Here is a 115,343-nt window from a genome sequence, read left to right as displayed (position 1 = left end):
GGCGTCGTCCAGCGCGCGCGCCAGTCCATCGACCAGTTCGTCGATTTGTGCGCGCTCGATGATGAGAGGCGGACACAACGCAATGCAGTTGCTGATGGCGCGAACGATCACTCCGTGCTCCATCGCCCTGTTTTGAATCCATGCGCCAATGCCGGCTGAAGCTGGAAATGGCGTTTTACTGGCTTTGTCGGCGCTAATTTCCACAGCAGCCAGCAGGCCCATGCCACGTACTTCGCCAACCAGCGAGTGCTGGCTCAGCGCACGGAGGCGCTCGAAGAAATAGGGCGCAATTTTTTGCACTTGCTCGACGATGTTGCGCTCTTGGTAGAGTCGGATGGTCTCCAGCGCTACCGCTGCAGCAACCGGGTGGGCGGCATAGGTCAGACCATGCGCAAAGGCTCCGTTTTTGCGGCTGCCCGCTTTGAGTGCATCGTTGATGGCATCGGTGATGAGCAAGCCTGAGATGGGCTGGTAGGCGCCAGACAGGCCTTTGGCGACGGTCATCATGTCGGGCTTCAGACCAAAGCTGTCACTACCGAACATTTGACCTGTGCGCCCAAAGCCGCAAATGACCTCGTCCACGATGAAGAGGATGTCGTACTTTTTGAGGATGGCCTGAACGCGTTCGAAGTAGCCGTCGGGCGGAACAATGACTCCGCCAGAGCCGTTGATCGGCTCGGCGATAAAAGCTGCCACGGTATCTGCGCCTTCTCTCAGAATGAGCTGCTCCAGGTTGTTGGCCAAGCGCTCAGTGAACTGTGCCTCGCTCTCGCCGGGCTGAGCAAAGTGGTAATAACTGGGGCAGTCCGTGTGCAGAACCTGCGGGATAGGCAGGTCGAAATCTCGATGCACGTGGACCAAACCGGTCAAGCTGCCAGAGGCCACTGTCACTCCGTGGTAGCCATAAAGCCGCGAGATGATTTTTTTCTTCTTCAGTCGGCCCAGCTGGTTGTTGTAGTACCAAACCAGTTTGACTGCCGCATCGTTGGCTTCTGAGCCGGAGTTGGCAAACAGTACATGGTTGAGACCTTCGGGGGCGATCTGGGTTAGTGCCTCGGCCAACGCAATGCCCGGAGGGTGTGAGCGATGGTTGAATAGATGGTAGTAGGGCAGGGTGCTGAGCTGGCGTGTCGCTGCATCCACCAGGCGTTTCTCGGAGAAACCGAGGGAGGCGCACCATAGCCCGGACATGCCTTCCAAATAGCGCTTGCCGCTGTCGTCTTGCACATAGCAGCCGTCGCCCCGCGTGATCACCAGCGGTCCGCGCTGGTCGTGTGCGTCCAGGTTGGAGTAGGGGTGTACAACGTGTGCGATGTCTTTCTCGCGATTCTGGTCAGGCGTGTTGCTCATGGTGGTCTCCTGGGTGTGGATGGGAGGTGTTGGTTTGTGCTGCGGCACCACGCGAGCGCAGAAAGCCGTCAAGAAATGCGTTGAGGTTCTCGCCCAGCTTCTCTACGAGGTAGCCGCCTTCTTGGACCAGCACCACGGGGCCGCGGTATTGGCCGATCCGCTCGCCGGCCATGCGAAATCCTTCGGTGCTCACCGCCAAATCGGACGAGGGGTCCCCCTTGAAGGGATCAAAGCCCAGTGATACCAAAAGCGCCTTGGGTTGAAATGTCTGGATGGCTGCCATGCCCTGGTCGATCGCATCGAGCCAGGCTGGGTCTTCCGATTTCAGGGGAAGTGGCAGGTTGAGGTTGCAGCCCTGGCCAGCACCTTCGCCACACTCGTCTGCGTAGCCCGCGTAAAACGGAAAGAGAACGTTGGGGTCTCCATGCACCGAAACGAAGTGCACATCCCCACGCGCGTAGAAGATGGACTGCGTTCCATTGCCGTGGTGGGTGTCTATATCGAGAATGGCTACCTGCCCCAGCTTTTTGGCCAGATAGTTGGCTGCAATAGCTACGTTGTTGAGATAGCAAAATCCGCCGCCAAAATCTGCGTAGGCATGGTGGCCTGGTGGTCGACACAATGCGTAGGTCTCGCGTTCACCCTCCAGTGCCAAGCGAGCAGCCTCAAGTGCGGTATGTGCTGAAGCTACTGCCGCATCCCACGTGCCTGCGGTGATGGGGCTGGAGCCGCCAGCCAGGTAGTAGCCCACTTGGCCTTGGATGCTCTCTGGGCGGCGGCGTGAGCTGTAGTGAGCAAATGCGTGTGGATGGATGACAGAGCTGGCGTTAGGCAAACGCTTCCAGCGCAAGAATGCGCTTTCCAAAAACGCCAGGTAGCCCGCATCGTGCACGTCGGCAATCCAGGTTTGATCCCAGCCATGTGGTCTGACTTCCACATGACCGTGTGTCAGCAGATGGTCTCGCAACACTTCAGCACGTGCTGGAGACTCCAAGCTGCTCACCGCATTGCCGCGCACGATGATCTCTTGTGGGGCATGTGAATAATGATCCGGAGAGTAGGTGAATTTCAATTCTTGCTCCTGTTCGCTAAACACCAGCTTAGTTAGCGAGGAACAGAAAGAATTGACGGAACACGACAATCGGCCACTGGGGCGAAGGTCGCTCGCGGTCTTGAGCGCACGCACGGCGACAAGCGTTCCTTTATCGACGCAGCGAGAGCTTAGGCTCCAGGGATTGCTTTAGCGTGGAGAGTCGGCAGCTAGCAACCAGGCTTGAATTTTTCTCTGGCTGTCGCTGGCTTAGTGCCATGAAATCAACGTGTGGAAAATGCATTGCGCTGCATGAGAGATGCAGCAGGCAAGGAGGTGCGCGTGGTATTGAATGGATATCTACGCTGCAAAATTGGCTGATTGCAGGGGATCAGCGGCTTCATTCTGCGTGCCTCATTCCAAGCTTGAAACCGCTCTTAGAGCGTGTTTACGATCTCTACGCAGTCACGTTGTGCTGCAATCGAGTCCGAGTTCGCTGTGATGGGGCGCAGAATGCACCGATGTGCATTCAAGGCCCAACGCTGCGAAATCGGCCGATTTCAGTGCAACCCTTGTGGACGGCGGCTTTGCGAAGCATTAGCGCGGCGGTAAGAGAGACTCTTGGATACTGCAAAAGCGGAATTTGCGAGGAGCTCATTACCTCGCAAAGCCGTTGTCGTGGCGCGAGGAGATCGTAAACACGCTCTTAGTGGACTGCTATCGACTGGCGGAATTGTCTGGGGCTTTGCTGAGCATGGTGGCGAAAGGCGCGGGTGAAAGCGCTCGATTCACTGAAGCCCAGCTTCTCAGCGATGAGTGTGATGCTCAGCTCGCGCTCTTGCAGCAGTTGCTGGGCCATGTCCATGCGCACCTGAGCGCGCAGCTCCTGAAAATTAATGCCTTGTGCCTTGAGTCGGCGTTGCAAGGTGCGTGCAGTCGTGCCGAAGCTGGCAGCTGCGTTTTCCAGCGAGCTGGTTTCTTGCCAGGCAGAATGCCGCATCCATTCGCTCAACGCTGCTTGCAATAGAGCGGCTGCTTCGCTGTTGGGGTGCATTTGCAGCTCCATCCGCTTGCAGTACTCATGAAAACGGGCCGGGTTGGCGGTGGCGATTGGCTGCAGCAGCAGCTCTTGCGAGAACCACAGCGCCGTAGTGGGCGCGTCAAACTGTACGGGAGCGCCAAAGAAGCGCTTGTATGCCTCAGGGTGGTCTGGGCATTTCGCTGCGATGGAGACCTGGTCCAAGGCCCAGCGCTCACCCGTGCATCTGCGCAGGGAGCGCCATACCTTGCCCAAGGTGTAGGCGCTGTCCTGGAGCCGGTTTTTGATGCTCATGTCGTCGATGTTGTACACAAACCGGGCGGTATTTTGCAGCTTCTCCAGCTTGACGGTGGTGCCTGTTTGTGCAGCGGGAAAAAATCGAACCAGCGCGCCGAGTGCATCACCCGCAGACGGCGCAAAGTCAAAAAGGTCGCCAAATATCGATGGCGAGATGGAATGCGCCGCGGCGGCCATTTCCAGGCCCAGTTGCGCGCGCCCGCTTTGTTGCGCGGCTTCCTCCAGCATGTTGGTGTAGCTGAACAGCGGAATCCGTGCAGCGTCGTTGCTGCGGTTTTGTGCCAAGGGCGGCGCTGTGCTGGGCTTGGCGTGTGTTCTGCGATGCAGCAGCAGTGACTCCAGCAAATCAGAGGCGACGTGGTGTGCTTTCGTGCTGATGGCGCCAACAACAATTCTCGTAGTCATGGCCGTGCTTCCTGATGATGTGCAACATGCTTTCGATCATGGCAAGAAGTTCCAAATAATAGAACTACTGTTTTATATTTTATAAATGCGGTTTCCGTATATCGGGAAAGTCCCAGGGGAAATGCGCGAAAGGATGGAGGCACGATCAAGGTCAAGCATGGCTTCTCAGCGGGCGATGCTGTACCTCCCAAAGGAGCACCCGCAAGGAGCGTTGAGCCGCCGTTGGCGTTAGAGTCGGGGCACGCGATAGCGGTGCTCGCCAGCATGGACGTGGCAGGTGTTTTCAAACTGCTTTGCATGGCGGCCATAGCCTTTGGGTTTCAAGCTGTTTTTGGATGAAGTGGAAAAGCTTATGAACAACACCTTAGTCAAGGGCTTGGCGATCATTGAACTATTGGCCCATAGCGACCGTGCCTTGGGTTTGACCGAGATCGCGGCCGCATTGAGCCTGGCAAAAAGCAATGTGCACCGCTTGCTGCAGGCGTTGACTGAGGCGCGCTTTATTGTTCGAGACGAAAAAAGCGGTCGCTATATGGCCGCGATCAAATTGTGGGAGTTGGGGTCGGCGGTCTTGTCCAAGTTGGACCTGCGTGTCTATGCAGAGCAGGTGATGGAGCGGCTGTTGGAAGAAACGCGCGAGACCGTGCATTTGTCTGTGCTGGACGGCAACGAAGTGGTTTATGTTCACAAGCTCGACAGCCCCAATCCGGTGCGGGCCTATACGCAGATTGGCGGCCGATCCAGCGCTCCCTGTGTTGCTACCGGCAAGGCGATGCTGGCTTTCAGGTCCGAAGAGGTGATCCAGGGTGTTGCGCAGAGCCTGGTGGCGCACACCAAGTTCTCTATTGTTGATCCCGCAAAATTTTTGCAGGAGATGGCGCGCATCCGCGTGCAGGGCTATGCGGTCAACAGGGGGGAGTGGAATGAGAATGTCTATGGCATTGCCTCGCCGGTCAGCGATGCCAGCGGGAATGTGGTGGCTGCGTTAGGCTTGTCTGGGCCGAAGGAGCGCTTCAAGCCTGCGCAGATCAAGGCGTTTTCGCCCTTGGTGGTTGCGGCTGCCGCGCAGATATCTGAGCGTTTGGGGGCTCGCCGCGCCTCCTCGACAAGACGTTGAGGCCTGGCGCGATGGAGAGGCTTGCCTCAGCCCTTCAAAAAGAACAGCACCGCCATCACCAACCCGGTCAGCACAATGCCTGCACGCAGCCAGTTGGCGGGGATTTTGCGGGCCACGCGGGCGCCCAGGTAGCCGCCCAGGGTGGCGGCCACCATCATGATCAGCGCTTGTTTCCACTGCACCACGCCGCCGGCGGCGTAGATGGCGACGGCGATGGCGGTGAGCAGGGCGGAGACCAGGTTTTTGGTGCCGTTCATGGCGTTCAAATTGGTCTGGCCCAGCAGGCCGAGCAAGGCCAGCAGCAGAATGCCCAGGCCACCATTGAAGTAGCCGCCATAGATGGAGACGGCCAACATGCCCAGCGCCGCTTTGGTGGCCGAGGGTGCGGTGTTGGTGTTGCCTTTGGAGGCCCAGGCGCGCAGCTGCGGGCCAAAAGCGAACATGGCGGTGGCCGCCAGCAGCAGCCAGGGCACGATTTTGCGGAAAGTGGCGTCTGGCGTAACCAGCAACAACGCAGCGCCTGCTGCGCCACCGATCAAGGCCAGCACGACCACGGCTTTCATCGACAGGCCGGGCGGCGCTTGCATGTCGTCTTTGAAACCCCAGGCGCCTGCCGCATAACCCGGCAGCAGTGCGACCGTACCGGTGGCGTTGGCTACGACCGGTGGTACGCCGGTAAAGACCAGCGCCGGCAGGGTCAGAAAGCTGCCGCCGCCGGCAACGGCATTGAGTGCGCCAGCGACAAACGCTGCCGCGAGCAAGATCGCGATATCGGCCATGTCTCCTCCTGTCAGGCCCGGCCCTGGCTGCGCCATGCAAGCCGGGGTTGGCGGGTTTTGGAGGATTCTAGGTGTGAATGGCGCGTAATACTGCTGGTATTGGTCGCCTAAAAGTCATTACTGCCTGGCGGCAAGCGGGGTGAATGGCAGGGCTGAAACAGTTGGCCTAAGCGGTGAGAGCGGCAAATGCTGTATTAAATCAATGCTGCTTAATGGTATGAAAAAACAGCCTAGTCAGCAGCAAAGTTGGTCTGTGGATCGGGAGCCACAATGCCGACAGAGGTGTCCAGGCGCGACGTTCCGGCCGCAGACAATACTTCGGTATGGCAAGGCCGGACAACAAAGCCTGGGCTCCTCTGTCGGCACCCCAAAACGAAGATTGCTAACGCCTTAAATGGTTTCAGCTTCGTCATACGGCCCATGCAAACCTGAAAAAAGAAAGGCTACTTCTTGTACGGGTCTTCAAAGCCCAGCTCTTGCATGATGGCGGTCTCGTAGGCCTCCATCTCTTCGGCATCTTGCTCGCTGGTTTCGTGGTCCCAGCCTTGGGCGTGCAAGGTGCCATGCACCAGCAAGTGGGCGTAGTGCTCTTGCAGCGATTTGTTTTGCTCTTGGGCTTCGCGGGCTACCACGGGGGCGCACAGTACCAGGTCGGCCATCACGGTGGGCGCTTGCTGGTAGTCGAAGGTCAGCACATTGGTGGCGTAGTCTTTTTTGCGGTATTCGCGGTTGAGCGCCTGGCCTTCTTCGGCGTCGACGATGCGCACGGTGATTTCGGCGTCGTCGCTGAGCGCGTGGCGGATCCAGCGCGTGACCTGGCTGCGCTGCAGCACGGCGCGGTGTTCGGCCACGCCGTCGAATTTGGCAAATTGCAGCGAAAGGGTTAAAGCATTCAAAGCCATGGTTGTTCGGTATTTTTTTGAGGCTGAGCGTGGGGTGGGGCGCTAGCGGTAAGTGGTGTGAGGGTCAGGCTTCGCGGGCCGGGCGGCGCTGCTTGTCGTAGGCGTCGACGATGCGGGCCACCAGCGGGTGGCGCACCACGTCAGCACTGGTGAAGTGGCTGATGGCAATGCCTTTGACGCGTTTGAGCACGCGCTCAGCGTCGATCAGGCCGCTCATCTGGCCCTTGGGCAGGTCGATCTGGCTCACGTCGCCGGTGACCACCGCCTTGGAGCCGAAGCCGATGCGGGTGAGGAACATCTTCATCTGCTCGGGCGTGGTGTTTTGCGCCTCGTCCAGGATGATGAAGGAATGGTTCAAGGTGCGGCCGCGCATGAAGGCGAGCGGCGCAATCTCGATAGCGTTGCGCTCAAAGGCTTTTTGCACTTTGTCGTAGCCCATCAGGTCGTACAGCGCGTCGTAGAGCGGGCGCAGGTACGGGTCGACCTTTTGCGACAGATCACCAGGCAAAAAGCCCAGGCGCTCACCGGCTTCCACAGCGGGGCGGGTGAGCACGATGCGCTGCACATTGCTGCGCTCGAGCGCATCGACCGCGCAGGCCACAGCCAGATAGGTTTTGCCGGTGCCGGCCGGGCCAATGCCAAAGGTGATGTCGTGGGCGGCAATGTTTTCCAGGTAGGTGTTCTGGTTGGGCGTGCGGGCGCGCAGGTCGGCGCGGCGCGTGTTCAGCACCACGGCGCCTTCGGGGGCGGCAATCAGCTCGGCGTCGCCGGCGAGCATGAGCTGGATCTGGTCTTCGCTGATCGGCGCATCGGCCATCTCGTACAGGGCTTGCAGCAGCTCCAGCGCTTCGTTGGCGACGGCCTTGGGGCCGTCTACCTTGAACTGTTCGTGGCGGTGGGCAATCTTGACCGCCAGGTGGCTTTCGATCAGGCGCAGGTGCGCATCGGCGGGCCCACACAGGTTGGCGAGGCGGTGGTTGTCGTGGGGCGTAAAGGTATGGCGCAGGATCACGCGGCGGGTTCCATCCAAATGTCAGTATGCTTGCAGCTTGGCAAAGGCAAGGCGCCTTGGCACGCACAAACAAGGAAAGATACGAATGATAGGCCGATTGAGCGGAACCCTGGTGGAAAAGAACCCACCGGAAGTGTTGGTGGATTGCCATGGCGTGGGTTACGAGGTGCAGGTGCCGATGAGCACGTTCTACAACCTGCCTGCGGTGGGCGAGAAGGTGGTGCTGCTGACCCAGTTCATCGTGCGCGAAGACGCGCAGCTGCTCTACGGCTTTGGCTCGGGCGAGGAGCGCCAGACTTTCCGCGAGCTGATCAAGATCTCGGGCGTGGGCCCGCGCACCGCGCTGTCGATTTTGAGCGGCCTGGGTGTTAACGATCTGGCGCAGGCCGTGTCGCTGCAAGAGGCGGGCCGTTTGGTGAAAGTGCCCGGCATCGGCAAGAAGACCGCCGAGCGCCTGTTGCTGGAGCTCAAGGGCAAGCTCGGGGCCGATATCGGCGCCAAGGCCGTGGCGGTGAACGACGCGCAGGCTGACATTTTGCAGGCGCTGGTGGCCCTGGGTTATAGCGACAAGGATGCAGCCGCTGCGCTGAAGCTGTTGCCGGCAGATATTGGCGTTGCCGACGGTATCAAACAGGCACTGAAGGCGCTGGCAAAATAATAAAAAGCAGCAGGCCGATAGAATCTGTTGGATAGCGATAGACACACCAAGCACCACTGGGTGCCAACGAGAGGAAGCAAGAGCATGAGTAAAGCACCACACGCACTGCGTGATCTGGTTTGGGCTGGCGGCGTAGCAGCAGCGCTGGCATTGGCGGGCTGCGGCGGCGGCTCCAGCAGCAACGATGATGGCGGCGACGGTAGCGCTACCAAGCCGACCGCGTATTACCTGGATTCGGTAGTGCTGCCAGCGTCGGCTGCCAAGTCGGCGGCCGCGCCGAAAGCGCTGGTTGGCAATATCAAGACCACCTACATCCGCCTGCCCGAGGCGGACACCAGCAAGGCCGAGCAAGCTGGCATGGCTGGCCCGCGCATGCAGATCGGCGTGCCGCGCTCGGTAGCGGCTACCAGCACGGCTGCGCAAACCCAGAGCGCACTGCAGTGGCAGACGCTGGCCGATGGCAGCCAGGCGGCGGCCATCAATATTGAATCCGGCGGCGCCTATGGCTTGCGCGCTGGCGTGCAAGTGGAGAGCTTGCCTGATGGCGCACTGCTGCGTGTGTATAGCCAGGAGCATCCGAACGCCATTGTGCAAACCAGCGGCGCCGAAGTGAACGCCCTGCTGGCGCAAAACCGCAAGGCCGGTGCCAGCGGTGCGGATGCCAATACCTGGTGGTCGCCCGATGTGGGCGCTGGCAATGCCACGCTTGAGGTGGTGCTGCCTGCCGGCACTGCAGTGAGCCAGTTGCGCATTGCGATCCCGACCATCTCGCACATCTACCAGAACCTGGCGCTGCCCACTGAGGCGGAATGGGCTGATTCCACCAAGGCGGCTTCGGGCAGCTGCAACCTCGATGCCAGCTGCACCAACAACTACCAGACCGAGCGCAATGCGGTGGCGCGCATGGCGTTTACCGAGGGTGGCAGTTCCTACTTGTGCACGGGTACTTTGGTCAACAACACCAAGGGCGATTTCAAGCCTTATTTGCTGACGGCCAACCACTGCATATCGACGCAATCTGCTGCATCGACCTTGCAAACGGCTTGGTTCTACCGATCGGAAACTTGCAACGCTACTTCGCCAGGCAGCAACCTGGCGGTGCGTAATGGTGGTGCCGACCTGCTGTATGCAACGGCAAGCACGGACTCGTCCTTCCTCCAACTCAAGCAAATGCCGCCTGCCGGCGTCACCTACGCGGGTTGGGATGCTCGTACTTTGAGCACCGGCTTGGCCACCTATGGCTTGCACCATCCACAAGGCGACATGCTCAAGTACAGCGTGGGCTCGATCAATGGTTATGCCAACTGCGTCTCTGCGGGTGGTGTCAGTGTGAGCTGCACCACGGGTAACTCTGACAGCAACTTCTACACCGTGCTGTGGAGCCAGGGTGTGACTGAAATGGGCTCCAGCGGCTCCAGCATTTTCAGCGGTGGCCGCATCATCGGAACCCTGTACGCGGGCTCCAGCCAATGCTCCTCAGCTCCAGCTTTCCAGCGCGACAACTATGGCCGCTTTGACAAGGTCTTCAACAGCAAGCTCTGGACCTGGCTGGCCGGTTAATCGCCCACTCCGCTGAAACCTTTGACAGGCCTGCCGATGCAGGCCTGTTTCTTTTGTGCGCCCAGCATGGGCGCACTCCTGCGCTTGAAGCGCCAATGTGGCTGAGAGCAGGTCACAACTCATTACCAATACATGTTTTTTATAGGTGAATGCTGACAGGCTGATCGCCCAGGGACTGCTTAGATTTCAGGGGGCATGCTGCTGTCAGCTTGTTGCTTGCCGCAGCAGTCCGGTTTCAGGCACGCGAGGAGGACGTATGGCTGAGCACATGACGTATTCCATCCAACAGAAGCTGGCTTCGCGGTGGCGAATCGTATGCTTCTCGTTTTTCATCGCTTTGCATGGTGCAGATTTGCAGGCCGCTTTAAGCGTCAACTCGCTGCAAATGCCACAGGTTTCTGCGGCAAGCCATACCAAGCTGATCAGACTGCGTACCGCCGCCCAGGCTGCGGTAGTGGTGCTGCCAAAGAGCGCCAACACCAGGTCTGCATTGCAGCAAGACAATGGTGTTCGCCAGATTGGCATTGCGCGGACGGTTGAGCCTTTGGCCACGCACCTGCAAACATCGGGCCTGCTGCAGTGGACAGACTTGGCGACGGGAGGCCAGGCGGCTGCATTGAAGATTCAGCTAAACGGTGCCTGGGGCGCGCGCCTGGAGGTGCGGTGGCAGGCATTGCCGGCATCGGCAGTCATACGCATGTATGCCGGCGATCAGGCGGCGGCAGTCCACGAGGTCACGGGTGCGGCCTTGCTTGAGCGGTTGCCGCGAGACGCGGCAACCGGTGAGCGTATCTGGTGGACGCCAGATATAGGTCCGCAGCCTGTACTGGAGGTGCTGCTGCCGCCCGGGGCAGAGCGCAGCAGCATTGCCTTTTCTGTTCCCAGGTTGTCCGAGGTGTTGGAGGCTCCAGCGGTGCAGCCTTTGCCAGCGCCTGCTGGTGCCAATGTGTTGAAGTGGCGCTCCAATGAATGCCAGCAGGACGTCAATTGCCAATCCAGCTTGCTGGAATTACGCAATGCAGTCATTCGGATGGTGTACGTCAGTGAGGCGAAAACTTTTCAATGCACGGGCACCCTGATCAATAATCCACGCCAAGACCGTAAGCCCTATGTGCTGACCTCGGCCCACTGCGCCAAAGACCAGGAGACTGCAGCCACGTTGCAGACCTCCTGGTTTTTCTACTCGCAATCATGCGATGGCAACCAGGTCAATCCAGGCAATGTCGAGCGTTACAACGGTGCGCGCTGGCTAGCTTCCAGCCTGGAAAACGATATGACCCTGCTGGAGTTGGTCGATACACCCCCTGAAGACGCTGTGTTTGCCGGTTGGGATGCTGAAACGCTGGTAGCAGGGCAGGCGCTTGCAGGTATTCACCATCCGCGCGGTGACATGCAAAAGTTCAGCCAAGGTGTGCTCAAAGAGAATGCGGCCTGCACGGTGGACTACGCGTACCATCAGCTTGACTGCGCGCAGGGAGCGCAGGAGCAAGGGCATTTTTATCGCATGACCTTGACGTCAGGTTCCATAGAGCCGGGTAGCAGTGGCTCAGCGTTGTTTGTGAACGGGCGGGTGGTTGGGACGCTGACTGGTGGGGATTCCTGGTGCCCGGTCAGTGGCGCGCAGGTGGTGTATGGCCGCTTGGACCAAGCGTTGCGCAGCCAGTTCTCACCGTGGTTGGGAGAAGGCACGAGCGCGGCGATTGCCATCCAGCCGGTGTATCAGTTCCATATTCCTCATTCCGGCGCGGAGTTCTACACCATCTCGGCGCAAGAGCGTGATGCCGTGATTGCAGTGCTGGCGGGTTACGTGAATTATGTAGGCATTGCATTTGGCGGGGCGGCTGAGCAGGTGCCAGGTAGTGTCGCGGTGCACCGGTTTTTCAATCCGGAGGTGGTAGCTCACTTTTATACGGCCAGCAGTGAGGAGAGCGCGTATGTCCAAGCCACCTATCCGCAGCTGCGATACGAAGGCATCGCTTGGTGGACCCCCGCGCAAGCGCAACCAGGCATGCAGGCCTTGTATCGGTTCTACCAATTCAGTGCCAGTTCACACCGATACACCTTGGACCAGGCGCAACGCGATGCTTGGCGAGGCGATGCCGACTATTTGTATGACGGGCTGGCTTATTATGTGTGGGCTGCGCCTTTGCCCTCACCATGACTATCCATACCGATTCTTTTGCCGTTGCCCCCAGTCCCCAGCCCGACAACCGGGTGATCTCTGCCAGTGCCAGCTCGTCGCAGGAAGAGGCGCTGGAGCGTGCGCTGCGCCCCAAGTTACTCGATGAGTACGTGGGCCAGGCCAAGGCGCGTGAGCAGCTGGAGATTTTCATTGGTGCGGCCAAAAAACGCAGCGAGGCGCTGGACCATGTGCTGCTGTTCGGCCCGCCTGGCCTCGGCAAGACCACGCTGAGCCACATCATCGCCGCCGAGCTGGGCGTGAACCTGCGCCAGACCAGCGGCCCGGTGTTGGAAAAGCCCAAGGACCTGGCCGCGCTGCTGACTAACCTGGAGCGCAACGATGTGCTCTTTATCGACGAGATCCACCGCCTCTCGCCCGTGGTCGAGGAAATTCTCTACCCGGCACTGGAGGATTACCAGATTGACATCATGATTGGCGAAGGCCCGGCGGCGCGCTCGATCAAGCTCGATCTGCAGCCTTTCACTTTGGTGGGCGCCACTACACGGGCCGGCATGCTGACCAACCCGCTGCGCGACCGTTTTGGCATTGTGGCGCGGCTGGAGTTTTATACGACGGCCGAGCTGAGCAAGATTGTGATGCGCAGTGCCGGTTTGCTGAACACGCCGATCGACGACGAAGGCGGGCTGGAAATTGCCCGCCGCTCGCGCGGCACACCGCGTATCGCCAACCGGCTGCTGCGCCGGGTGCGCGATTATGCCGATGTCAAAGGCAATGGCCGCATCACGCAAGATATGGCGAGCCGGGCGCTGGCGATGCTGGATGTAGACCCGCTGGGTTTTGACATCATGGACCGCAAGTTGCTCGAAGCGGTGGTGCACCGCTTCGATGGCGGGCCGGTCGGGCTCGACAATATTGCCGCCAGCATTGGCGAAGAGCCGGGCACAATCGAAGATGTGATCGAGCCCTATCTGATTCAGCAAGGCTTTTTGCAGCGCACGCCGCGTGGTCGCATCGCCACACAGGCCGCTTACCGCCACCTGGGTTTGGTGGGCGAGGCGCCTGGACAAGGTGGCCAGGGCTCGTTGGTGTGAGAGCCCGCAGGTTCTGAAATGCAGCAGGGCGCCTGGTGGGCGCCCTGTTGGTTTTTGGGGTGTGGTTTTTTCAGAGCATGCTCAGCTGCCGCGCTTATTGGTTTTGCCGGCGGGCGTGCTGCCCATGTTTTGGCACAGGTAATCCCAGCATTCCTGCACGATGGGGCGGCGGTTGCTTTCGGCGGTGCGCGTCATCAGGCAGATGCGGCGCGAGAGCAGCGGCGATTTCAGCGGCATGGTGACCAGATCGTCGTCAATATGGCACTGCGTGTACAGGCGCGATATCAGGCCGATACGCAAGCCGCTGCGCACCAGCGCGTAGAGCGACTCGGTGAAGCTCAGCGTTTCGGTGTGGCTGACGCCCACGCCTTGCTGCTCCAGCACCGAGACGATCATTTCGTAGGTGCTGCCGCGCGAGAGGATGACCAGTGGCTCGTCGCTCAGATCGCTCCACTTGAGCTCTTGCTGCTTGGACAGGCGGTGGTCGGCTGGCAGCACGGCCATGATTTCGTCTTCGGTGACAAACTGGGTATCGACAGCCGTGGGCCCCGTGAACTCCAGGCCCAGGCCAATGTCGGCACCGCCGTTGGCAACGGCGGCCAGCAGGTCGTCATTGCGCATGTCTTGCAGCTGCAGATCGACCATGGGGTGCGAATCTTGCCAGCGGGCCAGCCAGGGCGCGAGCAAATGGGTGGCCGAGGGAATGCAGCTGATGCGTACCGTATCGGCCTGGTACTTGAGCAGTTGCTGCAGGTCTTGCACGCCCTGGACGAAGTTGTTGATCATCCATTCCACCTGCGGGCGCACGGCTTCGCCGGCGGGCGTCATGCGGACATGGTGGGTGCTGCGGTCAAACAGCGGTGTGCCCAGCAGCGTCTCCAGCTCGCGAATGGCGGAGGACAGCGCGGGCTGACTCATCGACAAAGCCTGGGCAGCGCGGCTGAAGCTGCGGTGGTTGGCAACCTCTTTGAAACAGCTGAGCTGACGCAGCGATGGCGTGGGAGCTGGTTTGCGAGGCAGTTCGGCGTCGGTCATAAAAAGCCAGGTCGGTTCAATTCGGCAAAAAGCAAAGCTGCATCAACCAGGGGCGCTCCTTGGCGGGCAGTTTGCGCTCAAAAAAGTAATCGAGTGTTATTCCTACGTTCAATTGCAAATATACATCGACTTTGTAATGATCATTGATATTCAGCCCGTGTAAACCAATCAAAAATCAGCGCTTGAGGTAGGTCAACAACTACAAGATTATGAGAGGGTGTGCTCACACTTGTTGTAACTGTGTGGTTCTGACGTCTCTTCGCTGAGCGTCATTGCGTTGACTTTTGTTGAGATAGTTACATTTTGGTAATGTGCGACTGTCAGGAGTTTGATAGGCCAATCACTGTACTGTCTGACCCGCGCTAGCCCATTGTCCGTTGGCGGCGCCCTCCTGGCCGGGCTTTCATCAGGTCGCCAGCTCGTCTCTGCCCGCTTGCAGCAAATGGCTGGTATCGCCCCAGCCCACCAGGGTGAGCCCGCTGTCAGGCGTCCACAACAGGCGGTTGACGCTGGTGTTGGCCAGCTCCCAGGTGCGGGGCGCCTGCAGGTCCTGGCGCGTGGCCAGGCGGTACAGAGTGTCGAGCACGCCGCCATGCGCAACCAGCGCTATTTGCTGGCCCTGGTGCCGCTCGGCCAGTGCGAAGACGGCTTGCGTGATGCGGGCTTGCAGATCCAGCAGCGATTCGCCGCCTGGGGGGGTAAAGCCTGGGTCGCGCTTGCGCCAGCGCAGTGCGGATTCGGGGTCTTGCGCCTCTATGTCGACAAAACGCTGGCCTTCGTAATCGCCAAAACTGCGCTCGCGCAGGCGCGCATCACGCGTCAGCGCCGCACCGTTGGCACTGGCCAGCGCCTGCGCTGTTTCCCAGGCGCGTAGCAGGTCGCTGCTGTAGATGTGGCTGAGCGCTGTGTCGGCCAAGGCGGCAGCCATTTGGCGGGCCTGCTGCAGGCCGGTGGCGTTCAGCGCAATATCGGTGTGGCCTTGCAGGCGGGCGGCAAGGTTCCAGTCGGTTTCGCCGTGGCGGATGGCAATGATCTGGGTGGCGTTCATGGGGCAGCAATCAGGTATCAGCAAGTATCAGCAGGTATCAGGGCTTGGCAGCCGGGGCGGGCTCTGTTGCTACCGCGGCGGGAGTGGGCGTGGCGGATGCAGGCGCCGGCGCCGGCGCGCCAACCGTGGCCGTCACCTTGCGCGGGCCACTGGGCGGTTGTGGAAAACCATTGAGCGCTGAGTCGAACAGGATGCGGTAGATGACGTTGTCGTCCACCCATACATCCTCATAGCGGGCCGATGTTTCGTACACCACCTGTTGGCTGGCGTGGTCGCGCAAGGTCAGCTGCACGGCACGGTAGTGCAAGGCTGGCCCGGTGTCGCGCCACATCAGCCCGCCGCGCATGGCAAAACCGGGGCCCCAGCCAAAGCCGCCGTACGGGTTGTAGGGGCTGCCGGGCAGCAGCCAGCTGTCGGGAGTGTAGCGTGCCTGTGCTGCAATTTGCGCTACCAGGCGGCCATTGGCATCGTCGCGCTGCAGGCCAACGCCTGCCAGCGAGGCCTGGGCCTGCTGCACCACGGCTTCAAACGATGCACCCTGTGCCTGCTGCGAAGGCAGCAGCTGCAGGCGGTAAGTGGCTGGCGAGGGCAGTTGGGCCAAGGTGGAATAGCTTTGTACGTCGCTTTCGACCGTGCGTACCGATGAGCAGCCGCTCAGGCCAAAAGCGGCCACCACCAGGCCGCTCAGCAACCAAGGGCGCAAACCCGCGTTGGCAGATGTCGTCTTTGCCATAGTGCCTCCATCAAAAAGGTCTCACGCCACCGGGGCGAAACGAGAAAAGCGCTGCATCCTCGGGACACAGCGCAGTCTCGCAGTTTATCGGCTGGTGCGCGCAGCGGCTGTCAGCCGCCAGCGCAGTGGGGCTGGATCAGCCCAGTTGTACCACTTGCACGCCACCGGGCAAGCTCGGGGCGACGGGCAGCTCGTCATGGTCGAAAGCCTTGTCGCCGTTTTCATCGGCCACGCCGGTGGGTTTGGCGTTCTGGAAGTCGAAAAGCTTGTTGTCGGCCAGGTGCGTGGGCACCACATGCTGCAGGGCGCGGAACATGTTGTTGACGCGGCCGGGGTGCTTGCGGTCCCATTCTCGCAGCATGTCGCCGATCATCTGGCGCTGCAGGTTTTCCTGGCTGCCGCACAGGTTGCAGGGGATGATGGGGAAGGCGCGGTACTGCGCCCAGCGCTCGGTGTCTTTCTCGGGCACATAGGCGAGCGGGCGGATCACCACATGCTTGCCGTCGTCGCTCACCAGCTTGGGCGGCATGGCTTTCATGATGCCGCCGTGGAACATGTTGAGCATCAGCGTCTGCACGATGTCGTCGCGGTGGTGGCCCAGCGCCACCTTGTTGCAACCCAGTTGGTCGGCCACCTTGTACAAAATGGCACGGCGCAGGCGCGAGCACAGGCCGCAGGTGGTCTTGCCCTCGGGCACCACGCGCTTGACGACGCTGTACGTGTCCTGGTTCTCGATGTGGAAATCCACGCCCAGGCTCGTGAGGTACTCGGGCAGCACGTGCTCGGGGAAGCCGGGCTGCTTCTGGTCGAGGTTGACGGCCACGATGTCGAACTTGATCGGCGCGCGCGCCTTGAGCTTCATCAGAATGTCGAGCAGGGTGTAGCTGTCCTTGCCGCCGGACATGCAGACCATGACTTTATCGCCGTCCTCGATCATGTTGTAGTCGCCAATGGCGCGGGCCACTTCGCGGCACAGGCGCTTTTCCAGCTTGTGGTTTTCGCGCTGGATCTTCAGGCGCTTTTCGCCCGACGTGGTGTCATCTTCAGCGCTGGCCTGTTCGGACTCTTGGTCAAAATTCCAGGCGTTGTTGGCGGCTGCGGCCAATTGGGCGGTATCGGTGGGGGCATTCATAGGGTCACCATTGTCCGGTTTCGGTACGAAGCGCGACTTCGCAGTCGTCAAAAATTTCCAGTTTTGCAATCTTCACACGCACGCCGTGCACGCTGGGCAGCTGCATCAGGCGCTGGGCGAGTTTGCCAATCAGGCTCTCGAGCAGGTTCACGTGTTCGGCGGTGCATTCGTCGATGATGATCTGGCGCACCTTGCGGTAGTCCAGCACATGGGTGATGTCGTCATCGCGCGGGGCCAGCGGCTGCTGGCCCAAGTTCAGTTCGGCATCGACCTGGATCGGTTGGGGCGCTATTTTCTCGTGCGCCAGGATTCCCAGGTTGGCATCAAAGCGCAACCCGGTCAGGGTCAGGGTCTGCAAGCCGGTTTTCAAGGGGCTGGCAGCAGGGTTAGCAAGGGTCGTCATCCTGGTCTTCACCATGGTTTGATTGCGACACGTTCAGTGCCGACGGACTCGCTGTCTTCATACACATCCGGCTTGCGCGTCATCACGCGCGCCGCATGCACATCCGGCCGTTGCAGCAGAGCCTGCAAAATGGCGTCGCACAAGGTTTCTTGCAGCTCGTGGTGCTGTTCGCCCACGATGGCCAGAATGCTGTGCCGGATGAAGTCGTAATCGACAGTTTGTGAGATATCGTCCCGGTCAGCTGGCGCATCGTCGAGCTTGACGCACAAATCCACGTCAAACCACATGCGCTGGGCTTGCTGGCGCTCGAAGGCGTGCACGCCAATGCGTGTCGGGCATTCGAACTGGCGCAGGCTCAGCGCGCGGCAGCGCAGGGCGATCTGGGCGTCCAGGGCGGCAAAGGCTAGCAGTGGCGAATTCATGGGGCGGCAGGGCTTTCGACGGCCCAGATGACATCACGGTTCAGCGCCACTAGGTGCTGGCCATTGTCAGCGGGCAAGGTGGCGCCATTGAGGCTGGGGTTGCTGGCAATAAACACAGCGCAGGCGGCCACATCGGCGGGGCGAATGGCTTGCTGCAGCAAGTTGACGCGGCTGGCCACATCGAAATTGCTCTGGCTTTGCGGCCCGCTGAGGTAAACCAGCCCGGGCGACACGCCGCAGACCCGCACCCAAGGCGCCAAGGCCTGGGCCTGCAAGGCCACGCTGCGCTCCAGCGCCAGCTTGCTGACCGTGTACGAGAAATAATCCGGGTTGAGATTGTGCACCTTCTGGTCGAGCAGGTGCACCACGCTGAACTGTCCCCGAGTCGGCGGCTCCAGTTTTTCCACCCGCTGGCGCAGCGCATTGGCCAGCAGCAGCGGCGTGGCGGTGTTCACCTGAAAATGCCGCAGCAGCATCTCTTGGGTGGCGCTGCCGGCGTCGTCATTCACAAAAATGGAGGCGTTGTTGACAATGCAGTGCGGCGGCGTCTGCGCCAGCGCTTCGCACTGGGCCAGCAGGCTGCTGGCGGCATCGGGCTCGGCCAGATCCATGCGCAGCAGCTGGCATTCAACGCCCAGCGCGCGAATCTCGGCCTGCGTCTGCAGTGCCTGCTCGTGCGAATGCTGGTAGTGGCAAAACACGTTCCAGCCCGCCTTGGCAAAGGACAGGCCTATTTCACGGCCCAGGCGCTGAGCGCCGCCAGTCACCAGGGCCCAAGGGCGTGGCTGGGCGCTCATGCGGCGCTTCCGCTGGGCGACAGGGCATCCAGCGCGCTTTCCTGTGCTTCCAAAATACCGCGCACGAAAAAGCCCAGGTCTTGGGCAAAGTACAGTTTTTCCATGGGGCGCAGCAAAAAATCCTCGGGCAGGGTTCGGTAAAACAAAATCGCGGTTCCTCCATCTTCGCCGCCATACTTGGCCAGCTCGCTGTTGGCTTGGTAGCCTTCGGCGGTGGCACCCGCAATCACATGCTGATAGCTTTGCAATACGGCTTGCCGGGCCTGGGTTCCATGCAGCGGCAGGCCCGCTGGCAGGCTGAACATCAGGTTCACCTTCTTCACGTTCAGCTCCACACTGAACTTCAGTGGCGGGCGCAGGCTGTCATCTCCCGGCGTTTTGACCAGGTAAGTGGCCCGGCAACCGCTGCGTGAGAGTTTGCTGCACTGGCGGCCACGGGGGCGGCAGGCAATTTGCTCTATTTGCTGCGGCAGCAATTGGTCCAAAATCGCATCGGTCAGCGCCACCAGGCGCTTTTCGCTGCGCTGGCCAAAAACCAGGCCAACCACTACCAAACTCACAGGCAAGGCAATGGTCAGCAGGCCAATTGCGGCGGATACGGCTTCCTTGTCGCGCTGCACGGCGCCCCAACCCACCAGGCCAAGGCCGCCCAGCATCACCGCCAGAAATACAATAACCAAAATACAGCGTGCCCACAGGGGCAGGGCCAGCGATTGTAGCCATCTGACAAGTTCGGAGGACGGTTGCGTCGAGGCGGAATTATCAGAATCACTCATGGCAGGCGGTAGTTGCAGACTGGGCGAATCGCCAAAATTATGACGGAAATCACTTCAGCATTGAATGCCAAGGTTCTTCAGGCGATCGAGCAGGCCGGCGGCTGGCTCGCGTTTGACGAATTCATGCGCTTGGCCTTGTACGAGCCCGGCCTGGGCTACTACGCCAACACGCGCAGCAAATTTGGCGTGCTGCCCGAGCAGGGCAGCGACTTTGTCACCGCGCCCGAGTTGTCGCCGGTGTTTGGCGAGCTGGTTGCGGCCCAGGTGCAGGATGCGTTTGTCCACACCCAGACCAGCGAAATCTGGGAGTTTGGCGCCGGCACCGGCGCGCTGGCCGAGCAGATTTTGTCCACCTTGGGTGATGCCTGCACGCGCTACACCATCGTCGATCTGTCGGGCACCCTGCGTGCGCGCCAGCAAGAGCGCCTGGCCCGCTTTGGCGACAAAGTGCAGTGGGCGAGCGCCTTGCCCGAGCAGATGCAGGGCGTGGTGGTGGGCAACGAGGTGCTCGATGCCATGCCCGTCAAGCTGCTGCTGCGCCGTCAAGGCGTATGGCACGAGCGCGGCGTGGTACTGGCCGCGCGCGATGGCGAGAATATCCAGTTCGGCTGGGCCGAGCGGCCTACCGATCTGCGTCCGCCGCTGGAGCCCGATCTGCCGGCCGCAGCCGATTACCTGACCGAGATCCACCCGCAGGCCGAGGCCTTTGTTGCCACGCTGGGTGACCGCATGACGCGGGGCGCCGCCATCCTTATCGACTACGGTTTCGGTGAGTCCGAGTACTACCACCCGCAGCGCCACATGGGCACCTTGGTTTGCCACCACCTGCACCAGGTGGACAGCGATCCGTTGGTGCTGCTCGGGCAAAAAGACATCACCGCCCACGTCAACTTCACCGGCATTGCCGTGGCCGCGCAATACGCTGGCTTTGAAGTGCTGGGCTATACCAGCCAGGCGCATTTCCTCATCAACTGCGGGCTGGCCGCCAAGCTCGATCAGCTCGAAGTCATCGCCCGCAGCAAGGCAGCCAAGCTGATGATGGAGCACGAAATGGGCGAATTCTTCAAAGCGATCATGCTGAGCAAAGGCGTGGAATTCTGGAACGCGCAAGGCTTTGTGCAGGGCGACCGCATGCACCGGCTGTAATAAGGCGCATTGCGAGCAGCACGATCCAATTCCTGGCTTGTAGTAGCAAGCTGTCAGGCTTTGGCTGCCGGCACCAAGCCCTGACATATGCGCTGCATGCGGCGCATGCCGGCAGGCAAGGCGTTGGGCGTGGCATACAGACTGGCTTGTGGTGCGCCGACAGGTTTGCATTCTCGCGCCTGACTGTGAAGCGGCGATGACAGAGAGCCCAACGCGCAGCGGTGCGGACAGAACACTTGCTTACGCCTTAGCAGCTACGCGCATAAGAATAGCCATTTTTATTCGTTTTGCTTTGATGGGCGGGCTTCTACAGTGGCTGCAAGGTTGAAAAACCACCACTGCCAAGGAGAGCTGCCATGTCTGCCCTGTTCGATGTTCTGACTGCCCACCCGTTCTCGTTTCGCCGCCCGGTGCCTGATTCGGTGCTGCCTGCGGCGGTGCGCAGCCAGGGTGCGCAAGACTTCGAGGTGCGGCCTATTGCGCAGCCTGCGGGCAGCAGTCGCCGCCTGGGCGTGGAAGTGCGCGGCCTGAACCTGGCTAAGCCGCTCACCGCCGACGACTTTGCCCGCCTGCATGAAGTGCATCTGGACCACAGCGTGGTGGTTTACCGCAACCAGCGCATCACGCCGGCCGAGCACATCGCCTTCAGCCGCCGCTTTGGCCCGCTGCAGCGCCATGTGCTGCGCAACTACAAGCTCGACGAGCATGACGAGATCCTCGTCGTCTCCAACATCATCGAAAACGGCCAGCCCACCGGCCTGGGCGATGCCGGCGCGTATTGGCATTCGGATCTGTCGTACAAACCAAAGCCGGCGCTGGGCTCGCTTTTGCATGCGCAAGAGCTGCCTGATGTTGGGGGCGATACCTTGTTTGCCGACCAGGTGGCCGCTTATGAGGCGCTGCCTTACCAGCTCAAGCAACAGCTCCAGGGCTTGCTGGCCGAGCACAGCTACCTGCACAAGTACGAAGAGCTGCGCTCGCGCAACCCTTTCCGCCCGCAGCTGAGCGCCGAGCAAATGGCTGAGGTGCAGCCTGCCGTACACCCGGTGGTGCGCACGCACCCAGAAACCGGGCGCAAGGCGCTGTTCGTCAGCGAGCATTTCACCACCCGCATCATCGGCTTGCCGCCAGCGCGCTCCGAGGCTTTGCTGGCCGAGCTGTTTGCCCACAGCACGCAGCCGCAGTTCGTCTACCGCCACCACTGGCAGCCGCACGACCTGGTTTTCTGGGACAACCGCGCCGTGCTGCACCTGGCCACAGGCGTGCCTGCCGACCAGCGTCGCAAGCTCTACCGCACCACGATTGAAGGTGATGTGCCGGTATGAACCAAGTCCGCCCAACGCCTGCCGCACAAGGCCAGCAACTGTTTTTGATATCGATGGCTCTGGCCGCTGCGTGTTGATGCTGGCCACCCGGCGCACGCCATTGCGGCCTGGCACCGGTCACTCAGCCATCCATTCACCAGCGGCGATTGACGCCTCTCCCGCAGCCACTTATCCACAAGCGCAGCGCGACTCGCTGCGCGCTGCGGGCTTCTCCATCACAGATTGCCAGACCATGAATTTCCCGAAAATTTCTGAAAAAAAAGCCAGCCAACAAGCACAGTTTGCTCCTGAAAAAAGAGCACAAATCTCAACTCCAACGGCAGCCATACGCCGCAAGCGCCTGGGGCAAGCCAGCAAACAAGCGGCCGCCGTGCTGGCCGCTACCGCCGCCATCTGGGGCGTGAGCCTGGGCAGCGCGCAAGCGGCAGAAGGCCAGCTGCGCATTGCCCAGCAATACGGCATCGTCTACCTGTTGCTCAACGTAGCGCAAGACCAGCAACTGATCGAGAAGCACGGCAAGGCGCAGGGCGTGGACATCAAGGTCAGCTATCTGCAGTTTTCTGGCGGGCCTGCGGTCAACGATGCGCTCTTGTCTGGCAATGTCGATATTGCTGGCGCTGGTGTAGCGCCGCTGTTCACGCTGTGGGACCGCACCAAGGGCAAGCAGAACGTCAAAGGCGTGGCGTCGCTCGGCAACTTTCCCTATTACCTGGTCAGCAACAACCCCAAGGTCAAAACCATTGCCGATTTCACGGACCAAGACCGCATAGCCACACCGGCGGTTGGCGTATCGGTGCAGTCGCGGGTGCTGCAATACGCATCGGCCAAGCTCTGGGGCGACAAGGAATACCAGCGCCTCGACAAGCTGCAAGTGGCCTTGCCGCACCCCGATGCGGCGGCCGCCCTCATCAAAGGCGGCACCGAAATCACCGCGCACTTTGGCAACCCGCCTTTCCAGGAGCTGGAGCTGGCTGGCAACCCCAACGCGCACATTGTGCTGAACAGCTACGACGTGCTGGGCGGCCCGGCCTCGTCCACCGTGCTCTACGCCACCGAGAAGTTCAAGCTGGAGAGCCCCAAAACCTACCGTGCCTTTGTCGATGCACTGGCCGAATCGGCCCAGTTCATTCAGGCCAATCCCGAACAGGCGGCCGACATCTTTTTGAAGAGCGGTGGCGGCGGCAAGGTCGACAAAAAGCTGGTGCTGCAAATCTTGCAGAACCCGCAGGTGCAGTTCACCATCCAGCCGCAAAACACGCTGGGCCTGGGCCAGTTTTTGCACCAGGTGGGCGTCATCAAAACCAAGCCGCTGGCCGCCAAGGATTATTTCTTTGACGACCCGCGCGTCTCCGGAGGCAATTGATATGGTTTGGCGCAATCTGATGGGCCGCAACTTTGGCGGCCAAGACGGCGATGTGGCCGTTGCCCCTTCGGCCTGGCTGTGCAGCGCGGCCGAGCCCTTTGCCAGCCTGGCCGAGGCGGAGCTGGCCGATCGCCTGAGCCAACATGCACCGACTTATCCACAAGCGCAGCCCGGCCCGGCCGCTCAAGCGCAGCACGGCGCGCTGTTGGAGGTAGACCGAGTCAGCATCGACTACAACACCCGCGAGCGCGTGGTGCGCGCCACGCACCAGGTGAGCCTGAGCGTGCATGGCGCCGACCGTTTTGTGCTGCTGGGCGCATCGGGCTGCGGCAAATCCACCTTGCTCAAGGCCATGGCTGGCTTTGTGCCGGTGAGCGAAGGCCAGATCCGCCTGAACGGCGCCGAGGTGCGCGGCCCCGGGCCGGATCGCGTCATGGTGTTCCAAGAGTTTGACCAGCTGCCGCCCTGGAAAACCGTGCGCGAGAACGTCATGTTTCCGCTGCTCGCATCGCACCGTGCGGGCAAGCTCGAAGCCCGCGAGCGCGCCGATTGGTACCTGGAGAAAGTGGGCCTGAGCCGCTTTGCCGACGTGCACCCGCACCAGCTCTCGGGCGGCATGAAACAGCGCGTGGCCATTGCCCGTGCTTTGGCCATGCACCCGCAAGTGTTGCTGATGGACGAGCCTTTTGCCGCGCTCGATGCGCTCACCCGCCGCCGCATGCAAGAAGAGCTGCTGGCGCTGTGGGACGAGCTGCGCTTCACCCTGGTCTTCGTCACCCATTCCATCGAAGAAGCGCTGGTGGTGGGCAACCGCATCGCCATACTCTCGCCGCACCCGGGCCGCTTGCGCGCCGAAATCAACGCGCAGCAATTTGGTTTGGCCAGCAGTGGCAGCGCGGAGTTTCAGGGTGCGCACCAGCGCATTCACCGCTTGCTGTTTGACGAAGAGCTGGGCGCTGCAACGCAGAGCCAAGACCCGTACACAGCCGCCAGCGCTCTGCGCCGTGCCGCTTGAACCGCCAGGAGAATGCCATGGCTTTAACTTCCATTGCAGCCTTGCCCAGCGGCGGCAAAGCGCTGCCACCGATCCGGCCCGAGGCCGAGTACGACCTGCCCGCCGCACCGGCCCAAATCCAGGCACGCCAACTGCCGCTGGCCACCCGCCTGCTGCAACACCCGGCGCTGCGCAAAGCTATCATCCTGGCCGTGCTGGCGCTGTTGTGGGAAGTGGTGGCGCGCGTGCAGAACAACGATCTGCTGCTGCCCACCTTCAGCCAAACAGCGGTCACCCTGGTGCGAGACTTGGCCAATGGCGAGCTGCTGGGCAAAGCTGCCGTGTCGCTGAGCATCTTGCTGCAAGGCTATTTGCTGGGCGTGGTGGGCGCGTTGCTGCTCACCGTATTGGCCGTGTCCAGCCAGTGGGGGCGCGATCTGCTCACTACGCTCACCAGCATGTTCAACCCGCTGCCCGCCATTGCCTTGCTGCCTTTGGCGCTGCTGTGGTTTGGTCTGGGCCAAAGCAGCTTGCTGGTGGTGCTGGTGCACTCGGTGCTGTGGCCGCTGGCGCTGGCCACCTATGCCGGCTTTCAGGCGGTGCCCGAAACCTTGCGCATGGCGGGCCGCAACTACGGCTTGCGCGGCCTGGGCTATGTGCTGCAAATACTGGTGCCGGCGGCGCTGCCCTCGATTCTGTCGGGCCTCAAAATTGGCTGGGCCTTTGCCTGGCGCACGCTGATTGCGGCCGAGCTGGTGTTTGGCGCATCTTCGGGCAAAGGCGGGCTGGGCTGGTACATCTTCCAAAGCCGTAACGAGCTCTACACCGACCAGGTTTTCGCCGGGCTGGCGCTGGTCATCATCATCGGCCTGCTGGTGGAGACGCTGGGCTTCCACCAGCTTGAACGCATCACCGTGCGGCGCTGGGGCGTACAGCGCTAGCAACTGAGGCAAGGAAGGGGCGGATTCGCAGACAATGGCAGTCTTTCTGCCTTGTCTGTTTTTTCCGTTTTTGCTTGCCACCTATGTCGTCCTGCCTGTTCACCAACGCCAAAGTCTTCACCGGCCGCAGCGAAACCGAATTCGTCTCCGCCTTCACCGTGCAAGACGGAAAAATCAGCTGGATCGGCAACGTCGGCGATGCGCAGCAACCCGCTGCCGACCAGCAGGTTGATCTGCAAGGCCAAACCGTGCTGCCCGGCTTTATCGACGTGCACACGCACCCCACCTTTTTGTCGCAAATCGTCGATGCCGTGCCTTGCACCGTGCCCTTGGTGGAAGACATTCCCGGCCTGATCGCTGCGCTCAAAAACCACCCCAAGGCCGGCCTCGGTCCGAACGACTGGATCGAAGGCTGGGGCTACGACGAATCCAAACTCAAAGAAGGCCGCACGCCCACGCGCCACGATCTGGATCTGGTTTCCACCACGCAGCCGGTCTACGTGGGCCGTTCGGATTGCCACTCCGGTATCTGCAACACCCGCGCTTTGGAGATTGCCGGCATTGGCAAAGACACGCCCGATCCCATTGGCGGCCACTTTGGCCGCGACGCAGACGGCACGCCCAACGGCGTGCTCACCGAGCTGGCCGCCAACAGCGTGGTGCAACGCGCCAAGGCCGTGCTCGATTACGCGCAGGCCGTAGGCAGCCTGGCGCGCACCTCGCAGCGCTTCAGCGAGCGCGGCATTGTGGCGGTGACTGACATGATGGCTTTCACCCAGCCTTTCCACCACCTGGATGTCTACCGCGACGCGGCGCAAGCGGGCTTTAAACAGCAAGCGGCGCTGTACTTCTCTTGGGAGCCGTGCAAGGGCGATCTGCTGGCCGGCTTGCAAGCGGCGCAAAAGGGCGGCCGCGTCAAAATCGCAGGCATCAAGCTGTTTGCCGATGGCTCCATCTCCGGCAAAACCGCCTGGTGCAGCTGCGCCTACAAACACACGGGCAGCCTGTTTGGCATGTCTTTGCTCAGCAGCGCAGCGCTGGAGCAGGCTTACGAATGGTCGGTTGCCAACGGCGCGCAAATGGCGGTGCACGCCATGGGCGATGCGGCTTTGCAATTGGTGATCGACTTCTTTGCCGACAAGCAGCCCTGGCTGCCTGGCGGCATTCCCTCGGTGCGGCTGGAGCACGCCACCTTGCTCAAACCTGCGCAGATTGCACAGATGAACGCCATGCCCATGCAATGGGGCGTGGCCACGCAAATCATCTTCATGTTTGCCGAGTACGACGCCTACACCGAGAACCTGGTGGATTCGGAGTTCGACCAATCCTACGCGCTCAAAACCTTCTACCAAGAGCTGGAACATGTGGCGCTCTCGTCCGACGCACCGGCCACCACCTGGGCCGATCCGGACAACGTCTTCGTCTCCATCCAGGCCGCCGTACAGCGCCGCGCCTACAACGGCGCGCCTATCGTAGACAGCCAGGCGCTCACCGTGCCGCAAGCCGTATTGCTCTACACGGCACGCGCCGCCAAACTTTCGCCTTTTGACGGCCAGCTCGGCCAAATTGCCCCCGGTTTTGAAGCCAGCTTTGCCGTGCTGGAGCAAGACATATTCAGCGTGTCCGCCGCCGCCATTGGCTCCCTGCGTGTTGCCGCCACCTGGGTGGCTGGCGAGCAGGTCTACCAGGCCAGCCAGGTCTCGCAAGCGGCCTGATCCGCAGCAACTACACTGGCGCCCATGTTCCGCTGGCTCATCGTCATCTTTCTTGCGCTGTTGTTGCTCAACGGCTTCTCAGCGCTGCTGCGCAAGATCGGCCTCGGGCGCCTGCCCGGCGATTTTGAGATCACCATCTTTGGCAAAAAAATTTGGCTGCCGATTGCGACTACCGTGGTGCTGAGTTTGTTGGCGGGGGCGGTTGCGCGTTGGTTGTAGCCAAGGGCAGCCAGTGCCAATGCTGCACCGCCGCAAATCGTCACATTTGTAAACCCCGCGCAGGGCCTGCCAGAGTGCAGGCCCTTTGAATTTGCAACGATATGCGGGAAAGCTTGTAAACAAATTGTCATTGCACCTTCATACACTGGCGCGATGTCATCCATTGAGCTCAAGCAGGTTGCCAAATCGTGGGGCAACACCACGGCCCTGCATTCCGTTGATCTGCAGATTGCGCCGGGCAGCTTTTGCGTGCTGCTCGGGCCCTCGGGCTGCGGCAAATCCACTACTTTGCGCATCATTGCCGGGCTGGAAACAGCCACATCTGGCCAGGTGCTGATTGGCGGCAAAGATGTGACGGCGTTGCCGCCCGCGCAGCGCGGCATTGCCATGGTGTTCCAGAACTACGCGCTTTTTCCGCACCTGTCGGTGGCCGAGAACATTGGCTTTGGCCTGTCGGTACGCAAAGTGCCCAAGGCCGAGGCGCAGAAGCGCCTGCAAGACGCGGCCGATCTGCTGGGCCTTTCGCACCTGTTAGACCGCAAACCCGGCCAGCTCTCGGGCGGCCAGCAGCAGCGTGTGGCTTTGGGGCGCGCTCTGGTTGCGCAAGCCCATGTGTGCTTGATGGACGAGCCGCTCTCCAATCTGGATGCGCAACTGCGCCAAGAGATGCGTGCCGAGCTGCGCGAGCTGCAACAGCGCCTGGGCTTGACGGTGGTTTACGTCACCCACGACCAGGCCGAAGCTATGAGCATGGCCGACCAGGTGGTGCTGCTGCACCAAGGCAAGGTTGAGCAATGTGCTGCGCCGCGTGAGATGTATGCGCGGCCGGCCACTACTTTTGCGGCGCGCTTTATCGGCACGCCGGCGATGAACCTCTTGCAGCTCAGCGGCAACGCCATTGCTGGCAGCCAGGTGCAGTTTCCAGCGCCCGCAGGCGCGGCGGCGCTGGGCTTGCGGCCCGAGGCGGTGCTGCTGCTGGCCGACGAAGGCGTGGACGCCCAGGTGACCGGGCTCGAATATCTGGGCGCCGATGTGGTGCTGCGCTGCGCGATTGGCAGCGAGCAACTCACGGTGCGCGCCCCTGGCCAGCAAGCGGCTGCGCTGGGGCAAACCGTGCGGGTTGCATGGCGTGCTGAAGACATGCATTTTTTCGACGCCCAAGGCCGGCGCATGGCCTGAGGCTGGTGGATTTTTTCTTTGACCGATCTGTTTTGCTACGCGCCCAGAGCAGGGCGCTTAACCCAGGAGTGATTCCGTGCAGCGCAACACCTTTTTGAAGACCATCCTCGCCACTTCTGCCGCCATGCTGGGCCTGAGCGCCCCGCTGGCGCATGCGGCTGATCCGCTGGAAGTGCCCTTTTACTACCCGGTCGCGGTGGGCGGCCCCATCACCAAGGTGATCGACGGCTATGCCGCCGATTTCAACAAGGCCAACCCGCAGTACAAGATCACGCCCATCTATGCGGGCACTTACCAGGAAACCATCGTCAAGGCGCTTACCGCCAATAAATCGGGCAAGGCACCAGCCACTTCGGTGCTGCTGTCTACCGACATGTTCACCCTGATCGACGAAGACGCGATTGTGCCCATCGACGATCTGGCCAAGAGCGATGCCGACAAAGCCTGGCTCAAAAGCTTTTACCCGGCCTTCATGGCCAACAGCCAGACCGGCGGCAAAACCTGGGGCATTCCTTTCCAGCGCTCCACCGTGGTGATGTACTACAACAAAGAGGCTTTCAAGGAAGCCGGGCTTGACCCGAACAAGGCGCCCGCCACCTGGAAAGAGCTGAACGAAGCGGCTAAAAAGCTCACCAAAAAAGACGCCAACGGCAACGTCACCCAGTACGGCATCCAGATCCCCTCCACCGGCTTTGCTTACTGGATGCTGCAAACCCTCACCACGCCTAACGACGTGCTGCTGGCCAACGAAGCGGGCACCAAGGTCACGTTTGACAACCCCAAGGTCATTGAGGCGCTGGACTTCTGGGTCAACCTCTCCAAGGAAGGCGTGCACCCCAAGGGTGTGGTCGAGTGGGGCACCACGCCCAAAGATTTCATGGAGAAAAAGGCCGCCATCATCATCACCACCACGGGCAACCTGACCAACCTCAAAACCAATGCCAAGTTCGACTTTGGCGTGGGCCAGATTGCCGGCAATGTGCGCAAGGGCGGCTCGCCCACCGGTGGCGGCAACTTCTACATCTTCAAGAAAGCGCCCAAGGAGCAGCAGCAAGCCGCCTTTGAATTTGCCAAGTGGGTGACCCAGCCCGAGCGTGCCGCGCAGTGGAGCATGGACAGCGGCTACGTAGCCGTCTCGCCCGCCGCTTACGAAACGCCTACGCTCAAGAAATACGGCCAGGAGTTCCCGCAAGCCTTGGTGGCCCGCGACCAACTGCCCGTCTCGGTGGCCGAGTTCTCCACGCACGACAACCAGCGCGTGACCAAGGTGCTGAACGACGCGGTGCAAGCCGCGCTCAACGGCACCAAAACATCGGCCCAAGCCATGAAAGACGCGCAGAAAGAAGCCGATCGCATTCTGCGCAGCTACCAATAAGTGCTGGCTTGCAGCGCTTGGCCGCCAATGACTGGCAATTGCAGCCAATGGTTGGCAGCCGGCGCTGAACCCGGCCGGTGCAACCGCATGCCGGGCTGAAACTTTGTAGACCTGAACCCATTTGGCAATGAGCGCCTCTTCTTCCTCCATCGCCGGCACGGGCCAGCGCAGCATCCATGCTTGGTTGCTGCTTTTGCCTGCGCTGGTGCTGCTGCTCACCTTTACCCACTGGCCAGCGGTGGCCACGTTTATCGACAGCTTTTACTCCACGCCCAAAGGCGCGCGCGCCGCGGTGTGGGTGGGTATCGACAACTACCAGACCATGGTGGAAGACCCGGTTTTCTGGCAAGCCGTGCGCAACAACCTGTGGTTTGCAGCGGCCACCATACCGGCGTCCATCGGCCTGGCTTTGCTGATGGCTGTGTGGGTGAACGAGCGCATTGCCGGCCGCACCTTTGTGCGCATGGCCTACTTCACGCCCACCGTATTGCCGATGATTGCGGTGGCCAACATTTGGCTGTTTTTCTACACGCCGCAATACGGTTTGCTGGAGCAAGTCACCACCGCCTTGGGCCTGCCATCGCACAACTGGCTGGGCAGCCCTTCTACCGCGCTGGCGGCGGTTACTTTGGTGGCAGTGTGGAAAGAGGCCGGCTTCTTCATGATCTTCTACCTGGCGGCCTTGCAAACGCTCAACCCGAGCTTGAAAGAAGCCGCTGCCATTGAAGGCGCATCGCGCTGGTACTTTTTCCGCCGCGTGCAATGGCCGCTGCTGATGCCGACCACCTTGTTCGTGCTGGTCAACGCCGTCATCAACGCCTTCCGCTTGGTAGACCATGTTTTCATCCTCACGCGCGGCGGGCCGGACAACGCCACCACCTTGCTGCTCTACCACTTGTACGAGGTGGGCTTCAAGTTCTGGGACACGGCCTATGCCGCCGCCATCACCGTGGTGCTCGTGGTGGTGCTGGCCAGCGTGGCGCTGTTTCAATTCTTCGTATTGGACAAAAAGGTGCACTACAAATGAGCGGCACCCATGCAAATGCTCCGGCGGTCATCTACCGCCACACCTGGTTCGACACCTTGGCCGCCTGGTTGCTGGCGCTGCTGTGGATACTGCCGCTGGCCTACGCTTTCTGGACCGCCTTCCACAGCAGCGAATACGCGATCCGCTTTGACCTGAGCGCGCCTTGGACGCTGCAGAACTTTCGCAACGCCTGGGAGGCCGCGCCTTTTGCGCGCTATTTTCTGAACACCAGCTTGCTCGTCACCATCATCTTGGCGGCGCAACTGGTGCTCTCCACCTTGGCGGCTTTTGCGTTTGCGCGTTACGAGTTTCGGGGCAAAAACATTGCCTTTGCGCTGGTGCTGGTGCAGCTGATGATCATGCCCGACATTCTGCTGGTAGAGAACTACCAAACCATGGCGCGCCTGGGCCTGGTAGATACGCTGTTTGCCATTGGCCTGCCGTACTTTGCGTCGGCCTTTGCCATCTTCTTGCTGCGCCAAACCTTCATGGGCATCCCCAAAGAGCTGGACGAAGCTGCCCGCGTAGAAGGTGCCAGCACCTTGCAGATTTTGTGGCGCGTCTACGTGCCGCTGGCCAAGCCCGTCTACACCGCGTTTGCGCTGGTATCGGTGAGCTTTCACTGGAACAATTTTCTCTGGCCGCTCATCATCACCAACAGCGTTGAATCGCGCCCGCTCACCGTGGGTTTGCAAGTGTTCTCCAGCGTAGAGCAGGGCGTGGATTGGTCCACCATCACCGCCGCTACCTTGATGACATCGGCCCCGCTGCTGGTCGGCTTTATCCTCTTCCAGCGCCAGTTTGTGCAAAGCTTTATGCGTGCGGGTATCAAGTGAGCGGATTATTGGGCCGCAGTTAAGCCCCAAGTTATCCACATCTCCAGCGCGACCCCGGGCTGGCGCAGGCCTTGTGCATAAAGCGTGTCGTGTTTTTTGGTCACGGTTGGAGGGGTGCTTTCAATCCAAAGCGGACCTTTGGTGGTGCTTAGATCTTTCACTTTGAGTGTTGTGAATGTAGCGAATACACAACCCAGCAGATCGGAGATTTGCGTTTGAGATGATGAGCGAAGCCGCAAGCAGCACAACCATATGACAAGACGAAGTGACGACGTATCAAAGACACGTGTTAGCGGCTCTTAGTAGTACGAACCACCTTCAACCACACCAGTTGCTAGAAAAATAGTGAAGGGGTGCCATGTGTCGTCGAACATCCACGCTTCGCCTCTCAACGCACCGTCATGAAGGGATAAATTGCGGAAGCCATCCCAAGAGATGCGGCGCGAGCGCCAAACAATGCCCCCTCCCATTCGATGAAGTTCGAAGTCCGTGGGGCTGCAAAGCAGCAGACATTCAATGCTTGGCACTTCCATAGCAGACTCAATGTCACCGCCGAACTTATCGAGCAACTCCCCGGTCACCATGTTCACCCTGTAACCTTGGCCGCCAGCCAGCACGCTTGCTTCAAGCCCCCCTTTGCTGGTGAAGACGGTCGAGAACTTCGTGACTCCAGGCTGGAAATTACCGACCCAGCAACAGCTTTCACCTGTGCAAAACTCTACGACCAAACCCTCGCGATACATACCTTTGCCGGTCGCACTGAACTGGCGCGGAAAACTTCCTACTCCAGGCAGTCCGGGGAGAATTCTAGGAGCATTCAAAAAATCCATAAGGTGCCTATGTGTCCGGTTCTCGCTGTATTCTGCCACCTGCTCGAATGTCGGCTCATGACCGAGGGCCGACATTGGTGTGCCGGTGCGGCAAGCTCAGGGCCTGGTGTCTGAACTTTCCGTGCCAGCCTGATGAGGCCGAGCACAAAGCCACGCGCTGACTTGCGCTGGTATCGGTGAGCTTTCATTGGAACAATTTTCTCTGGCCGCTCATCATCACCAACAGCGTTGAATCGCGCCCGCTCACCGTGGGTTTGCAAGTGTTCTCCAGTGTGGAGCAGGGCGTGGATTGGTCCACCATCACCGCCGCTACCTTGATGACATCAGCCCCGCTGCTGGTCGGCTTCATCCTGTTCCAGCGCCAGTTCGTACAAAGCTTTATGCGTGCGGGTATTAAGTGATGGCGCTACAGTGCCGCTTTTGAGCAAAGGATGCTTATGCCCGGGTCAGCTGCAGCAGGCGTAGTGTTGTACGCAAAAGATATGGAACGCCTTGCGCACTTTTATTCCGAAGTGCTGCACCTGCGCGAGCTGCACCGTGCAGCGGATTGGGTGGTGCTCGAATCCAGCGCATTGCAGTTGGTGGTACACGCCATTCCCACTGAAATAGCGGCGCGCATCAGCATCACCCAACCGCCCCAGCGCCGTGACAACGTAGCGCTGAAGTTCTTCGTCACCGTACCTTCCTTGGCCGACGCTGGTGCACTGGTAGCGCGGCTGGGCGGTGATCTGTTCAACCAGGTCTGGCGCGGCCCCGGCTACAACATCTGCAATGCGATGGATTGCGAAGGCAATGTTTTCCAGCTGCGTGAGGTAGCGTAGCTGGGGCAGTGTTAATGTCCACCGATAACTAACAAAAAGTTATCCACATCATCAATGCGATCCCTGGCTGACGCAGACCTTGTGCATAAAGCGTGTCGTGTTTTGGGGCCACGGTTGGAGGGGGGCTTTCTACTCGTTGCAGTCAACCGTACCTGGTCAATCGGTGCCCGCTGTGCAGCGATTGCCGCCATTGATACAGCCAAATCCACCAACCACCTCATGACACCCCTCGGCCGCTCGAGCCTGCGAGCAGGAACTCTGCGGCGCGCGCGTGCTCATACCTTGGCGAGGAAGGCCGCCGCATCACCCGCTTCACACTTCCAGTCTGCGAAGACCCCCACCAGATTGCATTCCACGCAGTGGCAAGCGATGTAGTACCAGCGCACGTCATGGGTGCCCTTGTACACGGCGACGCCGGACACCAGCTCGAACACCTCGTTTTCGCACACGCACACGTGCCCGTCAGGCGCGGCCTCTTCAACATGGTCTGCGCTGTCGCCCATCAGGTGTTCCTGCCCGCAGTCGGTGCAGGTGCGGATTGCTACGCCGGCTTCTTCATCGGTCTGCAGTGCAAAAGTCCGGCTCCCGCAATCGCATTTGGACGAGGCAAAGCGGACGGCCTCATGGCCATTCGCAACGCTGTAGCTGCGCAGCTCGGCTTGGGTGTCGCCGGACGTCGTCCCGTACATGAACTCGCCCTTTTTCGTTAATGCCATTGGTGTTTTTCCATTCTTCAAAATGGGCCTCCCGGCAGACCTGACGCCAGGCTGGCCCTGATCATTTGGATTTTGCCTGAAAGCGCAGTGAATCGTCGTCAAGAGGCCGGGGTGGGGTGGTCTCCGACCAGGGCTGCTGAAATCCTTGAATGCCGATGCTTGGAGATGGCCGCCAGTGGCCATCAAGTTCAGCGGTTGATCGCCGCCGACATTCGGTGTTGAGGCTCCTGGGTCAGAACTCAGCTTGATACGGTCGGCCAAGCTTCCCCTTTTTCTCAGCATGTCTTGCTTGAAAAAACAGCCGAAGTGCGCTTATCTGCCGCCTTCGCCCAGCAGCGCAAGGCCGCAAAGCTGCTGCACAATCGCAAACCACCGGCGCCATGGGGGCGCCAGTGTTTTTCTACTGAGTTGTCAACATGCAAATACTGACCTGGAATGTGCAATGGTGCTGCGGCATGGATGGCGTGGTTGATCCGGCGCGGATCGTGCACCATGCGTTGGCGATGGGCGCTGAGCGCGGTGGTCTGGATGTGCTTTGCCTGCAAGAGGTGGCGGTGAACTACCCGCGCTTGCGCGGCGCGCCAGGCGATCAGCTCGCGCAATTGCAGGCGCTGTTGCCGGGCTGGCAGTTGTTCATGGGCGCGGCGGTAGACGAGTTCAGCGCCCAAGGCCGCCAACGCTTTGGCAATGTGATTGCTACGCGCTTGCCGGTGCTGCAAGTGCAGCACTACCCTTTGCCTTACCCGGCCGATGCGGGCGTGCGCAGCATGCCGCGCATTTGCAGCGTGGTGAAAGTGGCCGACCCGCAGCTTGGCGCGGTGCAGGTGATGACGACGCACCTGGAATATTTCTCCAAACGCCAGCGCATGGCGCAAGCGCTGGCTTTGCGCGATTTGCTGCAGCAAATCTTGGCCGTGGCCCATGCTGCGCCCGCGCCGGCAGACGATGGCTCGCCCTTCCAAACCAAGCAGCACACGCAGCATGCCGTGCTGTGCGGCGATTTCAACCTGGAGCCGCACGAGCCCGAATACGCCGCTTTGTCCGCACCTTTCAACCTTGAGCAGCCTGCCGGTGCCACCGGGCAATGGCATAACAGCTGGGACGTTCTGCACCCCGGCACGCCGCAACCCGCCACTTTCCGCCTGGTAGACCGCACCTACGGCCCCGAGCCCGGCGCTTGCGATTTTGTCTGGGTGAGCGACAGCCTGCGCGGCCACGTGACTGATTGGCAGACCGACAGCGCCACGCAGTTTTCTGACCACCAGCCTGTGCTGCTGGGTTTGGGTTGAGTCGCTTCTTGAGCTGAATATATGGGCGCAGCTCTCGCAGGCCGTTCGGATGTTTCCCCCACCCCTTTCAGCCAGCGCCTGCGGACGCAGCAAACACCGGCGGTTTGGCTGCCGCAGGACAGCCAAACTTCGTGCTCTGACTTGCGTCATCTGTCTGAGCGGAGAGCCTTGGCTCGGAGCGAGTTATGACGCACGCCGGTGATTGTTGTGGCCGCAGGTTGCCCCGAAAGATTCGCTTCGCGAAGCTTTCGGGGTCGATGGATGTAGGGCACGTTTTTTCCCCTAGCTTTTTGTCGTGCAACAAAAAGCTAGGTCGCCCGCCGGGGCGAACTCCCGGCATCTGCGCGAAGCGCAGACCTCACCGCAGGGGACGCAGACGCTAACCGCTACGCGTCCGCTCCAGCCCCCCAGCCAGCAGCTGCAAGCAAAGCAGCAAACCCTTGAAATTGCGGCATTAGCCTGCAAATACGCCCATCACCACTGCCTATGATGGCCAGTGCAAGGAGATTCCCTCATGACTGACGACAGCCTGCACATTGTTTGCCCCCATTGCCATACCACCAACCGCGTCAAGCGTGCCCAGCTGGGCTCCAACCCCGATTGCGGCAGCTGCCACCAGCCACTGTTCACGGGCGAGCCGGTGCAGCTGGACGCCGAGAGCTTTGCCAAGCAGATTGGCCGCAACCAGATTCCGGTGGTGGTGGATTTTTGGGCGCCGTGGTGCGGGCCTTGCCGCCAGATGGCGCCCGGTTTTGCGCAAGCGGCCAAAACGCTGGAGCCGAATGTGCGTTTTGCCAAGCTCGATACCGAGGCTTATCCGCATGTGGCGCAGCCCTTCAATATTCGCAGCATCCCGACCATGGTGGTGTTCAAAGGCGGCAACGAGGTAGCGCGCATCTCGGGTGCCTTGCCGCCGGGCGAGATTGTGAAGTGGGTGCAGTCGGTGGCCTGATTCAGTGCCGCCGCCACAGTACGTAGAAAAGGTCATCGTGAGGATGGCCTTTTTGCGTTATGCATTGCGCTCGCTGTTGGATCAGGCGGCGTTGCTGCTCATGGCCTGCGCCACTGCGCGGCAACGCGCCTCATGCACCATGGCACCAATCTCAGCCCCTTTTTTGCCCAGTTTGGCGGCGTTGGCAGCCACTTCTTTGGTGCTGACGGCTTGCGCCACGGCCAGCAAGCGCAGCAGGTGTTCGCGCTGCGGGTAGGGCTGCTCTTGCAGGCCCAGGCGGCCTTGCGCATCGCACTGGCAGGCCAGCAGCGCATCGGCAAAACGCTCGGGTTTGCGGAAGGCGTCGCAGCGCTCCAGCAGGCGAACCACGGCAGCGGGTGCAATGCCAATGCTGCGGTGGATATTGCCGTGCTCGGCAGCCACTAGCAGCGCCAGTTCGGCGCAATCGCTGGGCACGCGCAGGCGTTGCTGTACGGCGCGCGCCAAATCCACACTGCGTTCTTCGTGGCCAATATGGCGCGGCAGCACTTCGGCAGGCGTGGTGCCTTTGCCCAGATCGTGCGCAATGCAGGCCCAGCGCACCGGCAAGGGCGCGCCCAGTTGGGCGGAGCGGTCGAGCACCATCATCACGTGCACGCCGGTATCAATTTCGGGGTGGTAATCGGCGCGCTGGGGCACGCCCCACAAGCGGTTCAGCTCGGGCAGCAGGCGGGCGAGGGCGCCGCAGTCGCGCAGCACGTGGAACATGCGTGCCGGGTGCTCTTCCATCAGGCCGCGTGCCAGCTCTTGCCACACGCGCTCGGGCACCAGGGCGTCTACCTCGCCGTCGTGCACCATGTCGCGCATCAGCGCCAGGGTTTCGGGGGCAATCGCAAAATCGTGAAAACGGGCGGCAAAGCGCGCCAGGCGCAAGATGCGCACCGGGTCTTCGCGGAAGGCGTCGGTCACATGGCGCAGTACCTTGTTGCTCAGGTCTTGCAGGCCGTGGTACGGGTCAAATACTGGGCCTTTCCCAATCCAGTCGGCAGGCGCAGCCATGGCGTTGATGGTGAGATCGCGCCGCGCCAGGTCTTGCTCCAGCGTGACGTCGGGCGACGCTGCAATGCTGAAGCCGTGGTAGCCGCGGCCCGATTTGCGCTCGGTGCGGGCCAGCGCGTATTCCTCGTGCGTTTGCGGGTGCAGAAAGACGGGAAAGTCTTTGCCCACGGGCACGTAGCCCTGGGCTTCCATCGCCTCGGGCGTGGAGCCGACGACGACCCAGTCGTGGTCGTGCACGGGCAGGCCCAGCAAACGGTCGCGCACCGCGCCACCAACCATGTAAATCTTCATGGCGCGAGTTTACTGCCCGGTGCCTGCAGGTAGACGCCGCTGGCGTGCAGCTCGCCCTCTGCAGCTTCGATGCGGTTGGCTGCTTCTTGGCCGGCGCGGCTTACCAGCACTTCCAGCAACGCCTCAGACAGCGCTTGCGCGGCGGTGACCGAAGGGAAGAAAGACGGGCTGTTGACGGAGAAGAGCAAGGTTTCATCCGCGGCCAGCGAGAGCGGCGAGGCCAGACTGTCCGTCAACGCCAAGACCTTGCAGCCGCGAGCGCGTGCCAGCTCAACCGCGTGCACGGTTTCTTGCGAGTAGGGCGCAAAGCTGATGGCAACGAGCGCATCGCCTTTGTCGATGGCGCGCAGCTGCATCTCGCGCACGCCGCCCATGCCTTCGAGCAGGTGCACCGAAGGGCGGAACAAACGGTACACATAGACCAGCGAGAAAGCTACCGGAAAGCAGGCGCGCATGCCCATGACATGCACGTTGCGCGCTTTCTCCAGCAGCTTGGCGGCGGCGGCCAGGCGCGCGGCGCTGTGTTGCTCGGTCTGGTCGAGGTTGCTGCGCTGCATGGCAAACATCTCGGCGGTGAGCTGTTTGTCGCGGGCGCGGCCCAGCAGGCTGCGTGCTTTGTCGCCGTACTGCAGGCCGGTTTCGCTGGCCAGGCCCATGTCGGCGGTGAGCGCCTGCTTGAACTCGTTCCAGCCTGCGAATTCGCAGGTCTGCGCAAAGCGCACCAAGGTGGTGGGCGGCACTTGCGCGTGCTGGCCCACGGTGCGCATCGATTGCGTGACCACGTCGTTGGGGTGGTCGAGCACATAGCGGGCCACTTGTTGCAAAGAGGGGCTGAGGGTGGCGAAACGCTCGCGCAGCTGGTCAATCACGCCCATGGGGTGCTGGCTTTCTTGGGGTTCGGGTCTAGGGAAATCACGGGTAGCGATTGTCGCTTATGGAACATATGATCCAAAAAATAATAAATATAGATCAAAAGTTCTGAAACGCTGATCCGGCTTTGCGGCCGGTGGCACAAATGCACCCTGGGTGTTGAAGAGGATGTTGGATATGCAAGCAAAACAATGCTGGATGCGTGCGGTGGCCGTGGCGGCCCTGGTGTGTGCGAGTGCGGGCGCCATGGCGCAGAGCTCGCCCACGCTCGACAAGGTCAAGAGCACGGGCAGCATCACTCTGGGTTACCGCGAGGCCTCATTTGGTTTCTCTTACCTGGATGCCAACCTCAAGCCCGTGGGCTACAGCATGGATATCTGCTACAAGATTCTCGATGCCGTCAAAGCCAAGCTGCAACTGGCCGACCTGAAGGTGAACTACCAGGCGGTGACCTCGGGCAACCGCATTCCGCTGGTGCAAAACGGCACGGTCGATCTGGAATGCGGCTCGACCACCAACCTGGTGGAGCGGCAAAAGCAGGTGGCTTTCTCGCCCGATATCTTTCGCTACAACGTGCGCATGCTGGTGAAGAAGGATTCGGGCATCAAGAGCATTGCCGATCTGCAAGGCAAGGCCGTGGCCACCACCACCGGCACCACTTCGTTCCGCCTGCTGCGCCAGGCCGACAAGGCCAGCAACCTGGATATCACCAACGTGCCGGGCAAGGACCACACCGATTCCTTCTTGCTGGTGCAAGGCGGCAAGGCACAGGCCTTTGTGCTGGACGATATTTTGCTGGCCGGCCAGATCGCCAATGCCCGAGATCCGCAGAACTACGAGATTGTCGGCGAGAGCCTGCGCACCGAGAACCAGGCGCTGATGCTGCGCAATGACGACCCGGCTTTCAAGCAGCTGGTGGACGACACGGTGGGCGGCATGATGAAGTCCGGCGAGATGGAGAAGCTCTACAACAAGTGGTTCACCTCGCCCATCCCACCCAAGAACATCAACATCAACTACCCGCTGAACGCCGAGACGCGTGATGCGTTTGTGAACCCCAGCTCGAAGGGGATTTGATACCGAGGTGCTGCCGCGGCCTAGTGGCAGCATCCCGGCGCGGCTGAGTCAGAGCGTGATCGAGCCACTCACGGAGCAGGGCCCTTCATTGGCACAAAGAAGAAAAATACCTTCTTTGGCGACACTTAGGCGCTGGACTTCTTTTGTTTTTGGGGCGCGGCTTCGAGTTCATCAAACAGGCCATCTGCGTTCTTGAAGCGCGGGCCGGAGCGCGCCAGAGCTTCCGCCATGGCTGCGCGGGTGGTGGCGTTGGGCTTGCCTACTGCAAAGGGCAGGCCGTTTTCATCGACCACTTTGCGCAGAAACAAGCGGATCGCATCGCTCAGGTCCAAACCCACACTGGCCAGTATTTCGACGGATTTTTCTTTGAGCTCCGGCTCAATCCGCGAGCGGACTTCAGCGGACTTCCTCGTGGGTTTGCTGGCAACGCTGGGGGCGGGAGTGTTCATAGGCATGGGCATTGTCCGGAATATCAGGAATTTGTAGCCTCCATGTAGCTAGCAATTTGTGCAGGGTCAACGCTTGCGCAAGGGGAAGCTGCACCAGTTTCTCAATCTGCGTGACCTGGGCTTTGGCGCTAAGGCCAAACCACTCAATAGCAAAAACAAAATACAAGATAAGCTTTATTTTGTTTTGCAAATTGATTGCGGCTATCCTCCGCTCCTGGTTTTGCAAACACCCTTGGAGGTGGGCAAACGTTCTACAACAAGGAGTCGGTGCGGAGGGAAAGCATGTTGACGACCATTGGCGTGGTGTTGGCCACGATTGCGATTTCGTTTGTGGGCTTTGTGCTGCTGCTCAAGCTCGGTATTCGCTGGTATTTCACGCGCATGGTCAAGGCGGCGCAGACCATGGCGGCCAGCCACCAGGGCATGGTGGCGCGCATCACCTTGCAGCTGCGCAAGACCAATTTCAGCGATCCGCGTGTGCATGCGGTGATGCAGCAGCTCAAGGCCCTGGGCTACGTATCGGCCGGGCGCTATGAGGTGGACGAGATGCCGACTCTTAAGATGTGGGCCGGCACGCATCCGAAAAACGGCACCCTGGCCTTGGTGCTGGAGCTCAATGACCGTTTGCACGGCACGGATCTGATTCGCTTTTACGACAACGGCGCGGTGTTGGGCGCAGGCACCAACCCGGTCTACCACGCCGACCGTTACCCCAGCCATATCCAGTACCGCCAGTTTCCGCCGGGCACGCCCATGCAGGAGGTGGCGCAGTGGCTGGCGGCGCGGCCCATGCAGGCGGGCCAGTTGGTGGCCACGCACGAGAACCTGCGCCAGCTCAACGCCAAGATGTATGCCGAGCTGATGGATTACCAGCTGTCGCTGCCCACGCTAGGTTTGCCTGCTTGGAAAGACATGGTGCTCAAGGACGCCAAATCCCTGGGCGCTACCTTGCCCGAGATGACGGAGCAGCAGTGGCAAGCCGGTTACGACGCGCATTTGCTGAGCATGGCCGAGGCCACCGAAACGGCGATGAAGGACCACGTGCTGCGCAGCGGCGCGGTGTCGGCACTGGAGTGGGACCACATACAGTACGAGCTGGTTTACGTTTACGAGCGCTTGAGCGCCGAAGATGTGGCCGAGCGCGCCTTGCGCCGCAGCGAGTGGACGGCCGACGAGCCGCGGGTGGAAGCGCTGCTGCAGCAAAAGCTGCCACACCCGGCGCTGTTTGAGGCGATTCAGCAACTGCTGCCGCCAGACCAGCGCTTTCGCCTGCTCACCGAGGTAAGCCAGCCGGTGGCCGCCCGCGTTTACCGGCCGGTGCAGATAGCCGAGAGCAGCTTTTGAGGCCGGGCTGAGACGCGCTTTGTGACCGCGCTTTGGAGGCAGCCTCAGCGAGCAGCGCGGTAGGGCTCGTCCATGGGCACAAAGTCTTTTTCGGCCAGCGCGCCTTGTACCCAGGCTTGTACGCCGGGCAGTTGGTGCACGCGCTCGATGTAGGCGGCTATTTCGCCGGGCACCGGCAACTGGTAGGTTTTGATGCGGCTGCAGACGGGCGCGTAGTAGGCGTCGGCAATGCTGAACTGGTCGAACAGCAGCGGGCCGCCGTGTTGCGACAGCAGGTGGCTCCACATGCTGCATAGGCGCTCGATGTTTTTGCGCACGCCGGCGTTGTCGCGCCAGACGATTTTTCCGACCTCGGCCAGATCAGCCTCGATGTTCATGCCGCAGGCGCTGCGCAGGGCGCTGAAGCCGCCATGCATCTCGGCGCAGATGCTGCGGGCGGTGGCGCGGGCGGCCTTGTCCTTGGGCCAGAGTTGCTTGTCGGGAAACTGCTCTGCCACGTATTCGGCAATGGCCAGGCTGTCCCAGATCGCGATGTCGCCATCGCGCAGCAGCGGCACGGTGCCGGTGGGGCTGACTGCCGCCATGGTGCGTTTGAATTCGGACTGGCTGTCGAAGCCGTCAAAGCGCACGTATTTCTCTTCGAACGGTATGCCGGCCTGGTGCAGCAGCACCCAGGCGCGCATGGACCAGGACGAGTAGTTTTTGTTGCCGATATAGAGCTGCAGCATGGTGAAGTTGGGGGCAGTAGTGGTGCGGACTGCTTTTATACCGGATTTACCCCGCAGCTGGACCAGGCGGCAGTGAAAGCGCGCTCAACGCTTGCGCAAGTTGGTGTAGAGCGAATGCAGCAGCGTGTGCATGGCTTCGGTGTCGGCGGTACCCAGCTTCTCCCAGGCTTGGACGTGGGCTTGCTCGACCAGCGGAATCGCGCAGTCCAGCAGGGCCGAGCCCTCGGGCGTTAGGCTCAGCGCCAGGCTGCGGCGGTCGCTGGCGTCGGCGGCGCGCACGGCCAGGCCCTTGGCTTCGAGGCTGTCGAGCAGCCGGGTGATCTGGGTGCGGGTGGCTTTGAGCGACATGCTCATCTGCGTGGGGCTGACCGATTCGTGCACGCTGTCGGCCAGTAAGCGCAGCGCCAGGTATTCGCGCAATTGCAGCTGCAGCGGGCTGAGTGCGGTTTCCAGGCGCTGCTCCAGCAAGAGGGCGCTGTGCAGCAGCAAATGGGTGGCGGAGACGGCGTGGGCCAAGGTGGGCGGCTTGTCTGCCAGAGCCCGTTCCAAGCGGGAATCTATACCTGTACTCATAACGGAAACCAAACACAATACATAACCCGCGCCAGCGGGCAGCGGCGCGGCTTTTTTTCATGGAAGGTGCGGCGGCTTGGGGGCCGCAGCCCGCTCATACCGGCCAGATGACGCCGTTGTCGTTGAGGATGGCGTCCAGCGGCAGGTCGTGCGGCTCGGGTTCGAAGTCGTCAACAAAGCCGTCGGTAAAGCCCAGGCCCACGGTGAAGGGGCGTGGCTCCAGCGCGGCCAGTGTGCGGTCGTAAAAGCCGCCGCCGTAGCCCAGGCGGTAGCCGCCGGGGCCGTAGCCCACGCAGGGCACAAACAGCAGCGTGGGCACGATCAGCTCGGTGTTCAGCGGTTTGGGGATGTCGTAGGCATCGAGCTCCATCGGGCAGCCGGGGTACCAGGCGTGGAAGGTGAGCGTTTTGTGCAGCTTGTTGACCACCGGCAGGCCGATGCGGCGCAGCTTGGGCTCGTCCATCAGCGCGCCATCTTCCTTCCAGCGGTGCAGCGCGGGCAGCGGATCGAACTCGCCCTTGATGGGCCAGTAGGCGCCGATGACGGTGTCTTCGCGTTCGGTCAGCCAAAAGCGCAGCACTTGTTGCAATTGTTCGGCGCGCTCAAGGCGGTTGGGCATATTCAGGCGCTTTTCAATCAGCGCTTGGCGTACGGCTTTCTTGTCCATCGCAGACATCCCTCCAGAAACACTCTGTCGTTCGTCACATTCTGACAGCTGCCGGGCGGGCTCCAGACAAAATCGGCTAGTGAAAACGCGCATCCTTGGCAGCCGGGCCGGGCAAACCGTTAACAGGTGTAAACCGACGGCTTGCGCACTCAACCCTTGGCCGCTTGCGCTCTTGCGCTGGTGTGTATGATTTTGCTATTGCCTGGGGCGGCGCCACGTCGCCGTCCACCCACGAAATAGCGAGATGGACGAGTCATGCGTTGGAATCGGATGTTGACGCCGTTGATGGCGGCTTGCCTGGCCGGGGGTGCGCTGCCCCTGGCGGCACAGACTATTTTGCAAGGCGCGGAAGCCGCGCCCACAGCGCCAGTGGCGCAGCCAGCCCCTGCCGCGCCGCTTGCTGCAGCGCCCGCGGTACAGGCGCAGACGGCGCCTTTGCTGCTGCCGGCCGCGCAGATGGCCAATGACGATGTCATCGTCGAGATGCAGCAAGCCTTCCGCAAGCGCGACAAAAACAAGCTCAGCCAGTTGCTGCCCGCCAGCCGTGGCCATGTGCTGGAGCCTTGGGCGGCGTACTGGGAGCTGCGGGTGCGCCTGCAAGAGGCCACGCAAGACGAGGTTCAGAGCTTTCTCACCCGCTGGGCCAGCACCTACCAGGAAGACCGCATGCGCAACGACTGGCTGCGCCTGCTGGGCCAGCGCCGCGACTGGAGCAATTTTGACGCGCTCTACCCCGCTTTCCGCATGGGCGACGACCGCGAGCTGCGCTGCTACGCGGCGGTAATCGATCTGGCCAAGGGCAAACTCAGCGCGCAGCAGGTGACCGGCGTCAAGAACGACTGGTATGCGCAGCGCGATTCGGAAGATGGCTGCAACCTGGCCGGTGGCGAGCTGTTCTCAGCGGGAAAACTGACGGCAGACGATGTGTGGCGCCGCGCCCGTCAAACCATGGAAACCGGCCGCAGCCGGGCGGCGCGCGCTGCCGTGGAAGTGGTGGCGCCGGTGCAATTGCCGGCTTTTGCCAGCATGCTGCAGTCGCCCATCAAGTTCCTCACCGCCAAGGCCAAAACGCAGTCGCGCGACCAGCAAGAGCTGGCCACGCTGGCCTTGGTAAAAATGGCCGCCGAAAACCCGGACAGCGCCGCCAACCTGCTGGACAGCCGCTGGGGCGAGCTGCTGGGCCAGGAAAAGCGTGACTGGGTCTGGGGCGTGATCGGCAAAACCCAGGCCACGCGCCTCTCGCCAGAGGCCATGAGCAGTTTTGCCAAGGTGGGCAAGGACAGCAACCTGAACGACGACATGCTGGGCTGGAAAGCCCGCGCCGCCTTGCGTGCCGGCCAGTGGCAGCAGGTGCGCAAGAGCATCGAAGCCATGAGCGAGGACGAGCGCAAAGACCCGACCTGGGTGTACTGGCGCGCCAAAGCCATGCAGGCCGGCCGCATCAGCGACACCCAGGCACAGCAGGCGCGCGATCTGTTCCAGCAGATTGCCGGCTCGCAAGGCTTTTACGAGCAGCTGGCGCAAGAGGAGCTGGGCCAGAAGATCAGCCTGCCGCAGGCACCGGTGGTGGTGGACGAGCAAGCCCGCCAAGCCGCCCGCAGCAACCCCGGTCTAGCGCGGGCGCTCTACGCTATCCAGCTGGGCTTGCGCAGCGAAGGCGTGCGTGAGTGGAACTACACCACCAACCTGCACGACAACGGCGGCATGGGCGACCAGGAGCTGCTGGCCGCTGCCGATCTGGCCTGCCAGCGCCAGATCTGGGACCGCTGCATCAACACCAGCGAGCGCACCAAATCGGTGGTCAACGTGGCGCAGCGCTTTCCCATGCCTTTCAAGGAAGCGGTGGTGAGCCGCTCACGCGATATCGGGCTCGATCCGGCCTATGTCTATGGCCTGATCCGGCAGGAGAGCCGCTTCATCATGGATGCGCGCTCGGGCGTGGGCGCTTCGGGCTTGATGCAGATCATGCCGGCCACCGCCAAATGGACGGCGCGCAAGATCGGCATGAGCGATTTCACGCCTGGCAGCATCAACGACCGCGACACCAATATCACCTTGGGCACCGCCTACCTGAAGCTGGCGCTGGACGATTTTGACGGCTCCATGGCCATGGCCGCCGCCGGTTACAACGCCGGCCCGGGCCGGCCACGCAGCTGGCGCAATGGCCCGGTGCTCGATGGTGCGATCTGGGCTGAGAACGTGCCCTTCAACGAAACCCGCGATTACGTGAAGAAGGTGCTCTCCAACACCACCAGCTACGCGGCCATCATTACCGGCCAGCCGCAATCGCTGCGGGCGAGGTTGGGAACGGTGGGGCCTCGGGCCGAGGGCGAGCCGGATCTTTCCAAAGATCTGCCTTGAGGGGCTGATTGCGAGAACGAAAACGGCGCCAGATGGCGCCGTTTTTACGGGCAGAGCGCTGTCGTTTTACAGCAAGCGGGCTTTGACGCTTTTGCCTTTGACACGGCCGCTGTTGAGCTTGTTCACGGCTTGGGGGGCGATGTCGCGGGCCACGGCTACGTAGGTGGAGAAGTCGTTGACGTTGATCTTGCCGATCTGCTCTTTGGTGTAGCCGAAATCGCGCGTCATGGCGCCCAGCACATCGCCGGCGCGGATTTTCTCTTTGCGGCCGCCGATGATCTGGATGGTGCGCATGGCTGGCACCATGGGCGCGTTGGAGGCGGGTTTCAGCTCGGTCAGCGGGTGCCATTCGGATTCGCGGCCTTGCAGCAGCTCGATCTTGCCGACCGAGCCCATCTCGTCCATGCTTGCCAGGCTCAGCGCCAGGCCTTCGGCATCGCCCCGGCCGGTGCGGCCGATGCGGTGGATGTGTACTTCCGGATCGGGCGTGGTGTCGACGTTGATCACCGCTTCCAGGTTGGCAATATCCAGGCCGCGTGCGGCTACGTCGGTAGCTACCAGCACGCTGCAGCTGCGGTTGGCAAACTGCACCAGCACTTCGTCGCGCTCGCGCTGCTCCAGCTCGCCAAACAAGGCCAGGGCGCTGATGCCCTGGGCTTGCAGCACGTCGACCAGGTCGCGGCACTGCTGCTTGGTGTTGCAAAAGGCAATCGACGACTCGGGCCGGAAATGCGCCAGCAATTGCGATACTGCATGCAGGCGCTCGCTCTCGCTCACCTCGTACCAGCGCTGGGCGATCTTGTTGGCGCTGTGTTGGGCCGCCACCTTGACGGTCTGCGGGTCGCGCATGAAGCGCTGCGCCAGCTGGGCAATGCCTTCGGGGTAGGTGGCCGAGAACAGCAGCGTCTGGCGCTCGGCCGGGCACTGGCTGGCGACGGTCACGATATCGGCGTAAAAGCCCATGTCGAGCATGCGATCGGCCTCGTCCAGCACCAGGGTGTTGAGCGCGGCCAGGTCGATCACGCCGCGCTCCATCAGGTCCATCACGCGGCCGGGCGTGCCGACAATGATGTGGGCACCGTTTTCCAGGCTGGCGATCTGGTTGCGCGAAGGCACGCCGCCGTAAACGGTGACGACCTTAATGTTTTCCTCGGCCCGGGCCAGGCGGCGGATCTCGGTGGCCACCTGGTCGGCCAGCTCGCGCGTGGGGCACAGCACCAGGGTTTGCACCGCAAACCAGCGCGGGTTCAGGCGCGCCAACAGCGCCAGGCCAAAGGCGGCGGTTTTGCCGCTGCCGGTGCTGGCCTGGGCGATCACGTCCTTGCCCTGCAAGGCCAGCGGCAGGCTGGCCGCCTGGATGGCCGTCATCTGCGTGTAGCCGAGCTGCTGCAGATTGGCCTGTGTGGCGGCGCCCAGCGGCAATTGGGCGAAGGAGTGGGTGTCCGCTGCGTTGGCGGTGTTGTTGTTGGCTGCGTTCATGGCGCAATTATCCGGTGTGGCGGCCGATATGGCTGTGCTGACCTGGGGTTATCCCTGGTTTTTGCAGGCTGTCCGGGCGGGCGCCTGAGATGCCCGGCCTGCCATCGTTTTGTCATCTGAGCCCCTGGCGGAAGATGCACAATGGCGCATGACTTACCTGAAGCCCGCATTCACCGCACCTACCAGCCACCGCACGGCCGAATCCGCGCTGGCGCAGGTGCAAGCCATTTATACCGAGCAAATCCAGTTTCTGCGCGACGCCATGCAGCGCTTTGTGGCCGGCGAAACGCCCAGCGCGCCGTACCGTGCCTGCTACCCGTTTGTGCGCATGCAAACGCGCACCGTGGCACGCGCCGACAGCAAGCTGGCCTACGGCTTTGTCGAAGGCCCTGGCCATTACGAAACCACGCTCACACGGCCCGATCTGTTCGCCAGCTACTACGCCGAGCAGTTTCGCCTGCTGATCGCCAACCACGGCATTGAGCTGGAGGTGGGCACCAGCAACCAGCCGATTCCCATCCATTTCTCGTTTGCCGATAACGACCATATCGAAGGCAGCCTCTCGCCCGAGCGCCGCCTGCTGATGCGCGATGTGTTCGACCTGCCCGATCTGCATGCCATGGACGACGGCATTGCCAACGGCACCTGGGAGCCGCACCACGGCGAGCCGCAACCGCTGTCGCTGTTTACCGCGCCACGGGTCGATTACTCGCTGCAGCGCTTGCGCCACTACACCGGCACCTTGCCCGAGTGGTTCCAGAACTTTGTGCTGTTCACCAACTACCAGTTCTATATTGACGAGTTCATCCGCCTGGGCCGCGCCGAAATGGCCAAGCCGGACAGCGAATACATCGCCTTCATCGAGCCGGGCAATGTGGTGACGCGCCGCGTCGGCTTGCCGGCCGAAGCGGTAGACGCGCTGGGCAACCCGCCGCCACGCTTGCCGCAAATGCCGGCCTACCACCTGGTGCGCGCTGACACCACGGGCACCACCATGGTGAACATTGGCGTGGGCCCGGCCAATGCCAAAACCATTACCGACCACATTGCCGTGCTGCGCCCGCACGCCTGGATGATGCTGGGCCACTGCGCCGGCCTGCGCAACAGCCAGCAGCTGGGCGATTACGTGCTGGCGCACGCCTATGTGCGCGAAGACCATGTGCTCGACGAAGAGCTGCCGCTGTGGGTGCCGATCCCGGCGCTGGCCGAGATTCAGCAGGCGCTGCAGCAAGCGGTGGCCGACGTCACGCAGGTGGCCGAGTCTGACCTCAAGCGCTTCATGCGCACCGGCACCGTGGCCAGCACCGACAACCGCAACTGGGAGCTGCTGCCCAACAACACGCCGCAGCGTCGCTTCAGCCAAAGCCGCGCCGTGGCGCTGGATATGGAAAGCGCCACCATTGCCGCCAACGGCTTCCGCTTCCGCGTGCCTTACGGCACCTTGCTGTGCGTGAGCGACAAGCCGCTGCACGGCGAGATCAAGCTTCCCGGCATGGCCAACCACTTTTACCGCGAGCGGGTGGATCAGCATTTGCGCATCGGCATGCAGGCGGTGAACATCTTGCGCGCCGGCGGTGTGGACCGCTTGCACAGCCGCAAGCTGCGCAGCTTTGCGGAAGTGGCTTTCCAGTAAAGCAGAGTAGAAAAAGCGACGGGCAAGTGCAACCGCTGCACTTGCCCGTCTTTTTTGATCAGTGGTCTGGCCGGGGCCGCTCAATCAGGCTTGACCTGGGCGTGCTTGAGCACCTTTTGCCAGCGCGCCTGCTCTTTGGCGATGAACTGCGCAAACTGCTGCGGCGTATCGCCAATTGGCTCGGCCGCGTCGCCCTGCAGGCGCTTGAGCGAATCGGGCGCTTTCACCGCCTTGGCGCATTCTGCGGCCAGCTTTTCCACATGCGCTGGCGCCAGCGATTTGGGGGCCAGCATGCCGTACCACTGCGTCATTTCAAAACCCGGAAAACCTTGCTCGGCCACGGTAGGCACATCGGGCAATTGCTCCAGGCGCTTGGTTGAGCCCGTGGCAATGCAGCGCACCTTACCGGCTTTGATGAAGGGCAGCAGCGCCGATGCGCCCACCGATGCCGCATCGAGCCGGCCCGAGAGCAGGTCTTGCATCATCGGGCCCGTGCCTTTGTAGGGCACATGCAGCATGAAGATGCCCGCCGTCATCTTGAGGTACTCAAACGCCAGGTGGCCCGCGCTGCCGTTGCCGGCCGAGCCGTAGCTGAGCTTGCCCGGTTGGCTCTTGGCCAGCTTGACCAGGTCTTGCAGGTTCTTCACCGGCAAATCGGGGTGCACCACGTACAGGCTGGGCACCTTGGCGAGCAGGCTGATCGGCTGAAAATCCTTATTCGGGTCGTACGGCAGTTTGTCGAAGATATAGGGGTTCACCGCCAAGGTGCCGATGTGGCCGAGGATGACCGTGTGCTGGTCGTCCGAGCGGGCCACCTCTTGCATGGCGATATTGCCGGCCGCGCCGGGCTTGTTTTCCACAAACACGTTCTGCCCCAAGGTTTTGGACAGCTCAGCCGCCGTGGAGCGGGCCACGATCTCGGAGCTGCCGCCGGGCGCAAACGGCACCACAAAACGCACCGGCTTGCTGGGCCAGGCATCGGCCGCGAATGCCGAGCGGCCCAGCAGGCTGGCGCCAGCCAGTGCAGCGCCGCTGGCGAGCAAGTGGCGGCGCGAAATGCGCAACATGGCGCTGGCCGAAGTGTCGATGGATGAGGGCATGCTGTCTCCGTGCTTATCGGTTGTAGATTTAGAGCCCCATGGTCGCCGAGCTGGCTGTCATTTGGCTGTCACGGACAGGCGGAAATCTGCTGGATTTCCCTGATTTCAGCGAGAAAAGACTTGGTGGACATTGTGCGAGCGCACTTGGGTTCCGCGCGCAATTCTCGCAGGCTGTTGGCTGTTTCACCATCCCTTCAGCCAGTGCCTGCGATCGCAGCAAACGGCGGCGGTTTGGCTGCCGAAGGACAGCCAAACTTCGTGCTCTGACTTGCTAACCCTTGCATACCGAACTTTCGTTTCCTCAAAAAAAGTCCCGATGCTAGGCAGCGGCCATGACGTGCCGATGAAGCCGGCGTGACCAGGGAGTGACTGCGCTGTGACAGCTTGGCCCAGGCCGCGCCAGACAACAAAAAAGACTGCCGAAGCAGTCTTTGGGGGTGTGGTGCGCGCTAAGCGCTTAGTCGGCGAAGGTGCCGGCGGCCTTGATGATAGGCGTCCACTTGGCGATTTCGGCCTGCACAAAGGCCTTGTGGCCTTCGGGCGTGATGCGGTTGTCGGTGGCGACCACGGCGCTCAGGCCTTCGGACTTTTTGATGAACTCAGGGTCCTTGAGCGATGCCTTCAGCGCCTCGTTGACCTTCTTGAGAATGTCAGCGGGCGTGCCCTTGGGCGCGTACAGGCCGTGCCAGATGGTCACTTCAAAGCCCTTGAGGCCTTCTTCCTGCAGCGTGGGCAGGTCTTTGAGCGAGGCGGTGCTCAGGCGCTTGGGCGTGGTCACGGCATAGGCCTTGACCTTTTTGCCTTCGATCTGGCCGGTGGTGTTGGTGGTCTGGTCGCACAGCACGTCGACCTGGTTGCCCATCAGATCAGCGATAGCGGGCGCAGCACCCTTGTAGGGCACGGGCGTCATCGGCACCTTCAGCGTGCTTTGCAGCAGCAAGCCGCACAGGTGCGAGGCAGAGCCGATGCCGGCGTTGGCCAGGTTGACCTTGTCCTTTTCCTTGTTGATGAAGGCGGCCAGTTCCTTGTAGTTGTTGGCGGCCAGCGTGGGCTTGCCGATCAGGGTCATCGGCACGTCGTTGATGATGCCCAGGTATTCAAAATCCTTGGTCACATCGAAAGACAGCTTGCGATACAGGATGGGCGCGGTGGCCACACCAATGTGGTTGAGCAGCAGGGTGTAGCCGTCGGGCTTGGCGCGGGCGGCCTTGGCCATGCCGATGGTGGAGCCGGCGCCGTCGGCGTTGTCGATCACGATGGTGACGTTGTTGCCCAGGTTCTTGCGCAGCGATTCGGACAGGTCGCGGGCCACGCGGTCGGTGGGGCCGCCAGCCGTGAAGGGCACGACGATGGTGATGGGTTTGGAGGGATAACCCGCCTCGGCGTGAGCGCCTACTGCGGCGAAAGCGGCCAAAGCCACGGCACTCCATTGCATCATCTTCTTCATTGGGGTTGTCTCCAAGATTACAAAAAGGAGTGCCATGCTAACGACTGTGGCTGCGGGTTTTTCTAAGGTAAACCCTTGTTTTTCCTGAGCTTCCCCCGCGCAACAGAACCTCGGCTTTAAGCCAAATTGGTTGTCGGCGCAATGACTGCGAGCACTAATTGCTATGATTTTTGATAGTCAAAACGTCAGCCCGCATATGTAAATTATTTTGGTTTTTTTCATTTCAATGCGGCAAAATTGCGCTGGCGCAAAGGCCTGCTGGCATAAAGACCCTACAGATTCTTCGGGTCCAGCGGCACCGGGCCCTGGCTGCTGCGGCGCGGGCGGTGCGCTGCAATGCCGCGTGCCATGCGTGCATTGCGCACGGCGGCGGCCGAGCGGCCCAGTTGCGCGGCCAATTGGGCATCGGGGGCGGTGCCCAACTGCACAATTTCGGCATCGGTCCACGTTTGTTGCTGCTCTTTGCCGCGGCTGGTGTCCAGCGGCGCAATGCCCAGCGCGCCGCGTTTGGCCACCACGCTGGCTTTGCTGATGCCCCATTGCGCGGCCAATTGCGCATCGGTGGCGGTGCCCAGGGCGGCCAGCATGTCCTCCGTCCAGGCCACATGGCCGAAGGCGGGAATGCCCAGGCTGTTGCGCTTGAGGTTGACGGTTTTGGCGCTGGTGCCCCAGCGCTCGGCCAGCACCGCGTCTTTGTCGGTGCCCAGCAAGGCGGTCATCTCCGCCGTCCATTCCAAACTGGCTCGTCCCATGGCTGCCAAACTGCTGGTTAGAAATGCTTATTGTGCAAGCGCTTGCTCTACCGCTGCGGCCATGGCCAGCAAGCTGCGGTCTTGCATGCGCTGGCCCACCAGCATGCAGCCCACCGGCAAGGCGCCAGCGGCTTGCGGTGCGGGCAGCGAGAGCGCGGGCAGATCGTAGAAGTTGAAGATCGAGGTGTTGCGCAGAATCAGCCCGTTGGCGGCGAAGAAGGCGTTGTCGTCGCTCAGCAGATCGGCAATGTGTGGCGCGGTGATGGCGATGGTGGGCAGCAACAGCATGTCTACCTCTTGCATGGCTGCATCCATGCGCGCCTGCCATTGCTGGCGCTTTTGCAGCAGTTGCACATAGAAAGGCGCTGTGAGCGTGCGGCCCTTGTCCATGCGCGAGAGCACGCGCGGGTCGAAAGCATCACGCTGGTGGACAAGCGCATCTTGGTGAATGGCAGCGGCCTCGGCGGCGATGATCGTGCCTTCGCTTTGCAGCTGCGAGGGCGCAGCCATCAGTTGCTGCCAAGGCAGCTCGCTTACCACAGCACCTTGTGTGCGCAGTTGTGCCACTGCTTGGTCCATGGTTTGCTGTACTTCGGCACTGCATTTTTCCCAAGGCAGACCTTGGGGCAAACCAATGCGCAAACCACGCAGGCTGCGTTGCGCCAGTGGCGCAGCCGCTTGGCCGGCCATGATGGCGTCGGCCGCTGCGCAATCGGCCACGCTGTGCGCCAGCGGGCCTAACGAATCGAGGGTGAAAGACAGCGGAAAAGCCCCATCGCGCGACACGCGGGCTTGCGTGGGTTTGAAGCCGACAACGCCATTGAAAGCCGCCGGTATGCGCACCGAACCGCCGGTGTCTGAGCCAATGGCAATATCCACCAGCTTGCGGCCCACGCTGACGCCTGCGCCCGACGACGAGCCGCCCGGAATGCGCTGCGCATCCACCGCATTGCCTGGCGTGCCAAAGTGCGGGTTGATGCCCACGCCGGAGAAGGCGAACTCCGTCATATTGGTTTTGCCGACGATGACAGCGCCTGCTGCCCGCAAGCGCTGCACCACCGGCGCATCTTGCTCAGCCGGCGCGTTGCTGCGGCACATGGCAGCGCCCGCTGTGGTGACCTGGCCGGCTACATCGAGCAAATCTTTGACCGATACCAGCTTGCCATCGAGCGGCCCGAGCGACAGGCCGCGCGCGGCGCGCTGGTCGGCCGCTTGCGCTGCTTCCAGCGCTGCATCGGCGTAGAGCTGGGTGAAGATGCGGCGGCTTTCTTCGCCAAGTTGATCGAGTTGTTGCAGGCTGTGGCGCAGGCGAGAAACGGCAGTGGTCATGGGGCAGGCTATCCAATAACAAACAGGTGCGCCATGGTACCAAGCAGATGCGCTGCTGCCTGTCCCGAGCGACGGGTTTTCAGTAGCTCACGGTGACGGTGACGCGGTCGCTGTAATCGTCGGGCAGCACATTGGCACTGGAGGTTTTGCCGTAGATGGGAATGGACTGGCTGTTGGTGTTGCCCGTGCCGGTGAAGGTGTTGGTGCTGGCAGTGGCGCCCCAAGGGGAGCTGTAGCTGGCGTCGCGGTACAGCTGGTAAGTGACGGTGTCGGTGTTGCCGCTCAGGCTGCCTTTGAGTATGCCTTGTCCGGCCGTGTTGCCGTTGGACGGTTGCAGGCTGATGCGGTACGGCGTTTTGTTGGTGCAGCGCAGCGACAAGGCGCTGTTGGTCTGGGCAGCTGTGTCAAAACCGGTCACATCGGGGAAGACCAGGTTGTTGGTGACCAGGGTGTCGCAGCGCGGGCGGGCCACGGCGCTGACGGAGAAGGGAAAGGTGCTGGTCGAGATCGAGACGCCACTGACGGAGGTCACACCGCTGCAGCTTTGCGAGCCGATCGTGGCGGTGATCTCGGTATGGTTGGTGTCGAACTGGCCTGAAAAGCTCTGTGGCACGAGCGACTCTTGCCCTGGCAGTACCGAGGCGGTGTAGCTGACAGAGCCGCTGGTGGTGGAGAATCTGGGCACATTCAGCACGGCGCTGGCTGGCGCGTCGGGGCCCCAGCGCGAGCCCCAGGCGCTGCTGCCCGAGGTGTAGATTTGGAACTTGAGGGAGCCTTCCACATCGCCATTGATGGTTCTTGCGTTCCAGTTGGAGCCGCTGCCCGACCCGGTGCCGATGTGAAAGCACAGCGTCACATTGCCGCTGGTGGCGGACGTGTTGCGGCACTGAAACGTGAGCTGCCCGGTGGTGGTGGCCGTTGTACCGTCGAGCGGCACAAATGTGCCAAAGTTGATGTTGGAAAAGCTGAAGCCGCTGCAGGAGATGGTCTGCGCCTGGGCACTGTTGCTGCCCAGGCAGCCCAGGCACAGCAGGCACGCAGCCAGCAAAGAGCGCAGTGGGTGGCGGCGGATCAAGGCGTTCAAGGAGTGCATGCGAGGGGCCCAAGTACGGGAATCTCCGTGGCCGACGGCTTTTCCCAGTGCAGCACGGCCTGGCAGCGGCTGCCGTCGGGCAATTGCACGCTGAGCCGGGCATGGCTGCTGAGGTTTTCAAAATACACCATGCCGTCGTAGCCGACGATGCTGGTGGCCGGAGCCTGCTTGCCGCCAGCCTCGGCCGGGCGGGCTATGGCCAGGCTGCCGACGGGCAAGGGCTGGCCGCTGCCATCGACCAGGCGCACGCTGGCCGCCTGCAGCGGGACGATGTCGAACTGCACCAGCACGCCAGCTCGGTCGGTGGGCGTTACCACCTGGTCGGGCTGCGGCAGGCGCAGCTGGGCGGGGAGCGCGGCGGTGTCGATCGACAGTTTGTTGTTGTGGTAGGCGTTCAGGCGCGGCACCAGCAGATAACCCTGGGCATTGGTGCTGCCGATCAGCAAATTCTGGCGCTTGATCGGCACGTTGGGAATGCCGTTGGAGCTGACCACGGCAAAGCTGTCGTCAATGCGGCGGCTGGCAAAGGTCTGGCCGCCCAGCATGACCAGGCTGCCGTTGATGCCCGCTGCCACGCTGGTCGAGCTGTTGGCGTTGCGGTAGATGCTGCCGTTGGCCTCGTAACCGGGTGCGCTGTAATCGAGCCGGGCCTGGCCTGCGCCATCGCTTTGGGCATTGGCACTCCAGCCCCAGCCCAGGTCGCCCTCGCGCGACTGGCTGGCAAACACGTTGGCGGTGCTGCGCCCGTCTTGCCGGGTCAGCGAGCTGCCCACATTGATGCGCTGTTCAAAGAACCAGTTGAAGGTCAGTTGCAGCTGGCTTTTTTTGTGGTCGTCCAGATCGTGGTTGAGGTTGAGCGCCACGCTGCCCTGCGGCCCGAGCGTGCGGCTCCAGCCGGCAATCGCGTAGCGCTGGGCGGCCATGTCCGAATTGCGCAGATACAGCGCGCCGAGGTTGAAGCTGCCCAGGCCGGGGTGGTTGTAGCTGACGATGGCGCGGCCGGAAGAGCGCATGTGCTGGCTGTCCTGCAAGCCGGCCACGTCGCGGTAGGCGCTGCTGGCGCGGGTGGCCTGCAGGCTGGTGGCCCAGGTGCTGTTGTTCCACTGGTGGGCCAACTGCAGCAGGTGCCCGCGCTCGCTGCTGTGGCTGCTGCCGGCCGCTGCCACAGAGAAAACGCCCAGCGAGCCGGGCGCCCAGTTCACGCCCAGGCCCGCGTTGCTGACTTTGCGCGAGGCTTCGCCATGCGCGGCGAGCGTGAGCTGGTTGCTGATGCCGTAGCGCCAGGTGCCGCTGAGCATGGGGGCGGCGCTGTAGTCGAAGGACTTTTGGCCGTAGTTTTTGCGCACCCAGCCCAGCTCGGCCGACCAGTCGCTCAGGCCTTGGGCCAGCATGTCGGGCGTGCCAAAAAAGCTGTATTGCAGGTTGGTGGCGCGGCCGAGCGCATCGGTCAACACCACCTGCGCCTGGCCCGTGCCGGTAATGCCGGTGGGCGTGTTGAGCGTGAAAGGGCCGGCCGGCACCGTGCCCCGGTACTGCTGGATGCCATTGATGTACAAGGCAATGTCCGAGGGCAGCGCGCTGGTGCCCATCAGCGCCGGAATGGGCGCGGTGTTGCGGTAAGGCTGCAAGCCAAAATTGCGACCGAACTGCAGGCCGCCGATGCGGGTGCTGCGCGACCACGAGGTGGCCGCCGTCAGGCTGTCGCCCAGCCGCAGGCTGAGCATCTCGTCGGGGAAAGCCTGGCTGAAGCTGGTGTCCATGCGCACCTGGTGCCAGCGGCTGGGCGATGCGCTGGCCGATGGGCCGGCGTCATTGCTTGTGCGCTGCCATTGGCCCAGTTGCGTGCTGCTGAATGCGGCATTGGGCTGAAAATAGCGCAGCTCGGTCAGCGCGCTGAGCGAGCGGGTCTGCCGGGTCTCGTAGCCATACAGCTCGTAATTGAGCAGCAAGCCGCGCGATGCACTGGCTTGCTGGCCTTGCGCTTGCTGCGGCGTGATCTCGGTACTGGCCCAGTGCAAGGCGCTGAACGGCACGGTCATGCGCAGGTTTTGCTTTTCGGCGTTGTATTGCAGATCGATCTCGGGCAGCGACTGCAGCGCCACCCAGCCATCGTCGCCGCCGCGTGCCGCAGCCAGTGCGGTGGGGGTAAAGCCCAAGTCCAACAGGCTTTGGTGCTGCAGCCACAACTGCTCACCGCGCCAGAGCGCGGCTTGCAAGCCCTGGTCGCGGTGGTTCAGCGTGGTGGGCAAATAGAGCAGCAGGCCTGCGGCGCTGCTGGCCGCTGCCGGTTGGGCGGAGGCGGGCGGTAAATCGGATTCGCGAAACGCTGGCGCAGCGGCGCCTGCGGCCATGGCCGATGCGCTGCAGCAAAGGCTGATGCCGGCCCAGCATTGAACAGCGGTCAGTCGATGGCGCGGTTTTTCAGGTTCAGGGCTGCGGCTCGACATGGATGGGCTGGTTGACGCGGTTGATCATGGCTTCGTAGCCTTTGATCGTCTGGCTCAGGGCGACGGGCGGCGCAGGCACGCTCCACTGCATGCGGTTGCCGGGCAGCACGTAGCCGAGCAGGCCCGGTTGCACGGGGTGCAGTGCGCCTTGGGCGTCGCGGAACTCCAGGTCTGCCACTTGTGCGCGCACCGTGCCGGTGTTGTGCACCGAGAACTGCCATTGCTCCGGCGTTTTGTGCAGCTGCCAGCGCAGTTGCTTGCTCTCTTCGCCATTGGGAGCGCTGCCCACAAAAACCGGCAGCGAATAGCGCATTTGCAGCTGGATGCCTGCGCGCGCCTTACTGGGTGCGGCGGGCGCGCCATCGGCAGCTGCGGGCTTTTCCAGCGCCGGCAGTTCGTCGATGATCAGGCGGTAAGCCAGCTCCTGCCCTTCGGCCGGCGGCGGGCCGCTGCGGATCACGCGCACCAGCTGCCTGGCGCCGGGGGCCATTTGCAGCAGAGGCGGGCTGATGGTGAGCGCCGTGGTGGCGGCCAGGTAATCGGCGCCTTCCTTCTGGCTCCAGGCAAATACGCGCACCTGGGCGCTGATGGGCGTGTTGCCCACGTTGCTCAGCCACAACTCCTCGGAGTTGGCCTGGGGATTGAGTTGCAAAGAGGTGGGTGACACCTCCAGCCCGCCGGCCAGCGCGGTGCTGGCGTACAGGCTGGTCCACAGAACAGACGCCAGCAAAGCCTTTTGGGCCTTTAAACGATCGACTCTCATGCTTTTCCTGTTGTTTGCGCTGTCTGTGTGAGCCCGCTGGCTTAGTACCAGACGGTCACTTGCACGGTGTCCTTGTAGTCGTCAGGCAGCACGGCAGCCAGTGCGCCGTCTGCCACCGTGGCAAACACCTTGATGTTGATGGCCGTGCTGCCGTTGGTGTTGGTGGCGCCGCTGTTGGTCACCGTGTTGGTGTCCAGGGTGTTGCCCCAAGCAGCAGCCGAGGTACCGCTGGCCTGGCGCAGCTGGTAGGCGATGGTGTCAGTATTGCCGGTGGCCAGGCCCTTGAGGGTGCCCAGACCGGTGTCATTGGTCACATTGGTGGGGCGCAGACCAATCTTGAAAGGCGTTTTCTTGGTGCACAGCACGTCGAAATTGGTGGTGCCGTTGATGCCGGTATCGGTGGTGTCGTGCGTGCCCAGTGCCAGGTCGGCAATGGTGGTGGTGCTGATGGTGCACTTGGCCTTGACGCTCAGTGTGACATTGAAGTTGCCGGTGGCCGTACCGGTTTGGTAGGGAACTGGGGCTGCCTGAGCGCTCAGAGCGGTGGCCGAAACTGCTGCTGCGATGAACAAACGTTGGAAAAACATAGAACTCTCCTTGGTGGTAAACGCCATGCGTCTCCAGCCGCTATCGCGTCAGAGCCTGCCTGGCAGGGTGTTGCCCTTGCGGGCGGGTACCAAACTCCATGAAATCAATGACTTGGCTTGTGATTAAGTTGTAACTAAACTTTAATTACTGCTGTAATCATTTGTATGCCAAATATCAATCAAGTCGTTAAAGTTGATACACAACGTTAAGTTTCGCAGAGTGGATGACAAATGGAGATACCGATTTCTGTAAAGAAACGTGAAGCTTATTCGTTGAATAAGCTCATCCAAAAATACGTATCAATATGTCGAAAAACAATTGTTGTTATACATTGAATTTATAGAAATCCAGCGTGCTTCCTGGTTTGCTTGATGCTGCCCTTGAATCAGGCGTGCCCGCGCCCATATGTCTGGTTGATTTCCGTTATTACGAGACATTCATCCATGAGCAAACAAACCCATAGCTTCCAGGCCGAAGTGGCGCAGTTGCTGCACCTGGTCACGCATTCGCTGTATTCGAACCAAGAGATTTTTCTGCGCGAGCTGATCTCCAACGCCTCCGACGCCTGTGACAAGCTACGCTTTGAAGCGCTGAACGACAGCAGCCTGTACGGCGACCAGCCAAACCTGGAAGTGCGCGTGTCCTTTGACCAGGCCGCCAAGACGCTGACGATCACCGACACCGGCATCGGCATGAGCGCGCAAGAAGCCATCGACAACCTGGGCACCATCGCCAAGAGCGGCACCAAGGCTTTCATGGAAAAGCTCAGCGGTGATCAGAAGGCTGATTCGCAGCTGATCGGCCAGTTCGGTGTGGGCTTTTACTCGGGCTTCATCGTGGCCGACAAGATCACGGTCGAATCGCGCCGCGCCGGCCTGCCCGCCAGCGAAGGCGTGCGCTGGATCAGCGGTGGCACGGGCGATTTCGAGATTGAGCAGATCACGCGCGAAGAGCGCGGCAGCAGCGTCATCCTGCACCTGCGCGACGATGCGCTGGAGTTCCTCAACGGCTACAAGCTCAAGCAAGTCATCGCCAAGTACTCCGACCACATCAGCCTGCCCATCCTGATGGAAAAGGAAGAGTGGAAGGACGGCGAGAACGACCAGCCCGGCGAGATGGTGAAGACTGGCGAATGGGAAACCGTGAACAAGGCCAGCGCCTTGTGGACCCGCGCCAAGAAGGACATCAGCGACGAGCAGTACCAAGAGTTCTACAAAGCCATCAGCCACGACTATGAAGACCCGCTGACCTGGAGCCATAACCGCGTGGAAGGCAATACCGAGTACACGCAGCTGCTCTACATTCCCGCCAAGGCACCTTTTGATCTGTACCAGCGCGACAAACACGCCGGCATCAAGCTGTATGTGAAGCGCGTTTTCATCATGGACGATGCCGAAGCGCTGATGCCCCAGTACCTGCGCTTTGTGAAGGGCGTGATCGACTCGGCCGACCTGCCGCTGAACGTGAGCCGCGAGCTGCTGCAGGAAAGCCGCGACGTGCGCCTGATCCGCGACGGCTCGACCAAGCGCGTGCTCTCCATGCTGGAAGACCTGGCCAAGCACGACAAGCACGAGGCCACGGCCGATGCCGAAGGCGTGACCGATGTGGTCAGCGAAGAAGACAAGGCCAAGGAAGGCAAGTACAGCCAGTTCTACAGCGAGTTTGGCGCGGTGCTCAAAGAAGGCCTGGGCGAGGACATGGGCAACAAGGAGCGCATTGCCAAGCTGCTGCGCTTTGCCTCGACCACGAGCGACGGCCTCAACACCTCGCTGGCTGATTACAAGGCGCGCATGAAGGAAGGCCAGGAGGCCATCTACTACATCACCGCCGACACGCTGGCCGCCGCCAAGAACAGCCCGCAGCTCGAAGTCTTCAAGAAAAAGGGCATCGAGGTGCTGCTGATGACCGACCGGGTCGACGAGTGGGCGCTGAACTACCTGCAAGACTTTGACGGCACGCCGCTGCAATCGGTGGCCAAGGGTGCGGTCGACCTGGGCAAGCTGCAAAACGAGGAAGAGAAGAAAGCGGCCGAAGAAGCGGCCGAAGCCTTCAAGCCCATGCTTGCCAAGCTCAAGGAAGCGCTCAAGGACAAGGCTGACGACGTGCGCGCCACCAGCCGCCTGGTGGATTCGCCCGCCTGCCTGGTGGTGAGCGACGGTGGCATGAGCCTGCAGCTGGCGCGCCTGCTCAAGCAAGCCGGCCAGGCTGCGCCTGAATCCAAGCCGGTGCTGGAAGTGAATCCCGAGCACCCGCTGATCAAAAAGCTCGACGGCAGCGTGCATTTCCACGATCTGGCCAACATCGTGTTCGACCAGGCCGTGCTCGCCGAAGGCGGCCTGCCCGAAGACCCTGCTGCCTACGTGAAGCGGGTGAACGCACTGCTCGCCTGAGCGGCCTTCTCCAAGCCAAAAACCAACCCAGGTCCCGCAAGGGCCTGGGTTTTTTTACGCCTGCGGCCACCGAAGCCGGGCGCTGCACAAGTGGCCGCCAAAGCTGTTGCAGAGAACAAATCTGTTATTTGTTTGAAATATTTAAAATTAATAAAGGTAAATAATTAAAATAAAACACTGTCTATCCAAAGCGGATAGCGTAAGACTGCCGTCAGCTTGGTTGCGCATGGAAATATCTATAAAAATCAAATTCATGAGCAATAGCTATAGGCTGGCATTGATTGTTTGTTGGTATGTTGCGATAGAAACCAATAAGCAGAATCACTGAAATTTGACCAAAGTGTGCAATTACTAGTGATACATTCGGATTCATTTTATGCCCTAGGGTTTGTCCCATTAGGGCTGCGGTACGGGTGTCCTCTGTACACGTAACTCGTCGCTGAGAGCGATTCCCGCCGCTTACTCCACTGAAACAGCAATTCGCCAAGACCTTTGAAACAGGTCTGGGCGGAGCTTTTGCTTTTCTCTTTTTAGTGCACAAGGAGCGAGAGTGAGTCAATTCAAGCGAATCCCTGCTGCTGCATCTCTATCAGGGCTGCGTTGGCGGGCGATAGGTGTGCTGGCGGCAGGGTGTTTCCCCGTCCTGGCGAGCGCCGCCACCACCAATCTGGATATCTTGGTCAACCATGACGCATTTCCAGCCAAGCTGGGGGCGGACTCTGGCGTGGTCGATACCCCCGTAGGCGGTGAGCTGGTTTACCGTGCGAAGGTTCAGCTCAATGGCGGCACCGGTGTTGTCACCAATGTCAACCTGACCCAAGAGCTGCCAGCAGGCGCCATCTTCAAGGGCCTGGGCCAATTGCCATCGGGAGTCCAGTGCGATGCAACGTCGCTGAAAGAAGGCGATTTGATTGTTGCGGGTCAAAAGATCCAGTGCACGATTGACCAGGTCACCCCGGATGTCGTCAATGTCGATTTCCGCGTCATCTTCCCAACGGCTGGTACGGACTGGACGGCCAAGGCCTCCGCAGAGTCGCCAGACAATGTGGACCCGGATGACAAATGGGAAGAGCCCAACCACTCCAACATCTCCCGCACCGTTACCGCGTATGAAAGCGCTGACCTGAAAGTCCAGATCAAAGCCGTCGGGGAAGCAAAGCCTGGCGCGGCCACCATCACCACTGCAAAGCAAAGCTCGACCATCTACTACGCGGTGGATGTGAGCAATGCGGCATCGGCCTATTCGTATCCGCTCAAAAAAGGTGATACCGCCAAGTTATGGGTCGCAAAGCCTGCAAATGGTACTTTCACAGGCAACGAGATCGTCGGCCCAGGTTGGCGTTGCGAGCCTGCTAAAAATGGCACTCCGCCGGTTGATGGCCTGGACTGTACCTATACCGCCACCGCCGATGTGCCCGTGGGCCAAGCACTGGGTACGACCATCTACATCCCCATGCGGGTTGATTTGGAAGAAGGGGATATAGCGGCAACCGCCACGGTGAGCACCCAAGTGGGAGAGACCGTGCTGCTGGATGCGGATCCTGAAAACAATACGAGCTCAACCACGATTAAGGTGAAACCTAATCTGGAAATGAACATGACTTTGACGAAGTCTGCTCAGCCCGGGACACTGGATTTGCTGGCTGCAGATGCGCAAGGTTATGTGCCGGTCAAGTACACCTTCGTTGCCCAACGATCGGCTGGTGTGATCGAGCCAGGCATTATTGGGCTGGAAGATACTTTGCCTGCTGATCTGGCGTTCGACACCTCTGATGCAACGGTTCAGTTCACAGGAACGGGTTGGAATTGCGATCTCTCTGATGTTGCCACCAACTACCTGTCGTGCTCGTACTCTGGCTCACTGAATAGCAACAGCGAAACTGTGCCTCTGGTGGTCAACGCCAAAGTCAAGGTGCAGCCCGTATTTGAAAAGCCTGCTGCAGACGGTGTCGCCGCCTCCAGCGTCAAAAACACAGCCACGGTTTCTGCAGAGAACGAGCCAGAAGAAAGCAAGGACGATAACCAGGCATCGGCTGTTGTGACGGTGAAAAATACCGTGGATCTGGGTATCTCCAAGAGCTCCGAATTCAAGGTGGTGCAATCGGGTTTGGAGTATTACTACGACATCAAGGTCACCAACAACGATTCGTATGTGGCGGTTTTGCCTGGGCAAACTATTACTGTCACGGACCAATTAGTGGATCGCTTGGCTTTTGTTGGCGTGGATGCTCAGACGTCTCCGGACTGGAGTTGTACCGCCACGGGTGGCCAATATGATGCATTGGCACAAGCCACCTTGGGCCAATTGCTGACTTGCACCTACAACAAGGGGTTGGTCAAAAAGGGTGCCGGGGCCAATAGCTCGGTGCTGCGCATCAAAGTCAAGCCGCATTTGGCTAACAGCACGACTCCGTTTGCCACTATCACGAACAAAGCCAACCTGACGGGTGTGGATGGCCGTGGCAACAGCACCGTTATCACCACCAATCCATCGACAGATGTGAATTTGTCCGAAAAAATTGCGGACCTGCGCATTGGGAAGACGGCCGAGGTCATGCCGCGTAGCAAACCTTATGCTAGCAACGCCTCGGGGGCCGAAGTGGTCTATACCTTGGTGGTACAGAACCTGCGCCCCAAAGATGGCTCGGCTTCGCAGATCGCCAAAACGGTGACCGTGACTGATGATGTGACAAATCTGATCACCAATGCGGTAGCTGATGCAGCAGGGGTGAAAGCCTATGCAGAAGAGGCGAACACTTCAGCCAATGTGAAGCGTTATATCCAAGCGCATGCCTATAAGCCTGGGGAAAAGGAAGAGATTCCTGGTGCTTGCAAGATCAATGGGGCGAGTACGCGCAATTCTGCGAACGTGACGTGTACGTTCTCGCAAATGCCTGTGAGTGACTCTGACGAGTACAAGGTGGTTATTCGCGCTTTCCAGTACGTCGATGCCAAGAGCGCTGGGGATATGACCAATACCATCAGGAATACTGCCAAGGTTCAGTCTCCTGACACGGCCGAGGTCAATAAAGACAATAACGAGGACTTTGCCGACATCATCTTGAGCGCCTTGACGGATCTGAAGGTGGAAAAGAAGGCGGACCCTGTTCAAGCTGCAGCAGGCCAAGCGATTACCTATACGCTGTCTACAACCAACGTTGGCCCATCCAAGGCTGAAAACGTCAAACTGGTAGACCAGTTGCCCGTGGGCGCTATTTGGGTTGGCAATGCACCAACCATTAACAATGGCACATGCAAACTGAGTGGCAATGCAGCATTTGCAGATGGCCTGGTGATCACGTCCGCCAACAACACCATGACTTGCACATGGTCCAGCGCATTTGGTGCCAATAGCGGCACGGATGTGCTCTACCGCCTGCGCTCTGCTTCGCAAAACTACCCAGCCAGTTTGGACAACCAGGTCGATGTGAGCACCGATACGACCGAGGTCGATCTGACCAACAACCACGCTGAAAAGCAGGTGCCGCTGAGCCTGCCTGAGGTGGATGTGTTGATCAATATGCGCCATACGGCAGATGGCTTGCCACTGCTGACGAAGAGCACGCAATACACCATCACGGTGACCAACAGCGGCAAGTCTGCATCCTATGCAACGGGTGTGAACATGACGAACCTGTTCCCTGCACAGGGCTCGACAGCGGAGTTCCGCTTTGACCAACTGGTGGCGGTGAAGGGTGACAAGCGCTTCAGCACAAAAAACTGCAAGGTTCTGCCCGATGAAGCTACGGCACGCGAGCTGGTTTGCGACTTCCCTTGGCTGGCGGTTGGCGAGTCCGTCGACATCGTGTTCACCATGACCCCCACTGCTTTGATGGAAGGGCGCCCAGTCGGCACCATCAACCACATTGCCACGGTGTCTGCTGATGTGGAGCGCTTGAATGCCGGCGGTGAGGCGCTGAATAACCAAGCGAAGGACCGCACTTCCACCTACGACCCAAGCAAGATCTCGCCTGAAGAGGCTGAAAAGCTGCGCTATGTCGACCTGTCCGTCACCAAAACCGCCACCAGCGTGCCGGTGGGCGGCATCTCCCAGGGCGACAGCATTGGCTACAGCCTGGTGGTGAAGAACGAGGAAGATCCGAACCGTGTCGACCCCGTGACTGGCAAGGCTGCGCCTTTGCACTTGAAAGACGGCCAGGCGGTAGTGACCGATGTGCTGCCCGAAGGTCTGGAGCTGGTGGGCAATGTGCCTGCAGGCTGCAGCTACGACGCGGCCAGCCGCACGCTCAGCTGCACGGTGACCGATCTGGAAGCCGGTAAATCCGTGTCGTTCGACTTCACGGTGCAGGTGACAGCCATTGCCGAAGGCCAGACCAGCATTGCCAACAAGGCCACGCTGACCAGCCCTGGCGACCCGGTGGAGCCCAATAACGAAGACACCGAAGAAACGCCGGTGGCTACTTTGGACCTGGCTTTGACCAAGCAAGTGGACAAGGCTGAAGCGATTGTGGGTGACACACTGGTGTACACGCTGAAGGTGGTTAACCACGGCCCGGCTACCAGCAAGGGTGCGGTGGTGACCGATGTTCTGCCAGAAGGTCTGGAATATGTATCTTCTACCGGCAACTGCCAGTTTGCAGCGCCAACGCGCACGCTGAGCTGCGAGCTGGACGACCTGGTCGCCAACGCCACCGCTGCGATCCAAGTGTCGGCCATCATCGGCCTGGATGTGACCGGTCCCACCACGCTGGTGAACAGCGCCAAGGTGAAAGCCCCCGGTGACACCGATCCCACGAACGACGAAGACAAGGTGACCACCACCGTGCCCAAGCCTGATCCAGGCGACAACGAAGGCCCTGGTGAAGGCGTGCCGCCGCTGGAGCCTGAGCCCGAGCCCAAGCCCGATCCAAAACCGGAGCCCGAACCGGAGCCGGAGCCGGAACCTGAGCCACAACCCACGCCTGAGCCCACCCCGGTGCCCAGCCTGGGCGCCTACAGCCTGGCTTTGCTGAGCCTGGCCCTGGGTGTGGCGGCAATGCGTCAGCGTCGCCAACGCTAAGCCGCAGACTCTGCACAAAAACCGCGCACCTGTTGCGCGGTTTTTTTATGCCGGTTGTCACCCCGTAATCAGAACTTGTTAACAGGTGTATTACCACCTGGACGAACTTTCAGGGCTATATTTGGCTCTTACCGCTATCGCGCAGACAGCAGGCATTCACCATGGTTCGATTTTTCTTTGTCTTCTTGGCCATTCAGCTCAGCCTGTTTGGCCTCAACATGCTCAATTGGGTGCAAAAACACCTGGTCGAGCCGTGGACGGCTTTGCTCGCCAAAATCTGCGCGTTTTTGGTGACCTGGTTCGACAAATCGGCCGTGGCCGAGGGCAAGGTGCTCTGGAACCATGCCACCAACTTTGGCGTCTCCATCGAGGCCGGCTGCAATGGGGTTGAGGCCTGTATCGTGCTGTTCGCCGCCATTCTGGCCTTCCCGTCGAGCTGGCGTCACAAGTTGATCGGCATGGTGCTGGGCTTTTTTGCGGTGCAGGCGATCAATGTGGTGCGCGTCATCAGCCTGTTCTACCTGGGCCAGTGGAACATGACGGCCTTCAACTTTGCCCACGAATACCTGTGGCAAGCGCTCATCATGCTCGACGTGCTGGTGGTCTGGCTGGTCTGGGTGCGGGCCGGCCAACGCTCCAAGCGTGCCGAAGAGGGCTCGGACAACCCGCCGCCTTCGGGCACGGTCAGCGGCCCGGGCGAACCGGTCGCCGCCTGAGCGAGCCCCGCCAGCAGCCTTTGCGCTGCTGGTTTTGTTTTGTAGACTAGGCAGCAGCAACAACAGGAAGAGGGATGAAGCGCTTAAACCCGATACAGCGGTTTGCTCTGTTGGCCTTTGTCGGCATCATCGTGCTGACCACGGTCTGGACCAAGCTGTCGCCCTGGATCAGCTATCCGGTGGCTGTCATCTCCAAATACGGGCTGGAAGACATGGCCTCGGGCTGGGTCAAGCAGGTGCAGATCGAGCCCGGCAAGATCGAGGTCGACACCAACGTAGGCGTGGCCAATGCACAAACTGGCGGCCGCTGGGTGGAGATATCGATCGATGGCGACCCGGGCCGCTACGCCTACGGCTTTCCCATTTTTCTGGCTTTGCTGCTGGCCGCCTGGCGCAAAGGGCGGGTTTGGCGGGCCATTGTGGGTTATATCGTGCTGCTGCCTTTCCAGGCTTTCAGCATCTCCACCAGCTTGCTGATGCAGATGGTGCTGGCCACCAACCTGGATTTGCGCTTGCTCAAAATATCGCAAGGCCAGCTCGAAGGGCTGGCCTACGGCTTCCAGCTCGGCAGTCTGGTGCTGCCCACGCTGGTGCCGTTTTTGCTGTGGCTGTGGCTGGATCGCCAGTTCGTCAACGATGTGCTGGTGGAAGCCTGGAAAAAGAGCGTCCAGCCCAAGCTGATGCCCAAACCGGTGGTGAAGCCGCCACCACCGCCACCGCCCGAGCAGGTGATTCGCCCGGCAGAAAGCGGGGCTGAGATCTCGCACAGCGTCAGCATCACCTTGCCGCCGCGCAAGAACAGCTGAACGGCGATACCGTCATTCAAAAAGCCAGCGCTTGCCTTGCAGCGCTGGCTTTTTGATATGCACAGATAGGAGGAGTAGGCAAGACTTTGGTTGTCTGGTATTCAAACAGCATCGCCTTGCAGCGAAGCGGGCGCTGGAATAGTTCACCGCAATGGTGAGATGGCCGCGTAGGCGCGGCGTCGGGCGGGGCCGGCCACCCGGACGCAGACAGTACACGTGTACGGCAAGGCCCCGCAACAAAGCATACGCGGCCATATCTCCACCCCAAAACGAAGACTCTTTGCACTGGAATGCAGCAGGCTTCGCCATCACACTTGCACTCCACGGAAACTCGTAATGAAACTTTTATGGCTTTCTGACTGCGATTGGCTGCGTGTGCCAGGTGGCCCAGGCCAGGGCTGCGGCCAGCGTGGCAAACACCGCGCAAAACACCAGCAGGGCGCGCGACAGGCCCATGTGGTCAGACAGCCAGCCAATGCCCAGAATCGGCAAGATCGTGCCAACATAGCCAATCACCAGGTAGGTGGCCAGCAGCCCGGCGCGGTTGTCGGCGCGGGCCAGCTTGTTGACCACGGAGATACCGCCCAGATTGCACAGGCCGTGGCCCAGTGCGGTGGTCAGCACGCAGAGCAAAAACAGCAAACCCGAGCCGGCAAACACGTTGGCAATCAGCAGCAGATTGCACAGGGCCAACGACAGATAGCCGGTGATCAGCACCTGCTTGGTCTTGAAGCTCTTGGCCATGAACTGCACGGCGGCCGACATGAACAGAATCAGGCCGATCGACGGGCCGCTGATGGCCGGGCCGTGCCAAGGCACCATCTTCTCCATGAAGCTGGGCGCCAGCGAAGCAAACAGGCTGAACATGCCGAAAGCGCAGAACGCGCCCATGGAGGCCAGCGCATAAGGGCGCAGCACGGAGCGCTCGGGGAAGGTGAGGCGCGGTGTCAGCTGGGCCAGCGTGAAAGGCGTGCTGGGTTTGGGCGGCAGCAGTTGCGCCGGAATTCGCACCTGAAACAGCGAATACACCGCCAGCACGCCCAGCAGCAGCGAAGGCAGGTAAGCCGTGCGCAGCGGGTAGGGCGCCCATTGCGCCACCAGGCCGCCGACGATGGGCCCCAGGCCAAAGCCGAAAGCGATCGTCAGGCTGGTGGTGGCTGCGGCGCGTTGGCTGTCGCCGCTGGTGTTGAGCTGGGTCAGGCCAATGGAGGCGGCCGTGGTGATGGTGCCTGAGGCCAGGCCGATCAGCACGCGGCTGGCGCCAAACGCCCAGACGTTCCATGACAGGGCCGACAGCAGCACGCCCAGCATCATCAAAATCACGCCGGCGCGCAGCACCTTGAAAAAGCCATAGCGGCTGGTGATGGTGCCCAGCAGCATCAGGCTGCCGAGTGCGGCCGCCATGTACAGCACAAACACCTGGGTGATGTGGCTGGGCAGCAAATGCCATTCGGCCTGGTAAAGCGGGTACAGCGGGCTGGCGAGGGCTGTGCCCATGACGCCGACGCACATGGAAAAGCACACCCATGCGTAAGGTGGCCATTGGTATTTCATGATGAAAAAGAGATTCTGCAGAAAAGGGCGGACGCTGTGCCTGCAGCCACTCCCCTGGCCGCAGGCGCTGTTCAGGCTGCCTATAATGACTAAAAATGACCAAATGGTCATATTTGCCAATTGTATAAAGGACATCGCATTCATGCCGCAGCCCGCGCAAGGAACCCATGGCGCAAGCTCGGGCATCGTCGCGCCCACCCGTGAGGTTGGCGCCGCATCTGCCTGCCAGACCCAACTACTCGCGCCCAAGCGCCGCAGCCGGGGCCCGAGCGCCGAAAAAACCGCTAACACCCAGCAACAGATTGCCCATGCGGCGCTGGCCGCTTTTGTGCAAAACGGCATCGCCAAAACCACCATGGCACAGATCGCGCAGCGTGCCCAGGTGGCCAAGGGCACGCTCTACCTGTACTACCCCAGCAAGGACGAACTGCTGCGCGGAGTGGTGGCGCACGCGCTGCGCCAATCGGCCATCAACCACCCGCTGGCGCGCATGCCCGGCGAAAGCGTGCATGCTCTGATGCGCCGCAGCCTGCTGCCCACTTTGCACGAGCTGGAGCACAGCGAGCGCGGAGATCTGGCGCGGCTGATTCTGAGCGAGGCGCATCTGCAGCCCGAGCTGGCGCGCTTGTACAAAGAAATGGCCTTTGACCCTTGGCAGCGCTACGTCACCGGCTTGTTGCAGCTGGCGGTGAACGAGGGCGAGTTGCAAACCCCATCCGTTGCCGCCTGTGCGCAGCTGCTGAGCAGCCCGTTCTGGATGGGTATGGTGCGCAGCGGCCTGCCAGCCAGTGGCGGTGCGCCCGATTGCGACGTGGCCGAGCTCACCGGCTTGCTGCTGGACAGCTTGTTTGGCGTGCGCACGGTGGCGGCGCCTGGCAAGGCGTAGGTCATTGCTGCGCACGGCTATATTGGGCGCTGGGTTGAAGCAATGAAAGACTGAAGCGAACCATGGCCAAGAAGAGAGATTTCCCACCGATGCAGCAGCAGACGCAGCTGTCTGTACTGCCGTCCGTGCGGCGTGCTGCAGCGCTTGCCGCTGCCGCTCTGGTGCTGAGCGCTTGCTCGCCCTATGTCGGCGTTGGCGTGCCGGTAGGCCCGTTCTCGGTGGGCGTGGGTGTGGGCAGCGGCGGCGTCAGCGCTGGTGTGGGCACGGGCGTTGGCCCGGTAGGCGTTGGCGTAGGTGTGAACCAAAGCGGCCAGGTGACCGGCAGCACTGGCGTGGGCGTTGGCACTTCGGTAGGTGGCGCAAATGTGGGCGTGGGCGTAGGTACCGGCACGGTGTTGTACGACCCGGCGGCTTCGCCGGCCGATGCAGCACGTGCCCAGCCTGCACCGAGCGGCACGCCCCAGCAAGGCGTGGTTGTCCCTGCATCGCCTGCGCCCGCTGGCGGGAGCGATGTGCAGTGGCGCGGTGCCAATGGGCAGCAGGTGCCAGACTGCAAATTTCGCAACGCTTGCTAAGACAGTCTTGCTCTTAAAGCTATAGCTGTTCAGCTGCAGCCAGCATCTGTTGCAGAGCTGGCTGCTTGCACTGCGCAGCTACACGTACAGCGGCGCTTCGTCCATGGCTTCGATCTGCGCTTGCAGCAGCTGGGTCTGCTCTTGCCAATAGGCCTCGGTGCCGAACCAGGGAAAGTGGATCGGGAAAATCGGGTCGTCAAAGCGGCGCGCCAGCCAGGCGCTGTAGTGGATGAGGCGCAAAGTGCGCAGCGGCTCAATCAGCACCAGCTCGCGCCGGTCAAAAGGCCGGAACTGCTCGTAACCCTCGATCAGCGTGGAGAGCTGCGCGGTCTGCTGCGCGCGGTCGCCCGAGAGCAGCATCCACAAATCCTGCACGGCCGGACCGGTGCGGGCGTCGTCCAGGTCGACAAAATGCGGGCCGCCACCAGCCTCGTCGGGCGGCACCCACAGCACGTTGCCCGGGTGGCAATCGCCGTGCAGGCGCAGGTTGCGGTACTCGCCAGCGGCAAAGTGGCCGGTGGTGTTGGCCGGGTCAACGATGCGGCGAATCTTGTCGAGCGCGCGCATGCAGGTATCGCTCCAGGCAGTGCGCTGGGCGGGCGGAATGGCGCCGTGCTGCATCAGCCAGTCGTGCGGCTCCTGGCCAAAATCTTGCACGCTGATGGCTGGGCGCTCCACAAACGGCTGGGCTGCGCCCACGGTGTGGATGCGCGCCAGAAAGCGGCCCACCCATTCGAGCACTTCCCAGTCGTCCAGCTCGGGTTGGCGCCCGCCGCGCCACGGTGATACGGAAAAGCTGAACCCCGCGTGGTGGTGCAGGCTGCTGCCGCCCAACTGCAGCGGCGCCACTACGGGCACCTCGGCATCGGCCAGCTGTTGCGAGAAGGTGTGCTCCTCGGCAATCTGCGCATCGCTCCAGCGCTTGGGGCGGTAGAACTTGGTCACCACGCGGCTGCCGTCCTCCAGCCACACCTGGTAGACGCGGTTCTCGTACGAGGCCAGTGGGTTGAGCCGGCCATCGCCCCACAGGCCCACCGAGGCGAGCGCGTCCAGCACCACATCGGGCGTGAGCGCAGCGTAGGCGTGCGTGGGGGCAGGGGCGTCGGGTGCGTGCTCGGCGGCAGGGTCAAAGGCTTGCATAGCCTTCCATTGTCCGCCGAGTGGCCGGGCGCGCCTGCAATCTCAGTTGGGCTGCAAGGGATTGGCGCTCAAATACCAATTTTTTCCTTGCCTGCTGGGTCTTGCCAGCTATGGTTTTTGACACTGCTGCAAGCTGGCTTGCACGGGCTTTTCAGTCCGCCATTCCCGCTGGCCCGCGCGGACAATGGTGCGAACGCGTATGCTTGGCGCCCTGCTTATGAACCAATTGCATCTGTTTTTGCCCTGCGCCGCCGGCGTCGAGGGCTTTTTGGCCGACGAGGTCCATGCCATCACCGGCGCCAGCGGGCAAGATCTGCTCGTGGGCCGCGGTGGCGTCATGCTGCGCGGCATGTGGCGCGATGCCCTGCTGCTCAACCTGCACAGCCGCCTGGCGCAGCGCGTGCTGGTGGAGCTGTCGCACAGCATGTACCGCAACGAGAACGATCTGTACCGTGCCGCCAGCGAGGTGGCCTGGGAGATCTGGTTCACGCCCAAAGAGACTTTCAAGATCGAAGTCACCTCGCAGCACAGCCCGCTGACCAGCCTGAACTTTGCCGCGCTGCGCGTGAAAGACGCCATTGCCGACCGCTTCCGCGATCGCCGCAACGGCGTGCGCCCCAGCGTGGAAACGCACCACCCCGATGTGCGCGTGCACCTGCACCTCACCACCGACGGCGCCACCATCTATATCGACACCTCGGGCGAAGCGCTTTTCAAGCGCGGCTGGCGCGAGGACAAGGGCGATGCCCCGCTCAAGGAAACCCTGGCCGCGGCCATGATTGCCGCCTCGGGCTGGGACCCGCATGGCGACAACCCGCAGCCGCTGTACGACCCCTGCTGCGGCAGCGGCACCGTGGTGATCGAGGCGGCGCAAATCGCCCGCAAAATCCCGGCCGGCATTCTGCGCCGCTTTGCTTTCGAAAAGCTCGTGCCTTTCCAGCGCCATGTCTGGGAAGCCATGCTCGACGAGGCCGAGGCCGCCATCCTGCCCGCCAGCCCGGTGGGCATTTATGGCTCGGACATCTCCTTCCGCATGGTCGACTTTGCTACCCGCAATGCCGAGCGCGCTGGCGTGGCCGACACCATTCAGCTGCGCGGCGGTGACGCCTTGCAGCGCATGCCGCCCAGCGAAGAGCCCGGCATGATGCTCCTGAACCCGCCTTACGGCGAGCGTATTGCTGCGGCTGGCTCGGCTGGCCGCAATGCGGCCGAGCGCATGGGCCAGGTAGAGCGCGCCGGCCGTGAAACCGCGCAGACCGAAGACGGCGGTGAGTTCTTCAGCCAGCTCGCCAGCCACTGGAAGAAAAACTTCAGCGGCTGGAGCGCCTGGATGCTCACGCCCGACCTCAAGCTGCCCGGCAAAATGCGCCTGAAAGAATCGCGCCGCACGCCCATGTGGAACGGCCCGATTGAATGCCGCTTGTTCCGCTTCGACATGGTCAAAGGCGCCGTCAAGCCGCGCAAGGGCGAAGGCGATGCAGCCAACGAAACGGGCCGCCCGGCATGAGCATGCGTGTAGTTCTGAAATGGCCGGCCTGCAACGACAGCTACGCCGGCCCGCTGCCGCGCCCGGTGGTGCTCGACACCAACGTGGTGCTCGACATGCTGATCTTTGACGACCCGCATATCCCGCCCATCCGCGCCCTGGTGGCGCAAGGCCAACTGCGCTGGATTGCCGACCAGGCCCAGCGCATTGAGCTCGAACGCGTGCTGCACTACAGCCAGATCGCCCCCCGCGTCAGCTACTACGGCAAAACGCCCGAAGGCGTGATGGCTGCCTTTGACGCAGCGGTGGAATACGTGGCCGCCGCGCCCAAAATCCGCTTCACCTGCACCGACCCGGACGACCAGCATTTTCTCGACCTGGCCAGCCAACACCAAGCGCTGCTGGTCAGCAAAGACCGCGCCGTGCTCAAACAGCGCAAGCGCGTGGCGCAGTACTACGGCGCCACCGTGGGCAACCTGGTGCTGTTGGAAGAGGCCGCTGCTGTTGCTGCAGCCTAACAACTTGGCTTGATTGATAGCTCAGTGCTTGCCTGCGGACAAGCTCTGCGGCTAGGCTTTGGGCGCCGCCAATTCACAAGAGCAGGGAGCCCACATGCAGCGAGCCATCACCACCTTCACCACCGCCGCCCTGGCACTGGCGCTGAGCGCCAGCATGGGCGTGGCGCAGGCCAAAAGCATCTCGCAAAAAGCCGAGGCAGACCAGACCATTGTCATGAGCGACAGCGATCCGGCCATGCAAAAGGCTTTCGACCAGGCGCGCAAAACCTTGCCCGAGTTTTTGCAAAAAGCCGCCCAACCCGCACCCGGCACCGACACCTACATGCTCAAAGTGGGTCTTACCGATGGCAAGCACACCGAATACTTTTGGGTAGGCGATTTTGAGCGCCAGGGCGAGCAATACCAGGCCACCTTGGCCAACACGCCCAACACGGTGCGTGGCTACCGCAACGGCCAGCGCATCAGCTTTCAGCCCGGGCAAATTGTGGACTGGATGTTTTTGGAGCCTGGCAAAAAACGCATGCACGGCAATTTCACCGCCTGCGCCTTGCTGAGCAAAGAGCCGCCCAAAGAGGCCGCTGCCTTCAAAAAGCAATACGGCCTGAGCTGCGCAGACTGAGCCTGCTTGCGCTGTAGCGGCCAGCGCTGTTGCGCCGCAACCACCCAAGCGGTCCCCGGATTTTTCAGAAAATTTGGCAGTGCCGCAGCGCAGTAGCTACCATGGCAGCCATGCAAGTTGATCGCTAAGACGCGCTAACGACTGCATTCTTTCTTGCACAGGGACGACCCTGTTTGGCATCTCCCCCCGATGCGCAACACCGCCAGGACGGCCTGGCCATTGATAACTTTCAGGAGTTTTTTATGGCTTGGTTGGCATTGTTGGTGGCCGGTGTTTTGGAAGTGCTGTGGGCCTACACCATGAAGCAGTCGCACGGCTTCAGCAACCTCAAATACAGCTCGATCACCCTGGTGGCGATGGTGGCCAGCTTCGGCCTGCTCTCGTACGCCATGCGCAGCCTGCCGCTGGGCACCGCCTATACGATCTGGACAGGCATTGGCGCGGTGGGCTCGTTCATCGTTGGCGTGCTGGTGCTGGGCGAATCGCTGTCGGCCATGCGCATGGTGGCGGCGGTGCTGATCGTCTCGGGCCTAGTGCTGATGAAGATATCTTCCAGCTGACGCAGAGCCGTTTCTGTAGGGCGCAGTGCAGGGCGCAAGCCCATGCCTGGGGTGGCTTTGCGCAAGGCTGCGACAATGGCGCCCATGACTGCTGTGAACCCCACCACTCCTACCGCTTCCGCCCGCAAGCCGGCGGCCAAACTCACCACGCTGGACAAGACCCGCATCGACGACACCCGCATCAAGGTGGTGCGGCCGCTGATCACGCCGGCCTTGCTCGAAGAGTGGCTGCCCATCAGCGACGAGGCGCACCAGCTGGTGGAATCCAGCCGCGCCGCCATCTCGCGCGTGCTGCACGGGCAAGACGACCGGCTGGTTGTCGTGGTGGGGCCTTGCTCCATCCACGACCACGACCAGGCCATGGAATACGCCCGCCAGCTCAAGCAGCAGGCCGACGCGCTGCAGCAAGACCTGCTGGTGGTCATGCGCGTGTACTTTGAAAAGCCGCGCACCACGGTGGGCTGGAAAGGCTACATCAACGATCCGTACCGCGATGGCAGTTTTGCCGTCAACGAAGGGCTGGAGCTGGCGCGCCGCCTGTTGCTCGATGTGCTGGAGCTGGGCCTGCCAGCGGGCACCGAGTTTCTCGATCTGCTCTCGCCGCAGTTCATCAGCGATCTGGTCAGCTGGGGCGCCATTGGCGCCCGCACGACCGAAAGCCAAAGCCACCGCCAACTGGCCAGCGGCCTGTCTTGCCCGGTGGGCTTCAAAAACGGCACGGACGGCGGTGTCAAAGTGGCGAGCGACGCCATCTTGGCCGCACAGTCTTCGCATGCTTTCATGGGCATGACCAAGATGGGCCAAAGCGCCATTTTCGAGACGCGCGGCAACCAAGATTGCCACATCATTTTGCGCGGCGGCAAGCAACCCAACTACAGCGCCTCCGATGTGCAAGCGGCCTGCGAAATGCTGGAAAAAGCCGGCCTGCAGCCGCAGGTGATGATCGACCTCTCGCACGCCAACAGCAGCAAGCAGCACCGCCGCCAGATCGACGTGGCTGCCGATGTGGCGCAGCAAGTGGCTGCGGGCGACAAGCGCATCACCGGCGTGATGATCGAAAGCCATCTGCACGAAGGCCGGCAAGACATCGTCGAAGGCCAAGAGCTGCAATACGGCGTATCGCTCACCGATGCCTGCATCAGCATGGAGCAGACCATTCCCGTTCTGCAGCAACTGGCCGAGGCTGTGCGCACGCGCCGCGAAAAACGCTAACGCACATTGCCGCAGGGCTTTGCGCTCTGCGGCGGTGGCTGGCTTAACGCTGCGCTGCGCCCAGCATGATCACCGCCATGCCTGCCAGGCAAAGCGCTACGCCAGCGCCGTCCCACAACGTGGGGCGCACGCCGTCTACCAGCCACAACCAGGCAATCGCAACGCTCACATAAACGCCACCGTAGGCCGCATACACGCGGCCCGTGGCGGTGGGGTGCAGGCTCAGCAGCCACACAAACGCGCACAAAGCCAGCACGGCGGGCGCCAACACCCAGGCGGGCGCTTTGCCTTTGAGCCAAAGATAGGGCAGAAAGCAGCCAACAATCTCAGCCACGGCGGTCAGCGCAAACAGCGCGGCAGTGCTCAGGATATTCATGGCGGTTTCAGGCTGCGGCAAAGCGGCGCAGGCGTGCAGCCAAATCGGCATCGGCTTGTGCCAGCACCTGCAACTGCGCAAACGCCGCGCCGGCGCTGGGCGCGATGCCAGTGCCATAAACCGTCTGGTAGGTATCCAGCCACAGCTGTGCCGTATCGGCATTGGTCAGCCAGGCAACCGAGCAGGCCAGCAAACCGGTGCAGGCGCTGGCGCTGCTGCCAAATTGGCTGATGGCCCAGAGCGCGGCGTGCACCTCGACCTCGTCCAGATCAGCGTGGTCTTGCACCAGCAGATCAAGCGCGGCCTGCTTTTCGGGCAGCGGCAAAAGCGGGTCCGCAAACATGCGGCCCATCTCGGCAAGCACGGGAACACGGGAAGGCAGGCCGTGGTGGTTCAGGCTCATGGCGGGCAAGGGGGAGTCAAACTGCGGCCATTGTGGCGTAACTTGGGCTAGGCTGTTCTACGGGATTGGCCTTGACCATAGACAGAAGAAAACCCATTAGAATTAAATTTATTGAGACTAACGTCTCGTAAACAATTATTCCAACCATAGAAATATGAACTCTGACGCAGACGGCAAACTGGTCAGCGCCCTGGTGCGCGGCATCAGCATTTTGCAGTGCTTCAACAACAAGCGCCAAGAACTCAGCGGCAAAGAGCTGATGGACCTGACGGGCTTGCCCAAACCCACGCTCTTTCGCCTGACCGAAACCCTGTGCGAGCTGGGCCTGCTGCGCTACTCGGAGCGCCTGTCCAAATACGTGCCCGGCATCGGCCTGCTCAACCTGGCATCGCCCGTGCTGGCGCGCATGACGGTGCGCCAATTTGCCCGCAGCCAGATGGAAGAGCTGGCCAACTACATGGGCGGCCAGATCCAGCTGAACGTGGGCAGCAGCCGCAAACTGGTGCTGGTAGAGCTGGCCAAAGGCATTGAAGACAAACTCTTCGCGCCCGAGATTGGCGTGGGCATATCGCTCTCGCGCACCGCCACCGGCCGCGCCTACCTGCTGGCCCTGCCTGAGGCGCAGCGCGAAGCCTACCTGCTGGAACTGGAAGCCCGCGATGCCGAGCGCGCCACCTGGCTGCGCGAGCGCCTGGAAGACGCGCGCCGCGACCTGGCCGAACACGGCTTTTGTCGCAGCCACGGCGATCTGCACCGCGAAATCCAATCCATCGCTGTGCCGCTGAGCAAACCGCAAGACGGCGAATACTGGGTGTTTGCCGCCTCGGTGCCCTCGTACAACCCCAAAAGCCAGCAAATGGAAACCGACATCGGCCCGCGCCTGATCACGCTGGTGCGCTCGGTCGAAGCCGTACTGGGCGGCACCAGCATGTCTTAGCGCGCCCTAAACCTGCGCGCCGCCTGCTGCCTGTTTGACAGCCATCCGCGCCGCTTGCTGGTGTACTGGGGGAATTGCTGACGACTCAAGGAGACAACAAGATGAAGGTATTGGACAGCATCAAGGTGCTGGAAATCGGCGGCCTGGGCCCGGGCCCTTTCTGCGCCATGCATTTGGCCGATCTGGGCGCTGATGTGATCTCCATCGTGCGCGAGGAAAAAAACGCTTCCCCCACCGGCAATCTGCTCAACCGCGGCAAGCGCTCGGTGTTTGCCGATCTCAAAACCCCCGCTGGCAAAGCCCTGGTACTGGCCCTGGTGCAAGAGGCCGACGTGCTGATAGAAGGCATGCGCCCCGGCGTGATGGAGCGCCTGGGGCTGGGCCCGGCCGAATGCCTGGCCGCCAATCCGAAACTGGTCTATGGCCGCATGACGGGCTGGGGCCAGCACGGCCCGCTGGCACCGCGTGCCGGGCACGACAACAACTATGCAGCGCTGTCGGGCGCGCTCTGGGGCTGCAGCCCGGCGGATGCGCGGCCGGTATCGTCATTTGCCATGGTGGGCGACATTGGCGGAGGCGCGCTCTACCTGATGACGGGCCTGCTGGCCGGCATCATCAACGCCCGCCAAACCGGCCAAGGTACCGTGGTAGATGCCGCCATTGTGGATGGCGCAGCGCACATGCTGAACCTGGCGCTCAGCGCTCGCCAACGCGGCGTGGTGGCCGACGAACGCGGCCAAAGCATTCACGACAGCTCGCCTTTCTACGAAACCTATGTTTGCGCTGATGGCCACCACATCACCATCGGCAGCATTGAGCCGCAGTTCTACGCCTTGCTGCTGCAAACCCTGGGCCTGGACCAAGACCCGGATTTTGCTGCGCCCGGCGCCGACAACGCGCAATGGGACAAAGCCACCTGGCCGCGCCGCCGCGCCCGCTTGCAAGCGCTCTTCATCACCCAGCCGCGTGCGCATTGGCAGCAACTGCTGGAGCCTACCGACGTTTGTTTTGGTGCCGTGATGAGCCCGCTGGAAGCATCGCGCCACCCGCACATGCAAGCGCGTGCTGTTTACAACGAACAAGGTGGTGTGCTGCAAGCGGCACCGGCCCCGCGCTTTGGCGGCGCAGCCTACGAAACCAATGCCATGTGTGCCGCTGGCGCGCATACCGCCGAGGTTTTGGCAGCCGTGCAAAACGGCAACGCCAGCCAGGCCTGGCGCTCAGCCTAGGCGCAAATACTTGGGCAGCACACGGGCGGCGCGCTGGAAAACATCAAACTCCGCGTCGCTCAACTGCTGACTTTGGGCATCCATGTGGCACAAAGTGCCGGCCACCTCGCCCGCTGCATTGAGCAAAGGCACGCCGCAATAAGACAGCATCACGCCTTGGGAAGGGTGGCCGAGCAGGCGCTCGTCTTCGCCAGAATGCGTGGTGTTGAAGCTGCCGTCGCGCATCACAAACTGGCAAAAACTGTGGCCCAGCGGCACCTTGGCCACCATGCCGGGCTGCAGCTTGCCGGCCTTGTCGTGCAGCAGCAAGCACACCATATGGCCATCTTCAAACTTGTTGGCAGCGGTAAAACGGTGCGGCGCCCGCGCATTCAACAAAGCCAGCGCCGCCTGCGCGCCTTGTTGGGCCAATACCTGATTCAAATCCAAAAGCGCATCTTGCACGTAAGAGCTCAGCATAGTCCGGTCGTCATCAATCACTAAACACTAACAAACACACGGCATAAAGGCGCCAGCATAGTGGCAAGCGCCAACGTCTGTAAACACCCGCGCCAAACAAAACGCCAGCACACAAACTTGTTCACCGTGCGCTGCCAATGGCCCGCGCAGTTGCTGCGCAGCGCGGCCTGATGTACAACAGCGGCACACAAAAACACCAAGTACCATGAGCATTGTTGTCTACTACCTGCGCCAATCGGAACCCGAAACCGGAGCCGAAACCGGCGCTGCAACCGGCCCCCAAACTGCCCCAGAAACCGGCGCGCCTGCCCATGCCGAAACCCATTGGCTCCCCCACTGCCTGGCCTACACCGACCAGCAGATGAGCGAAGCCCTGGCCCAGTGCCAGCGCCTGCGCGCCGACCCGCGCAACATGCATGTCGTCATCTCTTCGGAGCTACGCGACATGGTCGGCCAAATCGGCGTAGCCGCCGTAGAAAACGGCCACACCCCAGACGGCGAACGCTACGACTGGAGCAAAGCCGGCCGCGCCGGCAACAGCCGCAAAAACGCCATGGAACCGCCCAAGACCAAGGCGCAGCGGGATGAGTGAAGGCGGCTGTTGCGCAAAGCGCAGGGCGGGAGCTTGGAGGCATGCTAGATTGCCCTCAACTCTTTGCTGGGACCTATGCTGGAAGTACGAGCCTCTGACCTCAAAACCATTCTGCATTCTGCGCGAGCCAACATCTACTACCTTGAGCATTGCCGGGTACTTGTCAACGGCGGCCGCGTTGAATATGTGACCGATGCGGGCAAGCGCAGCCTGTACTGGAACATCCCCATTGCCAACACCACCAGCATCTTGCTGGGCACGGGCACCTCGATCACCCAGGCTGCCATGCGCGAGCTGGCCAAAGCTGGCGTGTTGGTCGGCTTTTGCGGTGGTGGTGGCACCCCGCTGTTCAGCGCCAACGAAGTGGATGTGGAGGTGGCTTGGCTCACACCGCAAAGCGAATACCGCCCCACCGAGTATTTGCAAGCCTGGGTGAAGTTCTGGTTTGATGACGAACTGCGCTTGCTGGCCGCCAAGCAACTGCAAAGCTTGCGGCTCGACAGATTGCTCAAAGAGTGGAACACCCGCGCCTTGCGCGAAGCGGGCTTTGACGTGGATGTGGCGCGGCTGCAAGCGCTGGTTAATCAATTCAAACCGCTGGTGGCGAATGCACCCGATGTAACCGCCTTGCTGACCGATGAAGCACGGCTGACCAAAGCGCTTTTCAAACTGGCGGTTGATGCTACGGGTTATGGCGAATTCAGCCGTGCCAAACGGGGTACAGGCACTGATTCTGCCAACCGCTTTCTGGACCACGGCAATTACCTGGGCTACGGCCTGGGTGCAACTGCCACCTGGGTGCTGGGTTTGCCACACGGGTTGGCAGTTTTGCATGGCAAGACGCGGCGGGGCGGCCTGGTGTTTGATGCAGCAGATTTGGTCAAAGACGCAGCGATTTTGCCGCAAGCTTTTTTGTCGGCCATGCGAGGCGACGACGAACAAGCGTTTCGGCGCAATTGCATTGAAGCGCTTACGCGCAGCGAGTCGCTGGACTTCATTATCGACAGTCTCAAGGCCATCGCAATAGACACAGCTCGGCTGGCGCAGCAGAGCGATGCAGAACGAGCAGGTAAGGCAGAACCACAATGAATGTGTTGTTTGTCTCCCAGTGCAGCAAACGCGCGCTGACCGAAACCCGGCGCATTCTGGACCAGTTCGCCGAGCGCCGTGGCGAGCGCACATGGCAAACACCCATCACCCAAGCCGGCCTGGATACGGTGCGCAAGCTGCTACGCCAGACTGCCCGGAAAAACACCGCCGTAGCATGCCACTGGATTCGCGGCCGAGACCATAGCGAGTTGCTGTGGGTAGTGGGCGACGGCCGCCAGTTCAATGCCGAAGGTGCTGTGCCAACCAATACCACGGCTCGTAATGTGTTGCGTGCGGAGGATGAGAACGCCTGGCACCACTTGCCGCTGATTACCGCGTTGGCGGCGCTGGCCGCTTTGCTGCACGATTTGGGCAAAGCTACGCAGGCTTTTCAGGACCGGCTACGCGCGCCTCATCTGCGCGAACGCAACCACTACCGGCATGAGTGGGTTTCGGTGCGGCTGTTCCAGGCATTCGTAGGCCAAGACAACGATGCTGGCTGGTTGCAACGCTTGGCCGCTTGTGCTGATGAGACTGAAGATGACAAGGCATTTGAGGCTTTGTGGTTGGATAGTGTGAATGGGCGGTTGTTGCGCGACGGACTGGATGATGCTGCTTGGAGCCAGGAACAAAGAGATGCAGTCAACCCATTTGGGTGCTTGCCGCCGCTGGCGCAGGCCGTGGCCTGGTTGGTTCTGACGCACCACCGCTTGCCGTGTTTGCCAGTGCGTAACGACCGAGATGCCAGCGATGGTGAGGATACGGAAGAAGTGAGTCGGAAATGGCTTAGCTTTGGCCGTAAACCCCGGTTCATCAACCGCCATGAACTCCATGGCTTGCTGGCGCGAGTGAATGCGGACTGGAACGAACCGCGTGAAGCGGTAAGCGATGCGCAGAAAAAGGCGTATTGGCAGTTTCCACACGGCTTGCCGGTCAGTCAGCTGGGTTGGCGGAAGCAGGCTGCTCGATATGCACGCAAGCTGCAGGAGTTGGAGCCACGCTACCAACAAATGCCCGCACTGCACGACCCATTCTCCATGCATATCAGCCGCATGTGCCTGATGCTGGCCGACCACCACTATTCGAGCATTGAAGACGATGCACGGCGCAAGCTGTATCGCAATGACAGCTATCCGCTATATGCGAACACTCTGAGGCTCAGCAGCTCTCAGCGCGCTGCGGATGGGCGCAAACCGCCGTTTTTCAACCAGACTTTGGATGAGCATTTGCTGGGCGTCCAAGCCCACGCCTGTTTGATAACGCATTCGCTGCCAACGTTGGCGCGCAGCCTGCCGGCGCTGCAAAACCACAAAGGTCTGAAAAAGCGCAATAGCAATGCTCGCTTTCAGTGGCAAGACAAAGCGGCGGACCTGGCCACTAGCGTTCGCTTGCGAGCAGCCAGCCAAGGCGCCTTTATTGTCAACATGGCGTCTACGGGCTGCGGAAAAACCTTGGGCAATGCGCGCATCATGAATGCGTTGGCCGATCCGGCGTTGGGCCTACGCTGCGCCTTCGCCATTGGTTTACGCACCCTGACTTTGCAGACTGGGCGCAGTTTTCAGCACGATCTGGGGCTGAACGACGAGCAACTGGCTATCAAGGTCGGCGGCGCTGCTAGCCGAGCATTGTTCGAATATTGGGAACGGCAAGCGGAAGCCACAGGTTCTGCATCCAGTCAGGCCTTGCTCGACGAAGGTGGTCAGGTTTTGTTTGAGGGCAATGATCGCCACCCGCTGCTGGAGCGGCTTACTGATGATGCCCAGGTGCGCAGCCTCATTGCCGCACCGTTGCTGGTTTGTACAGTGGATCACCTCACTCCGGCTACGGAGAGCTTGCGCGGTGGCCGGCAAATTGCACCGATGTTGCGGTTGCTCACTGGCGATCTGGTGCTGGATGAACCAGATGATTTTGATATGGCTGATCTGCCTGCGCTCACGCGTCTGGTGCACTGGGCGGGCTTGTTGGGTAGCCGAGTTCTCTTGTCATCAGCAACGTTGCCACCTGCCTTAGTGGAAGGCTTGTTTTGTGCCTATCGCGCCGGGCGTTCTGTTTTTCAGCGGCATCGCAGCGAACGTCCGCATGAGCCGGCCAACATTTGTTGCCTGTGGGTGGATGAATTTCATCAGTCGTCTGCGGACTGTGCACAAGCCAGCAGCTTTTCCGAGGTGCATCAGGCATTTGTACAAAAGCGTACTGCGCAACTGGCCAAAACTGCTGCGCGGCGCTTGGCGCAGATTGTTGAGCTGCCCAAGGAGTGGAACTCTGCTGCAATGGGCGAAGCGGTGCGCCGCGAGGCGCTGGCCCAATTCATGCTCCAGCGTGCATGGGCGCTGCACCAGACGCTTAACAACCACAGCATGGATCCCGTCAGTGGCAAACGAGTGAGTTTTGGCTTGATTCGCATGGCCAACATTGCGCCTCTGTTCGATGTGGCTCGGGCCATGTTTGCTCAAGGTGCGCCTGCACCTGGTGTGCGTGTGCATCTGTGCGTGTACCACTCGCAGTTTCCGCTGCTGGCGCGCTCAGTCATAGAGCAGCAAATCGATACCGTACTCAACCGCCGTGGCGCAGACGATGGGCCAGATCCGGTGTTTCAGCGTCCCAGTATTCGGGCGTTGATAGATGCGCATCCTGAAATGGACCAGCTCTTTGTCGTTCTTGGCTCTCCCGTAACAGAAGTCGGGCGTGATCATGATTACGACTGGGCCGTGGTCGAGCCATCGTCCATGCGCTCACTGATTCAGTTGGCAGGTCGTGTTCGTAGGCATCGCAGTGCGGAGATTGCAGCTGTGAATGTGGAAGTGCTGGACAGCAACTTGCGGGCGATGGAGCAACACGGGCGCGCAGCATTCTGTATGCCGGGCTTTGAAATGGAGAGGCAAGCACATGAGTCTAAAGACGCAGCCGTGCACTTTCACTTTGAATCGCACAGCCTGCAAAAACTTCTCTCGCGCCAACTCAAGGAATGGGCGCAGCCACAATGGCTGATTGATGCGCGCCCGCGCATTGAGCGCAGCAGCGGCAAACTCAGCCCGAGTCGAAATTGGGTGGATTTGGAACACGCCCGCATGCGCGACACCATGCTGCCGCGTGAAGCCGATAGCGCAATCACCACCGCTGTGAAGCGCGATGCCTGTTTGGCGTGGTATGAGGCTAACGACGTGTCGCCTCAAAGCCTCTGGCTGACTGGCGTACTACCCCAGTACCAGCGTTTTCGAGACGATCCCATGCCGCGCGTTGATGTGGTGATGCTGCCTGATGACGACGAGGAAAAGCTACTGTTGCACCGCGTGGTTGACGGCGACCGGCGAGGCGAGCAGCTCCATGTCTGCATTGATGAATCCATGTGTCACCCGGTGCCCGATACCGCGTTGCAATCCAACCCTCAGCACAGCGTGCAGCCATGGGGGCATGTGGATTTGTTGGAAGAGTTGCGCAGCTTGGCGCAAGCACAAGGCCTGTCGCTACAGCACTGTGCCGAGCGTTACGCCACCACCAGCCTGCCGGAGAGTCAGCGAGGTTGGTGGTGGCATGCGGCTTTGGGCTTTGCGAAGAAAGCCTGAAGGTCAACTTCGCAGCTGGCAGTGCGAGCGGATGCCAAGTGTCTATCTACCAAAGCTGCCTGTGCGGCAGAGAACAACAGCCAAACTGAAGAGCTGACTTTTCTAAGCTGCCTTGCGGCAGGGCTTGCAAAGATATCACGAACTCGATATGATTGCGGACATGCTTTGATTTTTCGACTACGTCGAAATTTAAGAGATGACTGGTTGTTGTTTGGTGAAAAGAAAACCGCGATGAGGGTGCAACCTCATCGCGGAGATGTCAACCACGTGCCGGGCGGCACCAACAAGAAAGCGAGGTTACAGCTGATTAGCGATCGCGCCCGTAGAAGGGCTTGACGGCCATTGGGCCATTACTTTAGTTCCCGGTCGGCTTTGTGCTGACCGGGCGATTATCTTTCAAATTTTTTTGAAAAGGTGTAACCCTATGTCCAATGCCCCTGTAACAGGTGGCAAGGCAGGTTGGCGTGCGGAAATTGAGCGGTTCTTGCAAGAACGATTGCAGACCAAGCTCGATAAGCTCAAACCTGACGATCCCCAACGCGATGAGGTCATCGCTTCTTTTTTACGAAATGGCTGGCTGGAAGATGCAGCCCGACGGGTGCAGCAAATCCAGGCTGTTACCCATTCGCTCAAGCCTATTCACCCCGATGCTCGCGGTACCAATCTGTATGTAGAGCCCATGCAACTGCCTGCTTTGGCAGAGCTGGGTAGTCATGCGCTGGGAGCAGATTTTGTAGGCGACGTGGTCGGCAACGCCGCAGCGCTGGACGTCTACAAGTTCCTCAAATTGCAAGTGGCGGGGGAAAGCCTGCTGTCAGCCTTGTTGGCAGAAGACGTCGATGCGCTGCAAGCCTTGCACGATGACCCTGTGCAGGCCAAAGCATTGCGGGATGCATTTGTGTCGTTGACAGAGCCACGCGCAGGTGGCCCCAGCAGCCATGGCCGTGCCAAGCAACTGTATTGGTTGGTTGGTGATGATGCGGTCGACGATGCGCAGTACGAGCTGCTGGCACCGCTGTACGCCACATCGCTGGCCCATGCGATATATGGCGAGATTCAAGAGGATCGATTTGGCGAGGCTAATAAGGCTGCCCGCATTGCGCGACGCGAACGCAAGCCGCACGACGGCGTGTTTCATGACTACCCGGGCTTGGCGGCGCAAAAAATGGGCGGAACAAAGCCACAGAATATCTCCCAGCTCAATAGCGAACGTGGCGGGGTGAACTATCTGTTGTCGTCTATGCCGCCCATGTGGACAGCGAGTGCCGTGCGCTTGCCAGTACATGCAAATTCTGTCTTTGATCGCATGTTCATTGCTCGGCCCGAGGTGCGTCACGCCGTGCGTGCTTTGCGAAAACTTCTGGCCTCAGAGCCTGAGCCTAACAAGCCGACACGCGAGCATCGCGAATCATTGATCGATATTTTGATTGATGAGTTGGTGTCTTTGGCAGGGGAGTTGCAGCAGCTAATGCCACCTGGTTGGAGTAAAGACGATGAGCGCTTTTCCACGCTGAATGAGCATGAGCAGCTGTGGCTTGATCCTTTGCGGGCGGAGCATGCAGAAGAGGTCGATTTTGCTCGGCAATGGCTGCAAATGGACTGGCCAGCTGAGATCGGTAAGCGTTTTGCCCAATGGCTGAATCAGCAGCTCAAAGGACAGTTGCCTGTGGGAGATGCAGAGGCTCGCGAATGGATCAAAGTGCTGTTGACCGACGAAGATGGCTTCAAGCAGCAATTGCGAGAGTTGCGCGACAAGCTGGATGCGCCGCATTACATCCCCATGCGTGATGTCCATGCGGAGCTGGTGGCTGAACGCGGAGAGTCTGCATGAGCAAGCTTCAACCCCAAGCCATATTGGTGCTGCCGCATCTGCGTGTACAAAACGCTAACGCCATCTCCAGTCCGCTCACGCACGGCTTTCCCTCCATCACCGCCTTCACTGGCCTGATGTGGGCACTGCAACGCAAGTTGTCACAAGCGAAGATTCCTTTGCAACTGTTGAGTGTGGGCGTGGTCTGCCATCACCACCAAGAGCAGGTAAGCCAAGGCTATGTCCGCACCTTCAACCTGACGCGCAACCCCGTGGACAAGGACGGCAGCACAGCCGCGATTGTGGAAGAGGGGCGCATGCACTTGCAGGCGTCATTGATCTTCTCGGTGGCGGAAAAATTGCCCTCTGGTGCAGCGAGTGTGCTGGTGCAAGGTGCTGAAGAGCGCTTGGCCGACTGGGCTGCACAGGTGGGCGAGATTGCTGCGCAAATGCGTGTAGCAGGCGGTAGTTTGCTGCCTTCTCGTCCTGTACCTGGCAAAAAGGTGCGACCCTGGATGGCATTGTTGCCAGAAGACCAGGACCAGCGGGCGCAAGCCTTTCGTCAATGGCGTCGTCATTGGCTGCCTGGCTTTGCGCTGGTGGGGCGCGATGATTTGCTGGTAACGCGCTTGGAACATCTGCGCAAGAAAGATGGAAAAGCTAGCTTGCTGGACGCGTGGCTGCATGCAGCACGTTTTAACCACGAGGCTTTGCCCGGCGCTGATGACAAGCCTGTTGCAGAAGGAAAGGTGCTCTGGGGAGATCCACTGCGGCACAAAGGCAGCGGCTGGACGGTGCCGATTCCAGTGGGTTATGCCGCGCTGTCTGCTTGCCATGAAGCGGGCTCCGTAGCTAATGCACGCGATATGGCAACGCCGTTGCGCTTTGTGGAGTCGGTCTATTCGTTGGGCGAGTGGATCAGCCCGCATCGCTTGAGCGATGTACAGCAACTGTTGTGGCACACCGAGACGGATGAAGCCAAAGGCTTGTACCGCTGCCGAAATGACTACAAGCCGATGCCTTTGCCGTCTGCCGATGGCGGCCAGGACGATGGGTGGGATGAGGAGGATGACGACTATGTCGATGACTAGACCGTGTACCGCATCGCTTTATCTCTCTTCCCAAGTTTCAACGCATTGATCAAGGATTTCTTACCATGTCGAACACTCTGAAAACCGCATCTGTCCTGGCTTTTGAACGCAAGCTGGACCCTTCTGACGCCATGTTCCGCGCAGGCCGCTGGGATGACCGCAGCGCTGCAGATAGCTGGGCGCCTGTGGGCATCAAGCCCAAGTCGGTGCGTGGCACCATCAGCAACCGCCTGAAAGCTAAAGACCAAGACCCAGCCAAGCTGGATGCTGCTATCGAGAACCCCAACCTGCAAACCGTTGATGTAGCTGCTCTGCCCGCGGATGCCGATACCTTGAAGGTGCAGTTCACTTTGCGCGTGCTGGCAGGTGCAGGTACGCCCTCGGCTTGCAATAGCGCCGATTACCAAACCAAGTTGCTGCAAACCGTACAAGGCTATGTACAACAGCACGGCTTTACTGAGCTGGCCAACCGCTATGCGGCCAACCTGGCCAATGGCCGCTTCTTGTGGCGCAACCGCCAGGGAGCCGAAGAGGTGAAAGTTGAAGTTTCTGTGCTCAAAGATGGCAAAGCAGAGAAGTCTTGGCCATTTGATGCGCTTGAACACAATACGCGCGCGTTGGATGTTATTGATCCGAAAGTGAAAGAGCTGGGTGCCGTGATTGCGGAAGGGCTCGCAGGCAAGCGCCATGTATTGCTGCAAGTAACGGCTTTTGTGCGCACGGGTGCCGGGCAAGAGGTGTTCCCGTCGCAAGAGCTGATTCTGGACAAGGGCAGCAATGGCAAGAGCAAGACGCTCTACCACGTAGACAACGTGGCAGCCATGCACTCGCAAAAAATCGGCAACGCCATCCGCACCATCGACACATGGTATGAAGGCGCGGCAGAACTGGGCCCTATCGCCGTGGAGCCCTACGGCTCTGTCACCACGCAAGGCAAGGCATACCGCCAGCCCAAGCAAAAGCAGGACTTCTATACGCTGCTGGATGAATGGCTGTTGAAAGATAAAGTGCCTGCCCCAGAACAACAGCACTTTGTGATGGCCGTGCTGATCCGCGGTGGCGTGTTTGGCGACGCGAGCTGATCGGCCATGACCACGCATTACATCGACATAACGCTGCTGCCAGACCCCGAGTTCAGCCACGCCCATTTGCTGGGCGCGCTTATGGCTAAGCTGCACCGTGCCCTGGTGCAGCTGAAGTCCAGCGATATTGGCCTGAGCTTTCCGCAGCATGTAAATGCGCCGCTGGGCAAGCGAACATTGGGTGCCGTGCTGCGCCTGCATGGCTCGCAAGCCGCGCTGGCAGGGCTGATGGAGCAAGGCTGGCTCAAAGGCATGCGCGATCACGTACAGCTGTCTGAGTTGGCACAGGTGCCATCCGGCGTGCCACATCGCTTGGTGCAGCGCCGTCAGTTCAAAACCAATGCCGACCGCCTGCGCCGCCGTCGCATGGCCCGCAAGGGCGAAAGCGCCGAACAAGCCGCAGCCGCCATCCCCGACAGCGTAGAACGCAAGCCGAACCTGCCATTTGCACAACTGCGCAGCAGCAGCACCGGCCAGCCGTTCTGCCTGTTTGTGGAGCACGGAACGCTGCTGCCTGATGCAGAGCCTGGCACCTTCAACACCTATGGCCTCAGCCAGGGTGCATCTGTACCCTGGTTCTGACCCTTTTTCTGCCACCCATCGCGGCGCCATGAAAAATCAATGACTTAGGCAACACTCCAGAAATTGGGGTGTTCTCCTTGTTTCACCCTAAGTTCTTTAAAAATCAGCCAGATAGAGGATTTAAAATCCAGTTCGCTGCCGCACAGGCAGCTCAGAAAGTAAGCTGATCGAGGCCATGAAGGCAACCGGCGTTCGCTGCCGCACAGGCAGCTCAGAAAAGCCTGTGCTTGAGTTGGATGATGACGGGCTGGTTCGCTGCCGCACAGGCAGCTCAGAAATTGTAGTCAGTCGAGTGCTGGTGATATGTTGTGTTCGCTGCCGCACAGGCAGCTCAGAAACGCGCCGAGGCTCGGATGCGTGACGCCATCAAGTTCGCTGCCGCACAGGCAGCTCAGAAAATGCGAGCCCCCGTGGTATAAGTTGCGTCCAAGTTCGCTGCCGCACAGGCAGCTCAGAAACTTGTGAGCTAAAGCCTGACCAATAAATATTGTGTTCGCTGCCGCACAGGCAGCTCAGAAATGCTCGATGAGTTTGCTGTGTGGCAAAGGGGGGTTCGCTGCCGCACAGGCAGCTCAGAAAATGTGCCGCTGGTAGATCGAGAGCCAATCGCAGTTCGCTGCCGCACAGGCAGCTCAGAAATTCTGCACTTCGTCAAAGACGATCAACGCGCCGTTCGCTGCCGCACAGGCAGCTCAGAAAGGGCTGCTCATCCGGATTCAGTATCTTTTGCGGTTCGCTGCCGCACAGGCAGCTCAGAAAAAATTCGGTCAATCCAAATTTGGTTACGCACTGTTCGCTGCCGCACAGGCAGCTCAGAAATAGATTCGGAGCCGGATCGTCTATGATCTTTTGTTCGCTGCCGCACAGGCAGCTCAGAAAGCTCGGACTGCACATATGCTTCGCACGCATCGTTCGCTGCCGCACAGGCAGCTCAGAAACTCTGCTTTCCTTGGCCGCCGATCCCTCGCTGGTTCGCTGCCGCACAGGCAGCTCAGAAAAGCGGGAGTCTTTTCCCAACCCTCTGGACAGCTGTTCGCTGCCGCACAGGCAGCTCAGAAATTACGGGTCAGCACCTTGGCCGCCACATCAAAGTTCGCTGCCGCACAGGCAGCTCAGAAATCGACGGCAATGAAGTAAAGCTGCGCTTGCAAGTTCGCTGCCGCACAGGCAGCTCAGAAATGGATGGCGTGGAATGACAACCAGGAAATCATGTTCGCTGCCGCACAGGCAGCTCAGAAATGGCCATGTAATTCCAGCCTGGCTATTTTTGGGTTCGCTGCCGCACAGGCAGCTCAGAAATTCGGTGCTATTGGCTCGGCAATGGCTGAAGTGTTCGCTGCCGCACAGGCAGCTCAGAAAATCGTAATCCAAGAGGGTTTCTTTTCGCAGGGGTTCGCTGCCGCACAGGCAGCTCAGAAATTGAGATCGTCACTAACCGCAAGCGCCCTGGCGTTCGCTGCCGCACAGGCAGCTCAGAAAGCGGAGGGACAAAAGAATGAAAATTGGCACGTGTTCGCTGCCGCACAGGCAGCTCAGAAAACAGCCCATGCACCCTGCTTTGCCAACCTTCTGTTCGCTGCCGCACAGGCAGCTCAGAAATAGCGCTACGCAAAGCATGGCAACTCGGTCAAGTTCGCTGCCGCACAGGCAGCTCAGAAAAGCTTTCGGCCACCAACGACCTTCTTTGGTTAGTTCGCTGCCGCACAGGCAGCTCAGAAAATCCAGCAGCATTCGGAATTCTTCGCTTCCAAGTTCGCTGCCGCACAGGCAGCTCAGAAATGCTGCGGGCCAGACTGGTGGATCTGTTGGTGGTTCGCTGCCGCACAGGCAGCTCAGAAAGAGTACCGGAAGCAGATTGCTGCTTCAGGTCTGTTCGCTGCCGCACAGGCAGCTCAGAAAAGTCTGGTGAACCTGTATTGATCGGCATGGACGTTCGCTGCCGCACAGGCAGCTCAGAAATTCGCAGCCGAGGTTGCATCACGAGTTTCAAGGTTCGCTGCCGCACAGGCAGCTCAGAAAGTAGACCTTTGGCCGGAGCTTTCCAGCCATCCGTTCGCTGCCGCACAGGCAGCTCAGAAAGAACCCGGCAACATACGCCCTGTACTTATGGGGTTCGCTGCCGCACAGGCAGCTCAGAAAATGGCTCCAGCGAACTGGTTATTGCCAATGTCGTTCGCTGCCGCACAGGCAGCTCAGAAAAGCAAGGCGAGCAATTTCAGAAGCAGTGCGAGTTCGCTGCCGCACAGGCAGCTCAGAAATTTAAAAGCATTTCAGAGCTAACCAAGGAGGCGTTCGCTGCCGCACAGGCAGCTCAGAAAGTTGATGACGATGGTCACTGTGCGGTTTGTGCGTTCGCTGCCGCACAGGCAGCTCAGAAACACGGCCAGGAAGTCGGGTATCACCCGTTTGAGTTCGCTGCCGCACAGGCAGCTCAGAAAAGATAGACTTCGTCAGCTTCGCCGACGGTGGCGTTCGCTGCCGCACAGGCAGCTCAGAAAAACGAATCAAGCGGGGGTTGTCTAGATAGACTGTTCGCTGCCGCACAGGCAGCTCAGAAATGCACGGCTGGCTAACTACATCAGCAAATACAGTTCGCTGCCGCACAGGCAGCTCAGAAAAGTTGAGCCCGCATTCTCTCTAGCTCTGCCGCGTTCGCTGCCGCACAGGCAGCTCAGAAATCCTGGAGCTGCAGGTACTTGCGGTACAGCTGGTTCGCTGCCGCACAGGCAGCTCAGAAAACGCGCTCATCAGGCAGCTTCAGTCCCGCGCCGTTCGCTGCCGCACAGGCAGCTCAGAAATAAATTTGGATCTACAGCTACGCCCTCGCATTGTTCGCTGCCGCACAGGCAGCTCAGAAATATGCCGTTACATGACGCCAATGTTATTCTGCGTTCGCTGCCGCACAGGCAGCTCAGAAAACTACAAAAATAGTAGGTGAGGGTAAACGATTGTTCGCTGCCGCACAGGCAGCTCAGAAATGCCCTATTTCCTCACACTGTGTACAAACCGCGTTCGCTGCCGCACAGGCAGCTCAGAAATTTACCCGTGTGGAATTTAGCAACCGTGGGCTGTTCGCTGCCGCACAGGCAGCTCAGAAATCATGAATTTGATGCACCGGAGCTGCTGCAAGGTTCGCTGCCGCACAGGCAGCTCAGAAAAAGCACGACGCAAGAGCTGGGCGCGTGCTGGGGTTCGCTGCCGCACAGGCAGCTCAGAAATGGAGATTGCTAACCGCGCCGGAGACCGAATCGTTCGCTGCCGCACAGGCAGCTCAGAAACGGTGTTGTCATCTGGGGTTTGCTGGCTCTCAAGTTCGCTGCCGCACAGGCAGCTCAGAAAATCGATAATTCGTGCAGTCATTAGCGCTCCTATGTTCGCTGCCGCACAGGCAGCTCAGAAAAAACACCGGGGACCGGGTTGTTGCTGTCGGTGGTTCGCTGCCGCACAGGCAGCTCAGAAAAAGTTGGCGCCAACAAGGGCGTGATGTGTTCCGTTCGCTGCCGCACAGGCAGCTCAGAAAACCGGCCCGTTAGGCAGCGTAGTGGCAACAGTGTTCGCTGCCGCACAGGCAGCTCAGAAAAATGAGCCGCAAGCAGAATCGGTTGTCGTGTTGTTCGCTGCCGCACAGGCAGCTCAGAAAGCACCAAGCCGCGACGAAGCGCTTGCCAAGCTGTTCGCTGCCGCACAGGCAGCTCAGAAAATATTTGGTGCAACGCTATGTACGATCATGCGGTTCGCTGCCGCACAGGCAGCTCAGAAATCTACCGCAGCAACACGCAAAGCAGCGGCAGTGTTCGCTGCCGCACAGGCAGCTCAGAAATTTTACTACTTCCTGCGCACCTGGTGCGCATGGTTCGCTGCCGCACAGGCAGCTCAGAAAGGAGCCCGTCAAAGTTCGCTCCAAGCAAGCGGGTTCGCTGCCGCACAGGCAGCTCAGAAAGCGAAGCTGAGTACCAGCGCAAAGCAGACGAGCGTTCGCTGCCGCACAGGCAGCTCAGAAATGTGTCTCTTTGCTGTCTGAGTTGGCAAAGGGGTTCGCTGCCGCACAGGCAGCTCAGAAAAGTCCTTGATCCCGGTTGCGGGCCACGGTTGCGTTCGCTGCCGCACAGGCAGCTCAGAAATATACCGACACCCGTAAGAACGGACAAAAAGCGTTCGCTGCCGCACAGGCAGCTCAGAAATGCTGACAGTTACGCAAACATTGGTGGCCAGCGTTCGCTGCCGCACAGGCAGCTCAGAAAATCACGCAAACACCCGACGAAATGCGCAGCGGGTTCGCTGCCGCACAGGCAGCTCAGAAAGGCTGGTTGCTTGAGTCCGCAAACTGGCGTACGTTCGCTGCCGCACAGGCAGCTCAGAAATCAGCGGGCGGTTGGTTGTGGCTTGCGGCTCTGTTCGCTGCCGCACAGGCAGCTCAGAAACGTTGCTTGGACTCCGTCCCCTGCTCCTGGTGGTTCGCTGCCGCACAGGCAGCTCAGAAATTACCGCTCGCAGTAGGCTTGATGCCCAGCAGGTTCGCTGCCGCACAGGCAGCTCAGAAAATGTCACCAGTCACGCCACCACCGGCCTGGGCGTTCGCTGCCGCACAGGCAGCTCAGAAAACAACCGCACGTAGTGGACTGGCAAGCAGGACGTTCGCTGCCGCACAGGCAGCTCAGAAATCTGAATCAGGAGAGAAGACTATGGAAATCGAGTTCGCTGCCGCACAGGCAGCTCAGAAACTGGGCAGCGGCCTTAGCCGGGGTTGCAGGCTGTTCGCTGCCGCACAGGCAGCTCAGAAAAGCGCAGCCCCGCAAGACTTGCAAACTACATCGTTCGCTGCCGCACAGGCAGCTCAGAAAAAGTACTCACCAGCATTGCGCCTGTACCAGTCGTTCGCTGCCGCACAGGCAGCTCAGAAATTACGCGCTTGAATAATTACTTCTTTCGCCCAGTTCGCTGCCGCACAGGCAGCTCAGAAATCTTCAGTGGTCTTTGCCGCGTTGTAGTAAGCGTTCGCTGCCGCACAGGCAGCTCAGAAAAAGCCTTGTGAACGGGATGATCTGCAGCAGTAGTTCGCTGCCGCACAGGCAGCTCAGAAAGCATGGCGCTCGAATCTCTGGCGTTGGTGGCCGTTCGCTGCCGCACAGGCAGCTCAGAAAACATTGGAGCCATCCACGCGCCTTTATTGCGCGTTCGCTGCCGCACAGGCAGCTCAGAAAGCCCTCACGTCTTTTCCAGTCTCCATAGATGTGTTCGCTGCCGCACAGGCAGCTCAGAAAAGTTGGTCTGGCGGGGCGGCACTTTGCCGGCGGTTCGCTGCCGCACAGGCAGCTCAGAAAAGCGCAGCCCCGCAAGACTTGCAAACTACATCAGTTCGCTGCCGCACAGGCAGCTCAGAAATCCGGCTCGGACCATTTGCACACGAGCGCAACGTTCGCTGCCGCACAGGCAGCTCAGAAATTTCTTCGTGCCTTCGTACTGGTCGGCGGTGGGTTCGCTGCCGCACAGGCAGCTCAGAAATAGCCGCGCTAGCATATTTGGCGGGGTTTGATGTTCGCTGCCGCACAGGCAGCTCAGAAATAAAAAGCGGCGCGGCAGACCCCCCAAAAATCGTTCGCTGCCGCACAGGCAGCTCAGAAAAGCAAGCCACGCCCAGGCGGCGCATCAAATGCGTTCGCTGCCGCACAGGCAGCTCAGAAAGAATGCCAGAGCAGGAACAGCAGCAGCGCGAGGTTCGCTGCCGCACAGGCAGCTCAGAAAATTAAAAAGCCTGTATTGCATTACATGGCCGAGTTCGCTGCCGCACAGGCAGCTCAGAAATGGAGCATGCTGGGTACGTGATCAAGTACAACGTTCGCTGCCGCACAGGCAGCTCAGAAATTCGGGAATGAGACGTGGCATTCGTCAATCACGTTCGCTGCCGCACAGGCAGCTCAGAAATGCTACGGGTACGCCACCAGTGACGTACTGAAGTTCGCTGCCGCACAGGCAGCTCAGAAAGTTAAGGCGATGCACGCCGCAGCAATCGGCGCGTTCGCTGCCGCACAGGCAGCTCAGAAAAGGTCCACGGCCAGCACTTCGCGTGCTGCAGCGTTCGCTGCCGCACAGGCAGCTCAGAAATTCCTTCCCTCAGAAGTCAGTTTGTCAATCAGGTTCGCTGCCGCACAGGCAGCTCAGAAACGAGGGAAGCGAGATAGTAACGTGCTATCTCAGTTCGCTGCCGCACAGGCAGCTCAGAAAAAAAGCTGTCCTTTCTTCGTGCCTTCGTACTGGTTCGCTGCCGCACAGGCAGCTCAGAAACATGATCCACATCCCCCCTTAACACTCGCGCAGTTCGCTGCCGCACAGGCAGCTCAGAAATACGGGTGACCCGGTGCCGAATCCAAAGTACAGTTCGCTGCCGCACAGGCAGCTCAGAAAATTGCGAGGCAATGCGCGGGTGTGTGGCGAAGCGTTCGCTGCCGCACAGGCAGCTCAGAAAGATCAGGAAATTTCTGCCGTTACTGCGGCTGTGTTCGCTGCCGCACAGGCAGCTCAGAAAATTTGCCAAGCCTCCCCGCCTGTGGCGGTGTCGTTCGCTGCCGCACAGGCAGCTCAGAAATTGATGAAACTGGCCGTGGTGTGCGTCGGTGGGTTCGCTGCCGCACAGGCAGCTCAGAAAGCTGCGCCACGCCTTTTAACGTATACAGACCAGTTCGCTGCCGCACAGGCAGCTCAGAAATGGTCGCGCTCCGGAAAGCATCTGCGACAACAGTTCGCTGCCGCACAGGCAGCTCAGAAACTCCGCAGAATCAACCGTGGGTTCGTCCTGGCGTTCGCTGCCGCACAGGCAGCTCAGAAATCCAAGCGATGAAAACGTAGCGTCAATTGCAGGTTCGCTGCCGCACAGGCAGCTCAGAAACTCGTGGACCGGGGCAAAAAGTCCCGCCCGATAGTTCGCTGCCGCACAGGCAGCTCAGAAATTGTTCTGTGTAGTTGCGAGAACGTAGCTCATGTTCGCTGCCGCACAGGCAGCTCAGAAAATCGTCGCCGTCTACGCTTTCAAGTTCATTCGGTTCGCTGCCGCACAGGCAGCTCAGAAACTTCTGCGCGAGTTGCCCGATCCTGACTTTGCGTTCGCTGCCGCACAGGCAGCTCAGAAAGCGTGGCCGAAGCCGCTGGCGCGTACATCCAGGTTCGCTGCCGCACAGGCAGCTCAGAAATTCTGCGAAAGCCTTCGTGATGTATTTGCTGAGTTCGCTGCCGCACAGGCAGCTCAGAAAGTGTACGAATGGGACCACGTAAGCCGTGGTCTGGTTCGCTGCCGCACAGGCAGCTCAGAAAACCCACACCCCCGATCATGCCCACGCCGTGCAGTTCGCTGCCGCACAGGCAGCTCAGAAAATCAGGCGATTATGTTTTTGTTTTCAATAGCGGTTCGCTGCCGCACAGGCAGCTCAGAAAAAATGCGCCACACGCTATTCGTCACTGCCCGTGTTCGCTGCCGCACAGGCAGCTCAGAAATCACGGGTCAGCACCTTGGCTGCCACATCAAAGTTCGCTGCCGCACAGGCAGCTCAGAAATCTCCAATAAATTCCCCACGGCTGTGCATCCCGTTCGCTGCCGCACAGGCAGCTCAGAAAATTGGCGGTTTTTCTTTGGCCGAGGCACTTGCTGTTCGCTGCCGCACAGGCAGCTCAGAAATCTTATCGCAATGTGGAATCAATTCAAGTTTGGTTCGCTGCCGCACAGGCAGCTCAGAAACTACCCCGGATCAGCCTTGGCGTGTTGATGTGGTTCGCTGCCGCACAGGCAGCTCAGAAAAATTAGGTAACGTACTCAAATTGAGTACGAATGTTCGCTGCCGCACAGGCAGCTCAGAAATGCAAGCCCGCGCACGTTCGAATCAATAAGCCGTTCGCTGCCGCACAGGCAGCTCAGAAATTAGAAGCGGAGGCAGCAGCCGCCATGTGTGCGTTCGCTGCCGCACAGGCAGCTCAGAAACTCGATCAGCTTCTTGGCTGCGGCCAATGCTTGTTCGCTGCCGCACAGGCAGCTCAGAAATGGGCAGGGCACTTTCATGGGTGGTGCTCGCTGTTCGCTGCCGCACAGGCAGCTCAGAAATACATGTGCCGGGATGCTGCGATCTACGGGCGGTTCGCTGCCGCACAGGCAGCTCAGAAATGGTGCGCCGGCAAGCGCAGATCAAGCGCAACGTTCGCTGCCGCACAGGCAGCTCAGAAAATATGCAAAGCGCCCGCGAGCGCTACGCGCGCGTTCGCTGCCGCACAGGCAGCTCAGAAAGAATGGGGGTGCTGATCCTGTGGTTGGCATTCGTTCTCTGTCGCACAAGCCGCCCACCATTCCCACCCCCATTCACCCCACCTCCCACCACCCCGGCAACAGCGCCCGCACCTGGGCGCGCTGGTAGCGGTCGTCCATCAGCACGAGCAAGCCTTGGTCTTGTTCGGTGCGGATGACGCGGCCGGCGGCTTGTACTACTTTGCGCAGGCCGGGGTAGAGGTAGGTGTAGTCGTAGGCTTTGCGGGGGCCGAAGCGTTGGGTCATGCGGGCCAGCATGTGTTCGTTGATGGGGTTGATTTGGGGCAGGCCCAGGGTGGCGATAAAGGCGCCTATCAGGCGGGTGCCGGGCAGGTCTACGCCTTCGGCGAAAGCGCCGCCCAGCACGGCAAAGCCCAGGCCCTGGCTGTGCTCGCCAAAGCGTTGCAGGAAGGCACTGCGCGCTGCGTCGTCCATGGCGGCTGTTTGTTGCCAAGCGGGTATGTCCGGGTGCAGGGTTTGCAGTTGCGTAGCCACGCGCTGAAGGTAGTCAAAGCTGCTGAAAAAGCACAGGTAGTTGCCAGGCTGTTGGTGGTAGTGCGCAGCGATTAAATCGATGATCGGTTGTACCGATTGCTCGCGCTCGGCGAAGCGGGTGGAGACGTGGCTGGCAATCTCTACGCGCAGTTGTTCGGCGCGGAAAGGGCCGGGTACATCGATCCAGCGGGTGGCGCCGGGCAGGCCCAGCATATCTTGGTAGAACTGTGCGGGCGCCAAGGTGCCCGAGAAGAGTACGCTTGCCTGGGCGGCTGCAAAACGTGGTTCCAGGTAGGGCGCTGGGATGATGTTGCGAATGCTCAGCGCGTAGAGCGGGGTGCGCCGGCCAGGGCGGTGCGGTAGCCGCTGGTTGTCGACCATGGCGTGCGGGCCAAAGCTGTCTGCCAAGGCCAGCCAGGCCAGGGCTTGCAGGTAGAAATCCAGCACCGGGTCGCCGGGCAATAAAGGCGCATCGGCCTGCACATCGGCAATGGCGGCAATAGCACGCTGCACGGCGCCCAGCACGCTGGCTGGTGGTTCGGCATAGGCTTGGTAAGGCGCGGGCTGCGCCTGGTTAATACTGTTCCAGTGGCGTTGCAATGCGTCCAGCGCTTTTTTGACTTTGTCGCTGGCTTGTTTGCGCGCTACGGCCAGCGTCAGTTGCGACAGCTCGGCGCTGTACATGCCGCGAGCGCGTTCCAGCAGGTTGTGTGCTTCGTCTACCAGCACGCCAACTCGCCATTGGTTGCGCTGGCTCAGCGCATACAGCATGGCGGCGCTGTCGAAGAAGTAGTGGTAATCGCCCACCACCACATCGGCCCAGTGCGCCAGCTCTTGCGTCAGGTAGTAGGGGCAGATCTGGTGCTGCAACGCAATGCTGCGCACGCGCTGCAAGCTGTTGCGCACATCGCTGTCGGGGGCTGGTTCGCAGGCCTGGGCGCGGGCGGCGGGCAGGCGGTCGTAAAAGCCACGGGCCAGCGGGCAAGAGTCGCCATGGCAGGCTTTGTCCGGGTGCTCGCAGCTTTTGTCGCGGGCTTGCAGCTGGATTACGCGCAAGGCGGGCGCTGGGGCTGCGCTTGGGTTGTTCGCCTGCAATTGCGTGCGCACTTGCTCCAGCGCGTGCAGTGCCAGCGCATGGCCGGTGCCTTTGGCGGTGAGGAAGAAGACCTTGTCCAGCGCTTGCGCGGGGCAGGCCTTGAGCATGGGAAAGAGCGTGCCCATGGTTTTGCCAATGCCGGTGGGCGCTTGTGCCATCAGGCAACTGCCGGCGTCCGCTTGGGTAGTGCGGTAAACGGCAACAGACAATTCGCGCTGCCCTGCGCGAAACTGCCCCAGCGGAAACTGCAGCGCGGCCAGCGCCTGGTTGCGTGCTGCGCGGTGCTGTGATTCGCTTTGCGCCCAGGCCAGAAACTGCTCGCACTGCTGGGCGAAGAAGGCTTGCAAATCCGCAGCCTCAAAGCTTTGCACCAACACGCTTTCTTGCTGCGTGCCGATATTGAAGTACACCAGCGCAATGTTGATTTGTGCAAGCTGGCGGCTTTGGCACAGCAAATGGCCGTAGACCTTGGCCTGCGCCCAGTGCAGGGCGCGGTGGTGCGGGCGCACGCCGTCCAGGTGGCCGCGGTAGGTTTTTATTTCTTCCAGCCGCTGCAAATTGGCGTCAAAGCCATCGGCGCGGCCGCTTACCAGCAGGTCGCCGTGCTGGCCGCTCAAGGCAATTTCTGTTTCGTAGTGCTCGCCCCGGCGCGCCTGCACTGCCTTGTGGCCTTCCATGCCTTCCAAAGCGGTGGGCGCCGGGGTAAAGCGCAAATCCAAATCGCCTGTGCGAGCGCTGAACTCGCACAGCGTCCGCACGGCAACGCTGTAGCTCATGCGGCTTGCTGCTGGCCTGTTGGGGCCAGCCATTGCACATGGCAAACGCGTACGGGCAGCTGGTGCTGATGGCAGTACTCGATCCAGCGGATCTGGTTGTCTTGCAACTGGTCGCCCGGCGCTTTCACCTCGACCAGTTCGTAGCGCTTTTCTGCCGGCCAGAAGCGCACCAGATCGGGCAGGCCGGAGCGGTGCGCTTTTACGTCGCGCAGCAGCCGAGCAAAGTACAGCTGCAGATGCTGCGCAGGTATGCAATCGAGCGCCAAGGCCAGCAGCTCGGGCGTGAGCGTGCCCCAGAAAACAAAAGGCGATTGCAGCCCTTGCTTGCTCGCATAGCGCTCGGTGATGGTGGTGCGGTAAGCGCCGCTCTGCAGCTGGGCCAGGCATTCGGCAAACTGGCTGGCGCGGCGCTCGGCAAAATCGGGCGCGCTCAAATCTGCCGGCCCGGCTTGGAACGGATGAAAAAACGCCCCAGGCAGCGGCGCAAAAATGGCCGGCCAGCACAGCAGACCAAACAGCGAATTGATGAGCGCGTTCTCTACATAAAAAACCGGCGCTTCCGGCTGGTGCCAGTGGTCGCGCAACACATATTCCACGGCTTGCGGCTCGGCCGGGGCAGGTAGCTCCAACTGCATGCATAGCTGCGCTACTTCGGGCGCCAAGCGGGTGCGCCGCCCGCTGCTGCCCAGGCCGGCACTGCGTTGCAGGCGCGGCAGCATGCGGGCCAGGCGCTGGCTTTCTTCGTCGTTCTCGGGCGCTTGCTCGGCGCTTTGCGCCAGTGCCAAAGCCTCGCCAATACGCTGCATGCGTTCAAGCACGCGGATGCGGCGCAGCCGTGCGCCAGGGTAGGCGCAGGCTTGATAGGCTTGCTCTGCCAGCGGCCAGTCTTGGGCGCGTTCGCAGGCTTGGCCAAGCTGCAGCAGCAGTTTGGCGCGGCGCTTTTCCAACCAAGGGTTGGCGTAGCGGGTTGCGTTGGCAGTGGCCAGCAACTCGGCCCGGTCTGTGCCCTCGTCCAAAGCCTGGCGCCAGTTGTGAATGGCCAGATAGGCATCCACATCGGTCTGCGCCTGGAACGCCCGCGCCGCCGCAGAAAACTCCACACTCTCGTACTGAAAAATACCCAGATCGGCCAGCACAAACTCCGACCAGTCCTGGTGCAGATTGCCAAAGAACATCAGGCGCAAGCGCTCGCACAGCGGGCCGATCTGCACGCGCCAAACCGGTTCGTCCGCTTGGGGGTTCCATTGCAAATAGCTGCGCGCTTGCGCGTGTTCTTGCTCCAGCACTGCCAGCATCTGGGGCTTGGGCAGTGGGCGCAAGCCGGCAGTGCTGCTGAACAGCGCCAACAGCTCGGGCTTGGTGTGCAGAGCGAACAGCTCGCTCAGCGCCATGTCGGCATCGGCCTGCAACCAGCCCAAGGCTTGCAATGGTTGCGTGGCAGCGGGTACATCGGCAATTTCTTCGTACACCAGCTTGCTGGCGCGAAACCACGGCCCGCGCCGCATCAGCATGCGCACCAGCAAGGCTTGCGACTGCATGGGCAACTGGGCAAACTGCGCTAGAAATTCGCTTTCTTCTGCGGTCAACACATCGGCATAGCGCTCGCCCACCCAGGCGAGAGCACGCTGGAAGTTGTGCAGGTAGTAGTAGCGGTGCGGCGCGATCATGGTTGGAGGCTGTATTTTTGTACAGTTTAACCAGCCGGTTTTGGCTGCACAGCGCGGCGGGATATCGGTTTACATGCTGCGTTTGGCGGGCTAAAGGCTGTTTTCTCGCAGCTCTTGCAGCAGCACCTGCCCCAGTTCCTTTTTGCGCGCTGCGGGCAAGCGAGTGCTGATAGCGCCAAAGCTGATGGCCGCTGCCGTGGTGGCCGAGACCGGAAACGCGCAGCCCACGCCCGATACGCCTTCGGTGATGGTGTTGCTGATGCAAGCGAAGCCTTGCTGCCGCGTGTCGGCCACGGCTTTGCGCATGCGCGTCAGGCTGAAGCCCGCGCGGGCGTAGTCTTTGGCGTGCCGTTGCAGCACTTGTTTGATCTCATCATCGGGCAGGCTCGCCATCAGCGCCAGGCCGCCGGCGCCAATGCCCAGCAGTCTTTGTTCGCCCACGTCGGTGGTGAATACGCGCACCGGAAAGTGCCCTTCCTGCCGCGCCAGGCACAGGCAGAAGTCGCCCTGGCGCACGACCAGAAAGACAGTGTCGCCCGAGATGCGGGCCAGCTTTTGCAAGCTGGCGCGGTAGCGGTCGATCAAGGGCATGCGCTGGAGGCCGGCGGTGCCCAGTTGCACGGCCTCGATGCCCAGGCGGTAGCGTCGCGCATCTTTTTCGGCAAAGCCTTCTTCTACCAGGCAGCTGAGCAGGCGGTGCGCGGTGGAGCGCTCCAGCCCGGAGGCCTCGGTCACTTGCGCCAAGGAGTAGCCCTCTGCCTGGTTCTGGCCCAGCAGGCGGAGCAGTTGCAGCGCGCGGCGCAGGCTTTGCGCTCCCGTGGTTAACCCTGATTTGTCCATATGGTGGGAGAAGTGGGTGTTTCTGTTTTGTATGTGAGAAATCTGATCCTAGACTGGTTTGCATAACCCGGCAACGATGAGGAGACAAGATGCCATTCAGCTGCATAGAGATTCAGGACAACGGCCAGGTCCGCACGATCTTGTTGGCCCGCGAGGCGCAACGCAATGCCCAGAACCAGCAGATGCTCGACGAGCTGATGCAGGCACTGGACGAGGCCAAGGCCGATGCGCAGGTGCATGTGGTCGTGATCGGCGGCAAGGGCGCGCATTTCTCCGCCGGGCACGATCTGAAGCAGGCCCAGGCCGAGCGTGCCAATTTCACAGTGGAAGAGCGTTGGGCGTATGAGGAGCTGCGTTACTTCGACTATTCGCTCGCCATCTGGGATTTCCCCAAGCCCACCATTGCGCAGGTGCAAGGCGCCTGCGTGGCCGGTGGCTTCATGATCGCCAACATGTGCGATCTGGTGGTGGCCAGCGAGAGCGCGTATTTCTCCGACCCGGTGGGCCACACGCTGGGCGCGGCGGCTACCGAAGTGCTGATTCACCCTTGGGTGATGGGCGCCCGCAAGGCCAAGGAGATGCTGTTCACGGGCGGCAAAATCAGCGCGCAAGAGGCCAAGGAGATTGGCATGGTCAACCGCGTGGTGAGCGATGCGGAGCTGAGCGATGCGACCATGGCGCTGGCCCAGCAAATTGCCAAGGCGCCGCCTTTCGGGCTCAAGCTCATCAAGCGCTCGATCAACCGCACATTGGATACACAAGGCATGCGCTCGGCGTTGGAGGCGCATTTCGACACGCACCAGCTCTCGCACCTGAGCGAAGGCTTTTTGACGGCGCGTGACCGGGGTCTGTCGAACGCCATCCAGAAGAACCCCGAAAAGGTTTGAGCGTGCCATGCTGACATCTGTAAAAACCACCGCCCACCGCCTGGAGCCGCTGCTCAACCCGGCCTCGATCGCCTTTGTCGGCGCCAGCAACAATGCGGCGCGCATTGGCGGCATGCCCATTGCGCACCTGACCAAGTTTGGCTACCAGGGCAAGATTTATCCGATCAACCCCAAGTACGAAGAAGTGTTTGGCCAGCGTTGCTATGCCGACATTGAATCGCTGCCCGAAGCGCCCGACCTCGTGGTGCTGGCGATTGCCGCGCCCGATGTCACCGCCATGCTCAAGCGCTGCCACGCCAAGGGCGCGCGCGCCGTGCTGGTGTACGCCGCAGGCTTTGCCGAAGAGGGCGGCAAGGGCAAGGCCTTGCAAGACGAATTGGAAGCGTATGTGGCCAGCACCGACATGGTGGTGGCTGGCCCCAACGCCATGGGTTTTGCCAACCTCAACACGCAGGCGCACACCAACTTTGCATCGGTGTTCAACACCGCGCCCATGCAAAGCGGCAGTGGCTCGGTGAGCCTGCTCACGCAAAGCGGCAACGTCTGTGCTGCGGTGTATGCGATTGCGCGGCGCCTGGGCGTGGAGTTCAGCCACTTCATCAACACCGGCAACGAGGCCTGTGTGGATTTTGCGCAGTACCTGGAATACCTCGCGCAAGACGATGCGACCGAAGTGGCCATGGGCTACATCGAAGAGCTGCGCGACGGTCAACGCTTTATCGCTGCGGCAGAAGAGTTTGCGCGCCGTGACAAGCTGCTGATTCTCTACAAGGCCGGCGAGACGGAGAAGGGCTCCGAAGCCGTGCGCTCGCACACCTCGGCGCTTGCAGGCGATCAGGCGGTGTACCAGGCCGCTTTCCGCCAGCTCAACATCATCCAAAGCAATGATTTTGTGCAGATGGCGCAGCTCGCCCATTTGGCGCAGTACCGCCACAAGAGCGCGGGCAAGCGCGTGGCGATCATTACCATCTCCGGTGCGCTCGGCGCCATTTTGGCGGACAAGTTCATCGGCCAGGGGCTGGATGTTCCCACGCTGCCGCAAGCCTTGCAGGACACGCTGCGCGCCGGCATTCCCGATTACGGCATGGTGAGCAATCCCGTGGATGTGACGGGCAATGTGGTGAACGATCCCGGTTTTGTGCGCACCGCCATGGAAGCGCTGGCGCAAAGCGATGCGGTGGATGCCGTGGTGGTGTACGCGCCGGGCTACATGCTCGATCGCATGGCCGACGATCTGTGCGCTGTTACGCAGCAGTTCAACAAGCTCTTCGTCGCCATTGACACCGGCGCAGCAAAAACGCGCGAGCAACTGCGCAGCGGTGGTGTGCCGGTGTTTGAAGACATTGGCGTGGCCGTGTCTTCGCTGTCGCCCTTTTTGCTGTGGCAAGAGCGCCGCAAGCACAACCGCTGGCTTGATGTGCGCCACCAACCTGCGCCAGCGCGCACCGCGTTGCCTGCGAGTCTGGATGAATACCGCACCAAGCAATTGCTGGTGCAGCACGGCATGCCTGCAGGCGCTGAGCGCGTGGCAAGCACGGCGGATGAGGCGGCGCAGGTGGCCGACGCCATCGGCTACCCCGTTGTGCTGAAAGTGCTGTCCGCAGACATTGCGCACAAAACCGAAGCTGGCGGTGTGCGCCTGCGCTTGCAGAACGCGGGTGAGGTGCGCAAGGCGTTCGATGAGGTGCTGGCCAGTGCCAAAAACTATGCGCCCGCTGCTCGCATTGAAGGCGCGCTGATCTGCAAGATGGAATCGGGCGTGGCCGAACTCATCGTTGGCGCCACGCGCGATCCGGTGTTTGGCATGACGCTGACCGTGGGCCTTGGCGGGGTGCTCACCGAGCTCTACAAAGACGTGAGCCACCGCGTGTTGCCGGTGGATGAAGCCATCGCCCGCGAGATGCTTGGCGAGCTCAAGGCTTTTCCCCTGCTCACTGGCTACCGCGGCCGTGCGCTGGGCGATGTGGATGCGGCATGCACCGCCATTGCCGGCTTCTCACGGGCCGTACTGGCGCTGCAGGAGCAAGCCGACGAGGTAGAGGTGAACCCTCTGCTGGTCCAAGAACAAGGGCAGGGCGTTTGCATGCTGGACGCACTGGTGTTGCCCGCCGCCAAAACGCAGACCACAAACTGAAAAACCAAAAGGAGACAAGCACCATGAAAATCAAAACCGTTTTGTTCGCCATCGCTGCAGCCACCGCTGCCCTGTGCGGCAGCGCCAACGCACAAAGCAGCTACCCGAGCAAGCCCGTCACCATCGTCGTGCCGTTCTCGCCGGGCGGCGCCACCGACATCATGTCGCGCACCTTGGCAGAGCGCCTGAAGAACCGTCTGGGCCAGCCGGTGATTGTGGAAAACAAGCCCGGTGCAGGCACCATGATTGCGTCCGAGCACGTGGCCAAAGCGGCCCCCGATGGCCACACCGTGCTGCTGGCCGCATCGTCGCTGGGTATTGCTCCTTCGCTCTACAGCAAGGTGAACTACGACCCGGTGAAGGACTTTGCTCCGATCTCCTTGGTGGCCTCGGTGGTGCACGTGCTGAGCGTGCACCCCAGCATTCCCGCCAAGAACGTTGCCGAGCTGGTGAGCTACGTAAAGGCCAACCCGGCCAAGGCCAACTACGGCTCGGTGGGCGCAGGCACTTCCACACACCTGGAGTCCGAGCTGTTCAACACCATGGCCGGCATCAAGATGGAACACGTGCCTTACAAGGGCAGTGCGCCGGCCTTGCTGGATTTGGTGGGCGGCAACATCAATGTGATGTTCGATGCGTATGCCTCTTCCAAACCCTTCATCAACGACAACAAGATTCGTCTGCTCGCGGTGACCACCGCCAAGCGCTCGGCCTTGCTGCCCGATGTGCCAACCGTCGCCGAGTCCGGCCTGCCAGGTTACGAAGCCATGCCCTGGCTGGGTTTTGTGGCGCCTGCCGGCACGCCCGCAGCGGTGGTGAACAAGTTCCACGCCGAACTGATGGAAGTGCTCAAAGAGCCTGCCGTGCAAGAGAAATTTCAGTCGCTCGGCCTGGAGATCATCGGCAACACGCCTGCTGAGTTCTCGGAGTTCATCAAGAAGGACATCGTGAAGTGGGCGAAGGTGGTGAAGGATTCCGGCGCGAAAGCCGACTGATGAATTCGCGGCGCAAGCCGCACGCGGCACATGGCGAGTGGACCGCGTCTTGATCGACACCACAGCGCCAAGACAGCCCTTCAGACGCGACGTTGCAGCCGCAGACAGTACTCATGTACGGCAAGGCTGCGCAACAAAGTATGAAGGGCTGTATTGGCGTCGTCGCACGGATAACTGAACGAGACACCCAGGCCTCTGGCCCCAAGAAGGAATGAAGCACCATGCAAGTGGGCTACTCGACTGAAGACGAAACCTTCCGCATCACCCTGCGCGACTGGTTTGAAACCCACTTCCCCCAGTTCAAGGCCGCCTGGCCCACCGAACCTGACCCGAACAACTTTGAATGGCGCCGCGCTTGGGAAGACTATGTGTGCGCCGCAGGCTGGTCCGGCCTGGGCTGGCCTGCGCAATACGGTGGCAAGAACTGGCCGCTCACGCGCCAAGCCATCTTTCATGAAGAGCAGGCGCGCATTGGCGCACCGCTGGGCGTCAACATCATCGGCCACGGCATTCTCGGGCCCACGCTGATCCACTTTGCCAGCGAAGCGCAGAAGCAGCGCTATCTGCCCGGCATTCTGAGCAACCGGGAGATCTGGTGCCAAGGCTATTCCGAGCCGGGTGCGGGGTCAGACCTAGCATCGCTCAGCACCCGCGCCGAGCGCAAAGGCGATCACTATCTGCTCAATGGCCATAAGGTGTGGACATCGTTCGCCCACATTGCCGATTACTGCTTTGTGTTGGCGCGTACCGATGCCACGGCGCAGCGCCACAAAGGCATCAGCTTTTTGCTGGTCGACATGAAGCTGCCCGGCGTGCGTGTGGAGCCGATTCGCCAGATCACCGGCGAGTCTGATTTCAACGAAGTGTTCTTTGACAACGTGAAGGTGCCGCTTGATGCCTTGGTGGGCGAGGAAAACGGCGGCTGGCGCTTGGCCATGGCCGCAGCCAGTTTTGAACGCGGAACCTACTTTATTCCGCGCCAGGTGCGCTTCACGCAAGAAGTGCAGGCGCTCAAAACCTTGGCTGCAAACACGCCTGGCGATGATTGCGGTTGCGCTCTCGACAACCCGCAGCTGCGCAACGACATAGCGCGCTTGGCGGTGGACAGCCACGTGCTCAAGCTCAAGACCTATCGCGCTCTCACCAATGCGCTGCGCGGCGGCCCTCCGGGGCCGGAAGGCTCTGCCACCAAGCTGCATTGGAGCGAATCGCACCAGAAACTCATGGTGTTGGCGAACGAGGTATTGGGTGAGCGCGCCTTGGCAGGTGCAGAACCCAGCGCCGCTGACCGCGAAGCCGCAGGCTGGACGCGCGACTATCTGTGGACGCGTGCCGAAACGATTCTGGCGGGGACCTCCGAAGTCCAGCGCAACATTCTTGCCGAGCAAATGCTGGGCTTGCCCAAGGGCTGAACCGAAAAAACAAGATGGACTTCGCACTCAATGATGAGCAGCAGATGCTGCTGGAATCTGCCCAGCGTTTTTTTGCTGGCAAGCACCCGCTGACCCGCGCCCGCCAGGCATTGCCGTTTGCCGACGCAGCACAGCAGACGCTGTGGCAAGACATGGCCGACCTGGGCTGGATGGCTTTGCTCGCGCCCGAATCCATGAATGGTTTGGGCCTGGGGCTGACCGATGCCTATTTGGTGGCCGAGAGCGCGGGCAGCCAATTGCTCAATTTGCCCTGGGCGAGCAGCGCAGTTTTGCTGCCGCTCTGGCTCAGGTCTGCAGACGGCCATGCCGCTGAAGGTTTGCATGCCCTGTTCGAAGGCATTCTGGCGGGTAAAAAAGCGCTGCACTGCGTGGATGCGAGCGACAAGCTGTGGGATTTTTCGGCGCAATGCACCGATGTGCTGGTGGTGCGCGGGCTGAACAGCGGCCAGCAGCCGCTAGAGTTTGCGCTGGTTTCTGCGCCGGGCTCGGGCACGGTCGGGCTGGATCCAACGGTTCTGCAATCGCCCGCTGAAACGGCCAGCCTGCCATGGCACCGGCTCGACTTGTCCACCGCCGATCGCGCACACGCCCGCAGCGCCTACCGTCTGATGCTCTGCGCCGAACTCATCGGCGCTGCCCAAGCGGCGCTGCAATTGGGCGCGAGCTATGCCAAGGAGCGCGTGCAGTTCGGCAAACCCATCGGCAGCTACCAGGCCATCAAGCACCAGTTGGCCAATGCCTGGATGGCGCTGGACAACGCGCGCCTGTCCGCTTTGTACGCGACAGCGGCGATGGACGGCCATCTGTCCGATGCCAAGTTTGCCTGCGCCGCAGCCGAGTTCACCGCCATCGAAGGCGCGCTGCAAACCACACGCACCGTGATCCAGGTGCATGGCGGCATGGGCTTCACCTGGGAGCACGACGCGCATCTGTACCTCAAGCGCGCACAGCGCCTGGCCGCGCGCTTGGGCGGTGCACCCAAAGCGCTGGCTGCGGTGGCGGAGCTGGCCGTAGCGTAGGCATTTCTCAGTAGTAGGAATACTCGCTCCACTCCGGCTTTTCGGCATAGATTTCCTGCAGCAGCTGCATCACCAGCGTAGGCGTGGGCGAGCTGTCGCTGGCGCGGTAGCTCATGATGATGGGCGAGGTGGCTTGTTCGTCGTCGAGCAGGCGAAAGTGCAAATCGCTGCGCAAGGTGCGCGCCGATGCGGGCACGATGCTGACGCCCACGCCCGCCGCCACCATGCCCAGCGCGGTTTGCAGCTCGTTCACCTCTTGCACTTCGTGCGGCTGGATCTGGTGGCGCTCTACCAGGGCCAGTACCTGGTCGGCAAAGCTCGGGCGCGGCTCTTTGGGGTAGACGACCAGGCGCTGCTCGGCGATCTCGGCCAAGGCCACCGGCTCGGTAAAAGGCTGGTCGGCAAAGCGGCTGTCGGCCGCGCAGGCCAGCACCAGGCGCTCTTCGCGCAGCACTACGCGGTGGATGTCGGGAAACTGGGCGCGCACGCGGCCAAAACCCAGGTCAATGCGGCCGCTGCGCAGCGCATCCACCTGTGGCAGCGACATCATCTCGACCAGCTGAAACTCTATGTCTGGCCGCGCCTGGCGCAAGCGCCGCAGCAGCGCGGGCAAGTCGCCATACAGCACCGATGGCACGATGCCGATCGAGAGCACGCTGCGCTCGCTGCGCCCGATTTTTTGCGTGGCGCTTTTGAGCTGCTCTACCCGGCCCAGCACTTGCAGCGACTGTTCATAGAACATGCGCCCGGCCTCGGTCAGCGCAATCGGCCGGCTCTCGCGTGAGAGCAGGCTGACGCCGAGCTCCTCTTCGAGCAGCTGGATCTGGCGGCTGAGCGGCGGTTGGGCGATATGCAGTTTTTCGGCGGCGCGGGTGAAGTTGCGCTCACGCGCCACGGTGACGAAATAACGCAGTTGTCGCAGGTCCATATTGGTGAAAACCCTAGATTCAAAAGGTATCAAATTGGTGAAATTTGATCTGGTTCAGAAGATTGTCTCTAAATAATACCTTTAAGGTATTGATGCAGAGTTTTATGGTGTTGGACGTGGTGGCCCGCTCGCAGGTGTAATCAAGGCATGAACCTGCCCTTGTCATCCACGTCTTCCACCGCCGGCACACCCGTTGTCGAACGTATCGAAACCCTGCTGCTGGACTTGCCCACGATCCGGCCGCACAAGCTGTCGGTAGCCACCATGGTGGGTCAGACCTTGATGCTGGTGCGCGTGTACTGCTCGGACGGCGCGGTCGGCATTGGCGAAGGCGCCACCATCGGCGGCATGGCCTACGGTGCCGAAAGCACCGAGAGCATGAAGCTCGCCATCGACACCTATTTCACGCCCGTGATGCTGGGCCAGGATGCTACCCGCGTGCAGGCTTTGATGGAGCGTGTGGGCAAGATGGTCAAGGACAACCACTTTGCCAAGAGCGCGGTCGAGACCGCTTTGCTCGATGCGCAGGGCAAGCGCGTGGGTTTGCCGGTTTCCGAACTGCTGGGCGGCCGCCGCCGCGACCGCCTGCCCGTGGCCTGGACGCTGGCTTCGGGCGACACTGCCAAAGACATTGCCGAGGCCGAGAAAATGCTGGCGCTGCGCCGCCACAACATCTTCAAGCTGAAGATCGGCGCCAAGCCCATCCGCCAAGACATTGCCCATGTGGCCGCCATCAAGCGTGCGTTGGGCGATGAGGTGGCCGTGCGTGTGGATGTGAACATGGCCTGGAGCGAAACCGAGGCCGCCTACGGCATGGCGGCTTTGGCCGATGCGGGCTGCGAGCTGGTGGAGCAACCCGTGGCATCGGCTGCGGCGCTGGGGCGTTTGGTGCGGCGTTTTCCCATCGCCTTGATGGCCGACGAATCGCTGCACGGGCCCGAATCGGCTTTTGAGATTGCCAAGGCGCAGGGCGCCGATGTGTTTGCCATCAAGATCGAGCAATCGGGCGGTTTGTTTGCGGCACAGCGCGTGGCCGCAATTGCCGATGCCGCAGGCATTGAGCTGTATGGCGGCACCATGCTGGAAGGCGCTTTCAGCACCATTGCATCGGCCCAGTTGTTTGCCACTTTTGCCAAGCTGCAGTGGGGCACCGAGCTGTTCGGGCCGCTGCTGCTGTCCGAAGAGATTCTGACCCAGCCGCTCGATTACAGCGACTTCCACCTGACGGTGCCCAACGGCCCCGGCCTGGGCATTGCACTCGACGAAGAGCGCGTGCAGTTTTTCCGCCGCGATGGTTTCGCCCGAAAAATCACCGTCACCCCCTGACCTTACCGGAGCCCCCACATGCTGTTTCACGTACGCATGGACGTCAACATTCCTCTCGACCTGGACCCCGCGCTGGTGGCCGACATCAAGGCGCGCGAGAAAGCCTATTCGCAAGCCCTGCAGCACAGCGGCAAATGGCGCCACATCTGGCGTCTGGCCGGTGAATACGCCAACTACAGCGTGTTCGACGTAGAGAGCAACCAGGAGCTGCACGACATTCTGACCGGCCTGCCGCTCTACCCGTACATGAAGATAGCGGTCACGCCGCTGTGCCGCCATCCCTCGTCGATCCGCGACGACGACCGCTGAGCGATTGCCCGCCAGCCAACCACCCCAACAAACCAAAGGAGCCAACGATGAGCATCAACACTTTCAACACCGAAGAGGTGCAAAACCTGCTGCGCACCGCCTGCAACCTGGACGGCCAGGAAGGCAATGCCCGCTTCAAGCAAATCTTGCACCGCTTGCTCAGCGATCTGTTCAAGGCGATTGATGATCTGGACATCACGCCCGACGAAGTGTGGGCCGGCATCAACTACCTGAACCAGCTGGGCAAAGACGGCGAAGCCGCGCTGCTGGCCGCCGGCCTGGGCCTGGAGAAGTTTCTCGACATCCGCATGGACGCTGCCGACAAGGCCGCTGGCACCGATGGCGGCACGCCTCGCACCATTGAAGGCCCGCTGTACGTGGCCGGTGCGCCAGTGCGCGATGGCATGGCCAAGATCGACATCAACGCCGACGATGCGGCCGGCCCCTTGGTCATCCACGGCACCGTCACCGGTGTCGACGGCAAGCCTTTGGCGGGCGCAGTGGTGGAGTGCTGGCACGCCAACTCGCACGGCTTTTACTCGCACTTTGACCCCACCGGTGCGCAGAGCGAATTCAACCTGCGTGGCGCCGTCAAAACCGGTGCCGACGGCAAGTACGAGTTTCGTACGCTGATGCCCGTGGGCTACGGCTGCCCACCGCAAGGCTCTACCCAGCAACTGCTGAACGCACTCGCCCGCCACGGCAACCGCCCTGCGCACGTGCACTTCTTTGTGAGCAGCGAAGGCCAGCGCAAGCTGACGACGCAGTTCAACATCGAAGGCGACCCGCTGATCTGGGACGATTTCGCCTACGCCACCCGCGAAGAGCTGATCCCGCCCGTCACCACCAAAACCGGCGGCACGGCCCTGGGCCTGAAGGCCGACGCGTACCAGGACATCGAGTTCAACTTTGTGCTGACCCCCTTGGTGCAAGGCAAGGACAACCAGCTGGTGCAGCGCCTGCGCGCAGCAGCATAAGTGGCGGCGCTGATACCTTGATTCGTTGATGCGCTGATGAAGGAAAAGGCTGGCAGGTTTGCCGGCCTTTTTATTTTTCTGCCGCGAGAGCTGGCGGCTTGGCCCAAAGCATGAGGCTTGGGCGGCCACTCGCTATGTAGTACACAGGGCGAGTGGCTTTGATCGCCTTGAGGCGACGACTATTCTGGGTAGATAAAGTCGTAAACAACTATCTAGCATCCATGCGCCTCCCACGCCAGTACATAACCAGCATTCAAAAACTAAAGTCGTAAACTCGTTCTAGCGAGCCTATTAGGCAACCGAATATAGGAGGACTAAATACCTCGACTCCCATCCGACATCCAGTGGGGGCCATTAACGGAGGTTTTGCATAGTCTAGGAAGTCGCGGGCAATTCATCAACGACCTGAAGACCCGGGGCGTGCACGACATCCTGATCGCTGTCACCGATGGACTCAAAGGGATGCCTGAAGCTCTGAGCGCCGTATTCCCGGCCACCACGCTGCAGACCTGCATCGTGCACCTGATCCGTATCAGTCTGGACTACGCCAGCTGGAAGGACCGTAAGCTGCTGGCGACCGCCATCAAGCCGATCTACACGGCAACAAGCGCCGAAACTGCGCAGACCGAGCTGGAGGCCTTCGAACATGGACCTTGGGGCCAGAAGTTCCCCACGGTCGCTATGGCCTGGCGCCGCCTCTGGGATCACGTGATCCCATTCTTTGCGTTCCCACCAGCGGTGCGCCGGGTGATCTACACGACCAACGCCATCGAAAGCATCAATGCGCAACTGCGCAAAATCATCACGACGCATGGCCACTTCTCCAATGACGACGTCGCCAGCAAGCTGATCTGGCTGGCACTGCGCAACATCACTGCCGATTGGGGCCGCGGCGCACAACTGAAAGGAGGCGATGAACCAGTTCGCCATCCTCTACGAAGATCGGTTCACGAGGACCGTCGAGTAGGATGAAGAAAGACTTGCTCACCGCATCGGTCAAGCCGACTGACGCGGTGGGAAAGTCTCAGAGCGCCTCGAACACAGAAATTCGGACACTTCCGGCTACCGTCAAGTTTCGGGCTTGAATCCGGAGGCCTCAACGCGCACCTTCCATTGTTTGTAATTTTCACGCAGCAGTCGAGCATATTCGACCGGCGTGCTAGTGTGTGGCTCCATGCCCAAGTTGGCCAGTGCTTGCACGACTTTGGGTTGTTTCATGGTCTCGGCGACGGCCTTTGCAGCAGCTTCCGCGATCATTGGAGGTGTTCCCCTAGCCATTACGACAGCCGAAAATTCGTCTCCGATTATGTCCGCATAGCCCTGCTCCGCTAGAGTGGGAACTTCAGGCAAGAGTGGTGATCGTTGATGACTTGCCACGGCCAGAAGGCGTAGGCGTCCTTCCTTGATGTGCGAGATGGAATCGCCGATTGGCGAAACGAATGCCGCGATCTGCCCACCGACCAAGTCGGTGATGCCAGGCATGGACCCCCTATATGGAACATGGTTGAGCACTGCACCGGCTTTACGTAAAAACTCCTGCATCAGGAAGCGCTGTGGCGAATTGGGTCCTGGTGTTCCGTAGGTGTCCAGCTTCGGGTTGGCTTTGGCCCACGCCAGAAAATCCTGCATTGTCTTCACCGAAGCGGGCACCATAGGACCCACAGCAAAACCCTGTCGGACTATCGCGCAGGGTGAAACAGGTACCAAATCTTCTGGCGTGTAAGTGCCTGGAAGGGGATCAACGTGGGGAATCAGAGTGAGCAGGGTATCAGGCAGCACCAGCATTGAACTGCCGTCAGACGGGTTGCGGTGCATAGCGGCCAACGCCAAGCGGTTTGCCGATCCAGGTCTATTTTCAACAAGCGTGGTGCGTGCGTAGCTGGGTCGCAAACCCTCAGCAAGATGGCGCGCAACTATATCGTTGGCGCCACCTGCCGGAAAGCCTACAAAGATGCGCAGCTGGTCAATCTTCCCCAGCCGCTTTTCCTGAGCATGCAAGACACCCGGCAAGGAAAAGTACAAGCTTAGTGCGGCAGCTGTGCCGCCGAAGTCACGTCGGTTCATCTATTTTCATCCTGATCAGTTCGCGCGATTCAATTTGAATTCGAGAAGGGGATAATTAATCTCACATTTCGAGAATAATTCATGTGCATTCAAGTTGGATTTCGTGCAAACCCTTAAGGAATCGCTGCTTAACTCCCCCCACGCATGTGCTTGCACATGCGTGGGGGCGCGGTGACATCCCGGTCCACACAGCGCTCTGATCTTGGCGTGAAATTCAACAATCCCTAACGTAGCGTGACTGCTTTTCGATGACACGCTTCAGGATCGCACAAGGGTAAACCCTTGTATCGATCGAGAAAAGTTGCAAAATTATCTTAATTTGATAGAAATTTAACTGTTATACTTAAAATTTCTAATTTTTATAGATTTTTATCAAATGACTGCCGCCCACCCCCTTGAGGTCAAATTCAGCCACTTTGGCTTTCATGTTTGTGATCTGGAAGGTATGGCCAATTTCTACAAAGCCGTGCTGCAGTTCACCGAGACCGATCGCGGTGGCTTGGGTGCTGTTCAGTTGATTTTTCTGAGCCGTGACCCGGATACGCACCACCAACTGGCCTTGCTGACTGGTCGCCCTGACGATGTGCAGGCATTCAATCCAATCAACCAAATTTCTTTCCAAGTGCCAGACATGGCTAACTTGCGCCAGGTGTATGAACGTGCACTGGCTGCTGGAGCCAGCGATATGCAGGCCACCACCCATGGCAATGCGGTATCGCTGTATTTCCGAGACCCCGAGGGCAATCGCATCGAGGTATTCATGGACACCCCCTGGTATTGCTACCAACCTTTGCGTGAGACCATCGACTTTGACACCAGCGATGAGCAAGTGATGGCGCAAGCCGAAGCCATCGCCAAACGCACCCCTCGCTTTATGCCGCGCGCCGAATGGCGTGCACAGATGCAAGCGCGCATGCACCGCGACCAAGGTC

General features: G+C 60.9%; 93 protein-coding genes, 2 pseudogenes and 1 CRISPR repeat array (2 of these 96 running past the window's edge). Of the genes and pseudogenes, 54 read left to right on the top strand and 41 right to left on the bottom strand.

Annotated features, from left to right (window positions below; genetic code table 11):
- From ACFIQF_RS04520 to ACFIQF_RS04510, 3 genes are all read right to left on the bottom strand, one after another.
- Positions 1-1,350, bottom strand: partial view of an aminotransferase gene (locus ACFIQF_RS04520; RefSeq protein WP_393940517.1) — the 5' portion only. It extends 33 nt beyond the left edge of the window; 1,350 of the gene's 1,383 nt are visible here — the first part of the coding sequence; the start codon lies at positions 1,348-1,350; its stop codon lies off the left edge, out of view.
- Positions 1,334-2,422, bottom strand: a complete 1,089-nt coding sequence (locus ACFIQF_RS04515; RefSeq protein WP_393940514.1) for a histone deacetylase family protein — start codon at positions 2,420-2,422, stop codon at positions 1,334-1,336. Before ACFIQF_RS04515 ends, ACFIQF_RS04520 begins: the two co-directional genes overlap by 17 nt.
- Positions 2,423-3,086: 664 nt before the next feature.
- On the bottom strand, positions 3,087-4,121 hold the full coding sequence (locus ACFIQF_RS04510) for an AraC family transcriptional regulator (RefSeq protein ID WP_393940511.1): 1,035 nt from the start codon (positions 4,119-4,121) through the stop codon (positions 3,087-3,089).
- Positions 4,122-4,473: 352 nt separating this feature from the next.
- Between ACFIQF_RS04510 and ACFIQF_RS04505 the strand changes: the two genes are divergently transcribed.
- Positions 4,474-5,238: an IclR family transcriptional regulator gene (locus ACFIQF_RS04505; protein ID WP_393940508.1), complete on the top strand. Its 765-nt coding sequence runs from the start codon at positions 4,474-4,476 to the stop codon at positions 5,236-5,238.
- Between the two features lie 26 nt (positions 5,239-5,264).
- Here the strand turns inward: ACFIQF_RS04505 and ACFIQF_RS04500 are convergent, their stop codons facing one another.
- The 3 genes from ACFIQF_RS04500 to ACFIQF_RS04490 form a co-directional block, all read right to left on the bottom strand.
- Positions 5,265-6,017: a sulfite exporter TauE/SafE family protein gene (locus tag ACFIQF_RS04500; protein WP_393940506.1), complete on the bottom strand. Its 753-nt coding sequence runs from the start codon at positions 6,015-6,017 to the stop codon at positions 5,265-5,267.
- Positions 6,018-6,460: 443 nt separating this feature from the next.
- Entirely contained in the window at positions 6,461-6,919 is a 459-nt protein-coding gene (gene ybeY / locus ACFIQF_RS04495; RefSeq protein WP_393940504.1) for an rRNA maturation RNase YbeY, read from the bottom strand.
- Positions 6,920-6,983: 64 nt separating this feature from the next.
- Positions 6,984-7,931: a PhoH family protein gene (locus ACFIQF_RS04490; protein ID WP_393940693.1), complete on the bottom strand. Its 948-nt coding sequence runs from the start codon at positions 7,929-7,931 to the stop codon at positions 6,984-6,986.
- A gap of 85 nt (positions 7,932-8,016) precedes the next feature.
- Between ACFIQF_RS04490 and ruvA the strand changes: the two genes are divergently transcribed.
- From ruvA to ruvB, 4 genes are all read left to right on the top strand, one after another.
- On the top strand, positions 8,017-8,589 hold the full coding sequence (gene ruvA, locus ACFIQF_RS04485) for a Holliday junction branch migration protein RuvA (RefSeq protein ID WP_393940501.1): 573 nt from the start codon (positions 8,017-8,019) through the stop codon (positions 8,587-8,589).
- Between the two features lie 84 nt (positions 8,590-8,673).
- Complete coding sequence (locus ACFIQF_RS04480) at positions 8,674-10,149, top strand: trypsin-like serine protease (protein ID WP_393940498.1); 1,476 nt, start codon at positions 8,674-8,676, stop codon at positions 10,147-10,149.
- Positions 10,150-10,405: 256 nt separating this feature from the next.
- A complete protein-coding gene (locus tag ACFIQF_RS04475; RefSeq protein WP_393940496.1) occupies positions 10,406-12,310 on the top strand; it encodes a trypsin-like peptidase domain-containing protein in 1,905 nt (634 codons plus the stop codon).
- A complete protein-coding gene (ruvB, locus tag ACFIQF_RS04470) occupies positions 12,307-13,383 on the top strand; it encodes a Holliday junction branch migration DNA helicase RuvB (RefSeq protein WP_393940493.1) in 1,077 nt (358 codons plus the stop codon). Before ACFIQF_RS04475 ends, ruvB begins: the two co-directional genes overlap by 4 nt.
- Positions 13,384-13,464: 81 nt before the next feature.
- Here ruvB and ACFIQF_RS04465 read toward each other — a convergent pair whose 3' ends face one another.
- The 8 genes from ACFIQF_RS04465 to ACFIQF_RS04430 form a co-directional block, all read right to left on the bottom strand.
- Positions 13,465-14,418, bottom strand: coding sequence for a LysR family transcriptional regulator (locus ACFIQF_RS04465; protein WP_393940489.1), 954 nt, complete (start codon positions 14,416-14,418; stop codon positions 13,465-13,467).
- Positions 14,419-14,824: 406 nt separating this feature from the next.
- A complete protein-coding gene (locus tag ACFIQF_RS04460) occupies positions 14,825-15,466 on the bottom strand; it encodes a histidine phosphatase family protein (protein WP_393940486.1) in 642 nt (213 codons plus the stop codon).
- Positions 15,467-15,503: 37 nt separating this feature from the next.
- A complete protein-coding gene (locus ACFIQF_RS04455) occupies positions 15,504-16,199 on the bottom strand; it encodes a DUF4136 domain-containing protein (RefSeq protein ID WP_393940483.1) in 696 nt (231 codons plus the stop codon).
- 136 nt (positions 16,200-16,335) lie between these two features.
- Complete coding sequence (gene ttcA, locus ACFIQF_RS04450; protein WP_393940481.1) at positions 16,336-17,331, bottom strand: tRNA 2-thiocytidine(32) synthetase TtcA; 996 nt, start codon at positions 17,329-17,331, stop codon at positions 16,336-16,338.
- 4 nt (positions 17,332-17,335) lie between these two features.
- Positions 17,336-17,734: a dihydroneopterin aldolase gene (locus tag ACFIQF_RS04445; protein ID WP_393940478.1), complete on the bottom strand. Its 399-nt coding sequence runs from the start codon at positions 17,732-17,734 to the stop codon at positions 17,336-17,338.
- Between the two features lie 8 nt (positions 17,735-17,742).
- Complete coding sequence (locus ACFIQF_RS04440) at positions 17,743-18,156, bottom strand: dihydroneopterin aldolase (RefSeq protein ID WP_393940476.1); 414 nt, start codon at positions 18,154-18,156, stop codon at positions 17,743-17,745.
- Complete coding sequence (locus tag ACFIQF_RS04435) at positions 18,153-18,953, bottom strand: SDR family oxidoreductase (protein ID WP_393940473.1); 801 nt, start codon at positions 18,951-18,953, stop codon at positions 18,153-18,155. The genes ACFIQF_RS04440 and ACFIQF_RS04435 overlap by 4 nt, the downstream gene beginning before the upstream one ends.
- Positions 18,950-19,633, bottom strand: coding sequence for a hypothetical protein (locus ACFIQF_RS04430; RefSeq protein ID WP_393940471.1), 684 nt, complete (start codon positions 19,631-19,633; stop codon positions 18,950-18,952). The genes ACFIQF_RS04435 and ACFIQF_RS04430 overlap by 4 nt, the downstream gene beginning before the upstream one ends.
- 135 nt (positions 19,634-19,768) lie before the next feature.
- Here ACFIQF_RS04430 and ACFIQF_RS04425 point away from each other — a divergent pair, with 135 nt between their 5' ends.
- The 11 genes from ACFIQF_RS04425 to ACFIQF_RS04375 all read left to right on the top strand — a co-directional run bounded on the left by ACFIQF_RS04425 (position 19,769) and on the right by ACFIQF_RS04375 (position 31,849).
- Positions 19,769-20,875 (top strand): class I SAM-dependent methyltransferase, encoded by a 1,107-nt coding sequence (locus ACFIQF_RS04425; protein WP_393940468.1) that lies wholly within the window; start codon positions 19,769-19,771, stop codon positions 20,873-20,875.
- A 356-nt stretch (positions 20,876-21,231) separates the two neighbouring features.
- Entirely contained in the window at positions 21,232-22,200 is a 969-nt protein-coding gene (locus ACFIQF_RS04420; protein WP_393940466.1) for a TauD/TfdA dioxygenase family protein, read from the top strand.
- A 232-nt stretch (positions 22,201-22,432) separates the two neighbouring features.
- A complete protein-coding gene (locus ACFIQF_RS04415; protein ID WP_393940465.1) occupies positions 22,433-23,563 on the top strand; it encodes an ABC transporter substrate-binding protein in 1,131 nt (376 codons plus the stop codon).
- 1 nt (position 23,564) lies between these two features.
- A complete protein-coding gene (locus ACFIQF_RS04410; protein WP_393940462.1) occupies positions 23,565-24,578 on the top strand; it encodes an ABC transporter ATP-binding protein in 1,014 nt (337 codons plus the stop codon).
- Between the two features lie 17 nt (positions 24,579-24,595).
- Positions 24,596-25,498, top strand: a complete 903-nt coding sequence (locus ACFIQF_RS04405) for an ABC transporter permease (protein ID WP_393940459.1) — start codon at positions 24,596-24,598, stop codon at positions 25,496-25,498.
- Positions 25,499-25,581: 83 nt separating this feature from the next.
- Complete coding sequence (locus ACFIQF_RS04400; protein ID WP_393940457.1) at positions 25,582-27,213, top strand: amidohydrolase; 1,632 nt, start codon at positions 25,582-25,584, stop codon at positions 27,211-27,213.
- A 24-nt stretch (positions 27,214-27,237) separates the two neighbouring features.
- The gene (locus ACFIQF_RS04395; RefSeq protein WP_393940455.1) at positions 27,238-27,432 is read left to right on the top strand and encodes a DUF2905 domain-containing protein; all 195 of its coding nucleotides are present in this window, start codon (positions 27,238-27,240) and stop codon (positions 27,430-27,432) included.
- Positions 27,433-27,585: 153 nt separating this feature from the next.
- Entirely contained in the window at positions 27,586-28,611 is a 1,026-nt protein-coding gene (locus ACFIQF_RS04390; RefSeq protein WP_393940454.1) for an ABC transporter ATP-binding protein, read from the top strand.
- 124 nt (positions 28,612-28,735) lie between these two features.
- Positions 28,736-29,986, top strand: a complete 1,251-nt coding sequence (locus ACFIQF_RS04385; protein WP_393940691.1) for an ABC transporter substrate-binding protein — start codon at positions 28,736-28,738, stop codon at positions 29,984-29,986.
- A 127-nt stretch (positions 29,987-30,113) separates the two neighbouring features.
- A complete protein-coding gene (locus ACFIQF_RS04380; RefSeq protein ID WP_393940452.1) occupies positions 30,114-31,013 on the top strand; it encodes a carbohydrate ABC transporter permease in 900 nt (299 codons plus the stop codon).
- Complete coding sequence (locus tag ACFIQF_RS04375; RefSeq protein WP_393940450.1) at positions 31,010-31,849, top strand: carbohydrate ABC transporter permease; 840 nt, start codon at positions 31,010-31,012, stop codon at positions 31,847-31,849. Before ACFIQF_RS04380 ends, ACFIQF_RS04375 begins: the two co-directional genes overlap by 4 nt.
- A gap of 299 nt (positions 31,850-32,148) precedes the next feature.
- On the opposite strand, the gene ACFIQF_RS04370 is transcribed toward ACFIQF_RS04375, so the two are convergent.
- Complete coding sequence (locus tag ACFIQF_RS04370; RefSeq protein ID WP_393940447.1) at positions 32,149-32,679, bottom strand: hypothetical protein; 531 nt, start codon at positions 32,677-32,679, stop codon at positions 32,149-32,151.
- Between the two features lie 167 nt (positions 32,680-32,846).
- On the opposite strand from ACFIQF_RS04370, the pseudogene ACFIQF_RS04365 reads away from it, so the two are divergent.
- A pseudogene (locus tag ACFIQF_RS04365) lies at positions 32,847-33,080 on the top strand (carbohydrate ABC transporter permease); the annotation flags it as partial.
- Between the two features lie 30 nt (positions 33,081-33,110).
- The gene (locus ACFIQF_RS04360; protein WP_393940444.1) at positions 33,111-33,500 is read left to right on the top strand and encodes a VOC family protein; all 390 of its coding nucleotides are present in this window, start codon (positions 33,111-33,113) and stop codon (positions 33,498-33,500) included.
- A 275-nt stretch (positions 33,501-33,775) separates the two neighbouring features.
- Here the strand turns inward: ACFIQF_RS04360 and ACFIQF_RS04355 are convergent, their stop codons facing one another.
- Complete coding sequence (locus ACFIQF_RS04355) at positions 33,776-34,216, bottom strand: hypothetical protein (protein WP_393940442.1); 441 nt, start codon at positions 34,214-34,216, stop codon at positions 33,776-33,778.
- A gap of 416 nt (positions 34,217-34,632) precedes the next feature.
- Between ACFIQF_RS04355 and ACFIQF_RS04350 the strand changes: the two genes are divergently transcribed.
- Positions 34,633-35,505, top strand: coding sequence for an endonuclease/exonuclease/phosphatase family protein (locus ACFIQF_RS04350; RefSeq protein WP_393940439.1), 873 nt, complete (start codon positions 34,633-34,635; stop codon positions 35,503-35,505).
- 514 nt (positions 35,506-36,019) lie between these two features.
- Positions 36,020-36,457 (top strand): thioredoxin TrxC, encoded by a 438-nt coding sequence (gene trxC / locus ACFIQF_RS04345; RefSeq protein ID WP_393940436.1) that lies wholly within the window; start codon positions 36,020-36,022, stop codon positions 36,455-36,457.
- 81 nt (positions 36,458-36,538) lie between these two features.
- Here trxC and ACFIQF_RS04340 read toward each other — a convergent pair whose 3' ends face one another.
- Both ACFIQF_RS04340 and ACFIQF_RS04335 read right to left on the bottom strand, forming a co-directional pair.
- On the bottom strand, positions 36,539-37,786 hold the full coding sequence (locus tag ACFIQF_RS04340; protein ID WP_393940433.1) for a multifunctional CCA addition/repair protein: 1,248 nt from the start codon (positions 37,784-37,786) through the stop codon (positions 36,539-36,541).
- Positions 37,783-38,661: a MurR/RpiR family transcriptional regulator gene (locus tag ACFIQF_RS04335; RefSeq protein ID WP_393940430.1), complete on the bottom strand. Its 879-nt coding sequence runs from the start codon at positions 38,659-38,661 to the stop codon at positions 37,783-37,785. Before ACFIQF_RS04335 ends, ACFIQF_RS04340 begins: the two co-directional genes overlap by 4 nt.
- A 241-nt stretch (positions 38,662-38,902) precedes the next feature.
- On the opposite strand from ACFIQF_RS04335, the gene ACFIQF_RS04330 reads away from it, so the two are divergent.
- Positions 38,903-39,733, top strand: a complete 831-nt coding sequence (locus ACFIQF_RS04330) for an amino acid ABC transporter substrate-binding protein (RefSeq protein ID WP_393940690.1) — start codon at positions 38,903-38,905, stop codon at positions 39,731-39,733.
- A gap of 125 nt (positions 39,734-39,858) precedes the next feature.
- On the opposite strand, the gene ACFIQF_RS04325 is transcribed toward ACFIQF_RS04330, so the two are convergent.
- Entirely contained in the window at positions 39,859-40,188 is a 330-nt protein-coding gene (locus tag ACFIQF_RS04325) for a type II toxin-antitoxin system RelB/DinJ family antitoxin (RefSeq protein WP_393940427.1), read from the bottom strand.
- Positions 40,189-40,464: 276 nt separating this feature from the next.
- On the opposite strand from ACFIQF_RS04325, the gene ACFIQF_RS04320 reads away from it, so the two are divergent.
- Positions 40,465-41,526, top strand: coding sequence for a hypothetical protein (locus tag ACFIQF_RS04320; RefSeq protein WP_393940424.1), 1,062 nt, complete (start codon positions 40,465-40,467; stop codon positions 41,524-41,526).
- A gap of 44 nt (positions 41,527-41,570) precedes the next feature.
- Here ACFIQF_RS04320 and ACFIQF_RS04315 read toward each other — a convergent pair whose 3' ends face one another.
- The 3 genes from ACFIQF_RS04315 to ACFIQF_RS04305 all read right to left on the bottom strand — a co-directional run bounded on the left by ACFIQF_RS04315 (position 41,571) and on the right by ACFIQF_RS04305 (position 43,494).
- Positions 41,571-42,254, bottom strand: coding sequence for a glutathione S-transferase family protein (locus ACFIQF_RS04315; RefSeq protein WP_393940422.1), 684 nt, complete (start codon positions 42,252-42,254; stop codon positions 41,571-41,573).
- Positions 42,255-42,338: 84 nt separating this feature from the next.
- Positions 42,339-42,827 (bottom strand): MarR family winged helix-turn-helix transcriptional regulator, encoded by a 489-nt coding sequence (locus ACFIQF_RS04310; protein ID WP_393940419.1) that lies wholly within the window; start codon positions 42,825-42,827, stop codon positions 42,339-42,341.
- A 94-nt stretch (positions 42,828-42,921) separates the two neighbouring features.
- Entirely contained in the window at positions 42,922-43,494 is a 573-nt protein-coding gene (locus ACFIQF_RS04305) for a 5-formyltetrahydrofolate cyclo-ligase (RefSeq protein ID WP_393940416.1), read from the bottom strand.
- Positions 43,495-43,749: 255 nt separating this feature from the next.
- Between ACFIQF_RS04305 and ACFIQF_RS04300 the strand changes: the two genes are divergently transcribed.
- Positions 43,750-45,855 (top strand): lytic transglycosylase domain-containing protein, encoded by a 2,106-nt coding sequence (locus tag ACFIQF_RS04300; RefSeq protein WP_393940414.1) that lies wholly within the window; start codon positions 43,750-43,752, stop codon positions 45,853-45,855.
- Between the two features lie 66 nt (positions 45,856-45,921).
- On the opposite strand, the gene dbpA is transcribed toward ACFIQF_RS04300, so the two are convergent.
- On the bottom strand, positions 45,922-47,334 hold the full coding sequence (dbpA, locus tag ACFIQF_RS04295) for an ATP-dependent RNA helicase DbpA (protein WP_393940411.1): 1,413 nt from the start codon (positions 47,332-47,334) through the stop codon (positions 45,922-45,924).
- 148 nt (positions 47,335-47,482) lie between these two features.
- On the opposite strand from dbpA, the gene ACFIQF_RS04290 reads away from it, so the two are divergent.
- On the top strand, positions 47,483-48,967 hold the full coding sequence (locus ACFIQF_RS04290; RefSeq protein WP_393940408.1) for an AMP nucleosidase: 1,485 nt from the start codon (positions 47,483-47,485) through the stop codon (positions 48,965-48,967).
- 80 nt (positions 48,968-49,047) lie between these two features.
- Here ACFIQF_RS04290 and ACFIQF_RS04285 read toward each other — a convergent pair whose 3' ends face one another.
- The 8 genes from ACFIQF_RS04285 to ACFIQF_RS04250 form a co-directional block, all read right to left on the bottom strand.
- Positions 49,048-50,067, bottom strand: coding sequence for a Bug family tripartite tricarboxylate transporter substrate binding protein (locus tag ACFIQF_RS04285; RefSeq protein ID WP_393940405.1), 1,020 nt, complete (start codon positions 50,065-50,067; stop codon positions 49,048-49,050).
- 457 nt (positions 50,068-50,524) lie between these two features.
- Positions 50,525-51,514: a tripartite tricarboxylate transporter substrate-binding protein gene (locus ACFIQF_RS04280; protein ID WP_393940403.1), complete on the bottom strand. Its 990-nt coding sequence runs from the start codon at positions 51,512-51,514 to the stop codon at positions 50,525-50,527.
- 272 nt (positions 51,515-51,786) lie between these two features.
- Positions 51,787-52,266, bottom strand: a complete 480-nt coding sequence (locus ACFIQF_RS04275) for a hypothetical protein (RefSeq protein WP_393940402.1) — start codon at positions 52,264-52,266, stop codon at positions 51,787-51,789.
- Positions 52,267-52,293: 27 nt separating this feature from the next.
- The gene (locus ACFIQF_RS04270; protein ID WP_393940400.1) at positions 52,294-53,595 is read right to left on the bottom strand and encodes an amidase; all 1,302 of its coding nucleotides are present in this window, start codon (positions 53,593-53,595) and stop codon (positions 52,294-52,296) included.
- 79 nt (positions 53,596-53,674) lie between these two features.
- Positions 53,675-54,688 (bottom strand): Csu type fimbrial protein, encoded by a 1,014-nt coding sequence (locus ACFIQF_RS04265; protein WP_393940398.1) that lies wholly within the window; start codon positions 54,686-54,688, stop codon positions 53,675-53,677.
- Positions 54,676-57,039: a fimbria/pilus outer membrane usher protein gene (locus tag ACFIQF_RS04260; RefSeq protein ID WP_393940395.1), complete on the bottom strand. Its 2,364-nt coding sequence runs from the start codon at positions 57,037-57,039 to the stop codon at positions 54,676-54,678. The genes ACFIQF_RS04265 and ACFIQF_RS04260 overlap by 13 nt, the downstream gene beginning before the upstream one ends.
- A 76-nt stretch (positions 57,040-57,115) precedes the next feature.
- Positions 57,116-57,898, bottom strand: a complete 783-nt coding sequence (locus ACFIQF_RS04255; protein ID WP_393940393.1) for a fimbrial biogenesis chaperone — start codon at positions 57,896-57,898, stop codon at positions 57,116-57,118.
- A 41-nt stretch (positions 57,899-57,939) separates the two neighbouring features.
- Positions 57,940-58,485, bottom strand: a complete 546-nt coding sequence (locus tag ACFIQF_RS04250) for a spore coat protein U domain-containing protein (RefSeq protein WP_393940391.1) — start codon at positions 58,483-58,485, stop codon at positions 57,940-57,942.
- 444 nt (positions 58,486-58,929) lie between these two features.
- Here ACFIQF_RS04250 and htpG point away from each other — a divergent pair, with 444 nt between their 5' ends.
- The 4 genes from htpG (at position 58,930) to ACFIQF_RS04230 (ending at position 67,418) form a co-directional block, all read left to right on the top strand.
- Positions 58,930-60,876, top strand: coding sequence for a molecular chaperone HtpG (gene htpG / locus ACFIQF_RS04245; protein ID WP_393940388.1), 1,947 nt, complete (start codon positions 58,930-58,932; stop codon positions 60,874-60,876).
- 724 nt (positions 60,877-61,600) lie between these two features.
- Positions 61,601-65,896, top strand: a complete 4,296-nt coding sequence (locus ACFIQF_RS04240; protein WP_393940386.1) for a DUF11 domain-containing protein — start codon at positions 61,601-61,603, stop codon at positions 65,894-65,896.
- Between the two features lie 161 nt (positions 65,897-66,057).
- Entirely contained in the window at positions 66,058-66,612 is a 555-nt protein-coding gene (gene xrtH / locus ACFIQF_RS04235; protein WP_393940383.1) for an exosortase H, read from the top strand.
- A gap of 74 nt (positions 66,613-66,686) precedes the next feature.
- On the top strand, positions 66,687-67,418 hold the full coding sequence (locus tag ACFIQF_RS04230) for an exosortase H-associated membrane protein (protein WP_393940380.1): 732 nt from the start codon (positions 66,687-66,689) through the stop codon (positions 67,416-67,418).
- A gap of 345 nt (positions 67,419-67,763) precedes the next feature.
- On the opposite strand, the gene ACFIQF_RS04225 is transcribed toward ACFIQF_RS04230, so the two are convergent.
- On the bottom strand, positions 67,764-68,930 hold the full coding sequence (locus tag ACFIQF_RS04225) for an MFS transporter (RefSeq protein WP_393940689.1): 1,167 nt from the start codon (positions 68,928-68,930) through the stop codon (positions 67,764-67,766).
- 184 nt (positions 68,931-69,114) lie between these two features.
- Here ACFIQF_RS04225 and ACFIQF_RS04220 point away from each other — a divergent pair, with 184 nt between their 5' ends.
- Together ACFIQF_RS04220 and ACFIQF_RS04215 are read left to right on the top strand one after the other, a co-directional pair.
- A complete protein-coding gene (locus ACFIQF_RS04220; RefSeq protein ID WP_393940378.1) occupies positions 69,115-69,858 on the top strand; it encodes a TetR/AcrR family transcriptional regulator in 744 nt (247 codons plus the stop codon).
- Between the two features lie 89 nt (positions 69,859-69,947).
- Positions 69,948-70,433, top strand: coding sequence for a hypothetical protein (locus ACFIQF_RS04215; RefSeq protein ID WP_393940687.1), 486 nt, complete (start codon positions 69,948-69,950; stop codon positions 70,431-70,433).
- A gap of 78 nt (positions 70,434-70,511) precedes the next feature.
- On the opposite strand, the gene ACFIQF_RS04210 is transcribed toward ACFIQF_RS04215, so the two are convergent.
- Entirely contained in the window at positions 70,512-71,573 is a 1,062-nt protein-coding gene (locus tag ACFIQF_RS04210) for a serine/threonine protein kinase (protein WP_393940375.1), read from the bottom strand.
- Between the two features lie 217 nt (positions 71,574-71,790).
- Between ACFIQF_RS04210 and ACFIQF_RS04205 the strand changes: the two genes are divergently transcribed.
- The 5 genes from ACFIQF_RS04205 (at position 71,791) to ACFIQF_RS04185 (ending at position 75,968) form a co-directional block, all read left to right on the top strand.
- Complete coding sequence (locus ACFIQF_RS04205; protein ID WP_393940373.1) at positions 71,791-73,080, top strand: THUMP domain-containing class I SAM-dependent RNA methyltransferase; 1,290 nt, start codon at positions 71,791-71,793, stop codon at positions 73,078-73,080.
- Between the two features lie 2 nt (positions 73,081-73,082).
- On the top strand, positions 73,083-73,577 hold the full coding sequence (locus ACFIQF_RS04200; protein WP_393940370.1) for a putative toxin-antitoxin system toxin component, PIN family: 495 nt from the start codon (positions 73,083-73,085) through the stop codon (positions 73,575-73,577).
- Positions 73,578-73,671: 94 nt separating this feature from the next.
- Positions 73,672-74,196 (top strand): YegJ family protein, encoded by a 525-nt coding sequence (locus ACFIQF_RS04195; protein WP_393940367.1) that lies wholly within the window; start codon positions 73,672-73,674, stop codon positions 74,194-74,196.
- 242 nt (positions 74,197-74,438) lie between these two features.
- Complete coding sequence (locus tag ACFIQF_RS04190; protein ID WP_489672285.1) at positions 74,439-74,756, top strand: DMT family transporter; 318 nt, start codon at positions 74,439-74,441, stop codon at positions 74,754-74,756.
- Positions 74,757-74,840: 84 nt separating this feature from the next.
- On the top strand, positions 74,841-75,968 hold the full coding sequence (locus ACFIQF_RS04185; RefSeq protein ID WP_393940366.1) for a 3-deoxy-7-phosphoheptulonate synthase: 1,128 nt from the start codon (positions 74,841-74,843) through the stop codon (positions 75,966-75,968).
- Between the two features lie 43 nt (positions 75,969-76,011).
- Here the strand turns inward: ACFIQF_RS04185 and ACFIQF_RS04180 are convergent, their stop codons facing one another.
- Both ACFIQF_RS04180 and ACFIQF_RS04175 read right to left on the bottom strand, forming a co-directional pair.
- Positions 76,012-76,344 (bottom strand): YnfA family protein, encoded by a 333-nt coding sequence (locus ACFIQF_RS04180; protein ID WP_393940364.1) that lies wholly within the window; start codon positions 76,342-76,344, stop codon positions 76,012-76,014.
- 7 nt (positions 76,345-76,351) lie between these two features.
- On the bottom strand, positions 76,352-76,747 hold the full coding sequence (locus tag ACFIQF_RS04175; protein WP_393940362.1) for a hypothetical protein: 396 nt from the start codon (positions 76,745-76,747) through the stop codon (positions 76,352-76,354).
- A 154-nt stretch (positions 76,748-76,901) separates the two neighbouring features.
- On the opposite strand from ACFIQF_RS04175, the gene ACFIQF_RS04170 reads away from it, so the two are divergent.
- Both ACFIQF_RS04170 and ACFIQF_RS04165 read left to right on the top strand, forming a co-directional pair.
- Entirely contained in the window at positions 76,902-77,684 is a 783-nt protein-coding gene (locus ACFIQF_RS04170; RefSeq protein ID WP_393940359.1) for an IclR family transcriptional regulator, read from the top strand.
- Positions 77,685-77,785: 101 nt separating this feature from the next.
- Positions 77,786-78,913 (top strand): CaiB/BaiF CoA transferase family protein, encoded by a 1,128-nt coding sequence (locus ACFIQF_RS04165; protein ID WP_393940357.1) that lies wholly within the window; start codon positions 77,786-77,788, stop codon positions 78,911-78,913.
- Here the strand turns inward: ACFIQF_RS04165 and ACFIQF_RS04160 are convergent.
- Positions 78,905-79,372 carry a hypothetical protein gene (locus ACFIQF_RS04160; protein ID WP_393940355.1) on the bottom strand — a complete coding sequence of 156 codons (468 nt, stop codon included), beginning with the start codon at positions 79,370-79,372 and terminating at the stop codon, positions 78,905-78,907. The genes ACFIQF_RS04165 and ACFIQF_RS04160 overlap by 9 nt on opposite strands.
- 205 nt (positions 79,373-79,577) lie before the next feature.
- Here ACFIQF_RS04160 and ACFIQF_RS04155 point away from each other — a divergent pair, with 205 nt between their 5' ends.
- From ACFIQF_RS04155 to cas6f, 7 genes are all read left to right on the top strand, one after another.
- Positions 79,578-79,964, top strand: a complete 387-nt coding sequence (locus tag ACFIQF_RS04155; RefSeq protein WP_393940353.1) for a hypothetical protein — start codon at positions 79,578-79,580, stop codon at positions 79,962-79,964.
- A 75-nt stretch (positions 79,965-80,039) separates the two neighbouring features.
- Positions 80,040-81,053, top strand: a complete 1,014-nt coding sequence (cas1f, locus tag ACFIQF_RS04150) for a type I-F CRISPR-associated endonuclease Cas1f (RefSeq protein ID WP_393940351.1) — start codon at positions 80,040-80,042, stop codon at positions 81,051-81,053.
- Positions 81,050-84,616: a type I-F CRISPR-associated helicase Cas3f gene (gene cas3f, locus ACFIQF_RS04145; RefSeq protein WP_393940348.1), complete on the top strand. Its 3,567-nt coding sequence runs from the start codon at positions 81,050-81,052 to the stop codon at positions 84,614-84,616. Before cas1f ends, cas3f begins: the two co-directional genes overlap by 4 nt.
- A gap of 424 nt (positions 84,617-85,040) precedes the next feature.
- Positions 85,041-86,447, top strand: a complete 1,407-nt coding sequence (gene csy1 / locus ACFIQF_RS04140; protein WP_393940346.1) for a type I-F CRISPR-associated protein Csy1 — start codon at positions 85,041-85,043, stop codon at positions 86,445-86,447.
- Complete coding sequence (gene csy2 / locus ACFIQF_RS04135; RefSeq protein WP_393940345.1) at positions 86,444-87,517, top strand: type I-F CRISPR-associated protein Csy2; 1,074 nt, start codon at positions 86,444-86,446, stop codon at positions 87,515-87,517. Before csy1 ends, csy2 begins: the two co-directional genes overlap by 4 nt.
- A gap of 65 nt (positions 87,518-87,582) precedes the next feature.
- Positions 87,583-88,599 carry a type I-F CRISPR-associated protein Csy3 gene (gene csy3, locus ACFIQF_RS04130; RefSeq protein WP_393940344.1) on the top strand — a complete coding sequence of 339 codons (1,017 nt, stop codon included), beginning with the start codon at positions 87,583-87,585 and terminating at the stop codon, positions 88,597-88,599.
- Positions 88,600-88,605: 6 nt separating this feature from the next.
- A complete protein-coding gene (cas6f, locus tag ACFIQF_RS04125) occupies positions 88,606-89,181 on the top strand; it encodes a type I-F CRISPR-associated endoribonuclease Cas6/Csy4 (protein WP_393940343.1) in 576 nt (191 codons plus the stop codon).
- Between the two features lie 130 nt (positions 89,182-89,311).
- Positions 89,312-97,447: direct repeats of the CRISPR family, unit length 28 nt; unit sequence GTTCGCTGCCGCACAGGCAGCTCAGAAA.
- 72 nt (positions 97,448-97,519) lie between these two features.
- Here the strand turns inward: cas6f and ACFIQF_RS04120 are convergent.
- The 3 genes from ACFIQF_RS04120 to ACFIQF_RS04110 form a co-directional block, all read right to left on the bottom strand.
- The gene (locus tag ACFIQF_RS04120) at positions 97,520-99,832 is read right to left on the bottom strand and encodes an ATP-dependent DNA helicase (protein WP_393940341.1); all 2,313 of its coding nucleotides are present in this window, start codon (positions 99,830-99,832) and stop codon (positions 97,520-97,522) included.
- Entirely contained in the window at positions 99,829-101,499 is a 1,671-nt protein-coding gene (locus tag ACFIQF_RS04115) for a VRR-NUC domain-containing protein (protein ID WP_393940339.1), read from the bottom strand. Before ACFIQF_RS04115 ends, ACFIQF_RS04120 begins: the two co-directional genes overlap by 4 nt.
- Before the next feature lie 90 nt (positions 101,500-101,589).
- Positions 101,590-102,339 carry an IclR family transcriptional regulator gene (locus ACFIQF_RS04110; protein ID WP_393940338.1) on the bottom strand — a complete coding sequence of 250 codons (750 nt, stop codon included), beginning with the start codon at positions 102,337-102,339 and terminating at the stop codon, positions 101,590-101,592.
- Between the two features lie 89 nt (positions 102,340-102,428).
- Between ACFIQF_RS04110 and ACFIQF_RS04105 the strand changes: the two genes are divergently transcribed.
- The 5 genes from ACFIQF_RS04105 (at position 102,429) to ACFIQF_RS04085 (ending at position 108,807) form a co-directional block, all read left to right on the top strand.
- Positions 102,429-103,226 carry an enoyl-CoA hydratase gene (locus tag ACFIQF_RS04105; protein WP_393940336.1) on the top strand — a complete coding sequence of 266 codons (798 nt, stop codon included), beginning with the start codon at positions 102,429-102,431 and terminating at the stop codon, positions 103,224-103,226.
- A 7-nt stretch (positions 103,227-103,233) separates the two neighbouring features.
- Positions 103,234-105,360, top strand: a complete 2,127-nt coding sequence (locus tag ACFIQF_RS04100) for an acetate--CoA ligase family protein (protein ID WP_393940335.1) — start codon at positions 103,234-103,236, stop codon at positions 105,358-105,360.
- Positions 105,361-105,383: 23 nt separating this feature from the next.
- Positions 105,384-106,355, top strand: a complete 972-nt coding sequence (locus ACFIQF_RS04095) for a Bug family tripartite tricarboxylate transporter substrate binding protein (protein WP_393940333.1) — start codon at positions 105,384-105,386, stop codon at positions 106,353-106,355.
- A gap of 221 nt (positions 106,356-106,576) precedes the next feature.
- Positions 106,577-107,767: an acyl-CoA dehydrogenase family protein gene (locus tag ACFIQF_RS04090; protein ID WP_393940331.1), complete on the top strand. Its 1,191-nt coding sequence runs from the start codon at positions 106,577-106,579 to the stop codon at positions 107,765-107,767.
- Between the two features lie 14 nt (positions 107,768-107,781).
- A complete protein-coding gene (locus ACFIQF_RS04085; RefSeq protein WP_393940330.1) occupies positions 107,782-108,807 on the top strand; it encodes an acyl-CoA dehydrogenase family protein in 1,026 nt (341 codons plus the stop codon).
- A gap of 7 nt (positions 108,808-108,814) precedes the next feature.
- Here the strand turns inward: ACFIQF_RS04085 and ACFIQF_RS04080 are convergent, their stop codons facing one another.
- Positions 108,815-109,735, bottom strand: a complete 921-nt coding sequence (locus ACFIQF_RS04080) for a LysR family transcriptional regulator (RefSeq protein WP_393940329.1) — start codon at positions 109,733-109,735, stop codon at positions 108,815-108,817.
- A 147-nt stretch (positions 109,736-109,882) separates the two neighbouring features.
- On the opposite strand from ACFIQF_RS04080, the gene ACFIQF_RS04075 reads away from it, so the two are divergent.
- The 4 genes and pseudogenes from ACFIQF_RS04075 to ACFIQF_RS04060 all read left to right on the top strand — a co-directional run.
- Positions 109,883-111,061, top strand: a complete 1,179-nt coding sequence (locus ACFIQF_RS04075) for a muconate/chloromuconate family cycloisomerase (RefSeq protein WP_393940328.1) — start codon at positions 109,883-109,885, stop codon at positions 111,059-111,061.
- Positions 111,062-111,079: 18 nt separating this feature from the next.
- Entirely contained in the window at positions 111,080-111,370 is a 291-nt protein-coding gene (gene catC, locus ACFIQF_RS04070) for a muconolactone Delta-isomerase (protein ID WP_393940327.1), read from the top strand.
- Positions 111,371-111,417: 47 nt separating this feature from the next.
- A complete protein-coding gene (gene catA / locus ACFIQF_RS04065; protein WP_393940324.1) occupies positions 111,418-112,347 on the top strand; it encodes a catechol 1,2-dioxygenase in 930 nt (309 codons plus the stop codon).
- 399 nt (positions 112,348-112,746) lie between these two features.
- Positions 112,747-113,314, top strand: a pseudogene (locus ACFIQF_RS04060) (IS256 family transposase); the annotation flags it as partial.
- A 101-nt stretch (positions 113,315-113,415) separates the two neighbouring features.
- Here the strand turns inward: ACFIQF_RS04060 and ACFIQF_RS04055 are convergent.
- Positions 113,416-114,411, bottom strand: a complete 996-nt coding sequence (locus ACFIQF_RS04055; protein WP_393940322.1) for a tripartite tricarboxylate transporter substrate-binding protein — start codon at positions 114,409-114,411, stop codon at positions 113,416-113,418.
- A gap of 376 nt (positions 114,412-114,787) precedes the next feature.
- Between ACFIQF_RS04055 and ACFIQF_RS04050 the strand changes: the two genes are divergently transcribed.
- Positions 114,788-115,343: the 5' portion of a VOC family protein gene (locus tag ACFIQF_RS04050; RefSeq protein ID WP_393940320.1), read on the top strand. It continues 11 nt past the right edge of the window; the window shows 556 of its 567 coding nt (coding positions 1-556); the start codon lies at positions 114,788-114,790; the stop codon falls past the right edge of the window.

Origin of the sequence: Comamonas trifloxystrobinivorans (assembly GCF_043359985.1) — a bacterium.
Taxonomy (GTDB): Bacteria; Pseudomonadota; Gammaproteobacteria; order Burkholderiales; family Burkholderiaceae_C; genus Comamonas; species Comamonas trifloxystrobinivorans.
The sequence above is the reverse complement of the archived record's forward strand: the minus strand, read 5'-3'. Positions and strand labels throughout refer to the sequence as shown.

Bases quoted from the DNA above. Each gene is read 5' to 3' on its own strand.
- ACFIQF_RS04330 (WP_393940690.1), top strand. From the start codon at position 38,903: ATGGCGCAGAGCTCGCCCACGCTCGACAAGGTCAAGAGCACGGGCAGC.
- ACFIQF_RS04165 (WP_393940357.1), top strand. From the start codon at position 77,786: ATGAAGGTATTGGACAGCATCAAGGTGCTGGAAATCGGCGGCCTGGGC.
- ACFIQF_RS04395 (WP_393940455.1), top strand. From the start codon at position 27,238: ATGTTCCGCTGGCTCATCGTCATCTTTCTTGCGCTGTTGTTGCTCAAC.
- ACFIQF_RS04435 (WP_393940473.1), bottom strand. From the start codon at position 18,953: ATGAGCGCCCAGCCACGCCCTTGGGCCCTGGTGACTGGCGGCGCTCAG.
- ACFIQF_RS04220 (WP_393940378.1), top strand. From the start codon at position 69,115: ATGCCGCAGCCCGCGCAAGGAACCCATGGCGCAAGCTCGGGCATCGTC.
- catC (WP_393940327.1), top strand. From the start codon at position 111,080: ATGCTGTTTCACGTACGCATGGACGTCAACATTCCTCTCGACCTGGAC.
- ACFIQF_RS04270 (WP_393940400.1), bottom strand. From the start codon at position 53,595: ATGACCACTGCCGTTTCTCGCCTGCGCCACAGCCTGCAACAACTCGAT.
- ACFIQF_RS04115 (WP_393940339.1), bottom strand. From the start codon at position 101,499: ATGATCGCGCCGCACCGCTACTACTACCTGCACAACTTCCAGCGTGCT.
- ACFIQF_RS04055 (WP_393940322.1), bottom strand. From the start codon at position 114,411: ATGAACCGACGTGACTTCGGCGGCACAGCTGCCGCACTAAGCTTGTAC.
- ACFIQF_RS04175 (WP_393940362.1), bottom strand. From the start codon at position 76,747: ATGAGCCTGAACCACCACGGCCTGCCTTCCCGTGTTCCCGTGCTTGCC.
- ACFIQF_RS04360 (WP_393940444.1), top strand. From the start codon at position 33,111: ATGCTTATGCCCGGGTCAGCTGCAGCAGGCGTAGTGTTGTACGCAAAA.
- ttcA (WP_393940481.1), bottom strand. From the start codon at position 17,331: ATGAATGCCCCCACCGATACCGCCCAATTGGCCGCAGCCGCCAACAAC.
- ACFIQF_RS04320 (WP_393940424.1), top strand. From the start codon at position 40,465: ATGTTGACGACCATTGGCGTGGTGTTGGCCACGATTGCGATTTCGTTT.
- ACFIQF_RS04280 (WP_393940403.1), bottom strand. From the start codon at position 51,514: ATGAAGAAGATGATGCAATGGAGTGCCGTGGCTTTGGCCGCTTTCGCC.
- ACFIQF_RS04315 (WP_393940422.1), bottom strand. From the start codon at position 42,254: ATGCTGCAGCTCTATATCGGCAACAAAAACTACTCGTCCTGGTCCATG.
- ACFIQF_RS04155 (WP_393940353.1), top strand. From the start codon at position 79,578: ATGAGCATTGTTGTCTACTACCTGCGCCAATCGGAACCCGAAACCGGA.
- ACFIQF_RS04190 (WP_489672285.1), top strand. From the start codon at position 74,439: ATGGCTTGGTTGGCATTGTTGGTGGCCGGTGTTTTGGAAGTGCTGTGG.
- ACFIQF_RS04310 (WP_393940419.1), bottom strand. From the start codon at position 42,827: ATGAGTACAGGTATAGATTCCCGCTTGGAACGGGCTCTGGCAGACAAG.
- ACFIQF_RS04095 (WP_393940333.1), top strand. From the start codon at position 105,384: ATGAAAATCAAAACCGTTTTGTTCGCCATCGCTGCAGCCACCGCTGCC.
- ACFIQF_RS04225 (WP_393940689.1), bottom strand. From the start codon at position 68,930: ATGTGCGTCGGCGTCATGGGCACAGCCCTCGCCAGCCCGCTGTACCCG.
- ACFIQF_RS04455 (WP_393940483.1), bottom strand. From the start codon at position 16,199: ATGGCAAAGACGACATCTGCCAACGCGGGTTTGCGCCCTTGGTTGCTG.
- ACFIQF_RS04500 (WP_393940506.1), bottom strand. From the start codon at position 6,017: ATGGCCGATATCGCGATCTTGCTCGCGGCAGCGTTTGTCGCTGGCGCA.
- ACFIQF_RS04105 (WP_393940336.1), top strand. From the start codon at position 102,429: ATGCCATTCAGCTGCATAGAGATTCAGGACAACGGCCAGGTCCGCACG.
- ACFIQF_RS04465 (WP_393940489.1), bottom strand. From the start codon at position 14,418: ATGACCGACGCCGAACTGCCTCGCAAACCAGCTCCCACGCCATCGCTG.
- ACFIQF_RS04505 (WP_393940508.1), top strand. From the start codon at position 4,474: ATGAACAACACCTTAGTCAAGGGCTTGGCGATCATTGAACTATTGGCC.
- ybeY (WP_393940504.1), bottom strand. From the start codon at position 6,919: ATGGCTTTGAATGCTTTAACCCTTTCGCTGCAATTTGCCAAATTCGAC.
- ACFIQF_RS04185 (WP_393940366.1), top strand. From the start codon at position 74,841: ATGACTGCTGTGAACCCCACCACTCCTACCGCTTCCGCCCGCAAGCCG.
- ACFIQF_RS04325 (WP_393940427.1), bottom strand. From the start codon at position 40,188: ATGCCTATGAACACTCCCGCCCCCAGCGTTGCCAGCAAACCCACGAGG.
- ACFIQF_RS04445 (WP_393940478.1), bottom strand. From the start codon at position 17,734: ATGACGACCCTTGCTAACCCTGCTGCCAGCCCCTTGAAAACCGGCTTG.
- cas1f (WP_393940351.1), top strand. From the start codon at position 80,040: ATGCTGGAAGTACGAGCCTCTGACCTCAAAACCATTCTGCATTCTGCG.
- ACFIQF_RS04390 (WP_393940454.1), top strand. From the start codon at position 27,586: ATGTCATCCATTGAGCTCAAGCAGGTTGCCAAATCGTGGGGCAACACC.
- ACFIQF_RS04475 (WP_393940496.1), top strand. From the start codon at position 10,406: ATGGCTGAGCACATGACGTATTCCATCCAACAGAAGCTGGCTTCGCGG.
- ACFIQF_RS04255 (WP_393940393.1), bottom strand. From the start codon at position 57,898: ATGAGAGTCGATCGTTTAAAGGCCCAAAAGGCTTTGCTGGCGTCTGTT.
- ACFIQF_RS04170 (WP_393940359.1), top strand. From the start codon at position 76,902: ATGAACTCTGACGCAGACGGCAAACTGGTCAGCGCCCTGGTGCGCGGC.
- ACFIQF_RS04340 (WP_393940433.1), bottom strand. From the start codon at position 37,786: ATGAAGATTTACATGGTTGGTGGCGCGGTGCGCGACCGTTTGCTGGGC.
- ACFIQF_RS04285 (WP_393940405.1), bottom strand. From the start codon at position 50,067: ATGCCCTCATCCATCGACACTTCGGCCAGCGCCATGTTGCGCATTTCG.
- ACFIQF_RS04305 (WP_393940416.1), bottom strand. From the start codon at position 43,494: ATGGACAAGAAAGCCGTACGCCAAGCGCTGATTGAAAAGCGCCTGAAT.
- ACFIQF_RS04215 (WP_393940687.1), top strand. From the start codon at position 69,948: ATGCAGCAGCAGACGCAGCTGTCTGTACTGCCGTCCGTGCGGCGTGCT.
- ACFIQF_RS04400 (WP_393940457.1), top strand. From the start codon at position 25,582: ATGTCGTCCTGCCTGTTCACCAACGCCAAAGTCTTCACCGGCCGCAGC.
- ACFIQF_RS04300 (WP_393940414.1), top strand. From the start codon at position 43,750: ATGCGTTGGAATCGGATGTTGACGCCGTTGATGGCGGCTTGCCTGGCC.
- ACFIQF_RS04260 (WP_393940395.1), bottom strand. From the start codon at position 57,039: ATGGCCGCAGGCGCCGCTGCGCCAGCGTTTCGCGAATCCGATTTACCG.
- xrtH (WP_393940383.1), top strand. From the start codon at position 66,058: ATGGTTCGATTTTTCTTTGTCTTCTTGGCCATTCAGCTCAGCCTGTTT.
- dbpA (WP_393940411.1), bottom strand. From the start codon at position 47,334: ATGAACGCAGCCAACAACAACACCGCCAACGCAGCGGACACCCACTCC.
- ACFIQF_RS04075 (WP_393940328.1), top strand. From the start codon at position 109,883: ATGAACCTGCCCTTGTCATCCACGTCTTCCACCGCCGGCACACCCGTT.
- ACFIQF_RS04370 (WP_393940447.1), bottom strand. From the start codon at position 32,679: ATGGATTTTTTGAATGCTCCTAGAATTCTCCCCGGACTGCCTGGAGTA.
- ACFIQF_RS04080 (WP_393940329.1), bottom strand. From the start codon at position 109,735: ATGGACCTGCGACAACTGCGTTATTTCGTCACCGTGGCGCGTGAGCGC.
- ACFIQF_RS04420 (WP_393940466.1), top strand. From the start codon at position 21,232: ATGTCTGCCCTGTTCGATGTTCTGACTGCCCACCCGTTCTCGTTTCGC.
- catA (WP_393940324.1), top strand. From the start codon at position 111,418: ATGAGCATCAACACTTTCAACACCGAAGAGGTGCAAAACCTGCTGCGC.
- ACFIQF_RS04265 (WP_393940398.1), bottom strand. From the start codon at position 54,688: ATGCACTCCTTGAACGCCTTGATCCGCCGCCACCCACTGCGCTCTTTG.
- ACFIQF_RS04110 (WP_393940338.1), bottom strand. From the start codon at position 102,339: ATGGACAAATCAGGGTTAACCACGGGAGCGCAAAGCCTGCGCCGCGCG.
- ruvA (WP_393940501.1), top strand. From the start codon at position 8,017: ATGATAGGCCGATTGAGCGGAACCCTGGTGGAAAAGAACCCACCGGAA.
- ACFIQF_RS04290 (WP_393940408.1), top strand. From the start codon at position 47,483: ATGACTTACCTGAAGCCCGCATTCACCGCACCTACCAGCCACCGCACG.
- ACFIQF_RS04410 (WP_393940462.1), top strand. From the start codon at position 23,565: ATGGTTTGGCGCAATCTGATGGGCCGCAACTTTGGCGGCCAAGACGGC.
- ACFIQF_RS04160 (WP_393940355.1), bottom strand. From the start codon at position 79,372: ATGCTGAGCTCTTACGTGCAAGATGCGCTTTTGGATTTGAATCAGGTA.
- ACFIQF_RS04460 (WP_393940486.1), bottom strand. From the start codon at position 15,466: ATGAACGCCACCCAGATCATTGCCATCCGCCACGGCGAAACCGACTGG.
- ACFIQF_RS04100 (WP_393940335.1), top strand. From the start codon at position 103,234: ATGCTGACATCTGTAAAAACCACCGCCCACCGCCTGGAGCCGCTGCTC.
- ruvB (WP_393940493.1), top strand. From the start codon at position 12,307: ATGACTATCCATACCGATTCTTTTGCCGTTGCCCCCAGTCCCCAGCCC.
- ACFIQF_RS04355 (WP_393940442.1), bottom strand. From the start codon at position 34,216: ATGGCATTAACGAAAAAGGGCGAGTTCATGTACGGGACGACGTCCGGC.
- cas6f (WP_393940343.1), top strand. From the start codon at position 88,606: ATGACCACGCATTACATCGACATAACGCTGCTGCCAGACCCCGAGTTC.
- ACFIQF_RS04510 (WP_393940511.1), bottom strand. From the start codon at position 4,121: ATGACTACGAGAATTGTTGTTGGCGCCATCAGCACGAAAGCACACCAC.
- ACFIQF_RS04350 (WP_393940439.1), top strand. From the start codon at position 34,633: ATGCAAATACTGACCTGGAATGTGCAATGGTGCTGCGGCATGGATGGC.
- htpG (WP_393940388.1), top strand. From the start codon at position 58,930: ATGAGCAAACAAACCCATAGCTTCCAGGCCGAAGTGGCGCAGTTGCTG.
- ACFIQF_RS04230 (WP_393940380.1), top strand. From the start codon at position 66,687: ATGAAGCGCTTAAACCCGATACAGCGGTTTGCTCTGTTGGCCTTTGTC.
- ACFIQF_RS04180 (WP_393940364.1), bottom strand. From the start codon at position 76,344: ATGAATATCCTGAGCACTGCCGCGCTGTTTGCGCTGACCGCCGTGGCT.
- ACFIQF_RS04425 (WP_393940468.1), top strand. From the start codon at position 19,769: ATGACGGAAATCACTTCAGCATTGAATGCCAAGGTTCTTCAGGCGATC.
- cas3f (WP_393940348.1), top strand. From the start codon at position 81,050: ATGAATGTGTTGTTTGTCTCCCAGTGCAGCAAACGCGCGCTGACCGAA.
- ACFIQF_RS04415 (WP_393940465.1), top strand. From the start codon at position 22,433: ATGAATTTCCCGAAAATTTCTGAAAAAAAAGCCAGCCAACAAGCACAG.
- trxC (WP_393940436.1), top strand. From the start codon at position 36,020: ATGACTGACGACAGCCTGCACATTGTTTGCCCCCATTGCCATACCACC.
- ACFIQF_RS04405 (WP_393940459.1), top strand. From the start codon at position 24,596: ATGGCTTTAACTTCCATTGCAGCCTTGCCCAGCGGCGGCAAAGCGCTG.
- ACFIQF_RS04205 (WP_393940373.1), top strand. From the start codon at position 71,791: ATGAACCAATTGCATCTGTTTTTGCCCTGCGCCGCCGGCGTCGAGGGC.
- ACFIQF_RS04275 (WP_393940402.1), bottom strand. From the start codon at position 52,266: ATGGGACGAGCCAGTTTGGAATGGACGGCGGAGATGACCGCCTTGCTG.
- ACFIQF_RS04120 (WP_393940341.1), bottom strand. From the start codon at position 99,832: ATGAGCTACAGCGTTGCCGTGCGGACGCTGTGCGAGTTCAGCGCTCGC.
- ACFIQF_RS04085 (WP_393940330.1), top strand. From the start codon at position 107,782: ATGGACTTCGCACTCAATGATGAGCAGCAGATGCTGCTGGAATCTGCC.
- ACFIQF_RS04250 (WP_393940391.1), bottom strand. From the start codon at position 58,485: ATGTTTTTCCAACGTTTGTTCATCGCAGCAGCAGTTTCGGCCACCGCT.
- ACFIQF_RS04380 (WP_393940452.1), top strand. From the start codon at position 30,114: ATGAGCGCCTCTTCTTCCTCCATCGCCGGCACGGGCCAGCGCAGCATC.
- ACFIQF_RS04385 (WP_393940691.1), top strand. From the start codon at position 28,736: ATGCTGGGCCTGAGCGCCCCGCTGGCGCATGCGGCTGATCCGCTGGAA.
- ACFIQF_RS04335 (WP_393940430.1), bottom strand. From the start codon at position 38,661: ATGGGCGTGATTGACCAGCTGCGCGAGCGTTTCGCCACCCTCAGCCCC.
- csy3 (WP_393940344.1), top strand. From the start codon at position 87,583: ATGTCGAACACTCTGAAAACCGCATCTGTCCTGGCTTTTGAACGCAAG.
- csy2 (WP_393940345.1), top strand. From the start codon at position 86,444: ATGAGCAAGCTTCAACCCCAAGCCATATTGGTGCTGCCGCATCTGCGT.
- ACFIQF_RS04210 (WP_393940375.1), bottom strand. From the start codon at position 71,573: ATGCAAGCCTTTGACCCTGCCGCCGAGCACGCACCCGACGCCCCTGCC.
- ACFIQF_RS04195 (WP_393940367.1), top strand. From the start codon at position 73,672: ATGCAGCGAGCCATCACCACCTTCACCACCGCCGCCCTGGCACTGGCG.
- ACFIQF_RS04375 (WP_393940450.1), top strand. From the start codon at position 31,010: ATGAGCGGCACCCATGCAAATGCTCCGGCGGTCATCTACCGCCACACC.
- ACFIQF_RS04440 (WP_393940476.1), bottom strand. From the start codon at position 18,156: ATGAATTCGCCACTGCTAGCCTTTGCCGCCCTGGACGCCCAGATCGCC.
- ACFIQF_RS04480 (WP_393940498.1), top strand. From the start codon at position 8,674: ATGAGTAAAGCACCACACGCACTGCGTGATCTGGTTTGGGCTGGCGGC.
- csy1 (WP_393940346.1), top strand. From the start codon at position 85,041: ATGTCCAATGCCCCTGTAACAGGTGGCAAGGCAGGTTGGCGTGCGGAA.
- ACFIQF_RS04200 (WP_393940370.1), top strand. From the start codon at position 73,083: ATGCGTGTAGTTCTGAAATGGCCGGCCTGCAACGACAGCTACGCCGGC.
- ACFIQF_RS04090 (WP_393940331.1), top strand. From the start codon at position 106,577: ATGCAAGTGGGCTACTCGACTGAAGACGAAACCTTCCGCATCACCCTG.